The 108,532-nt window shown below is 71.8% G+C and carries 120 protein-coding genes and 3 tRNA genes (2 of these 123 cut by a window edge); 66 read left to right on the forward strand and 57 right to left on the reverse strand.

Features of this window, described 5'->3' with window-relative positions; genetic code table 11:
* From nuoH to ACIGHB_RS04630, 9 genes are all read left to right on the forward strand, one after another.
* On the forward strand, positions 1–492 hold the final stretch of the coding sequence (gene nuoH, locus ACIGHB_RS04590; RefSeq protein ID WP_360310510.1) for an NADH-quinone oxidoreductase subunit NuoH. It extends 846 nt beyond the left edge of the window; only the last 492 of its 1,338 coding nucleotides appear in the window; its start codon lies beyond the left edge, outside the window; its stop codon occupies positions 490–492.
* A complete protein-coding gene (gene nuoI / locus ACIGHB_RS04595; RefSeq protein WP_399909509.1) occupies positions 485–1,063 on the forward strand; it encodes an NADH-quinone oxidoreductase subunit NuoI in 579 nt (192 codons plus the stop codon). Before nuoH ends, nuoI begins: the two co-directional genes overlap by 8 nt.
* A complete protein-coding gene (locus tag ACIGHB_RS04600) occupies positions 1,060–1,920 on the forward strand; it encodes an NADH-quinone oxidoreductase subunit J (protein ID WP_360310425.1) in 861 nt (286 codons plus the stop codon). The genes nuoI and ACIGHB_RS04600 overlap by 4 nt, the downstream gene beginning before the upstream one ends.
* Positions 1,917–2,216, forward strand: coding sequence for an NADH-quinone oxidoreductase subunit NuoK (gene nuoK, locus ACIGHB_RS04605; RefSeq protein ID WP_360310427.1), 300 nt, complete (start codon positions 1,917–1,919; stop codon positions 2,214–2,216). The genes ACIGHB_RS04600 and nuoK (ACIGHB_RS04605) overlap by 4 nt, the downstream gene beginning before the upstream one ends.
* Before the next feature lie 11 nt (positions 2,217–2,227).
* A complete protein-coding gene (nuoL, locus tag ACIGHB_RS04610; RefSeq protein ID WP_399909511.1) occupies positions 2,228–4,123 on the forward strand; it encodes an NADH-quinone oxidoreductase subunit L in 1,896 nt (631 codons plus the stop codon).
* A 5-nt stretch (positions 4,124–4,128) separates the two neighbouring features.
* Positions 4,129–5,715 (forward strand): NADH-quinone oxidoreductase subunit M, encoded by a 1,587-nt coding sequence (locus tag ACIGHB_RS04615; RefSeq protein WP_360310431.1) that lies wholly within the window; start codon positions 4,129–4,131, stop codon positions 5,713–5,715.
* Positions 5,712–7,361: an NADH-quinone oxidoreductase subunit NuoN gene (gene nuoN / locus ACIGHB_RS04620; protein WP_399909513.1), complete on the forward strand. Its 1,650-nt coding sequence runs from the start codon at positions 5,712–5,714 to the stop codon at positions 7,359–7,361. The genes ACIGHB_RS04615 and nuoN overlap by 4 nt, the downstream gene beginning before the upstream one ends.
* A gap of 166 nt (positions 7,362–7,527) precedes the next feature.
* Positions 7,528–8,442, forward strand: coding sequence for a helix-turn-helix domain-containing protein (locus ACIGHB_RS04625; protein ID WP_399909515.1), 915 nt, complete (start codon positions 7,528–7,530; stop codon positions 8,440–8,442).
* Between the two features lie 41 nt (positions 8,443–8,483).
* Positions 8,484–9,308 (forward strand): carbohydrate-binding protein, encoded by an 825-nt coding sequence (locus tag ACIGHB_RS04630; protein ID WP_399909517.1) that lies wholly within the window; start codon positions 8,484–8,486, stop codon positions 9,306–9,308.
* A gap of 3 nt (positions 9,309–9,311) precedes the next feature.
* On the opposite strand, the gene fahA is transcribed toward ACIGHB_RS04630, so the two are convergent.
* Positions 9,312–10,538 carry a fumarylacetoacetase gene (fahA, locus tag ACIGHB_RS04635; protein ID WP_399909519.1) on the reverse strand — a complete coding sequence of 409 codons (1,227 nt, stop codon included), beginning with the start codon at positions 10,536–10,538 and terminating at the stop codon, positions 9,312–9,314.
* A 282-nt stretch (positions 10,539–10,820) separates the two neighbouring features.
* On the opposite strand from fahA, the gene ACIGHB_RS04640 reads away from it, so the two are divergent.
* Positions 10,821–12,194, forward strand: a complete 1,374-nt coding sequence (locus ACIGHB_RS04640) for an LAETG motif-containing sortase-dependent surface protein (RefSeq protein WP_399909521.1) — start codon at positions 10,821–10,823, stop codon at positions 12,192–12,194.
* Positions 12,195–12,235: 41 nt separating this feature from the next.
* Here ACIGHB_RS04640 and ACIGHB_RS04645 read toward each other — a convergent pair whose 3' ends face one another.
* Positions 12,236–14,254, reverse strand: a complete 2,019-nt coding sequence (locus ACIGHB_RS04645; protein ID WP_360310443.1) for a CocE/NonD family hydrolase — start codon at positions 14,252–14,254, stop codon at positions 12,236–12,238.
* Between the two features lie 9 nt (positions 14,255–14,263).
* Positions 14,264–15,778: a peptide MFS transporter gene (locus tag ACIGHB_RS04650; RefSeq protein WP_360310445.1), complete on the reverse strand. Its 1,515-nt coding sequence runs from the start codon at positions 15,776–15,778 to the stop codon at positions 14,264–14,266.
* A gap of 218 nt (positions 15,779–15,996) precedes the next feature.
* Here ACIGHB_RS04650 and ACIGHB_RS04655 point away from each other — a divergent pair, with 218 nt between their 5' ends.
* Together ACIGHB_RS04655 and ACIGHB_RS04660 are read left to right on the forward strand one after the other, a co-directional pair.
* Complete coding sequence (locus ACIGHB_RS04655; protein WP_360310447.1) at positions 15,997–17,007, forward strand: polyprenyl synthetase family protein; 1,011 nt, start codon at positions 15,997–15,999, stop codon at positions 17,005–17,007.
* A 137-nt stretch (positions 17,008–17,144) separates the two neighbouring features.
* Entirely contained in the window at positions 17,145–18,332 is a 1,188-nt protein-coding gene (locus tag ACIGHB_RS04660) for an outer membrane lipoprotein carrier protein LolA (protein WP_399909523.1), read from the forward strand.
* Between the two features lie 127 nt (positions 18,333–18,459).
* Here the strand turns inward: ACIGHB_RS04660 and ACIGHB_RS04665 are convergent, their stop codons facing one another.
* The 5 genes from ACIGHB_RS04665 to ACIGHB_RS04685 form a co-directional block, all read right to left on the reverse strand.
* Positions 18,460–19,761 carry a M28 family metallopeptidase gene (locus ACIGHB_RS04665; RefSeq protein WP_399909524.1) on the reverse strand — a complete coding sequence of 434 codons (1,302 nt, stop codon included), beginning with the start codon at positions 19,759–19,761 and terminating at the stop codon, positions 18,460–18,462.
* Between the two features lie 236 nt (positions 19,762–19,997).
* Positions 19,998–20,801 carry a MerR family transcriptional regulator gene (locus ACIGHB_RS04670; RefSeq protein WP_399909526.1) on the reverse strand — a complete coding sequence of 268 codons (804 nt, stop codon included), beginning with the start codon at positions 20,799–20,801 and terminating at the stop codon, positions 19,998–20,000.
* Positions 20,794–21,339, reverse strand: a complete 546-nt coding sequence (locus ACIGHB_RS04675; RefSeq protein WP_399909528.1) for a VOC family protein — start codon at positions 21,337–21,339, stop codon at positions 20,794–20,796. The genes ACIGHB_RS04670 and ACIGHB_RS04675 overlap by 8 nt, the downstream gene beginning before the upstream one ends.
* 18 nt (positions 21,340–21,357) lie before the next feature.
* Positions 21,358–22,293 (reverse strand): helix-turn-helix domain-containing protein, encoded by a 936-nt coding sequence (locus tag ACIGHB_RS04680; RefSeq protein WP_399909530.1) that lies wholly within the window; start codon positions 22,291–22,293, stop codon positions 21,358–21,360.
* A gap of 270 nt (positions 22,294–22,563) precedes the next feature.
* Positions 22,564–22,968 carry an ATP-binding protein gene (locus ACIGHB_RS04685; RefSeq protein WP_399909532.1) on the reverse strand — a complete coding sequence of 135 codons (405 nt, stop codon included), beginning with the start codon at positions 22,966–22,968 and terminating at the stop codon, positions 22,564–22,566.
* Positions 22,969–23,111: 143 nt separating this feature from the next.
* Between ACIGHB_RS04685 and ACIGHB_RS04690 the strand changes: the two genes are divergently transcribed.
* From ACIGHB_RS04690 to ACIGHB_RS04700, 3 genes are read left to right on the forward strand one after another with little or no spacing between them, the layout of a single operon-like run.
* Positions 23,112–23,978 (forward strand): helix-turn-helix domain-containing protein, encoded by an 867-nt coding sequence (locus ACIGHB_RS04690; protein WP_399909534.1) that lies wholly within the window; start codon positions 23,112–23,114, stop codon positions 23,976–23,978.
* Positions 23,975–24,163, forward strand: a complete 189-nt coding sequence (locus ACIGHB_RS04695) for a DUF397 domain-containing protein (RefSeq protein WP_399909536.1) — start codon at positions 23,975–23,977, stop codon at positions 24,161–24,163. The genes ACIGHB_RS04690 and ACIGHB_RS04695 overlap by 4 nt, the downstream gene beginning before the upstream one ends.
* Before the next feature lie 50 nt (positions 24,164–24,213).
* Complete coding sequence (locus ACIGHB_RS04700; protein WP_399909538.1) at positions 24,214–24,954, forward strand: class I SAM-dependent DNA methyltransferase; 741 nt, start codon at positions 24,214–24,216, stop codon at positions 24,952–24,954.
* Between the two features lie 12 nt (positions 24,955–24,966).
* On the opposite strand, the gene ACIGHB_RS04705 is transcribed toward ACIGHB_RS04700, so the two are convergent.
* Entirely contained in the window at positions 24,967–25,590 is a 624-nt protein-coding gene (locus ACIGHB_RS04705) for an XRE family transcriptional regulator (RefSeq protein WP_360310467.1), read from the reverse strand.
* Positions 25,591–25,717: 127 nt separating this feature from the next.
* On the opposite strand from ACIGHB_RS04705, the gene ACIGHB_RS04710 reads away from it, so the two are divergent.
* Positions 25,718–27,145: an MFS transporter gene (locus ACIGHB_RS04710; RefSeq protein WP_399909540.1), complete on the forward strand. Its 1,428-nt coding sequence runs from the start codon at positions 25,718–25,720 to the stop codon at positions 27,143–27,145.
* Between the two features lie 36 nt (positions 27,146–27,181).
* On the opposite strand, the gene ACIGHB_RS04715 is transcribed toward ACIGHB_RS04710, so the two are convergent.
* Positions 27,182–27,637, reverse strand: a complete 456-nt coding sequence (locus ACIGHB_RS04715; protein ID WP_399909542.1) for a hypothetical protein — start codon at positions 27,635–27,637, stop codon at positions 27,182–27,184.
* A 312-nt stretch (positions 27,638–27,949) separates the two neighbouring features.
* On the opposite strand from ACIGHB_RS04715, the gene ACIGHB_RS04720 reads away from it, so the two are divergent.
* On the forward strand, positions 27,950–29,287 hold the full coding sequence (locus ACIGHB_RS04720; protein WP_399909544.1) for a hypothetical protein: 1,338 nt from the start codon (positions 27,950–27,952) through the stop codon (positions 29,285–29,287).
* Between the two features lie 60 nt (positions 29,288–29,347).
* Entirely contained in the window at positions 29,348–29,860 is a 513-nt protein-coding gene (locus ACIGHB_RS04725) for a hypothetical protein (RefSeq protein ID WP_399909546.1), read from the forward strand.
* 1 nt (position 29,861) lies between these two features.
* On the opposite strand, the gene ACIGHB_RS04730 is transcribed toward ACIGHB_RS04725, so the two are convergent.
* The 3 genes from ACIGHB_RS04730 to ACIGHB_RS04740 form a co-directional block, all read right to left on the reverse strand.
* The gene (locus tag ACIGHB_RS04730) at positions 29,862–30,326 is read right to left on the reverse strand and encodes a MarR family transcriptional regulator (protein ID WP_399910433.1); all 465 of its coding nucleotides are present in this window, start codon (positions 30,324–30,326) and stop codon (positions 29,862–29,864) included.
* Positions 30,327–30,393: 67 nt separating this feature from the next.
* Positions 30,394–30,924 carry a GNAT family N-acetyltransferase gene (locus tag ACIGHB_RS04735; RefSeq protein WP_399909548.1) on the reverse strand — a complete coding sequence of 177 codons (531 nt, stop codon included), beginning with the start codon at positions 30,922–30,924 and terminating at the stop codon, positions 30,394–30,396.
* Positions 30,921–31,883 carry a TetR/AcrR family transcriptional regulator C-terminal domain-containing protein gene (locus ACIGHB_RS04740; protein WP_399909550.1) on the reverse strand — a complete coding sequence of 321 codons (963 nt, stop codon included), beginning with the start codon at positions 31,881–31,883 and terminating at the stop codon, positions 30,921–30,923. The genes ACIGHB_RS04735 and ACIGHB_RS04740 overlap by 4 nt, the downstream gene beginning before the upstream one ends.
* A gap of 164 nt (positions 31,884–32,047) precedes the next feature.
* On the opposite strand from ACIGHB_RS04740, the gene ACIGHB_RS04745 reads away from it, so the two are divergent.
* The 12 genes from ACIGHB_RS04745 (at position 32,048) to ACIGHB_RS04800 (ending at position 41,034) form a co-directional block, all read left to right on the forward strand.
* Positions 32,048–33,166, forward strand: coding sequence for an FAD-dependent monooxygenase (locus ACIGHB_RS04745; protein WP_399909551.1), 1,119 nt, complete (start codon positions 32,048–32,050; stop codon positions 33,164–33,166).
* 84 nt (positions 33,167–33,250) lie between these two features.
* Entirely contained in the window at positions 33,251–33,937 is a 687-nt protein-coding gene (locus ACIGHB_RS04750) for an alpha/beta fold hydrolase (protein WP_360310485.1), read from the forward strand.
* A 21-nt stretch (positions 33,938–33,958) separates the two neighbouring features.
* Complete coding sequence (locus ACIGHB_RS04755) at positions 33,959–34,354, forward strand: VOC family protein (protein WP_399909554.1); 396 nt, start codon at positions 33,959–33,961, stop codon at positions 34,352–34,354.
* A gap of 127 nt (positions 34,355–34,481) precedes the next feature.
* Positions 34,482–35,645, forward strand: coding sequence for an esterase-like activity of phytase family protein (locus ACIGHB_RS04760; protein WP_399909556.1), 1,164 nt, complete (start codon positions 34,482–34,484; stop codon positions 35,643–35,645).
* A 76-nt stretch (positions 35,646–35,721) separates the two neighbouring features.
* Positions 35,722–36,204: a DUF1203 domain-containing protein gene (locus ACIGHB_RS04765; RefSeq protein ID WP_399909558.1), complete on the forward strand. Its 483-nt coding sequence runs from the start codon at positions 35,722–35,724 to the stop codon at positions 36,202–36,204.
* A 349-nt stretch (positions 36,205–36,553) separates the two neighbouring features.
* Positions 36,554–36,898, forward strand: coding sequence for an RNHCP domain-containing protein (locus ACIGHB_RS04770; protein WP_388866675.1), 345 nt, complete (start codon positions 36,554–36,556; stop codon positions 36,896–36,898).
* A 1-nt stretch (position 36,899) separates the two neighbouring features.
* A complete protein-coding gene (locus ACIGHB_RS04775; RefSeq protein WP_399909560.1) occupies positions 36,900–37,328 on the forward strand; it encodes an RNHCP domain-containing protein in 429 nt (142 codons plus the stop codon).
* 190 nt (positions 37,329–37,518) lie between these two features.
* On the forward strand, positions 37,519–39,264 hold the full coding sequence (locus tag ACIGHB_RS04780) for a recombinase family protein (RefSeq protein WP_399909562.1): 1,746 nt from the start codon (positions 37,519–37,521) through the stop codon (positions 39,262–39,264).
* Between the two features lie 426 nt (positions 39,265–39,690).
* Positions 39,691–39,927 carry a hypothetical protein gene (locus ACIGHB_RS04785; RefSeq protein WP_399909563.1) on the forward strand — a complete coding sequence of 79 codons (237 nt, stop codon included), beginning with the start codon at positions 39,691–39,693 and terminating at the stop codon, positions 39,925–39,927.
* A 2-nt stretch (positions 39,928–39,929) separates the two neighbouring features.
* Positions 39,930–40,427 (forward strand): hypothetical protein, encoded by a 498-nt coding sequence (locus ACIGHB_RS04790; RefSeq protein WP_399909565.1) that lies wholly within the window; start codon positions 39,930–39,932, stop codon positions 40,425–40,427.
* A gap of 2 nt (positions 40,428–40,429) precedes the next feature.
* On the forward strand, positions 40,430–40,684 hold the full coding sequence (locus ACIGHB_RS04795) for a hypothetical protein (RefSeq protein WP_399909566.1): 255 nt from the start codon (positions 40,430–40,432) through the stop codon (positions 40,682–40,684).
* A gap of 137 nt (positions 40,685–40,821) precedes the next feature.
* Entirely contained in the window at positions 40,822–41,034 is a 213-nt protein-coding gene (locus ACIGHB_RS04800) for an HNH endonuclease (RefSeq protein WP_399910436.1), read from the forward strand.
* 93 nt (positions 41,035–41,127) lie between these two features.
* Here the strand turns inward: ACIGHB_RS04800 and ACIGHB_RS04805 are convergent, their stop codons facing one another.
* The gene (locus ACIGHB_RS04805) at positions 41,128–41,367 is read right to left on the reverse strand and encodes a hypothetical protein (RefSeq protein WP_399909568.1); all 240 of its coding nucleotides are present in this window, start codon (positions 41,365–41,367) and stop codon (positions 41,128–41,130) included.
* A 668-nt stretch (positions 41,368–42,035) separates the two neighbouring features.
* On the reverse strand, positions 42,036–43,400 hold the full coding sequence (locus ACIGHB_RS04810) for a hypothetical protein (RefSeq protein ID WP_399909570.1): 1,365 nt from the start codon (positions 43,398–43,400) through the stop codon (positions 42,036–42,038).
* A 191-nt stretch (positions 43,401–43,591) separates the two neighbouring features.
* Between ACIGHB_RS04810 and ACIGHB_RS04815 the strand changes: the two genes are divergently transcribed.
* The 4 genes from ACIGHB_RS04815 to ACIGHB_RS04830 all read left to right on the forward strand — a co-directional run bounded on the left by ACIGHB_RS04815 (position 43,592) and on the right by ACIGHB_RS04830 (position 45,827).
* Positions 43,592–43,753, forward strand: a complete 162-nt coding sequence (locus ACIGHB_RS04815; RefSeq protein ID WP_399909572.1) for a hypothetical protein — start codon at positions 43,592–43,594, stop codon at positions 43,751–43,753.
* 262 nt (positions 43,754–44,015) lie between these two features.
* Positions 44,016–44,207 (forward strand): hypothetical protein, encoded by a 192-nt coding sequence (locus ACIGHB_RS04820; protein WP_399909574.1) that lies wholly within the window; start codon positions 44,016–44,018, stop codon positions 44,205–44,207.
* Between the two features lie 181 nt (positions 44,208–44,388).
* Positions 44,389–44,844, forward strand: coding sequence for an NUDIX domain-containing protein (locus ACIGHB_RS04825; RefSeq protein WP_383623264.1), 456 nt, complete (start codon positions 44,389–44,391; stop codon positions 44,842–44,844).
* A 104-nt stretch (positions 44,845–44,948) separates the two neighbouring features.
* Entirely contained in the window at positions 44,949–45,827 is an 879-nt protein-coding gene (locus ACIGHB_RS04830) for a hypothetical protein (RefSeq protein ID WP_399909576.1), read from the forward strand.
* Between the two features lie 50 nt (positions 45,828–45,877).
* Here ACIGHB_RS04830 and ACIGHB_RS04835 read toward each other — a convergent pair whose 3' ends face one another.
* Complete coding sequence (locus ACIGHB_RS04835) at positions 45,878–46,132, reverse strand: GntR family transcriptional regulator (protein ID WP_399909578.1); 255 nt, start codon at positions 46,130–46,132, stop codon at positions 45,878–45,880.
* 162 nt (positions 46,133–46,294) lie between these two features.
* On the opposite strand from ACIGHB_RS04835, the gene ACIGHB_RS04840 reads away from it, so the two are divergent.
* On the forward strand, positions 46,295–46,675 hold the full coding sequence (locus tag ACIGHB_RS04840) for a hypothetical protein (RefSeq protein WP_399909580.1): 381 nt from the start codon (positions 46,295–46,297) through the stop codon (positions 46,673–46,675).
* Entirely contained in the window at positions 46,672–46,878 is a 207-nt protein-coding gene (locus ACIGHB_RS04845) for a hypothetical protein (protein ID WP_399909582.1), read from the forward strand. The genes ACIGHB_RS04840 and ACIGHB_RS04845 overlap by 4 nt, the downstream gene beginning before the upstream one ends.
* Positions 46,879–46,956: 78 nt before the next feature.
* Here the strand turns inward: ACIGHB_RS04845 and ACIGHB_RS04850 are convergent, their stop codons facing one another.
* On the reverse strand, positions 46,957–47,445 hold the full coding sequence (locus ACIGHB_RS04850) for a VOC family protein (RefSeq protein WP_399909584.1): 489 nt from the start codon (positions 47,443–47,445) through the stop codon (positions 46,957–46,959).
* Between the two features lie 63 nt (positions 47,446–47,508).
* Complete coding sequence (locus tag ACIGHB_RS04855; RefSeq protein ID WP_399909586.1) at positions 47,509–47,949, reverse strand: VOC family protein; 441 nt, start codon at positions 47,947–47,949, stop codon at positions 47,509–47,511.
* Positions 47,950–48,055: 106 nt separating this feature from the next.
* Between ACIGHB_RS04855 and ACIGHB_RS04860 the strand changes: the two genes are divergently transcribed.
* Positions 48,056–48,637, forward strand: a complete 582-nt coding sequence (locus ACIGHB_RS04860) for a TetR/AcrR family transcriptional regulator (protein ID WP_399909588.1) — start codon at positions 48,056–48,058, stop codon at positions 48,635–48,637.
* A 225-nt stretch (positions 48,638–48,862) separates the two neighbouring features.
* Here the strand turns inward: ACIGHB_RS04860 and ACIGHB_RS04865 are convergent, their stop codons facing one another.
* The 3 genes from ACIGHB_RS04865 to ACIGHB_RS04875 all read right to left on the reverse strand — a co-directional run bounded on the left by ACIGHB_RS04865 (position 48,863) and on the right by ACIGHB_RS04875 (position 51,677).
* On the reverse strand, positions 48,863–49,480 hold the full coding sequence (locus tag ACIGHB_RS04865; protein ID WP_399909590.1) for a DUF4291 domain-containing protein: 618 nt from the start codon (positions 49,478–49,480) through the stop codon (positions 48,863–48,865).
* Positions 49,481–49,543: 63 nt separating this feature from the next.
* Positions 49,544–50,638 carry an EamA family transporter RarD gene (rarD, locus tag ACIGHB_RS04870; protein WP_399909591.1) on the reverse strand — a complete coding sequence of 365 codons (1,095 nt, stop codon included), beginning with the start codon at positions 50,636–50,638 and terminating at the stop codon, positions 49,544–49,546.
* 163 nt (positions 50,639–50,801) lie between these two features.
* Positions 50,802–51,677: an NAD(P)H-binding protein gene (locus ACIGHB_RS04875; protein WP_399909593.1), complete on the reverse strand. Its 876-nt coding sequence runs from the start codon at positions 51,675–51,677 to the stop codon at positions 50,802–50,804.
* Positions 51,678–51,856: 179 nt separating this feature from the next.
* Between ACIGHB_RS04875 and ACIGHB_RS04880 the strand changes: the two genes are divergently transcribed.
* The 4 genes from ACIGHB_RS04880 to ACIGHB_RS04895 all read left to right on the forward strand — a co-directional run bounded on the left by ACIGHB_RS04880 (position 51,857) and on the right by ACIGHB_RS04895 (position 57,964).
* Positions 51,857–52,195, forward strand: coding sequence for a helix-turn-helix domain-containing protein (locus ACIGHB_RS04880; protein WP_360310518.1), 339 nt, complete (start codon positions 51,857–51,859; stop codon positions 52,193–52,195).
* Positions 52,196–52,274: 79 nt separating this feature from the next.
* Entirely contained in the window at positions 52,275–53,147 is an 873-nt protein-coding gene (locus ACIGHB_RS04885; RefSeq protein WP_399909595.1) for a hypothetical protein, read from the forward strand.
* A 353-nt stretch (positions 53,148–53,500) separates the two neighbouring features.
* Positions 53,501–55,708: a bifunctional serine/threonine-protein kinase/ABC transporter substrate-binding protein gene (locus ACIGHB_RS04890; RefSeq protein WP_399910439.1), complete on the forward strand. Its 2,208-nt coding sequence runs from the start codon at positions 53,501–53,503 to the stop codon at positions 55,706–55,708.
* 3 nt (positions 55,709–55,711) lie between these two features.
* The gene (locus ACIGHB_RS04895) at positions 55,712–57,964 is read left to right on the forward strand and encodes a bifunctional serine/threonine-protein kinase/ABC transporter substrate-binding protein (protein WP_399909597.1); all 2,253 of its coding nucleotides are present in this window, start codon (positions 55,712–55,714) and stop codon (positions 57,962–57,964) included.
* 39 nt (positions 57,965–58,003) lie between these two features.
* Here ACIGHB_RS04895 and ACIGHB_RS04900 read toward each other — a convergent pair whose 3' ends face one another.
* The 5 genes from ACIGHB_RS04900 to ACIGHB_RS04920 all read right to left on the reverse strand — a co-directional run bounded on the left by ACIGHB_RS04900 (position 58,004) and on the right by ACIGHB_RS04920 (position 65,116).
* A complete protein-coding gene (locus ACIGHB_RS04900; RefSeq protein ID WP_360309112.1) occupies positions 58,004–59,056 on the reverse strand; it encodes a 2-oxoacid:ferredoxin oxidoreductase subunit beta in 1,053 nt (350 codons plus the stop codon).
* Positions 59,049–60,986 carry a 2-oxoacid:acceptor oxidoreductase subunit alpha gene (locus tag ACIGHB_RS04905; RefSeq protein ID WP_399909600.1) on the reverse strand — a complete coding sequence of 646 codons (1,938 nt, stop codon included), beginning with the start codon at positions 60,984–60,986 and terminating at the stop codon, positions 59,049–59,051. The genes ACIGHB_RS04900 and ACIGHB_RS04905 overlap by 8 nt, the downstream gene beginning before the upstream one ends.
* Before the next feature lie 255 nt (positions 60,987–61,241).
* Positions 61,242–61,901: a response regulator transcription factor gene (locus ACIGHB_RS04910; RefSeq protein ID WP_360309132.1), complete on the reverse strand. Its 660-nt coding sequence runs from the start codon at positions 61,899–61,901 to the stop codon at positions 61,242–61,244.
* A gap of 313 nt (positions 61,902–62,214) precedes the next feature.
* Positions 62,215–63,501 carry a sensor histidine kinase gene (locus ACIGHB_RS04915; protein ID WP_399909602.1) on the reverse strand — a complete coding sequence of 429 codons (1,287 nt, stop codon included), beginning with the start codon at positions 63,499–63,501 and terminating at the stop codon, positions 62,215–62,217.
* Between the two features lie 430 nt (positions 63,502–63,931).
* Entirely contained in the window at positions 63,932–65,116 is a 1,185-nt protein-coding gene (locus ACIGHB_RS04920; RefSeq protein ID WP_399909604.1) for a sensor histidine kinase, read from the reverse strand.
* Positions 65,117–65,305: 189 nt separating this feature from the next.
* Between ACIGHB_RS04920 and ACIGHB_RS04925 the strand changes: the two genes are divergently transcribed.
* From ACIGHB_RS04925 to ACIGHB_RS04990, 14 genes are all read left to right on the forward strand, one after another.
* A complete protein-coding gene (locus ACIGHB_RS04925) occupies positions 65,306–65,713 on the forward strand; it encodes an NADH-quinone oxidoreductase subunit A (protein WP_399909606.1) in 408 nt (135 codons plus the stop codon).
* Positions 65,704–66,321, forward strand: a complete 618-nt coding sequence (locus ACIGHB_RS04930; RefSeq protein ID WP_360309102.1) for an NADH-quinone oxidoreductase subunit B family protein — start codon at positions 65,704–65,706, stop codon at positions 66,319–66,321. Before ACIGHB_RS04925 ends, ACIGHB_RS04930 begins: the two co-directional genes overlap by 10 nt.
* On the forward strand, positions 66,318–67,820 hold the full coding sequence (locus ACIGHB_RS04935) for an NADH-quinone oxidoreductase subunit C (RefSeq protein ID WP_399909608.1): 1,503 nt from the start codon (positions 66,318–66,320) through the stop codon (positions 67,818–67,820). Before ACIGHB_RS04930 ends, ACIGHB_RS04935 begins: the two co-directional genes overlap by 4 nt.
* Positions 67,817–68,779 carry a complex I subunit 1 family protein gene (locus ACIGHB_RS04940; RefSeq protein WP_360309098.1) on the forward strand — a complete coding sequence of 321 codons (963 nt, stop codon included), beginning with the start codon at positions 67,817–67,819 and terminating at the stop codon, positions 68,777–68,779. Before ACIGHB_RS04935 ends, ACIGHB_RS04940 begins: the two co-directional genes overlap by 4 nt.
* Complete coding sequence (locus ACIGHB_RS04945) at positions 68,780–69,388, forward strand: NuoI/complex I 23 kDa subunit family protein (RefSeq protein ID WP_399909610.1); 609 nt, start codon at positions 68,780–68,782, stop codon at positions 69,386–69,388. It abuts the gene before it with no gap.
* Positions 69,385–69,939, forward strand: coding sequence for an NADH-quinone oxidoreductase subunit J (locus ACIGHB_RS04950; RefSeq protein ID WP_360309094.1), 555 nt, complete (start codon positions 69,385–69,387; stop codon positions 69,937–69,939). Before ACIGHB_RS04945 ends, ACIGHB_RS04950 begins: the two co-directional genes overlap by 4 nt.
* Positions 69,939–70,292, forward strand: a complete 354-nt coding sequence (gene nuoK / locus ACIGHB_RS04955; protein WP_399909613.1) for an NADH-quinone oxidoreductase subunit NuoK — start codon at positions 69,939–69,941, stop codon at positions 70,290–70,292. Before ACIGHB_RS04950 ends, nuoK (ACIGHB_RS04955) begins: the two co-directional genes overlap by 1 nt.
* Positions 70,289–72,268 (forward strand): NADH-quinone oxidoreductase subunit L, encoded by a 1,980-nt coding sequence (locus ACIGHB_RS04960; protein ID WP_360309090.1) that lies wholly within the window; start codon positions 70,289–70,291, stop codon positions 72,266–72,268. Before nuoK (ACIGHB_RS04955) ends, ACIGHB_RS04960 begins: the two co-directional genes overlap by 4 nt.
* A 3-nt stretch (positions 72,269–72,271) precedes the next feature.
* Positions 72,272–73,903, forward strand: coding sequence for a NuoM family protein (locus ACIGHB_RS04965; protein ID WP_399909615.1), 1,632 nt, complete (start codon positions 72,272–72,274; stop codon positions 73,901–73,903).
* A complete protein-coding gene (locus ACIGHB_RS04970; protein WP_399909617.1) occupies positions 73,900–75,438 on the forward strand; it encodes an NADH-quinone oxidoreductase subunit N in 1,539 nt (512 codons plus the stop codon). The genes ACIGHB_RS04965 and ACIGHB_RS04970 overlap by 4 nt, the downstream gene beginning before the upstream one ends.
* A gap of 44 nt (positions 75,439–75,482) precedes the next feature.
* The gene (gene mscL, locus ACIGHB_RS04975; protein ID WP_360309084.1) at positions 75,483–75,938 is read left to right on the forward strand and encodes a large conductance mechanosensitive channel protein MscL; all 456 of its coding nucleotides are present in this window, start codon (positions 75,483–75,485) and stop codon (positions 75,936–75,938) included.
* Positions 75,939–76,119: 181 nt separating this feature from the next.
* A complete protein-coding gene (gene htpX / locus ACIGHB_RS04980) occupies positions 76,120–76,983 on the forward strand; it encodes a zinc metalloprotease HtpX (protein WP_360309082.1) in 864 nt (287 codons plus the stop codon).
* Positions 76,980–77,408: a YccF domain-containing protein gene (locus ACIGHB_RS04985; RefSeq protein ID WP_399909619.1), complete on the forward strand. Its 429-nt coding sequence runs from the start codon at positions 76,980–76,982 to the stop codon at positions 77,406–77,408. Before htpX ends, ACIGHB_RS04985 begins: the two co-directional genes overlap by 4 nt.
* A 3-nt stretch (positions 77,409–77,411) precedes the next feature.
* Positions 77,412–78,425, forward strand: coding sequence for a hypothetical protein (locus ACIGHB_RS04990; protein ID WP_399909621.1), 1,014 nt, complete (start codon positions 77,412–77,414; stop codon positions 78,423–78,425).
* Between the two features lie 42 nt (positions 78,426–78,467).
* Here ACIGHB_RS04990 and ACIGHB_RS04995 read toward each other — a convergent pair whose 3' ends face one another.
* Both ACIGHB_RS04995 and ACIGHB_RS05000 read right to left on the reverse strand, forming a co-directional pair.
* Positions 78,468–79,094 carry an alpha-ketoglutarate-dependent dioxygenase AlkB family protein gene (locus tag ACIGHB_RS04995; protein ID WP_399909623.1) on the reverse strand — a complete coding sequence of 209 codons (627 nt, stop codon included), beginning with the start codon at positions 79,092–79,094 and terminating at the stop codon, positions 78,468–78,470.
* Positions 79,091–79,597 (reverse strand): methylated-DNA--[protein]-cysteine S-methyltransferase, encoded by a 507-nt coding sequence (locus tag ACIGHB_RS05000; protein WP_360309074.1) that lies wholly within the window; start codon positions 79,595–79,597, stop codon positions 79,091–79,093. The genes ACIGHB_RS04995 and ACIGHB_RS05000 overlap by 4 nt, the downstream gene beginning before the upstream one ends.
* A 322-nt stretch (positions 79,598–79,919) precedes the next feature.
* Between ACIGHB_RS05000 and ACIGHB_RS05005 the strand changes: the two genes are divergently transcribed.
* From ACIGHB_RS05005 to ACIGHB_RS05015, 3 genes are read left to right on the forward strand one after another with little or no spacing between them, the layout of a single operon-like run.
* A complete protein-coding gene (locus ACIGHB_RS05005) occupies positions 79,920–80,183 on the forward strand; it encodes a hypothetical protein (protein ID WP_399909626.1) in 264 nt (87 codons plus the stop codon).
* Positions 80,180–80,545, forward strand: a complete 366-nt coding sequence (locus ACIGHB_RS05010; RefSeq protein ID WP_399909628.1) for a DUF6907 domain-containing protein — start codon at positions 80,180–80,182, stop codon at positions 80,543–80,545. The genes ACIGHB_RS05005 and ACIGHB_RS05010 overlap by 4 nt, the downstream gene beginning before the upstream one ends.
* Positions 80,542–80,787, forward strand: a complete 246-nt coding sequence (locus ACIGHB_RS05015) for a hypothetical protein (RefSeq protein WP_399909630.1) — start codon at positions 80,542–80,544, stop codon at positions 80,785–80,787. The genes ACIGHB_RS05010 and ACIGHB_RS05015 overlap by 4 nt, the downstream gene beginning before the upstream one ends.
* Before the next feature lie 99 nt (positions 80,788–80,886).
* On the opposite strand, the gene ACIGHB_RS05020 is transcribed toward ACIGHB_RS05015, so the two are convergent.
* Both ACIGHB_RS05020 and ACIGHB_RS05025 read right to left on the reverse strand, forming a co-directional pair.
* The gene (locus ACIGHB_RS05020; RefSeq protein WP_399909632.1) at positions 80,887–81,075 is read right to left on the reverse strand and encodes a hypothetical protein; all 189 of its coding nucleotides are present in this window, start codon (positions 81,073–81,075) and stop codon (positions 80,887–80,889) included.
* A complete protein-coding gene (locus ACIGHB_RS05025; RefSeq protein WP_399909634.1) occupies positions 81,072–81,251 on the reverse strand; it encodes a hypothetical protein in 180 nt (59 codons plus the stop codon). Before ACIGHB_RS05025 ends, ACIGHB_RS05020 begins: the two co-directional genes overlap by 4 nt.
* Positions 81,252–81,415: 164 nt before the next feature.
* Between ACIGHB_RS05025 and ACIGHB_RS05030 the strand changes: the two genes are divergently transcribed.
* Complete coding sequence (locus ACIGHB_RS05030) at positions 81,416–81,649, forward strand: GntR family transcriptional regulator (RefSeq protein WP_399909636.1); 234 nt, start codon at positions 81,416–81,418, stop codon at positions 81,647–81,649.
* Between the two features lie 464 nt (positions 81,650–82,113).
* Here the strand turns inward: ACIGHB_RS05030 and ACIGHB_RS05035 are convergent, their stop codons facing one another.
* From ACIGHB_RS05035 to ACIGHB_RS05070, 8 genes are all read right to left on the reverse strand, one after another.
* Complete coding sequence (locus ACIGHB_RS05035) at positions 82,114–82,302, reverse strand: hypothetical protein (protein WP_399909638.1); 189 nt, start codon at positions 82,300–82,302, stop codon at positions 82,114–82,116.
* Positions 82,302–83,630, reverse strand: coding sequence for a phage major capsid protein (locus ACIGHB_RS05040; RefSeq protein WP_399909640.1), 1,329 nt, complete (start codon positions 83,628–83,630; stop codon positions 82,302–82,304). Before ACIGHB_RS05040 ends, ACIGHB_RS05035 begins: the two co-directional genes overlap by 1 nt.
* 178 nt (positions 83,631–83,808) lie before the next feature.
* Positions 83,809–84,045, reverse strand: a complete 237-nt coding sequence (locus ACIGHB_RS05045; RefSeq protein ID WP_399909642.1) for a hypothetical protein — start codon at positions 84,043–84,045, stop codon at positions 83,809–83,811.
* Between the two features lie 14 nt (positions 84,046–84,059).
* The gene (locus ACIGHB_RS05050) at positions 84,060–84,536 is read right to left on the reverse strand and encodes a hypothetical protein (RefSeq protein WP_399909644.1); all 477 of its coding nucleotides are present in this window, start codon (positions 84,534–84,536) and stop codon (positions 84,060–84,062) included.
* 19 nt (positions 84,537–84,555) lie between these two features.
* The gene (locus ACIGHB_RS05055; RefSeq protein WP_399909645.1) at positions 84,556–85,917 is read right to left on the reverse strand and encodes an AAA family ATPase; all 1,362 of its coding nucleotides are present in this window, start codon (positions 85,915–85,917) and stop codon (positions 84,556–84,558) included.
* A complete protein-coding gene (locus ACIGHB_RS05060; RefSeq protein ID WP_399909647.1) occupies positions 85,914–86,423 on the reverse strand; it encodes a hypothetical protein in 510 nt (169 codons plus the stop codon). The genes ACIGHB_RS05055 and ACIGHB_RS05060 overlap by 4 nt, the downstream gene beginning before the upstream one ends.
* Positions 86,420–87,043: a DUF6907 domain-containing protein gene (locus ACIGHB_RS05065; protein ID WP_399909649.1), complete on the reverse strand. Its 624-nt coding sequence runs from the start codon at positions 87,041–87,043 to the stop codon at positions 86,420–86,422. The genes ACIGHB_RS05060 and ACIGHB_RS05065 overlap by 4 nt, the downstream gene beginning before the upstream one ends.
* 123 nt (positions 87,044–87,166) lie before the next feature.
* Positions 87,167–87,385, reverse strand: coding sequence for a helix-turn-helix transcriptional regulator (locus ACIGHB_RS05070; RefSeq protein WP_399909651.1), 219 nt, complete (start codon positions 87,383–87,385; stop codon positions 87,167–87,169).
* A 92-nt stretch (positions 87,386–87,477) separates the two neighbouring features.
* Here ACIGHB_RS05070 and ACIGHB_RS05075 point away from each other — a divergent pair, with 92 nt between their 5' ends.
* Entirely contained in the window at positions 87,478–88,005 is a 528-nt protein-coding gene (locus tag ACIGHB_RS05075) for a helix-turn-helix domain-containing protein (RefSeq protein WP_399909653.1), read from the forward strand.
* Complete coding sequence (locus ACIGHB_RS05080) at positions 87,998–89,356, forward strand: tyrosine-type recombinase/integrase (RefSeq protein ID WP_399909655.1); 1,359 nt, start codon at positions 87,998–88,000, stop codon at positions 89,354–89,356. Before ACIGHB_RS05075 ends, ACIGHB_RS05080 begins: the two co-directional genes overlap by 8 nt.
* 19 nt (positions 89,357–89,375) lie before the next feature.
* Here ACIGHB_RS05080 and ACIGHB_RS05085 read toward each other — a convergent pair whose 3' ends face one another.
* Complete coding sequence (locus tag ACIGHB_RS05085) at positions 89,376–89,867, reverse strand: YajQ family cyclic di-GMP-binding protein (RefSeq protein WP_031009290.1); 492 nt, start codon at positions 89,865–89,867, stop codon at positions 89,376–89,378.
* Between the two features lie 183 nt (positions 89,868–90,050).
* On the opposite strand from ACIGHB_RS05085, the gene ACIGHB_RS05090 reads away from it, so the two are divergent.
* Positions 90,051–90,132, forward strand: a tRNA-Tyr gene (locus ACIGHB_RS05090).
* A gap of 152 nt (positions 90,133–90,284) precedes the next feature.
* On the opposite strand, the gene ACIGHB_RS05095 is transcribed toward ACIGHB_RS05090, so the two are convergent.
* The 13 genes from ACIGHB_RS05095 to ACIGHB_RS05155 all read right to left on the reverse strand — a co-directional run bounded on the left by ACIGHB_RS05095 (position 90,285) and on the right by ACIGHB_RS05155 (position 101,381).
* Positions 90,285–91,670 carry a tyrosine-type recombinase/integrase gene (locus tag ACIGHB_RS05095; protein WP_399909657.1) on the reverse strand — a complete coding sequence of 462 codons (1,386 nt, stop codon included), beginning with the start codon at positions 91,668–91,670 and terminating at the stop codon, positions 90,285–90,287.
* Positions 91,667–91,873: a helix-turn-helix transcriptional regulator gene (locus ACIGHB_RS05100; protein ID WP_381614791.1), complete on the reverse strand. Its 207-nt coding sequence runs from the start codon at positions 91,871–91,873 to the stop codon at positions 91,667–91,669. Before ACIGHB_RS05100 ends, ACIGHB_RS05095 begins: the two co-directional genes overlap by 4 nt.
* A gap of 451 nt (positions 91,874–92,324) precedes the next feature.
* On the reverse strand, positions 92,325–93,800 hold the full coding sequence (locus ACIGHB_RS05105; RefSeq protein ID WP_399909660.1) for an ATP-binding protein: 1,476 nt from the start codon (positions 93,798–93,800) through the stop codon (positions 92,325–92,327).
* Between the two features lie 2 nt (positions 93,801–93,802).
* Complete coding sequence (locus ACIGHB_RS05110) at positions 93,803–94,615, reverse strand: bifunctional DNA primase/polymerase (protein WP_399910442.1); 813 nt, start codon at positions 94,613–94,615, stop codon at positions 93,803–93,805.
* Between the two features lie 20 nt (positions 94,616–94,635).
* On the reverse strand, positions 94,636–95,361 hold the full coding sequence (locus ACIGHB_RS05115; RefSeq protein ID WP_399909662.1) for a DNA methylase: 726 nt from the start codon (positions 95,359–95,361) through the stop codon (positions 94,636–94,638).
* An 86-nt stretch (positions 95,362–95,447) separates the two neighbouring features.
* A complete protein-coding gene (locus tag ACIGHB_RS05120) occupies positions 95,448–95,852 on the reverse strand; it encodes a hypothetical protein (protein ID WP_399909664.1) in 405 nt (134 codons plus the stop codon).
* Between the two features lie 11 nt (positions 95,853–95,863).
* Positions 95,864–96,367 (reverse strand): hypothetical protein, encoded by a 504-nt coding sequence (locus ACIGHB_RS05125; protein WP_399909666.1) that lies wholly within the window; start codon positions 96,365–96,367, stop codon positions 95,864–95,866.
* A 183-nt stretch (positions 96,368–96,550) separates the two neighbouring features.
* Positions 96,551–98,605: a plasmid transfer protein TraB gene (traB, locus tag ACIGHB_RS05130; RefSeq protein ID WP_399909668.1), complete on the reverse strand. Its 2,055-nt coding sequence runs from the start codon at positions 98,603–98,605 to the stop codon at positions 96,551–96,553.
* A 23-nt stretch (positions 98,606–98,628) separates the two neighbouring features.
* Entirely contained in the window at positions 98,629–99,204 is a 576-nt protein-coding gene (gene traA, locus ACIGHB_RS05135) for a plasmid transfer protein TraA (RefSeq protein WP_399909670.1), read from the reverse strand.
* A gap of 17 nt (positions 99,205–99,221) precedes the next feature.
* Positions 99,222–99,701 (reverse strand): hypothetical protein, encoded by a 480-nt coding sequence (locus ACIGHB_RS05140; protein WP_399909672.1) that lies wholly within the window; start codon positions 99,699–99,701, stop codon positions 99,222–99,224.
* 59 nt (positions 99,702–99,760) lie between these two features.
* Positions 99,761–100,789: a DUF2637 domain-containing protein gene (locus ACIGHB_RS05145; protein WP_399909674.1), complete on the reverse strand. Its 1,029-nt coding sequence runs from the start codon at positions 100,787–100,789 to the stop codon at positions 99,761–99,763.
* A complete protein-coding gene (locus tag ACIGHB_RS05150; RefSeq protein WP_399909676.1) occupies positions 100,786–101,097 on the reverse strand; it encodes a hypothetical protein in 312 nt (103 codons plus the stop codon). Before ACIGHB_RS05150 ends, ACIGHB_RS05145 begins: the two co-directional genes overlap by 4 nt.
* A 20-nt stretch (positions 101,098–101,117) precedes the next feature.
* A complete protein-coding gene (locus ACIGHB_RS05155; protein ID WP_399909678.1) occupies positions 101,118–101,381 on the reverse strand; it encodes a DUF6284 family protein in 264 nt (87 codons plus the stop codon).
* A gap of 665 nt (positions 101,382–102,046) precedes the next feature.
* Between ACIGHB_RS05155 and ACIGHB_RS05160 the strand changes: the two genes are divergently transcribed.
* Complete coding sequence (locus tag ACIGHB_RS05160; RefSeq protein WP_399909680.1) at positions 102,047–102,817, forward strand: helix-turn-helix domain-containing protein; 771 nt, start codon at positions 102,047–102,049, stop codon at positions 102,815–102,817.
* Positions 102,814–103,287, forward strand: coding sequence for an NUDIX hydrolase (locus ACIGHB_RS05165; protein ID WP_399909682.1), 474 nt, complete (start codon positions 102,814–102,816; stop codon positions 103,285–103,287). Before ACIGHB_RS05160 ends, ACIGHB_RS05165 begins: the two co-directional genes overlap by 4 nt.
* Here the strand turns inward: ACIGHB_RS05165 and ACIGHB_RS05170 are convergent.
* The 5 genes from ACIGHB_RS05170 to ACIGHB_RS05190 all read right to left on the reverse strand — a co-directional run bounded on the left by ACIGHB_RS05170 (position 103,275) and on the right by ACIGHB_RS05190 (position 108,199).
* On the reverse strand, positions 103,275–103,844 hold the full coding sequence (locus ACIGHB_RS05170; RefSeq protein WP_399909684.1) for an HD domain-containing protein: 570 nt from the start codon (positions 103,842–103,844) through the stop codon (positions 103,275–103,277). The two genes, ACIGHB_RS05165 and ACIGHB_RS05170, sit on opposite strands and share 13 nt — an antisense overlap.
* A gap of 11 nt (positions 103,845–103,855) precedes the next feature.
* Positions 103,856–104,302 carry a GntR family transcriptional regulator gene (locus tag ACIGHB_RS05175; protein ID WP_399909686.1) on the reverse strand — a complete coding sequence of 149 codons (447 nt, stop codon included), beginning with the start codon at positions 104,300–104,302 and terminating at the stop codon, positions 103,856–103,858.
* 84 nt (positions 104,303–104,386) lie between these two features.
* Positions 104,387–105,673 (reverse strand): hypothetical protein, encoded by a 1,287-nt coding sequence (locus ACIGHB_RS05180; protein WP_399909688.1) that lies wholly within the window; start codon positions 105,671–105,673, stop codon positions 104,387–104,389.
* Positions 105,674–106,263: 590 nt separating this feature from the next.
* The gene (locus ACIGHB_RS05185; protein WP_399909690.1) at positions 106,264–106,920 is read right to left on the reverse strand and encodes an SDR family oxidoreductase; all 657 of its coding nucleotides are present in this window, start codon (positions 106,918–106,920) and stop codon (positions 106,264–106,266) included.
* A gap of 16 nt (positions 106,921–106,936) precedes the next feature.
* Entirely contained in the window at positions 106,937–108,199 is a 1,263-nt protein-coding gene (locus ACIGHB_RS05190; RefSeq protein ID WP_399909692.1) for an amidohydrolase family protein, read from the reverse strand.
* Between the two features lie 205 nt (positions 108,200–108,404).
* On the opposite strand from ACIGHB_RS05190, the gene ACIGHB_RS05195 reads away from it, so the two are divergent.
* Together ACIGHB_RS05195 and ACIGHB_RS05200 are read left to right on the forward strand one after the other, a co-directional pair.
* Positions 108,405–108,477, forward strand: a tRNA-Thr gene (locus tag ACIGHB_RS05195).
* A 44-nt stretch (positions 108,478–108,521) separates the two neighbouring features.
* Positions 108,522–108,532: transfer RNA gene (locus tag ACIGHB_RS05200), tRNA-Met, on the forward strand (it continues 62 nt past the right edge of the window).

The following is a 108,532-nucleotide window of genomic DNA, read 5'->3' on the forward strand; positions in this document are numbered from 1 at the left end:
CACGGCTGGTGGCCGATGCTGTGGTTCGTCCTCAAGGTGCAGCTGCTGCTCTTCTTCTTCATCTGGCTCCGCGGCACCCTGCCCCGCGTCCGCTACGACCAGCTGATGAAGCTCGGCTGGAAGGTGCTCATCCCGGTCTCCGTGGTCTGGCTGATGCTGGTCGCCACCGTCCGGGCGCTGCGCAACGAGAACATCGCCTTCACCAACATCGTGCTGTACGTGGCCGGTGCCGTCCTGGTGGTGCTGCTGCTCTCCTTCGTGGCCGACCTCTTCCGCGACCGGAAGGGGAAGGGCGAGAAGGGCGCGGCGGCCGGGCCCGCCGACGAGCGGGAGTTCGACCCGATGGCCGGCGGCTTCCCCGTACCGCCCAAGCCCGGACAGTCCCTGCCGCCCGTGCCCCGGCGCAGGCCCCGACACCAGCGGGACCTCGTTGTCAGTGGTGGCCCCGATACTGCTACCGAGAGTGACGAAAGGGGGACGGATCGTGTCTGACTTCCAGAATCCGGTGGCCGGCTTCGGCGTGACCTTCAAGGCCATGTTCAAGAAGCGGCTGACCGAGCAGTACCCGGAGCAGCAGAAGACGACGGCACCCCGCTTCCACGGCCGGCACCAGCTCAACCGCCACCCGGACGGCCTGGAGAAGTGCGTCGGCTGCGAGCTGTGCGCCTGGGCCTGTCCCGCCGACGCCATCTACGTGGAGGGCGCGGACAACACGGACGAGGAGCGCTACTCGCCCGGCGAGCGGTACGGCCGCGTCTACCAGATCAACTACGCCCGCTGCATCCTGTGCGGGCTGTGCATCGAGGCGTGCCCCACCCGCGCGCTCACGATGACCAACGAGTTCGAGCTGGCCGACTCCTCCCGCGAGAACCTGATCTACACCAAGGAGCAGCTGCTCGCGGGCCTCGAGGACCGGATGGTCGACACCCCGCACGCGATCTTCCCCGGCATGACCGAGCAGGACTACTACCAGGGCCTGGTCGTCGAGGCCGCGCCCGGTACCGAGCGCCAGGTCGCCGTGTCCAAGGGAGAGAAGCCCGAGCAGGAGGGGGCGGACGCATGAGCGCGCTCGCGGCGTACACCACCTCCACCGGCGAGGCCGTCCAGTTCTGGGTGCTCGGCACCGTCGCCGTCGTCGGCGCGCTGTGCACCATCCTCATGAGGAAGGCCGTGCACTCGGCCCTCTGCCTGGCCGGCACGATGATCGTCCTCGCGGTCTTCTACCTGGCCAACGGCGCGTACTTCCTCGGCATCGTGCAGATCGTCGTCTACACCGGCGCGATCATGATGCTCTTCCTCTTCGTCGTCATGCTGGTCGGCGTCACGGCCGCGGACTCGCTGAAGGAGACCATCAAGGGCCAGCGCTGGTGGGCCGCGGCCTGCGGCCTCGGCTTCGGCGTCCTGCTCTTCGCCGGCATCGGGAACGCGGCCCTGACCGAGTTCGCCGGCCTCGGCGCGGCGAACGCGGCCCACGGGGGCAACGTGGAGGGCCTGGCGGCCCTCATCTTCACCAAGTACGTCTTCGCCTTCGAGATCACCGGCGCCCTGCTCATCACCGCGTCCGTCGGCGCGATGCTCCTCACCCACCGGGAGCGCACCGAGCGGGCCAGGACCCAGCGCGAGCTGGCCGAGCAGCGCGTCCGCGAGGGCAAGCACCTGCCGCCGCTGCCCGCCCCCGGCGTCTACGCCCGGCACAACGCCGTGGACGTGCCGGGCCTGCTGCCCGACGGCACCCCGTCCGAGCTCACCGTCATCTCCACCCTGCGCAAGCGGGGCCAGGTGCGGGACGTGTCGGGCGAGGCGCTCGCCGATCTCAAGGCCCTGGAGCAGCGCTCCGAGGAGCGGCTCGGACGCGACCGGGACGACGCCCGGGACGCCGCTCGTGACGACGCTCGTGACGGAGAGGAGGCCCATCAGTGAGCCCCGTCAACTACCTCTATCTCGCCGCCCTGTTGTTCACCATCGGTGCGATCGGGGTGCTGATCCGGCGGAACGCGATCGTGGTCTTCATGTGCGTGGAGCTGATGCTCAACGCCTGCAACCTCGCGTTCGTCGCCTTCTCCCGCATGCACGGCAACCTCGACGGCCAGATCATCGCCTTCTTCACGATGGTCGTGGCCGCCGCGGAGGTCGTCGTCGGGCTCGCGATCATCGTGTCCGTCTTCCGATCCCGCCACTCGGCCTCGGTCGACGACGCCAGCCTGATGAAGCTGTGAGGGGCTGAACCGTGGACAACCTGATTGCGCTGCTCATCGCGGCGCCCCTGCTCGGAGCGGCCGTCCTGCTGTGCGGCGGCCGCCGGCTCGACAAGACCGGGCACTGGCTCGGCACGCTCCTCGCGGCCGTCTCCTTCGTCATCGGCCTCGTCCTCTTCGCCGACATGCTCGGCAAGAGCGCCGACGACCGGGCGATGCACCAGCACCTGTTCACCTGGATCCCCGTCGAGGGCTTCCAGGCGGACGTCGCCTTCCAGCTCGACCAGCTGTCGATGACCTTCGTCCTGCTGATCAGCGGTGTGGGCACGCTCATCCACGTCTACTCGATCGGGTACATGGAGCACGACGAGCGGCGCCGCCGCTTCTTCGGCTACCTGAACCTGTTCGTGGCGGCGATGCTGCTGCTCGTCCTCGCGGACAACTACCTGCTGCTGTACTTCGGCTGGGAGGGCGTCGGCCTCGCCTCGTACCTCCTGATCGGCTTCTGGCAGCACAAGCCCAGCGCGGCCACCGCCGCGAAGAAGGCGTTCCTGGTCAACCGGGTCGGTGACATCGGCCTGTCGATCGCGATCATGCTGATGTTCACCACCTTCGGCACCTTCGCCTTCGGCCCCGTCCTGGAGTCGGCGAGCGAGACCTCCGAGGGCACGCTGACCGCGATCGGCCTGATGCTGCTCCTCGCCGCCTGCGGCAAGTCGGCCCAGGTGCCGCTGCAGTCCTGGCTCGGGGACGCGATGGAGGGCCCGACCCCGGTCTCGGCCCTCATCCACGCGGCGACCATGGTCACCGCCGGCGTGTACCTGATCGTCCGCTCCGCCGACATCTTCAACGCGGCGCCGGACGCGCAGCTCGTCGTCACCATCGTCGGCGCGGTCACGCTCCTCTTCGGTGCGATCGTCGGTTGCGCCAAGGACGACATCAAGAAGGCCCTCGCCGGCTCGACGATGTCGCAGATCGGCTACATGATCCTGGCGGCCGGCCTCGGCCCCATCGGCTACGTCTTCGCGGTCATGCACCTGGTGACGCACGGCTTCTTCAAGGCCGGGCTCTTCCTCGGCGCCGGTTCGGTCATGCACGGCATGAACGACGAGGTGGACATGCGGAAGTACGGTGGCCTCAGGAAGTACATGCCGGTCACCTTCGTCACCTTCGGCCTCGGCTACCTCGCCATCATCGGCTTCCCGGGCCTGTCCGGCTTCTTCTCCAAGGACATGATCATCGAGGCGGCCTTCGCCAAGGGCGGCACCGAGGGCTGGATCCTCGGCGGGGTCACCCTGCTGGGCGCCGCCATCACCGCGTACTACATGACGCGCGTGATGCTGATGACCTTCTTCGGCGAGAAGCGCTGGCAGCCCGACGAGAAGGGCGAGCCGCCGCACCCGCACGAGTCCCCGAAGTCCATGACGATCCCGATGATCCTGCTGGCCTTCGGCTCGGTCTTCGCGGGCGGCATCTTCGGCATCGGCGACCGGTTCGTGAACTGGCTCGCACCCGTCACCGAGTACGAGCACGGCCACCCGCCGATCAGCGCCATGGCCGTCACCTCGGCCACGGTCGCCGTGATGGTGATCGGCGTCGGCCTGGCCTGGCTCCAGTACGGCCGCCGGCCCGTGCCGGTGGTCGCCCCGCGCGGCTCGCTGCTCACCCGGGCGGCCCGCCGCGACCTGCTCCAGGACGACTTCAACCACGCCGTCTTCGTCACCGGCGGCACCCATCTGACCCGCTCGCTGGTCTACGTCGACCACAGCCTCGTGGACGGCGTGGTCAACGGCACGGCGGCGAGCGTCGGCGGGCTCTCGGGCCGGCTGCGCAAGCTCCAGAACGGCTACGTCCGCTCGTACGCGGTCTCCATGTTCGGCGGTACGGCGGTCCTCATCGCCGCGACCCTGCTGATGAGGGCGGTGTGACGCCGATGTCCTTTCCCCTTCTGACGTTGACGGCAGCGGTACCGGCGGTCGGTGCGATCCTCACCGCCGCCGTGCCCGCCGCCCGTCGCACCGCGGCCAAGTGGGTGGCGCTGACCGTCTCGCTGGTCACGCTCGTGCTCGCCGGACTGGTCTTCGCCCGCTTCGAGCCGGGCGGCGACCGCTACCAGCTGGTCGAGTCCCACTCCTGGATCAGGGACTTCGGCGTCCGGTACGAACTGGGCGTCGACGGCATCGGGGTGGCGCTGATCGCGCTCACCGCGCTGCTGATCCCCTTCATCATCCTGGCCGGCTGGCACGACGCCGACCCCCTGGAGACCTCCTCCAAGCGGTGGCGGCCCACGCAGGGCTTCTTCGCCCTGATCCTCATGGTCGAGGCGATGGTGATCCTCTCCTTCGAGGCCACCGACGTCTTCCTCTTCTACATCCTCTTCGAAGCCATGCTCATCCCGATGTACTTCCTCATCGGCGGCTTCGGCGACCGCGCGCACAGCGGCTCCGACGAGAACGCGGCGGCGCAGCGCTCGTACGCGGCGGTCAAGTTCCTGCTCTACAACCTGGTCGGCGGGCTCATCATGCTGGCCGCCGTCATCGGGCTCTACACGGTCGCGGGGAACTTCTCGCTCACGGAGATCGCCGAGGCGCGGGCGAACGGCTCGCTGGAGATGGCCTCGTCCACGGAGAAGTGGCTCTTCCTCGGCTTCTTCTTCGCCTTCGCGGTGAAGGCGCCGCTGTGGCCGCTGCACACCTGGCTGCCGAACGCGATGGGGGAGGCGACCGCCCCGGTCGCCGTCCTCATCACGGCGGTCGTCGACAAGGTCGGCACCTTCGCGATGCTCCGCTTCTGCCTGGGCCTCTTCCCCGAGGCGAGCAAGTGGGCCACGCCCGCGATCATCGTCCTCGCCCTGATCAGCATCGTGTACGGGGCGCTGCTCGCGGTCGGCCAGCGGGACATCAAGCGGCTGGTCGCCTACGCGTCGATCTCCCACTTCGGCTTCATCATCCTGGGCATCTTCGCGATGACCAGCCAGGGCCAGTCGGGCGCCACGCTCTACATGGTCAACCACGGCATCTCCACCGCCGCCCTGATGCTGGTCGCCGGCTTCCTGATCTCCCGGCGGGGCTCGCGGCTCATCGCCGACTACGGCGGTGTGCAGAAGGTCGCCCCGGTCCTCGCCGGCACCTTCCTCATCGGCGGTCTCGCGACCCTGTCGCTGCCCGGACTCGCCCCGTTCGTCAGCGAGTTCCTGGTCCTGGTGGGCACCTTCGCCCGCTACCCGGTGGCCGGGATCGTCGCCACCACCGGCATCGTCCTCGCCGCGCTGTACGTCCTCGTCCTCTACCAGCGGACGATGACCGGGCCGGTGAAGGAGGAGGTGCGCGCGATGCCCGACCTGCGGGCGCGCGAGCTGGCGGTGGTCGCCCCGCTCATCGCGGTCCTGCTCTTCCTCGGCGTCTACCCGAAGCCGCTGACGGACGTGGTCAACCCGGCCGTCCGGCACACGATGTCGGACGTGCAGCGGACCGACCCCACCCCCGAAGTCCCCGTCCAGAACGTGGAGGCGGCCAAGTGAACGCCCTCGCTGTCCACAGCCTGTGGACGACGGCCGCCGAGCCGCTGAACAAGATCCCGGCGCCGAAGATCGAGTACACCCAGCTCGCCCCCGTGCTGATCGTCGTCGGCGCGGCGATCCTCGGTGTCCTCGTCGAAGCCTTCGTGCCCCGCAAGGGCCGCTACTTCACCCAGGTCTTCCTGTCCGTCCTGGCCCTCGCGGCCGCGTTCGCCGCCGTCGTCGGCCTCGCGGCCGGCGGCTTCGGCACCACCAAGGCGGGCATCGCGGCGATGGGCGCCATCGCCGTCGACGGCCCCGCTCTCTTCCTCCAGGGCACGATCCTGCTCGCCTCGATCGTCTCCGTCCTCACCTTCGCCGAGCGCAGGCTCGACCCGGCCGACCACGGCCACAAGGTCGACTCCTTCGCCGCCGAGGCCGCCGCCGTCCCCGGCGGCGACCACGAGAAGGCGGCCGTCAAGGCCGGCTTCACCACCACCGAGGTCTTCCCGCTCGCGCTCTTCGCGATCGCCGGCATGCTGGTCTTCCCGGCCGCCAACGACCTCCTGACCCTCTTCATCGCGCTCGAGGTCTTCTCCCTCCCGCTCTACCTGCTGTGCGCCGTCGCCCGCCGCAAGCGGCTGATGTCGCAGGAGGCGGCGGTCAAGTACTTCCTCCTCGGCGCCTTCTCCTCGGCCTTCCTGCTCTTCGGGATCGCCCTGCTCTACGGCTACGCGGGCTCCGTCTCGTACGCCGCCATCGCCGACGTCGTGGACGGCGCCGTCGCCACCGTGAACCCGGCGCTCGCCGAGACCATGGGCAACGACGTCCTGCTCCTCATCGGCTTCGCGCTGGTCCTCATGGGCCTGCTCTTCAAGGTCGGCGCCGTCCCGTTCCACATGTGGACCCCGGACGTCTACCAGGGCGCCCCCACCCCGGTGACCGGCTTCATGGCCGCCGCCACCAAGGTCGCCGCCTTCGGCGCGCTGCTCCGCCTGCTGTACGTGGTGCTGCCCGGCCTCACCTGGGACTGGCGTCCGGTCATGTGGGCCATCGCGATCGTCACGATGCTCGGCGGCGCGGTCGTCGCCATCACCCAGACCGACATCAAGCGGCTGCTCGCCTACTCGTCGATCGCGCACGCGGGCTTCCTGCTCGCGGGCGTCATCGCCGCGACGCCGAGCGGCATCTCGTCCGTCCTCTTCTACCTGGGCGCCTACTCCTTCGTGACGATCGGCGCGTTCGCCGTCGTCACCCTGGTGCGGGACGCGGGCGGAGAGGCCACCCACCTCTCCAAGTGGGCCGGTCTGGGCCGTCGTTCGCCGCTGGTCGCCGCCGTCTTCGCGGTCTTCCTGCTCGCCTTCGCCGGCATCCCGCTGACCTCCGGCTTCTCCGGCAAGTTCGCGGTCTTCAAGGCGGCGGCGGAGGGCGGCGCGGGCGCGCTCGTGGTGGTCGGCGTCATCGCCTCGGCGGTGGCGGCGTTCTTCTACATCCGCGTCATCGTGCTGATGTTCTTCAGCGAGCCGAAGGCGGACGGCCCCACGGTCGCCGTGCCCTCGATCATGACGACGCTCACCATCACCGCGGGCGTGGTCGTCACCCTGGTCCTCGGCCTCGCGCCGCAGTACTTCCTGGACCTGGCGAGCCAGGCGAGCGTCTTCGTACGCTGACTCCACCACGGACGGGGCCCGGCTCGGGGGCGAGCCGGGCCCTTCCGCGTGCCCGGGCCCTTCCGCGTGCCCGGGGAGGGGCGTCCCCGGTCCTCCTGACAGGCGGCGGTCCGCGTGGGATCGTGGGCGGGGCGAATGGTCTGTACCTGTCGGGGAGGGGGATTCCGTGCGCGGGACGACGGTCTTACCCGGGGTGCCGTGCGAGGCGCCCCGGGAGGGGGAGCCGCCGGTGCACCGGCTGGAGCTGCGGCTGCCCGAGCAGGTGCCGTTCGCGGCCGGCGGCTTCGACGCCATGGGCCCCATGTCGCGGGCCGACTACCCGCACCGGCACACCTTCTACGAGATCGTGCACGTGGTGGAGGGGACGGGGGTGCACGTCATCGACACCGGGCGGTACGCCCTGCGCCCGCCGCAGCTCGGCGTGATCCTGCCGGGGCAGGTGCACCGGTGGGAGGGGGTACGGGGCCTTGAGGGCTCCCTCGTGCTGTTCACGCCCGAGTTCCTGGTGGACGGGGCGGACGACCTGGCGCTGCTGCGACGCCTCGGGGAGCGGCCGTGGGTGGATCTGGACGAGGCCGCCCACGCGCGGACCTCGCTGCTGATGGCGGAGCTCGCCGAGGAGTACCGGGCCGGCGCCGACGGCTTCGCCGGGGTGCTGCGGTCGCTGCTGCACGTGCTCCTGGTGCGGGCCGCCCGGGTGCCGGGCGGCCGGGTCGTGGCGCCGGCGCGGGGCCTCGCCGAGGAGTTCCTCGGCCTCGCGGGGCGGGCCACCGCCGGGATGTCCGTACGGGAGTGCGCCGAGCGGCTGGGGGTGACGCCCGGACACCTCACGGAGGTCGTGCGGGCCGTTACCGGGCGGACACCGGCCGCGCTGCTGCGGGAGGCGCGCGTGCGGGAGGCGCAGCGGCTGCTGGTCGCCACCGGGCTGTCCGTGCGGCAGGTGGCCGCGCGGGTCGGGTTCGAGGATCCCGCGTACTTCTGCCGGTTCTTCCGGCGGGAGGTCGGGCGCAGCCCGGGGGACTTTCGAAAACACCACGACCGCCCCGTTCCGTCCATCGAAGGCGGGGACGGGAGCTCGTAGGTTCGTGCCGACCCCAGCCCCCCACCCGAGGAGCCAGGCACATGGACAGCGAGAGCACCACCAGCACCGGGCACGTCACCCGCAAGGCCGTGCTGCGGGCGGCGCTCGCGGCCGGGATGGCCGCGCCCGCCGTCCTCATGGGCGTCCCGGCGCTCGCCCGCACGCTGGGCGACAGCGGGACCGCCCTCGACCTCACCCCGACCTGCGACGACGGCGACGACCCCACCCCGCCGCAGATGGAGGGGCCGTACTTCAAGCCCAACTCGCCGCTGCGCTCGAGCATGCCGGACGGACCGGGCACGCGGCTGACGGTCAGCGGCTACGTCTTCGGGCGGGCCTGCCGGCCGATATCCGGGGTCCTGCTGGACTTCTGGCAGGCCGACGTCAACGGCGCCTACGACAACACCGGGTTCAAGTTCCGCGGGCACCAGTTCACCGGCGCGGACGGGGCGTTCAAGCTCACCACCATCGTCCCCGGGCTCTACCCGGGGCGGACCCGTCACCTCCACGTCAAGGTGCAGGCGCCCGGACGGCCGGTCCTCACCACGCAGCTGTACTTCCCGAACGAGCCCCGGAACAACACCGATTCGCTCTTCGACCCGCGTCTGCTCATGACCGTCAGGGACGGCGGCGGGGGCCGTGAGGCCGCCTTCGACTTCGTGCTCGACGTGAAGCAGGACCCGGGCCCGACGCCCACCCCCACGCCGACCACCGCGCCGCCCGGCGGCACCTGGGCCGCCGGACGGACGTACACGGCGGGGGACAGGGTGACGTACGGCGGTGTGGGCTACGTGTGCCTCCAGGCCCACACCGCCATCGCCGGCTGGGAGCCGCCGAACGTCCCCGCCCTGTGGCGGGTCGGCTAGCGGTCAGGCGGAGGGCGCGATCCGGCCCCGGACCTCGCCGAGGCCCACCTTCGTGCCGTCCGGGCCGGGCGCCCACGCGGTGAGGACGACCTCGTCGCCGTCCTCCAGGAACGTCCGCTTGCCGCCCGCGAGTTCGATCGCGTCCCGGCCGTTCCAGGTCAGCTCCAGGAGCGAGCCGCGCTGGTTCACCTCGGGGCCGGAGACCGTGCCGGAGCCGTAGAGGTCGCCGGTGCGGAGGGAGGCGCCGTTCACCGTCATGTGGGCGAGCTGCTGCGCGGCCGTCCAGTACATGGTGGAGAACGGCGGCTCCGCCACCACCTCCCCGTTGATCTCCACGGTGATCCGCACGTCGAAGCCGCCCGGCTCCTCCTCCGCCGCGTCGTCCAGGTAGGGGAGGAGCGGGAAGTCCCGGGCCGGCGGCGCGGTACGGGCCGCGTCGAGGGCCTCCAGGGGCGTCACCCACGCCGACACCGAGGTCTGGAAGGACTTGCCGAGGAACGGGCCCAGCGGCACGTACTCCCACGCCTGCACGTCCCGCGCCGACCAGTCGTTCAGCAGCGTCAGGCCGAAGACGTGGTCCCGGAAGGCGGCGAGCGGCACGGGCGTGCCGAGCTCCGACGGGGTGCCGACGAGGAAGCCGACCTCCGCCTCGATGTCCAGCTTCACCGACGGGCCGAAGACCGGCGCCGCGTCGGCGGGCGCCTTCCGCTGGCCGGAGGGGCGCACCACGTCGGTGCCGGACACCACGACCGTGCCGGAGCGGCCGTGGTAACCGATCGGCAGGTGCTTCCAGTTGGGCGTCAGCGGCTCGCCGTCGGGGCGGAACATGCGGCCCACGTTGGTGGCGTGGTGCTCGCTCGCGTAGAAGTCCACGTAGTCGGCGACCGTGTACGGCAGGTGCAGCGTCACGGCGTCCAGCGGGTGCAGCAGCGGCTCGATCTCGGCGCGGTGCGCCGGGACCGTCACCCAGGCCGTCAGGGCGCGCCGGACGTCGCGCCAGGTGGTCCGCCCGGCGGCGAGCAGCGCGTCGAGGCTCGGCCGGTCCAGGAGGGAGGCGTACGGGGAGCCGAGCGCGTGCGCCGCGGCCCCCGCGTCCAGCACGTACCCGCCGATCCGGACGCCGAGGCGGCGGCGGCCGGGCTCGTCGGCGGTGGTGAAGACGCCGTACGGGAGGTTGTGCGGGCCGAAGGGGTCGCCCTCGGCCAGGTCGAGCGGGCTGTGCTCGGACATCGGTGCGTGCCTCGCTTTCGATGATGGGTGAGGGACACGTTACGGGGCGGGCCGCCGGGCGAGGATGACATGGATCACAGAGAAACCGGGGGCTCCGTGAGCAACTGCGGCGATTGGCCGGATTCGTCCGCGCGGTGCTGGAGACTGTCCGTCCGAGCTGCGAAAACGCCTCTATCGGGGGGCTGTTTCGGGCCATACGATCATGGCGGCGTCGTCCCCGCGTGAGGAGTCCGCGGGCGCGCGCCGCACTCTCTTCTTCCCTGACCAGGAAAAGGTCCCTACGTGAAGATCCGCCGTATTCTCGCGACCGCCGTGGCGGCCGCCGTCACGACGCCGGTCGTGTTCCTGTCCGCCGGCCAGGCCGTCGCGGACACCCCGAAGCCGCACCAGAAGCAGACCGCCGGCACCGCCGACCACGAGGACGACGACGTCCCGACCATCGCGGAGCTGGAAGAGGCGGTCAAGACCGCCCAGGCGAAGGTCGACGACCTCAAGGCCAAGCGCACGAAGCTGCTGAAGGACCTTGACGAGAAGAAGATCGACGCGGTCGTCCAGGCCGAGTACGACGCCGCGAAGAAGGCGTACGACGACGCGAAGACCGCCACCGCCACCGCCGTCCAGACGGTGACCGCGGCCGAGGCCGAGCTCAAGAAGGTCACCGAGGACCCGGCCTCCACCGAGCAGCAGAAGACCGACGCCGCGAAGGCCGTCGAGGACGCGGCGAAGAAGCGGGACGAGGCCGTGGCGTCCGAGGAGACCGCCAAGGAGCGCTACGACGCCGCCGAGACGGCCCGCGACGACGAGCTGGTCGCGCTGAGCCGGGAGGTCCACCTCCTCAAGGGCGAGATCGAGACCGCCGAGGAGGAGCTCGCCCAGGCCAAGGAGGACCTGGAGTTCTGGGAGTCGATCGGGGAGGGGTGCAAGGAGGACTCCTCGCTCTCCTTCTCCCTCACCGGACCCGAGAAGATCGCGGCCGGCGGCAGCGGCGTCTTCACGCTGTCCCTCACCAACGTCTCGGACCGCCCCCTGGACGACGTCCAGGCGTGGCCCGGCGTCGCGATCTTCGGTACTCCGGACGAGGACGAGCTGGACCCGGAGCACCCGCCGGCCCTCGACCGCGCCACGGTCGAGTGGTCCTCCAAGGACGTCCTGGAGTGGACCCCGCTGACCGACGAGTTCGACACCGCCGACTTCGGCGGCATCGACAAGGGCCACACGTCCGAGGTCAAGCTGCGGGTCACCGTCGACGGCGACGCGCCGCTGAACCAGGGCGTGCTGCACGCCTCGGCGATGTACGAGAACGACGACCGCTCCTGCGGCATCAGCGACAAGACCGTCGAGGCGTGGTTCGACGTCACCGGCGACGACAAGGGCGAGCCGACCCCGACGGAGAAGCCGACCGCGGAGACGGAGTCCCCGTCCCCGGAGCCGTCCCCGTCGACGTCCACGCCGACCCCGGCCGCCACGGCGACGAGCACGGGCACGGGCACCAACACCACCGCGCAGGGCGGCTCCTCGAACACCTCGGTGAACGGTGAGCTCGCCGAGACCGGTTCGAGCGACGCCCTGCCGAAGCTCGTGGCGGCGGCCGGCGCCGCCCTCGTGCTCGGCGCGGGCGCGCTGTTCCTGGCTCGCCGCCGCAAGGCGAACGCCTAAGAGTCACCCGCACCGCCGCGATCCCCCGTACGGCCCAGGGCTCAGCCCGCCGTGCGGGGGATCCGCTTCTCCCAGGTGCGGTGGAAGACGACCTCGCCGCCCTCCTTGCACACCACCTCGTCGGAGGTGTGGAAGGCGTCGGCGTCGCAGCTGATCTCGGAGCGGGTGTCGACGGTGACGTCCCAGGCGAGCTCCGGGCGGTGCAGCCGGATGTGCCACTCCGAGCGGGTGCGCGCGGAGAGCGGGTCGTCCTCGGCGATCGTGTACGTCTCCACGGCGTCCTCGGTGAACTCCAGGCCGTCCGGGTACACGCGCGTGCCGCCGTACTTCGGGTCGACCTGGAGCGTCCACTCGCCCTTGGCGACGTCCCGGAGCACCAGCCGTTCGGGGCGGGTCTCCTCCGGGGTCCTCAGGGTCGCCGGGGACGACACGCCGAGCGGCGGGGACTGCTCGGGCTCCTCGAAGGTGACCGAGTCGTCCGTACGGGCGCGGACCGGAAGGGTGAGGGAGGAGCCGGCCGGGTCGAGGGTGAAGCCGGCGGCGTCGGGCTGCGGCCAGATCCACGGCCAGTAGGCGGAGGAGATCGCGAGCCGGACCCGGTGGCCGGGCGGGAAGGTGTGCCCGATGCCGTTCAGCTCGAAGCGGTACGTCTCCCACTCGCCGGGCTGCGCGTCGACGGCCCGGTCGCGGCCGTAGCGGGCGGAGACGTTGAGGGCGCCTCGGGTGACGAGCGTGGAGGAGCCGTCCGGGGCGATGTCGCAGAGCCGGGCGATGATCTGCCCGGTGGGCGCGGGGGTCGTCAGGTGCAGGGCGACGGAGGGGCGGCCGAGGATCTCGATCGGGGTGCCGCCCTCGGACTCGGCGGGGACCGGGAAGTCGAAGCAGGCCGAGTGGGCGTCCTCGTCGCGCTGGTCGGGCGGCAGGTCGGCGTCGTTGCCGAAGGGAAAGAAGCGGCCCGCGTCGATGCCGGTCTGCTGCGGCGAGTCCACGACCGCGTGCTCGCCCTGGAAGGCGTACGTGACCGGGGTGACGTGCGGCGACGGCCAGGACGGGTCGGCGACCCAGCGGCCCGGCAGCTCCGCGTAGACGGTGGCCGGCGGGTGGGACTCGCTGATCCAGGAGCGGAGCAGCGGCTCGGCCATGACGTCGTTCTCGGCGCCCTTGAGGTGGTGGTCCCACCAGCGGAGGGTCTCCTGGAGGAAGCCGATGGCGGGGCCGGGCGGGAGCCCGCGGTCGGGGTACTGGTGGGACCAGGGGCCGATGATGCCGCGGACCCGGTCCTGGGGGAGGTGTTCGGCCAGCCGGAGGACGGTGTCCCGGTACGGGTCGTGCCAGCCGCCGACGGCGAGGACGGCGGCGCGGATCGCGCCATAGTCCTCGCAGACGCTGCCGTGCCTCCAGTAGTCGTCCCGGGTCTGGTGGGAGAGCCAGGTGTGGACGAAGGGCTCGACGGCCTCCAGGCGGCGCAGCCACAGCTCCCGCCACTCCTCGCCCGCGTAGTGGGGGTCCGGGGGGCGGCAGACGAAGGCGAGCATGGTGGCGGCCCAGGCGTGCATGTCGACGCCGAGGACGGAGCCGCCCATGTAGTGGACGTCGTTGTCGTAGCGGTCGTCGGTGGAGCAGACGGTGACGACCGCCTTGAGCGGTTCGGGGGCGAGGGCGGCGATCTGGAGGCTGTTGAAGCCGCCCCAGGAGATGCCGAACATGCCGACCTTGCCGGTGCACCACTCCTGCTCGGCGAGCCAGTTCACGACGGCGACGCCGTCGGCGAGCTCGGTGGCGTCGTACTCGTCGCCGGGCAGGCCCTCGCTGTTGCCGTGGCCGCGGACGTCCACCCGTACGGAGGCGTAGCCGTGGCCCGCGTACCAGGGGTGGCGCTGCCAGTCGCGGGGCGCGGTCCAGTCGGTGAGCCGGTACGGCAGGTACTCCAGGAGGGCGGGAACGGGCTCGTCGGTGAGCGGCCGCCACACGCGCGCGTACAGCCTGGTGCCGTCCGGCAGCGGGATGCGGATGTCCTCGTGCCGGGTCTCGTACGGGAAGTCGGTACGGATCTTCGTCATCGGGTCACCTCAGTGGACGGGGTGCATGGTGCGGCGCAGCCAGGGCGCCAGGGCCATCACGGCGAGGCCGACGGCGACGGCGATGGCGCCGTTGACGCCGAAGTAGGCGGGCTTGGAGACGTCGTCGTAGAGCTTCACGGTCTGCGCCTGGATGCCGTTGGCGAGGGCGAGGGAGAGGAACCAGAGCGACATGGTCTGGCTGGAGAACGCCTTGGGGGCGAGTTTGCTGGTGGCGGACATGCCGGAGGTCTCCAGGAGCACGTCGCCGAGGCCGAGGAGCAGGTAGGAGCCGACGATCCACCAGGCGGCCATCTGGTACGTGTCGTCGGCGTGGCCCGAGGTCGGGAGGACCATCAGGAGGAAGGACAGGCCGCCGAGGACGACGCCGAGGGCGATCTTGTTGGAGGCGTGCGGCTGCCTGTGGCCCATCCGGGCCCAGACGGCGGCCACCACGGGCGCCAGGGCCACCTCGAAGGCGCCGAGGGCGGAGGCGTACCAGCTGGGCGGGAAGTCGAAGCCGAGGATGGTCGTCCTGGCGTTGGACTGGGCCAGCAGCATCATCGTGGAGTACGCCTGGAAGAGGATGAAGTTGAACGCCACCGAGGCCAGGAAGAGCACGATGTACGGCCGGAGCCGGCCGCGCTCCTCGGCGGTGACCCGGGGGCTGGTGAACATCACCCAGAAGTAGACGACCGGCGCGATCACCGAGATCAGCGTCAGCAGGTCCACGAAGCGGTCCATGGTGAGCCAGCCCGCCGCCGCGAGCGCGACGGCCGCCGCGGCGACGACCACGGCGCCCGCGCCCAGCAGGATCCACGTCCGGCGCAGCGCGTCCGGCGCGAGCGGGAACTCGGCGGCGTGCCGCTTGCCCGCGAGGTGGCGGCGCCCGGCCACGTACTGGATCAGGCCGAAGGTCATGCCGATGGCGGCGGCCGAGAAGCCCCAGTGGTAGCCCTTGTGGTCGGCGAGCCAGCCGGTGATCAGCGGTCCGGCGAAGGCGCCGATGTTGATCGCCATGTAGTAGAGCGCGAAGCCGGCGTCGCGGCGGTCGTCGTCGGTGCGGTACAGCTTGCCGACCATGGTGGCCACGTTCGGCTTGAGCAGGCCGGTGCCGGCGCTGATCAGGCCGAGGCCGACCCAGGTCATCGTGGCGGTGGGCACCGCCATGGAGTAGTGGCCGCAGGCGATGAGGACGCCGCCCCACAGGACCGCCCGGTACGAGCCGAGGATCCGGTCGGCGAGCCAGCCGCCGGCCACCGAGACCAGGTAGACGAGGGTGCCGTAGGCGGCGGAGACGGAGGCGGCGGTGCCGGCCGCCATGCCGAGCCCGCCGTCCGAGACGGCCGCGGCGAAGTACAGGACCAGGATGGCCTGCATGCCGAGGAACGAGAACCGCTCCCAGACCTCGAGGCCGGAGAGGGCCAGGAGGCCGCGCGGATGGCCCAGGAAGGCGCGGTCGTCCTCGGGGGGCGGTTGCTCGCCGTCGCCGTCCCAGTCGTCCTTGTCGATCGCTGTTCGAGACAATTCGTGCACTCCATGTCGTATCAGCTGATCACGAACATACCGGGGGTGACGGGAAGGCGCCCACGGTGATCGAAACGTGACCGGATACGCTGGCTTGAGTGAATCCCAGCGACACATCGACAATCCGTGTGACCACGAACACCGTGTGATCACCGCCCCAACCGTGTGATCGTCGCCATGTGACCGACAGCAGGCGTCAGCAGACAGGAGACCCCCTCGTGACCGTCGTCGGGCCGTTCGGTCTTAGCGTGCGGGACCAGGCTCTTGAGGCCGATGTCCAGACCGGGTTGGCGGCCGTCGAGGCCGGCCTCCTCGACGCGACCAAGAGCGATGTCCCCTTCATCACCGAGGCCGCGCAGCACCTGGTGCTCGCCGGCGGCAAGCGGTTCCGGCCGCTGCTCGTGATGCTCGCCGCCCAGTTCGGCGACCCCTACGCGCCCGGTGTGGTGCCCGCGGCCGTCGTCGTGGAGCTCACCCATCTGGCCACGCTCTACCACGACGACGTCATGGACGAGGCGACCGTCCGCCGGGGCGTGCCCAGCGCCAACAGCCGCTGGGGCAACTCGCTCGCCGTCCTCACGGGTGACTTCCTCTTCGCCCGCGCCTCGCACACCCTTGCGGACCTCGGCCCCGAGGCCGTACGGATCCAGGCCGAGGCGTTCGAGCGGCTGGTCACCGGCCAGATCCTGGAGACCGCGGGACCCGTCGACGGCCGCGACCCGGTCGACCACTACCTCGACGTCCTCGGCGGCAAGACCGGCTCCCTCGTCGCCGTCTCCTGCCGCTTCGGCGCCATGATGTCCGGCGCCGACGAGTCCGTCGTCGACATCCTCACCCAGTACGGCGAGCGGCTCGGCGTCGCCTTCCAGCTCGCCGACGACGTCCTCGACATCGCCTCCGAGGGCCACGAGTCCGGCAAGACCCCCGGCACCGACCTCCGCGAGGGCGTCCCCACCCTCCCCGTCCTCCGCCTCCGGGCCGCCGCGGCCGCCCACGGCCGCCCCGAGGACCTGGAGCTCGTCGCCCTGATCGACGGCGACCTCACCGACGACGCCCGGCACGCCGAGGCCCTCCGCCGCCTCCGGGTCCACCCCGCCCTGGAACAGGCCCGCCGCGACACCGTCCGCTACGCCGAGGAGGCCAGGGACATGCTGGCCCCCCTCCCCGACGGCTACGCCAAGTCGGCCCTCCGGGAACTGTGCGACGCGGTGGTCCACCGCGCGGGCTGACCCCACCGGGGGATCAGGGACGTCATCCCGGAGGCGTACGTGAGGTTGGGCCCCCGGGCTGACGCCTCGCGGGCCCGGTCCTGGTGAGATGGAGGCATAACGAAGCAGTCCGCCAGGGCACGGAGGGATCACAGACCATGGCAGCACAGCGAAAGACGAGTCGGTACGTCGTCCCGGTCGCGGTGGCCGGTATCGCCGCCGCGACCATCGGACTCGTCCCGGCGCTCGCCGCGTCCGGCGACCCGGACCTGCCGGAGCTCACGGCCCAGCAGCTGATCGAGAAGATCGCTGCTTCGGACACCCAGACGCTCTCCGGCACCTTCAAGGTCTCCACGGACCTCGGTCTGCCGGCCTTCGACGGGCTGCTCGGCGGGATCGCCGGCGGTGCCGCCGAGGGCGAGGGGTCCGCCGACCCGGCCGAGCAGCTGACCAAGCTCGTCTCCGGCACCCACACCCTGAAGATCGCCGCCGACGGCCCCGAGCGGCAGAAGCTCACGCTCCTCGACGGCAAGGAGCAGTACAGCCTGGTCCACAACGGCGACGAGGTGTGGGCGTACGACTCCCGGTCCAACGAGGTCTTCCACGAGAAGGGCGTCGACGCGGGACCGGAAGAGGGCGGCCCGGCCCACGAGAAGGAGCTCCCGGCCGGCCCCAAGGCCCTCGCCGACGAGGTCCTGAAGGCCGCCGGCGACACCACCTCCATCACGGTCGGCGGCACGGCGAACGTCGCGGGCCGCGACGCGTACCGCCTGGTGATCGAGCCGAAGCAGCAGGGCTCCACGGTCGACGCGATCACCATCGCGGTCGACGCGGCCACCGGCACCCCGCTGAAGTTCACCCTGGACTCCACGAGCGGCGGCAAGCCGGTCCTCGACGCGGGCTTCACCAAGGTCGACTTCGGCAAGCCGGCCGCCTCGGAGTTCGACTTCACCGTCCCGAAGGGCGCGAAGGTCACCGAGGGCGACAAGGGCGCGGCCGGCCAGAAGGACCTGGAGAAGGACCTGGAGAAGGAGTTCGGCGGGCTCGGGGACCTCGGTCTCGGCGGCGTCGGCGGCCTCGGCGAGGGCGACGTCAACGTGATCGGGGAGGGCTGGACGACCATCGCCCGCATCGACTCCGGCGCGCCGGCCCCGAAGACGGACGAGGCGCCCAAGGAGGTCCAGGGCTTCCTGGACTCGCTCGGCGACAAGGTCAGCGGGAAGTTCGGCTCCGGCACGGTCTTCAAGACCAAGATCGTCAACGCGCTCATGACGGACGACGGCAAGGTCTACGTCGGCGCCGTGACGCCGGACGCGCTGGTGGACGCGGCGAACGCGGCCAAGTGACGCGGCCAAGTAACACGGCCAAGTAACACGGCCGAGTAACGCGGCCGAGTAACGCGGCAGTTGGTGCCCGGGTGGGTCGGGAGCAGGTCACCGGCCCACCCGGGTGGCTCGTTCCGCCGGGCTACGCCTACGGGAAGGTCAGCTTGAACCCGTTGATGTAGCCGGTGTCAGCGCCCGCCTTGTCCTGTGCGCGGAGCTTCCAGGCGCCGTTGGCGACCTCGGAGGAGGCGTTCACGGTGTAGGTCTGCTGGATGTTGTCGGTGCCGCCGCCGGAGCGGTTGTGGAGGTTGTAGACCGAGCCGTCGGGGGCGATCAGGTCGACGACGAGGTCGCCCTTGTAGGTGTGGACGATGTCCACGCCGACGGAGAGGTTGCTCGGCGCGTTGCCGGTGACGCCGGAGACGGTCACGGAGGAGGTCACCGCGGCGCCGTTGTCCGGGATGGAGACGTCGGCGGTGTTCTCGAAGACCTTGCCGGTGGGCGGCGTGCTCGTGCCCGACAGGTTCCAGATCGCGTGCGCGATGGCGTCGCTGTTGCGGTCCAGGGCCGTGTCGTTGATGTTCGACAGGGTGTCGCACGAGGAGTGGTAGCAGCGGTCGAAGGCCGTGGCCGTACCGCCCCACTTGGACACCTGGGCGCTGGACTTGACCCGGCTGGCGCCGGTGAAGAGCCCGCCCACCGGGATGCCGACGTTCTTGAACGAGGCGTGGTCGGAGCGGCCGTCGCCCTCGGTCTCGATCTCGGTGGGGACCCCGATGCCCGAGAAGAAGCCCTTGAAGGTCTGCTCGATCGCCGGGTCGTCGTCGTAGACGAAGTAGCCCGGGTTCGGCGAGCCGATCATGTCGAAGTTGAGGTAGCCCTTGATCTTCGCGCGCTCGGCGGTGGGCAGGTTGTTCACGTAGTACTTGGACCCGACGAGGCCCAGCTCCTCCGCGCCCCACCAGCCGAAGCGCAGGTGCTTGGTGGGCTGGTAGCCCGAGCGGGCGACGGTGAGCGCGGCCTCCAGGATCGCGGCGGAGCCGGAGCCGTTGTCGTTCATGCCGGGGCCCGAGGTGACCGAGTCCAGGTGCGAGCCGGCCATGATGACCTGGTTGGGGTCACCGCCCGGCCAGTCGGCTATCAGGTTGTAGCCGGTGGTGCCGCTGTACGTGAACTGCTGGACGCTCGTGGTGAAGCCGACCGCGTCCAGCTTGGCCTTCACGAAGTCGATGGACGCCTTGTAGCCGGGCCGGCCGTGCGCGCGGTTGCCGCCGTTGTTCGACGCGATGGTCGAGAGGTCCGTCAGGTGCTGCTTGACGTTGGCGACGGAGATGTCCGGCGCCGCGGTGGCGCCGGCGGGGGCCGCGGTGGCCGGTGCGGCGCCGGCGAGGGCGCCGAGGACGAGGGCCGAGGAACCGGCCAGGGCGGCGAGTCTCGCGGAGAGTTTCATGTGGGGGCTCCGGATTCCGAACGGGGATGGGACGGAACGTGCGAGCGCCTCGCGCCGTGGGTGGCGCGAGGCGTTGGAGCTGCGCGAGCGGCGCCCGTGGGAGGTGCGAAGGGGATCCCCGCGGTTGCTGTGCGCGTGCTGAATGCTCAGCGACGTGACGATGTCCCGTCAAGACCTCAATCCGGTCAGTAGGGTTCGCTCAGCGGACGGACGGCGGTCACCTGCCCGTCGGGGGGCTACCGCCAGGCGGCCGTGTCCGGGTCGATCCCGTGCGCCCGCGCGCTCGCGTCGACCGCGAGCCGGAACCAGCCCGCCAGGCCCGGACGGACCGCGTCGTAGTGCGCCGCGAAGCCCGGATCCGTCTCGTACCTGCGGGCGAGCAGGACCTGCATCTCCCTGGTGAGCGGGAAGTACGCGGCGAAGACGGCACGGTGGCGCTCGACGAGCGCGCCCGCCTCCGGGCCGTCCGGCGCGAGGCCCGCCTCCATCGCCGCCGCGAGCTCGCGGTCCAGGGCGGCCGTGGCGTCCGCGACGGCCTGCCACTCCTCGGGCGTCCGGTCGGCCGAGCGCTCGGCGTACTGACGCCACTGCGGGGTGTCCCCGTAGAGCGCGCGCGCCTTCGCGGGCCCTTCCGGATCCCACCCGGGGCCGAAGATCGCGGCCTGCTCCTCGACGCTCAGCAGCACCCCGCGCTCGTGCGCGTCGATCATCCGGTCGAGCCCCGCGCCGAGCCGTTCGAGCCGCTCGATCCGCTCCCTGACCTGGGCGCGCTGGGCGCGCAGCGCGCCGGTCACGTCCGTGGCCGAGTCGTCGAGCACGGCCCGGATCCGCTCCAGGCCGAGACCGAGCTCGCGGTAGACGACGACGCGGTGCAGCCGTTCCAGATCCGCGGCGGTGTACAGCCGGTACCCGGCGGCCGTACGCAGCGAGGGCCGCGCCAGACCGACCTCGTCCCAGTGGTGCAGCGCGCGGACGGTCACGCCGAGCCGCGCGGCGACCTGACCGACGGTCAGACCGTCCGCATACTCGTCCTCAGGCATGCGCCCCATTGTCGCCGCCGTCGTCGCCGTCGTCGGGCGGGTGGATCCCCATCGCCGCGAGGTTCCGCGCCTCCTGGCTCGCGGGGTCGAAGGGCTTCGCCGCCGTGAGGACGATCCGGGCGTTCTCGGGGGTGATCACCTCCACGTCCCGCGTGTTCCAGGGCGTGTCCCGGGGCCCGGAGACCGCGTCGGGCCGCAGCGCCCGGCACGCCTCGACGACCTCCTCGACCTGCGACAGCACCCCGGCGAAGCTGAAGCCCATGGCCGGCGGCTGCTCGGGGACGCTCTCCGCCGCGACGAGGAGCACGTCCTGGAAGGCCCACCGGCGCAGGTGCACCAGGGTGCCGGGGATGGCGAAGAGTTCGAAGAACCCGAGCCCCCGGACCCAGAAGTCCACGGACTCCGCGAGGTCGGCGGTGGGGATCGTGACGAAGGACGGCATGCCGTAGATGCCGTGGAAGGGCTCCGGCGGCACGGCGTCCGGGCCGGGGGTGGGTACGGGGCTCATGGCGAAGGCGTTGTAGTGGTCGCTGCTCATGACGACCACGGTGGGGCCTCACGCGGCGTGAGGGTCAAGTGCGGGCGTCTCCGCTTCCGCGCGGCAGTCCAGGCACCGGCCCGGCGTCGTCACCGACGGCGGGAAGGGCCGCTCGCAGTCCTCGCAGAGGAGGCGGACCACCGGGGCGGCCCGTACGGGCGCGGCCGGGAGGGGCGGCGGGAGCAGCGCCTTGAGCCGGTGCGCCAGCAGGCCGGCCGGGTTGAGGAGGTGGGGCGGCAGGTCCGCGCAGAGCGTCCGGCACACGGCCGCCGGATCCGCCCCGCGCCCCAGCCAGACCGCGACCCCGGGCGCCAGCCGCTGCACGTCCCGCTCCGCCAGCAGCATCCGGGGCTCCTGGGCCCGCAGCCCGGCGAGCAACTCGACGGCCCGCCGATGCGCTGCGCCGAGGGGCGGGCCGGAGCGACGCGGGGGCGTGGGGGCGGGGCGGGGGTTCGGTGCGGGTGTGGGTGCGGGGGCCTGGCGCGGTCCGGGGTCCGGCTCGGGGTCCCGACCCGGGTCCTGCGGCGCGGGTCCCGGTGAACGGGGTCCCGGTGATGTGGGGGCGGGCCGCATCGGTACGGCTGCGGCCGGTGGCGTCCTGTGCGCGGCCCCCGCCTCCCCCCTCGGCCGGTTGTACGAGATCGTCTGCGCCGAGATCCGGCCGTTCGGCAGCCGGTGCCGGACCCGTTCGAGGAACCCGTGCGCTTCCAGCTCCCGCATCGCGGCGGTGACCCTCAGCTCGCTCTCCGGGTACCTGGCGGCGAGGGCCTTGATCCCGACGCGCGATCCGGCGGGCAGCGACTGGAGATGGACGGCGAGGCCGATCGCGGCGAGGGAGAGCCCGGCGTGCTGGGCGAGGTCGTTGCTCACGACGACGTACCGGGTCGTGAGGCGGACGTTGCGGTGAACGAGCCCGGAGGCGCGCGAGGGCGCGTTAGGCTGCCTGGAAGCCATCGGGAAGAGCTACCTTCCTCGGTGGTCAGGCCCCCGATCGGGATTGCGAGTCCCGGCCGGGGGCCGACGCATGTCTGGGGTTGTGAGCGGAGCATATGCCCGGCAACCCGCCTCAAATCCAGCCCAGTTCACATAAGTCACCCGAGAGGGTGACGGGCTGACTTGGGGAGGTGGGTGGGGTTGGGAGGGTATTTACCCCGGTACTTGGTTCTTTACGTCGTGGGCCGCCGCGTCGTGGATTCCCGCGACGCGGCCGGCCGCGACGCGCGGTCACGGGAGGGGCAGCTCGGCCCAGACGGTCTTCTGCGGCGAAGGCCCCTGCCGCACCCCCCAACTCCGCGCCAGCGCGCCCACGATCAGCAGCCCGCGCCCGCCGACGCCCCCGGCTTGTGGCGTGCGGTCACCCCGCGTGTCCGTGACCTCGACCCGCAGCACCGCCCCGGTGACGACCACCCGGAGCCGAAAGTCCCGCCCGGACACGTGCCCGTGCGTCACGGCGTTGTTCGCCAACTCGGCCACGACCTGCTCGGCGGCGTCGATCGCGTCCCCCGCGTCCCAGGAGCGCAGCTGCTCGACGGCGAGTAGTCGCGCGAGCCGGGCCCCTCGGGGCGTCGAGGAGAGCTGGAGGGTGAAATGGCGTGCAGTCGCCATGAGTTGGCTGGTTTCGAGGTTCATGGATCTCAGCGTGGTGGGCAGTGCCTACGCTGCCCACCGGAAACGCCCTTACGTACGGTTACTGTCCTGCGGCTGTCCTGTCTTGTCTCGACTGTCTCGGGCCGCGCTCCGGGTAGAGGGCCGCCACAAGGAGGTGGGCACGCATGAGCGTGGAAGAGGTGGACGGTGGCGTCGTCGAGGACGCGGGCTGGGAGGTGGATCCCGGCGACGAGCCCGGGAAGGCCGTACTGGCCACGGTCGGTCGGCAGCTCAAGACCTGGCGTGAGGCGAAGGGGCTGAGCGCGGCGAGGCTCGGTGAGCTGACGGGGTACGGGGAGGACATGATCCGGAAGCTGGAGCGGGGGGACCGCATCCCGCGCCCCGAGTTCCTGGATCGGGCGGACGAGGCCATGGGGGCGAATGGACTCGTCGCGGAGATGAAGCAGGACATCTCGGAGATCCGTTATCCGAAGCCGGTCCGGGACCTGGCGAAGCTGGAGAGGCGGGCGGTCGAGTTCTGCATGTACACCAACTTCGACATTCATGGCCTGTTGCAGACCGAGGAGTTCTCGCGGGCGGTTCTGCGGAACTGGCGCCCCGCGTACAGCCCGCCGGATCTGGAGCGCTACTTGGCTGCGCGAGTAGCGCGTCGAGCCGTGCTGGAGAAGACACCAGCGCCGGAGTTCAGCTTCATCCAGGAGGAGGTGTCACTCCGCAGGCCCGTCGGGGGAAGGGCGGTACTGCGCCGCCAACTGCAGCACCTACTGGAGGTGGGCGAGTTGCCCAATGTGGAGATCCAGGTGATGCCCACCGAGTACGCCGACCACCCGGGGTTGAGCGGGGTGATCTCCATCCTGAAGTTCGGGGACGGCAAGGCGGTCGGACGCATGGACGGCGACTTCGGAGGGCGCCCGGTTTCCGACCCGAAACGCCTCCGTCTCCTGGACCTCCGCTATGGCATCATCCGGTCCAGAGCCCTCACTCCGGCGAGGTCACGGGTCTTCATCGAGCAATTGCTGGGAGAGACATGAACAGCAAGTCAGAGCTGGACTGGTTCAAGAGCAGCTACAGCAACGGCGGCGGCGAGACGTGCGTCGAGGTCGCCACCACCCCCGCCACCATCCACGTCCGCGACTCCAAGAACACCACCGGCCCCCGCCTCACCTTCGCCCCCGCCGCGTGGGCCGGGTTCGTCGCGTACAGCGCGGCGGAGTAGAGCGAAAACGCGTCGACAGCGGCGCTCGGCGCCCGGCAGAGTGGCCGCCCATGACGAGCAGCGAACTGTGGGGCCGCGCGACCGCCGAACGCTACGACGCCGAGGAGGCCGCGTCTTCCTCGGCCGCCGCTCTCCGGCCGACCCTGGACTTCCTCGCCGAACTCGCAGGCCAGGGGAGGGCGCTGGAGTTCGCCATCGGGACCGGGCGCGTGGGTGTCCCGCTCCGGGAGCGGGGCGTGCCGGTGGTCGGCATCGAGCTGTCCGAGCACATGGCGGCGGTGCTGCGCCGCAAGGCCGACGAGGACACGCTCCCGGTGGTCATCGGGGACATGGCCACCACCGTCGTTCCCGGTCGCTTCACCGTGGTCTATCTCGTCTACAACACGATCACGAACCTGCTCACGCAGGACGAGCAGGTCGAGTGCTTCCGCAACGCCGCCCGGCACCTGGAGCCCGGCGGGCGGTTCGTCATCGAGCTGGGCGTGCCGCCGCTCCGCTTCCTGCCGCCCGGGCAGGTCGCGGTGCCGTTCGACGTCTCCGAGGCGCATCTCGGTTTCGACACCTTCGACCTGGTCGAGCAGGTGCTCGTCTCGCACCACCTCACCCGCGACGGCGACGACGGCCGCTACCGCCGGGGGAGCTCCCGGCACCGGTACGCCTGGCCCGCGGAGCTCGACCTGATGGCGCGGATCGCCGGGCTCGACCTGGAACGCCGCGTCGCGGACTGGGACGGGGCCCCCTTCACCCAGGACTCGGCCAAGCACGTCTCCGTATGGCGCAAGCCGGCCTGAGCGCACCGCCTTTCAGGACGGCGGTGGCGCGGCGGGCGTGGACGGGCCGGCGCGGACGACGGCCTGGTCTCCTCGGGGGCCGAACAGGTGCAGGATCTCCACCGCGTTCGCGTCGGCGGGGCCGAACCAGTGCGGCTCCGTGGTGTCGAACTCGGCCACCTCGCCGGGCCGCAGCGTGACGTCCCGCTCCCCGAGGACGAGACGGAGCCGGCCGGCGAGGACGTAGAGCCATTCGTAGCCCTCGTGCGTGACCAGTTCCGGCTCGCGCGGGGCCAGGACCTGCTTGAAGACCCGCACCCGGCCCGGGTACTGCGTCAGGGGCACGAGGACGCTGCCGCGCTCCTTGCGCAGCGGCCTGAGGTGGACCCGGGGGTCGCCGCTGGCCGGTGCGGCCACCAGCTGGTCGAGTGCGACGCGGTGCGCCCGCGCGAGCGGGATCAGCAGGTCCAGGGTGGGACGTCGTACGCCCGACTCCACCCGGGACAGCGTGCTGACCGAGATGCCCGTCGTGGCGGCGAGCGCGTCGAGCGTGAGGCCCCGGTCCCGGCGGAGTCGGCGGAGCCGGGGCCCGATGGCGTCGAGGATCAGCTCCAGCTCGGCGTCCCCGGAGCCCGTCTGTGCGGATCCTGTGGTCATGGAGCCAGTGTTCACGGACCTGGCGTCCGGGGGGCGCGTTCTTGCGGTCTTCGCAAGAACGGTGGGCCTCGGCGGCCGGCCGGGCCGAGCCTGGCCGGGCCTTGTTCCCGGACGTCGGAGGTCGACCGTGGTCGCGACCGCACACCCCGTTCCCCCCGCGCCGAGTGCGCGCGGACGCTGGACCGTCCTGGCGGTCTGCTGCCTGAGCATGTTCCTGGTGGGCCTGGACACCACCGTCGTCAACGTGGGCCTGCCCGCCATCGGGCGGGGCCTGGGCGCCGACACGCGCGGTCTCGAATGGATCGTGGACGCCTACACCCTCGTCCTGGCGGCTCTGCTGATCTCCTCCGGCGCGCTGGCGGACCGCTTCGGGCGGCGCCGGGTCTTCCAGTGGGGACTGGTCGTCTTCGGCGCGGCCTCGCTGCTCTGCGCCTTCGCCCCGTCGGCGGGCGTCCTCGTCGCGGCCCGCGCCCTCCAGGGCGTCGGCGGCTCGATGCTCAGCCCCGTGGCGCTCGCCATCGTGGTGAACGCGATGCCCGACCCCAAGGAGCGGGCGCGGGCCATCGGCGTCTGGGCGTCGGTCTTCGGCCTGAGCATGGCCGCCGGGCCCGTCGTCGGCGGCGCGCTGCTCGCGGGGCTCGACTGGCGGGCGCTGTTCTGGATCAACGTCCCCGTCGTCGCGGTCGCCCTGCTGCTGAGCGCGGTGTACGTGCCGGAGTCCCGGGCACCCCGGGCCCGACGGCTCGACCTGCCTGGCCAGGTCCTGCTGACCGTGGTCCTCGCGGTGGTGGTCGGCGTCCTCATCGAGGGGCCGCGCATCGGCTGGACGTCGCCGGCGGCGCTGGCGGGATACGCGGGAGCCGTCGTGGCGGCGGCCGGATTCGTCAGGGTCGAGTCCCGCCGGCCCGAACCGCTGATGGACCTGCGGCTCTTCGGCCGCCCGGTCTTCAGCGGCGCCGTCGTGGGCGCGGTGGCGGTCTTCGTCGCCCTCAGCGTGACGCTGCTCCTGAACACCCTCTATCTCCAGCAGACCCGGGGATGGACGCCCCTGGCCGCAGGTGCGGCGACCCTGCCCCTGGCCGTCGGCGCGACCCTCTGCGCCCCCTGGTCCGGGCGCATGGTCGGCCGGACGGGGCCGCGACCGCCGCTGCTGCTCGCCGGCGGGTTCCTCACGGCCGGCGGGCTCCTCCTGGTCGGGCTCACCCCGCACACGCCCGTGCCGCTGCTCCTGGCCGCGTACCTCCTCATCGGCGTCGGGTTCGGCTTCGCCAACGCGCCGATCACCAACACCGCCGTCAACGGACTGCCGCCCGCCCGCGCCGGGGTCGCCGGGGCGATCACCTCCACCGCGCGGCAGCTCGGCTCCGCGCTCGGTATCGCCCTCGCCGGTGGCCTGGTCGCGGGCGCGAGCCCGTCGGGGCTCGCGCGGGCGTCCCGCCCCGGCTGGTTCCTGGTCGCCGCCTGTGGCGTGGTGCTCCTGCTCGTGGTCCGCGTGTCGCGGCCGAAGGAGGAGGCGGCGGGCCCGGCCTCCGTGCGAAAGCGGTCAGGCGGGTGAGGAGAGGAGGCGGGCCCGGCCTCCGTGCGAAAGCGGTCAGGCGGGTGAGGATCCGCCCGCCGTGTCGGCTCCCGTCGCCCTGCTCAGCTCCACGGCGAGACGGACGGCCGTCCTCTCCCCGGCTCGCTGCCTGATCAGACCCTCCTTGGCGGCCGCACGGAGCAGGACCTCCGAGCCGCCCGCCCCGGACCTCCGCACCCGCACGGTCACCACCACGGGATTCAGACCACCGGCGCCGCCGCCCGTGACGATGCGGAGGGTCGCGGCCTCACCGGGGTGGACCCGAGGGGGCCCGACGGCGCGGCCCGTCCTCGCGAGCACACCGGAGACGCGCCTCACCGTGTCGTCGAAGTCCAGGGGAACGAGCAGGTCGATCTCGTGGACGTTCTTCCCCATCAGCCTGGCCACCATCCGGACCAGGACCCCGCCCCCGCCGCCTCCGCCGAGAGCGGCAAGCCCCTCGGCCAGGATCTCGTCCTCGCTCCGCTCCACGTACCCCACCTCTCCTCCCTGACCGGCTCACCGGTTTCCCGGCTCGATGGTTCCCCGTATCGCCAGGACCGTTTCTCCCGTCCGGCGGACCATGGTGACGCATGCCGACCGCCGGAGCCCGAATCATGCGCCGCGCGCCTGCCACGGGCCGGTCGCGGCCTCAGGCCCGGCCCTCTGGGGCGCGGGTGCTCGCGATGGGCATGATCATGTCCGAAGTATGCTCACCCGTTGGGCGTGCACACGCTAAGAGGGAAACGGGGACGCAAGTTGAATCGCCATCACATACGTACGACGACGGCAGCGCTGGGTCTGGTGCTGTCCACGGCTCTCGTGACCGGCTGCTCCGGCGGCGGGGACGCCGACCCGAAGGCCGCCGGGGGCGCGGAGACGGCCACGGCCACCGCCACCGGCACGGCCACCGATTCCGCCTCCGCCGCGCCGAAGGAGCCCGTCTACCAGGACAAGCCGGTGCCCGGGCTCGCCGCGAAGCCGGCCTGGAGCCTGTCCTCCGACGAGGCCGGGAACTGCGTGGGCCGGGCGTCCGAGAAGGAGACGGCGAGCGGCGACGTCTGCACGGTCGGGGACGCCGTCATCCTCACCTCCTACAGCGGCGAGGCGGACAAGGAGATGCTCGTCGCCCGGCTCCTCGACGCGAAGACGGGCCAGGAGCGGGCGAAGTTCGAGCTGCCGGACCCGGACGACGAGGGGTCCACGTACGACCCGACGAGGGCCCTCGTGCAGGTGGGCGAGTGGACGGACGGTTCGCCGGCCGTGCTGGTCCGCAAGCTGATCGAGACCCCGGCGGACGGCCTGAAGAAGGCGACCACCAAGGCCGAGCTGACCATGTACGCGCCGTCCGGCGCGAAGCTGGGCAGCTCCTCCTTCGAGGGGGAGGACCACATGTCCACCCCGCTCCGGAACGGCCACCTCGTGGAGAGCAGCAGCTCCGGCACCACGTTCACGCCGATCGGCGGCGGGGCGCCGGTGGAGACCGAGTCCGCCGTCGACCTGGAGAACGCGGTCGGCCCCGGCTTCGGCTACTCCTCCGAGCAGGACATCTCCTTCCAGCCCTCCGCGGAGTGGCTGACCGTGAAGGACGTCCGTACCGACGCCAAGGTGTGGAACACCAAGACCCTCCCGCCGCCGGCGGCGCTCGCCGGGAAGGTCACGAAGGAGAAGGCGACCAGCGCGCGGCTGATGCCCTTCCAGGGCGACAAGGCCCTCCTCGAATGGTCCCTGTACGGGGCCTCCGAGGTGGTCATGACCGTGGTCGACCTCAAGAGCGGGCGCCGGCTGGCCGAGGGCCCGGCGGCCGAGGTCACCGTCACGATCGACGACGACGGCAGCGCCGTCGCCCCGGACGGCAAGACGGCCGTGACGCAGTACGGCGGCGGAGCGGTCGCCTGGAACACGGAGACCGGCAAGGAGCTGTGGCGCCAGGCCGACGACGAGGTGTCGATCAGGCCGGTCGCCCTCCCGGGCAACGGCGTGCTCTACGCCCACCTGGACGGCGCGGGAGCCGCGCTGGACGCCGACGACAAGAAGCTGCTGGCCCAGGACATCGAGAACATGCCCGCGTTCACGACGGACGGCCACGCCGTCGTCCGTACCAGCGACGGCTTCTTCGTCTTCGCCACCCAGCCCGTCTGACGGGCCGCAGTCACGGGGCTGTCACACCGGGCTGTCAGAGGCGCTGGGTACCGTGACGGCATGAAGAACACGACATGGGACGCCCTCGCGGCGACGCCCCTCCCGGAGGTGCGGCGCCGCGCGGAGCTCGTGGACGAGCGGGCCGGGATCGAGCCGGTGACGGTGCCCGGCGCGCGGCGGCTCGCCTGGAACGACGGGGGCGGGCAGTCCGCCGTCTGGTACTTCGCCGACGACGGCCGGGCGATGCTCCTGACCTTCGACCACGAGTCGGAGCTGAACCTCTACGCCGAGGAGGACTACGCGCTCCAGGAGTCCTTCTACGACGGCGTCCCGGAGCCCCTCGTCTCCCTCGTCCGCGACCGCCCCGAGAACTACGAGTCGCTGAACCTCACCGACCCCGCCACCGGCCGGACGATCCACTACGCGGGCGGCGTCTTCTGGTACGACGGCGCGCGCTGGCACGTCGCCGCCGGCCTGGAGGCGTACACGCGCCGCGAGGACGTGGACCTCTTCGAGGCGTCCGGCTTCGACTACTGCCTGGAGGTCTACCGCTTCGGTGAGGACGGGGCCTGAGTCACCGGGGGAGGTCGCCGTCGCCGCCCATGTTGGCGACCATGCGGCGCAGGACGTCGATCGTGGTCGCGAAGTCGGCGTCGGAGACGTCCTGGTGGGCCCGTTCGCGGACGCGCGCGTTGCGCTCCCTCGCCCGTACGCGACCGGCCTCGCCCTCCTCGGTCAGGGTCATCCGGCCTGCGTCCTCGGTCAGCCAGCCCCGCGCGACCAGGTCGTCGAAGACGGCGTCGAAGTCGGTCCTGCGGTCGTCCCACGGCGCCAGCAGCTCCACCAGCGTCGTACGGTTCCACACGCCCGGCTTCCCGCCCACGTGGTTCAGCGTCCACCAGTGCGGCTGGGTCAGGTCCTCCACCGCCAGCTGCTCCCGCAGGGCCCCGACCACCAGCCGGGCGGCGAGCCCGGCCCACGCGCCGACGGGCTGAGCCGCCAGCTCCTCCCGCGTGTACTCCTCGCGCGTCCCACCCATGACGTCCTCCTGCCATTCCTCTGCCTGACGGGTCACGACGACGGTAGGACCTGAACTTTGCTTGAGGTCAAGGCGCCGTGGCGACGTGGACCTGGACCGGGCGGGCGGAGCCGGGGTCCACGGTCTCGCGCCACCGTCGCATGCCGAGCTTCGCCATGACCCGAAGCGAGGCGTCGTTGCCGGTCTGCGCGACGCTCACGATCCGGTCGAGGCCGCAGCGCTCGAAGCCGTACGCGAGGACCGCCCGCGCCGCCTCCGTGGCGAGGCCCCGGCCCCAGCAGGCGCGGTCGAGACGCCAGCCGATCTCGACGGCGGGCAGCAGCTCCGGGAGGAAGTGCGGGACGGCGAGACCGGTGAAGCCGGCGAACCGGCCGGTGGCGCGCTCCTCCACGGCGAACAGCCCGAACCCCCTTTCCTCCCACAGGAGTTCCGCCGCCTCGATGCCCGCCAGGGTCGCCGCCTCGTCGCGGGTTGAGCCGTCGCCGATCCAGCGCATGACCTCGGGGTCGGCGTTGATCGCGGCCATCGGCGCGAGGTCGGCCGCCCGCCAGCGCCGCAGCACCAGGCGTTCGGTGGCGAGGCGAGGTGTGGGGGTCACGCCGGCGCGCCCCCCTCGACGACGGGGGTCAGGCCGTCGAGGAGGGCCCTGAGGCCGCGTTCGAAGAGGGCGTCGAGGTCCAGGTCGTAGCCGTTCTCGAAGCCGCCGACCACCTTGGTGAACGCCGGGAAGCGGCCGGACTCCGAGAGGGCCCGGAGGTCGGGGGCGCGGCTGTCCATCCACTGGTCCTCGGACTGGCCGGTGGCCGCCTCGGCGTGCGCCTCGCGCTCCAGGTGGACGGCGAGGCCCTGGACGTGGCTGTAGATCAGCACGTGGATGTCGAACAGCTCCGTGGGCGCCAGCCCGTGGCCGTCGAGGGCGGCCAGGATCCACTCGCCGTGGACGAGCAGGCGGGGGACGAGCAGCGGCCGGCTGAGCGAGCCGAGCTGCGCCAGCCACGGGTGCCTCCGGTACAGGCGCCACATCGTCCGCGCGCCCAGCTCGACGCGGGGCCGCCAGCCCTCCGGCGCGTCGGCGGGGTACGACTCCTCGCCGAACGCCGCGTCCGCCATGAGGAGGACCAGCTCCTCCTTGCTCGGCACGTACCGGTAGGTCGACATCGGGGCGACGCCGAGCCGGGCCGCGACCCCGCGCATGGAGAGCGCCGTCAGTCCTTCGGCGTCCGCCATCTCGACGGCGGTGCGGACGATCCGGTCGAGGGTCAGTTCCTGTTCCCGCGTACGGGGGGTCTGCTGCCGCGCGGCGGGGGCGGGGGCGGCGGCGGCCGGTTCCGCGACGATCGTGCCGACCCGGGGGAGGGCCTCCACCAGGCCCTCCAGGCGGAGGGTGGTCAGGGCCTTGGTGGCGGTGGCCAGGGCCACGCCCCACTCCTCGGCGATCCGGCGGGTCGAGGGGAGCCGGTCCCCGGGAGCGAGTTCGCCGGCCGCGATGCGCCGCCGGAACTCGCCGACGATGCGGAGGTAGGGCGGGTCGCCCGATGGATGTGTGATCTGGGTCACTATCGCTCCCTCTCTGGCCTGTACTAGGGCAGAGGGTAGCAGTGGCGATGTCGGGAGGGAGGGGTTCTGAGCTAGTACAGGGCGGGAATTGAGCTGTTGAAGGGGCTGCGCGTACGACGTACGTTCAGACGCGTACACCGTACGAATCACCCAAGGAGCTCCCCATGAAGACCAGCAAGACCGTGCTCATCTCCGGCGGCGGCATCGCCGGCCCCGTCCTCGCCCACTGGCTGCGCCGCCGGGGCTTCGAGCCCACCGTCGTGGAGCGCGCCCCCGCCCCGCGGGCCGGCGGCCAGGCCGTCGACGTCCGGGGCGTCGCCCTCGACGTCATGGCGCGCACGGGCCTCCTGGACCGGGCGCGCGCCGTACGGACCCGGATGCGCGGCATGTCCGTCCTCGACCCGTACGGGAACGAGGTCCACCGCTCCACGGAGGCCACCTTCAGCAGCGGCCGGCTCGACAGCGAGGACATCGAGGTCCTGCGCGAGGACCTGGTGCGGATGGCGTACGAGCACACCCGCGCCGAGGTCGAGTACGTCTTCGGCGACGGCCTCACCGCCCTGGAGGAGGACGAGGCGGGCGTGCGCGCCGACTTCGCGCACGGCCCGTCCCGCCGCTTCGACCTCGTCGTCGGCGCCGACGGCCTCCACTCCACCGTGCGGCGCCTCGCCTTCGGTCCGGAGGAGCGCTACGCCCACCACCTGGGCAGCTACCTCTCCGTCTTCGGCACGGACAACTTCCTCGCCCTGGAGGACTGGCAGGTGTGGCTGCGGGACGGGGACGCCGGCTTCGGCATCATGCCCGTGCGCGACAACACCGAGCTGAGGATCGCCTTCGGCTTCGAGTCCGCACCGCTCGCCCCCGCCTCGCGCACCGGCGACGCCCTGCGGCGCACGGTCGTCTCGAGGCTCGGCGCGCTGGGCTGGGAGGGCGCGCGGCTGGCCGAGGCCGCCCGCGAGGCCCCCGACTTCTACTGCGACGCCATGGCGCAGATCCGCATGGACGGGTGGTCGCGCGGCCGGGTGACCCTGCTCGGCGACGCCGGCTACTGCCCCTCCCCGCTCTCCGGGCAGGGCACCAGCCTCGCCCTGGTCGGCGCGTACGTCCTGGCCGAATCCCTCGCCCTGCACGACGGCGACCACCTCGCCGCCTACGCCTCCTACGAGGAGCGGATGCGGCCCTTCGCCGAGCTCAACCAGGCCCTGGCCACCGAGAACCCCGGCGGTCCGGCCTCCGAGGAGTCCGTCGAGCGCGCCAAGAACGCGATCAGGCTGGACGGGTGAGGACGGGGCCGGATCGCGTTGTCACACCCGCCCGCTAGCGTGCCGGTCCGGACGCACCGCCCCGCCCGCCGAGGGAGAACCACCGTGGACATCCTGCTCATCGCCGGCCTCTGGCTCCCCGCCTCCGCCTGGGACGACGTCGTGCCCGAGCTCACCGCCCTCGGCCACCGCCCCGTGCCGGTCGCCCTCCCCGGCCAGGGCGACGGCGACACCTCCGCGACCCTGGCCGACCAGCTGGACGCCGTCCTCGCGGCCGTCGACGCGGCGCACGGGAAGCCGCTGGTCGTCGGCCACTCGGCGGCGGCGAGCCTGGCCTGGGCGGCCGCCGACGCGCGGCCCGGGAAGCCCTCCGGGGTCGCGCTGATCGGCGGCTTCCCGGCCGCCGACGGGACGCCGTACGCCGACTTCTTCCCGGTCGAGGACGGGGTCATGGCCTTCCCCGGCTGGGCCCCCTTCGAGGGCCCGGACGCCGCCGACCTGGACGAACCCGCCCGGGACCGCTTCGCCTCCGCCGCCGTCCCCGTCCCCGCAGGGGTCGCCAGGGGCGTGGTCCGGCTGACCGACGCACGCCGCTTCGACGTCCCCACCGTGCTCGTCTGCCCCGAATTCGGCCCGGAGCAGGCGCGGGAGTGGATCGCCGCCGGCGAGAGCCCCGAACTCGCCCGCGCCCGCCGCCTCACCTACGCCGACCTCGACTCGGGCCACTGGCCGATGACCACCCGCCCCCGCGAACTCGCGCGTGTCCTGGCCGGGATCGCCGCCGGGCTCTGACGTCTCACTACGCTGTCCCGCATGGCATGCCGCATCAGTGAACTGGTCCTCGACTGTGCCGACCCCGAGCGCCTCGCCGCCTTCTGGAGCGGCGTCCTCGGCTACGTCGAGCTGAACCGGGAGGACGACGGGAGCATCGAGATCGGGCCGCCCGGCGCCGGCTTCGGCGGCCCGCAGCCCACCCTCGTCCTCAGCCCCTCCGCCGAACCCCGCACCGGCAAGCTCCGGTTGCACATCGACGTCAGCGCCACCGACCGCGACCAGGACGCCGAACTGGAGCGGCTGCTCGCGCTCGGCGCCGTACCGGCCGACGTCGGGCAGACGGGGGAGGAGAGCTGGTACGTCCTCGCCGACCCGGAGGGCCACGAGTTCTGTCTGCTGCGCCGCCGCATCGAACCCGTGGGCGGGACGCGGTAGTCGAGCCGGTCGTCCGCCCTTCCGACCGTCCGACCGTCCGACCGTCCGATCGTCGGACCGGGCGGCCGGGAGGACCACTCGCGTGGGTGACTGTGGGGCCGGTGCGGACCGGGAAATGATCATCCGCATGAGCTCCTCCCTGATCCGCCGCGCCTGCGTCGCGGCCGTGCTCCTGACGTCCACGCTCGCCCCCGTCGTGGCCGCCGCACCCCAACCCGGCGGCCCCGCACCCGAGTCGAAGCGCGCGGTGCAGGCCCGCCTGCTCGGCGAGAAGATCGTCCCGCACAAGCTCGACTTCCAGGGCACCACGGTCGGCGGCCTCTCCGGCATCGACCGCGACCGCTGCACCGGCGCCTACGTCTTCATCAGCGACGACCGCTCGTTCCTCCAGCCCGCGCGCTTCTACACCGCCGAACTCGACGTCGACGCCGGAGGCGTCCACTCCGTCGACTTCACCGCGACCCGCCCCTTCCTCCAGCCGGACGGAACGGTCTACCCGTCGCCCGCCCTGAACGACGGCAAGGCCATCGACCCGGAGGAGATCCGCGTCGACCCGCTCACCTGCCGCTACTGGTGGGGCCAGGAGGGCGACCGCCCGGCCGTCGCCGGCCCGCCGGTCATCCAGCCGTCCATCGAGATCTCCGCCCCCGACGGCAGCCACCGCGGCTCGCTGCGGCTGCCGGAGAACTACACGATCACGCCCGACAGCGGACCGCGCCGCAACCAGGCCGTCGAAGCCCTCACCTTCGGCGCCCGCGGCTCCGTGGTGACCAGCGCGATCGAGGGCCCGCTCGTCCAGGACGGGCCGGTGCCGGACACGACGCACGGCGCGCTCGTCCGCGTCACGCGGCAGACCCGCGCCGGCCGGGTCCTCGGCCAGTTCGCGTACCCGATCGAGAAGATCTTCGCCGAGTCCGACCCGACCAGCCCGTGGGGCCCCGACACCGGCGTCCCGTCCCTCCTCGCCTTCCCCGACGACCCGAACCGCTACCTCGTCCTCGAACGCACCTGGGTCGCCGGCTCCGGGTACAAGGTCCGCCTGTACGACGCCACCACGCGCGGCGCCACCGACGTGCGGGCCGTGGACTCCCTGGCCGGACAGCCCGTCCGCCCCATGCGGAAGACGCTCGTCGCGGACTTCCACACCCTCGGCCTCTCCACCGTCGACAACACCGAGGGCATGACCTGGGGCCCCGTCCTGCCCTCCGGCGAGCGGACGCTGATCCTCGTCAGCGACGACAACTTCGCCGCGGACGCGGTCACCCAGATCGTCGCGCTCGCCCTGCGCTGACCCCGGCGCGTCCCGTCCCGAGCGTGTGGTCCGAATCCCGCCAGCGGGACGGGGGGTTCCGGCCGACCCTGGTCGCATGAGCCTCTTCACGCCCCGGGCCGTCGGGCCCGCCGTACTCGCCGGCCTCCGGACCGCCGACGACGCCGGGCGGCCCTGCCGCCCGTTCACCGCGCCGGAGGGCGGCGAGCCGCTGCGCTGCTGTCTGCGGCGGGCCCGCGCGGGGGAGCGGATCGCGCTCGTCTCGTACGCGCCGCTGCGCCGGTGGGCCGCCGCCACCGGCGCGGAACCGGGGGCGTACGACGAGGTCGGCCCGGTCTTCGTGCACGCGGAGGAGTGCGCGGGCCCCGACGGCGGCGAGGGGTATCCCTTCGAGCACGCGGGGGCCCGCCGGACCGTCCGCCGGTACGGCGCCGACGGGCGGATCCTCGGCGGTCGGCTCGTCGAACTCCCCGGCCTGGAGGCGGCGTTCGCGGACGCCTTCGCCGACCCGGCGACCGCGCTCGTGCACGTCAGGGCCGTCGAGTACGGCTGCTTCCTCTTCGAGGTCCGGCGTCCGTAGCCCGGCTCGGCGTCCGTGGTTCGGCTCGGCGTCCGTAGTCCGGTCCGGCGGCCGTAGTCCGGTCCTGCGGCCGTAGTCCGACCCGGCGCCGGTGGCCCGACCCGGTGGTCCTCGTCGGAAAAACGGTGGCGGCGGGCGCGGCGGGCTGTCTACTGTCGGGCCCGAACCGTCCGCCGTACGACCGGGCCCCACCGGGCCCATCGAGAGGGTGCTCTATGACCCGGCCCGCGCCGAGCGCGCATCGCACCGGCCCCACCGCCGCCGCCTAGAACCCGGCGCCGCCCCCCCCGCGAGGCCCGCTCGGCCGACTCCTGCTGTCAGTGACGATTCCTCAGCAAGGAGCCTCCGGGTGACCATCACCATCGACACCTTCACCTGCGTGTGGTGCGGACTCACCGTCCACGCCCACGCCGCCGGCGGACAGCGGCGCAACCACTGCCCGTCCTGCCTGCACTCCCGGCACGTCCACGACCACGTCGAGGGCGGGCCGAGCGACTGCGAGGCGCGGATGACGCCGATCTCCATCGCCGTGCTGCGGACCGGGGACTGGATGATCGTCCACCGCTGCGTGCGCTGCGACGAGCTGACCTCCAGCCCTGTCGCCGAGGACGACAACCGGCTCATCCTGATGCGGATGGCGGTACGGCCACTGGCCCAGCCGCCGTTCCCGCTCGAAGCGTTCGGGGACCTGTGACATGGCCCGCCGCACGCGTACCGACGACCGCCGCCGCGTCCAGCGGCGCAAGGACGTCCTGCACGGGCAGCGGAGCGGCCACCGGGAGCAGGACTTCCGGTGCGTCGGCTGCCGGCTCGTCGTGCCGCTGACCGCCCCCGGCACGGCGCACCGCAACCACTGCCCGCACTGTCTGGCCAGCCTGCACGTGGACGGCCGCGTCCCCGGAGACCGGGCTGCCGCCTGCCGGGGCCGGATGGTGCCGCTCAGCGTCTCCGTGCGGCCCGACGGGGAGTGGCTGCTCGTCCACGAGTGCCGGTCCTGCGGGGAGCTGAGCGCCAACCGGATCGCCGGCGACGACAACGCCCTCGCCCTGATGCGGCTCGCCCTGCGACCGCTCCGGGACCCGGGCGTGCCGGACGTGGCCCACGGGGCGCTGCTCGCCCTGTGAGCCGGAGCCCGTACGCCTCCGGGGGCGTACGGGCTCCGTCGACCGCATGCACGCACCCGCTCACTGCACGCAGAACTCGTTCCCCTCGGGGTCTCCCAACACACGGAACTAGTAGTTCTGGAGTGTTGCCGTGGGTACGTCGGTGCTGGTCAAGGATGCTTCCGGGAATTCCTTGCTCCCTACAAGGAGCATGAACACCCTTACTCGTGAACCCCTGAATCCTCTTGCGGGCACGGTCTACACCGAGACCCTTCGGGGCGTGCGGTGTGTCCGTCTGTCCGTACTCACCGATGAGACCACCAGCCCCGAGCGGCAGCGCGAGGCCGACGACATAGCGGCAGCCGCGCACAACATCAGCTTCGGCGAGGGTGACCAGCTCCGTGAAGCGGTGGACTTGGACGTGTCCGCGTCCAAGGTGTCCCCGTTCGACCGTCCCGCCCTTGGGGCTTGGCTCGCCCGACCGGACGACTTCGACGTGTTGGTGTGGTGGCGCTTCGACCGCGCCATCCGGTCCATGAGCGACATGCAGAACCTTGCCGAGTGGGCGAGGAAGCACCGAAAGGTGTTGCTGTTCGCCGAGGGCATCGGCGGGGGCCCGATGGTTCTGGATTTCCGTAACCCCATGGACCCCATGAGCGAACTCATGATGCTCATGCTCGCCTTTGCCGCACAGGTCGAGTCGCAGAGCATCAAGGATCGCGTTACGGGTGCCCTGGGGGCCATCCGGAGGATGCCGCTTCGATGGCGCGGTGGTGGGCGCCCCTCGTACGGCTACATGCCTGCTCCGATGCCTACCGAGCACGGCGGAATCGGGTGGACGCTCGTCCCCGACCCGGACGCCGTGGAGGTCATCGAACGGATCGTCCGGGAGCTGTTCGACGGCCTGACCGTCTCGGCCATCGCTGCGGGTCTCAACGCAGACGGGATTCCGAGCCCTCGTGATCACTGGGCCGTGAAGATGAAGCGCGAGAAGGGCGGGAGGACCGGCGGGGCCAAGGGGACGCCCGTCGTTCGGTCGGTTTTCAAGTGGACCCCCGCCGTCATCACGCGGATGCTGCGCAACGAATCGCTGCTCGGCTGGAAGATGCACCAGGGCAAGCCCGTGCGGGACACCGAGGGCAACCCGGTCATGCAGACCGAACAGCCGATCATGACCCGCGCGGAGTTCGACGCGATCGTCGCCGTGCTCGACTCCCGCAGCATCGACAACCGCGAGCGGCACGACACGGACGCGCTGCTGTTGCGCGTGATCCACTGCGATGCGTGCGGGGGCCGCATGTACCTCAGCAAGCAGGAAGGCAAGGGCGGCAACTACAAGTGCAACAGCCACGCCCGGGGAGACGTCTGCGAAGCGCCCTCCAACATCCGCGCGGACTGGGCGGACGAGTACGTGACCGCCGAGTTCCTGCGGTTGGTCGGCCCGATCCAGACCAAGCATGTGGTTGAGATCCCGGGTTACGACCCCGAGCCGGAGTTGCTTGCCACGGTCGCCGAGTTCGCCGAGCACCAGGAACAGAAGGGGCGGCAGAAGTCCAAGCACGCGGCCGCCGAGTGGCAGCGCCGCGCGGACGCGCTAGATGCCCGCATAGCTCTGCTGGAAGCCGCCGAGAAGGTAGAGCCGAGCCGAGTCGTCACCCCGACCGGCCGCACGTTCGCCGACGAGTGGGCCGAGAAGGACACCGCGGGCCGGCGAGCCATGCTCACCGAAGCGGGCGTTCGTCTCGATGTGCGGCGCGGCACCCGTGGCGGGTGGCGGAAGCTGGACACACGCCGAGTGGACTTCACCATGCGCGGAGACTTGGACCCCGCCGCGGAAGCCGTCACCGACACGGCTGGAGACCAGGAAGCCGAGCGCCGACACGAAGCGCCCCCGGCCCCCGGCAGCGCCGTACGGTTCCCGGAGACGAGCGAAGAACGAGTGCTCACGGCTGCGTGAGCGGACGGCCGTACCGACCGAGCCGAGCCCCGGTAGTCCCTCGCGGACCGCCGGGGCTTTGCTGTGCCCCCCCCACACGGGGCCGACCAGCGGGCCGAGCCATGACGGTATGACGGTTCAGACTATTTTTTCGTATGCACAAGAAAAAATAAGGAGAAAACCAAACCGTGCATCGAAACGCCATCCCGTCATGTCCCGTCGATGAGGGAATCTGCCCGTCCCTACTACTTCCGGAAGTGGGCCCGACGACAGCTCCCGAGGGACGCGGGAATCCGTTGCTCCCTATTACATAGTGAAAGCGGACTGCTGTGCACCGCAGGGAGCCGCGGGAATCCTCTGGGCCCTACAACCCACTAGCACCCCGCGAAGCAAGCGGGTTCGGTGGCGGTAGCGCCGCAGATCGGCAGAAGACAGGAGAGATAGACCATGAGCGCGATTTTGAGTGGAGCGGGATTTCTGGACGGTCCGCGGAACAAGGGACAGATCCAGGCGGATGCCTGGAAGCGGGATGAGCGCATGGAGGAGCTGGCTGCGCTCAAGGTGTCGAACCCCGGGACGTTCGACCGTCTGAGCCCGACCGTGCGGATGAGTCTCGGCTACTACGAGCAGGACAAGAAGCTGGCTGCCGAGCACGGCCGCGATGTGACCAACGGGGGTAAGTGAGTATGGCTACCGAGATTGAGAAGGCTGCCGAGCGGGTGGCGAAGCTGCGTGCGCAGGCGGAGAAGCTGTCCGGCCCGCTTGCTGACGCGCAGGCTCAGTTGGACGCTGCGCGGGAAGCAGAAACAGCACGCCGCAACGAACGAGAGGGGGAGTACAACCGCAACGTGGTTGCCACATGGCGGGACCGTGCGGACGAAGCCGCGAACTCCGGCGATGACGCCCATGCGCGGTTCCTCGATGCTCTTTCCGCGGAGCCGTGGTTCGCGGCGTACGTCGAGTACCGATCTGCCCGCTACAAGCGAGGGCACGTTCTCACTGAGGCGCAGCGTGCCCAGACGGCGCTGCGCGAGGTGGTGACGGTGCCTGAACAGCGCTGGTATGACGCCGAGATCCTGGACGAGATCCAGCGGGCAGTAGAGAAGCAGGCCGCAGCGCTGGGAGCCAAGTTCTCCGAGGAACTGGACGCGCAGCGCGAAGCCTTCGTTGCTGAACAGGACTGACGATGGCTGTTGACGCGCTGGACCCCGGCCCGGAGGGGGATTACCCGTACTTCCCTCGCGATGCGCAGGGACGGCCGCTCTGGTCCGACACGGGCTCGATACTGAAAGGGGGAACCGTGATGCCGCGCGGCGTCCAGGCCATGCGCGATCCTGTCAACCCTGGCGGCGTCGTGATCGTGGATGTCACGCCGCGTCTACCGGATGGCTCGCCTATCGATCCGCCGACCGTCCCGCCGAAGGGAACGACCCCCGCGTAGTGCAGGGGTCGTAAGGCAGAGCACGGGGGCTGTGCCACCTTGCGCAGCCCCCGCTGTGTCCGATCCTTCGGCCGGCGAGCGCCCAGACACAACGACGAGCGGCCCGGAACGCTGCTGCGGCCCGGCTCCGGAGCCGTATCGACGCACGGGGCTCCGCGTGGTGCGACTGGTGCCTAGGCGACTTCCCCGCGGCGGACGTGGACGTGGACCATGTGCGGCCCCTCTCGATGGGAGGGACCGACACGGACGGCAACGTTCAAGTGCTGTGCCGGGGGTGTCACCAGCTCAAGACGAGCACGGAGTTCGGTTCCCCGCGCACGGTGCGGACGGGGAGAGTCCTGCTTCGCTAAGGGCGTCCCGCGAAGATCTTGGCTCCGGGTCCGGGACGGTCTGAAGAGCTCGTGGAGTACTCAGGGACCGGGTGAAGTCGGCGAGCGTGTGGGTTACCTGACTCCCTCGTCGAGCGTGTAATCGAATCGATTCCCAAAGACCTTGTCGAGCAAGCCCCGGGAATGCGTGGGTGTGGAGCCTTCGTACACCGCGACGGTATTGCCGCTGGCATCAACCACGATCAGGCGCTCGGGGAGCAGTGTTCCCCCTGACGCCTCGATGACGGTCACGCCATCGCGTTCTACGAGACTCAGCGTGGCCGGAGTCGCGGGGGTGGAGTCGTCGTGCGACACGGTGCCCTGCCTTTCTCTGTACGTCAGTCGTCTCCGACATCTTTCTCCGATGGTTACGCAACACGCCAATCCCATCACCTTCTGTCGTCTGGTGCACGTACCCCATCGGGTGAACGACTCCGCTTTTGGAGGTACCCATGCCGCGTAGACCCCGCCCCCCTTGCTCGGTACCCGGGTGCCCTGAGCTGACGGCCCGTGGTGGCCGCTGTGCCGCTCACGAGCGTGAGGCGAACGCACTGCGGGAGACACCGGGGACGAGCGCGTACGGGCGACGGTGGCCGAACATCCGGCGCCGCTACCTCTACGCCCATCCGTGGTGCGTGCTGTGCACGAAGCCGGCGACGGTGGCTGACCACTTCCCGGAGTCGCGTCGCTCGCTGGTCGCACGTGGCGTGTCCGACCCGGACGCGTGGCATCGGCTTCGTCCGCTGTGCACGTCGTGTCACTCGCGTGAGACCGCGAAGCACCAGCCGGGCGGATGGGCTGCCGAGCGTGTCCGTCCTCGCTTGCCCGCCCCCCCCGACCAGGGGGTGACCCCCTCCCCGAGCCCTGGAAGCACGGCAGGGAGGCGTTTTTTTCGCATGGCTCATTTGAGCGTTTTCGCGGAATGCTGATCGCCCCGCCAGTCCTCTTTCGTGAGGCTGGCGGGGCTTTCTGCGTTCAGAAATTCACGCGGCCTTGAGCTTGGCGACTTCGCGCACGCGCTCGTGAAGTTCCCGAACGACGGAAGAATTGCGCGGCATCGTGAGTGCCCGAAGCTTGCCGAAATGCTCGTCGCCGCGCGCGGTGGAGAGCACTTCGTAGTCGTCCAGGAAGCGCCCCCACGTACGGCACGACTCTTCCAGGTGCCCGTGTTCGTGCTGCCGCTGTGCCAGCACCGCGTGCGCGTGGAGTCGGCCTTGACGCTCCGAAGGGGACATGACCCGGATGGAGGACTTGAGTGCCTTGATCGAACCCTCCAGGTCCCGCCCCTCGTAGTGGACGTGCGAGACGTGGAACAGGAACGCGGCACGGTCGTAGCCCCCCACGGCGTCGCGCCGCGAGTCCGCCCGCGAGAGCGCGGTTTCTGCCTCCCGGAGTCGAACGACGGCCGTCCGCCGGTCGCCGACCATGGCGGAGGCGTGGGCTTGCTGACCCCGCAGGAACGCCACGAGACGGGGACCGGCCGCGCCGGTCGGAGCCGCCTCCGCCGCAGAGTCCGCGAACTCCAGGGCTCGCCGGCCGTAGCGCAGGTGCGATGCCTGCAAGCTCATCCCGCGCAGGGTCCGGCAGTACGTGAGCTGGTCGCCGGACTCCCGAGCGAGATCGAGAGCGTGCAGGTAGTAGGTCTGCCCCAGACCGTGGGCGCGCTCGTACATCGCCATCCACCCGGTGAGGTAGACGAGATCCGACGCGGCGGAGAGCATGTCCCGGTGTACGGCGTCCGGAGCCGCCGCGCGCAGGTACCCGCCAACAGTGTTGACGAGGAACGCCGATGCCATCGGGCGGGCGTGCCCGCCGCCGAGATCATCGAGAATGTCGGCGATCTTGTCCGTCATCCGTCGGACGGTCTCGACCTCACCTTGACCGATGCGGCCCGTGGGCCTGGTGAGCCTTCCCTGGTCCTCTGCGTGCGCCGTGGTCGTCAGCGCGGAGAAGGCCGGAACGGTGAGGGCGGCGGAGTACAGAGTCGTCGTGAGCAGCTTACGGCGGGACGGGTCCATATCTTCCTTCCCGAGGTCGATAAGAGAATCCACGGTGGCACGCCCGGGATCGGCAGCTACCCCGGCAGGCCGCTGCAAGCCCGCTTCCGCGTAAGAGACCGGGCGCCCTAGCTTCCGTTCCAGAACGGCAATGATCACGGGTCTGATCTGGGGTTTCGGCTGCCCGCCCTGCTTCCACTGCGAAACGGAAGGTTGGCGGTAGTCCACCGTCAGACCGGCTTCGGCAGCAACTCGGTTCACGGCATGGGCGAACTTCGTTTCCGAGTATCCCGCCTGTTCAAGGAGGGTGCAGAGACCTTCATTGCGCGGTCGTTCGGAAGCTCTGGGCACGACAACCCCCGGCGCTTATGAGTCTTATGGTTTGCCCTCCCCGTAACGGTACCGGTTCAAGCGTGCTTCGCGGTTTGCTCTTCGTACGCAAGAGATCAGCGCATGGCGGGAACGAGCCGTTCCCGTAAAGGAGGTGAGCCGTGATGAATGGCCCCCCGGCAGACCCGGTAACGAGTGCGGACCGCCCGCAGGTGCCCGACGGAGACCGGATCGACGACGCCGGGCACGACCAGGCCGTGCCGACCGGCGCCACCGAAGACTCGCCCGTACTGGTCGCCCTCATGGCGCGGGTCTCGGAGGAGAACGGGATGCGCCGAGCCATCCGGAGCGGGACCCCGGGGATGCCCGAGTGAGGACCGACAGAACACGGACCTACGCCGAGTCCCCGATCACCCTTCCGATGACGTCGGTCCCGCCCGCCGTACCCGTCCCGGGCTGCACGATATGTGCACTCGCGGCGGAGGGAGAGCGGTACAGCGTCCGCGTGCGCGACGAGTCGGCGGCTGCGGACTACCGCGTCGAGATATGTAATCACCCGCATGAAGAACCGAAGTTGACGATCAGGGAGTGTGCTCCGTGACTACGGCGCCGGCTGTCGCGGTCCCGGTCTACCGCATGGCCAAGCATCCCGGGCGGGAGTCCGAAGTCACCATGACGGCTCGCTGCCTGGGCGGCGGGTGTGCTTGGGAGTCGGAGCCGACACCGGCCGACGTGTCGTCGGGTGGGTGTGAAGCGCACACGGTCACGACGGGCCACACCGTCTTCGCCGTGACGCTGGAGTACGTGGCGCTGGTGACCCGTGAGTGAAGGAAGCCGTGGCCGTCACGGTGACCGCTGCTCTCCTGCTGCTCGCTCTGGTCGTTGCCGTCCTCGCGGAATGACGGGGCGCGCGTCGGTTTCACAGAGCGGACGTGACCCGCTCACGGTCTGACAGGTTGGTGCCGTATCCGGTAACCCTGCGGACCTGTTCCCCTCGAAAGGCTTGCTCATGAAGCGTGTTGTGGCCCGGCTCTGGCGGCTCATCCGGGGCCCGTTGCAGTGGCGCGTCCTGTGGTTCGCCCACGCCAAGTTCATGGTGGGCGTCACCGGTGTCGTACGCGACGACCAGGGGCGCGTTCTCCTCCTCAAGCACCGGATGTGGCCGCCGGAGCGCCCTTGGGGACTGCCCACGGGCTACGCGATCAAGGGCGAGGAGTTCCCGGCGACCATCGTCCGGGAGGTGAAGGAAGAGACCGGACTCATCGTCAAGCCCGGTCGTCTGGTGAGCGTGACGAGCGGTTACAAGCTCCGCGTGGAGGTCGCCTACGAGGCACTGCACGCCGGAGGAACGCTGTCCATCGATGGCTTCGAGATCTTGGAGGCGCAGTGGTTCGAACCGGACTCCCTGCCGGAGGGGATGCAGGACTCCCACCGGCAGCTCATCAGGGGCACCACCCCGTCGTAGCCCCTCTGGCACCGAACGAAACGGTGGTCGGCGCGCGGGCGTCAGAGGCTCTGGCCTCCCTGCGGGCCGACACCGCCGTCCTCACCGCAGCCCACCCCGACCACGTGTTCCGCACCGCCACGGAACGTCTGGCCCGATGGCAGGCGGCAGGTCTGGACACGGGGGTCTTCCACGCCGGCTTCTACATGGCGTGGAACCGATACGCCGAACTGGGACTCTCCCAGATGCTCCCGCTACACCGGGTGCTGGTCGGAGCGGAGTCCTCGCGTCCCGGCGCGTTCGGGGGCTTCCACCACCCCGACCAGGGTTACCGGCACTTGCAGATGGTGGCGGTGGTCACCATGCACGGTCCGTTGGAGAGCGACGTTCCCGAGCGGGCGAACTTGGCGCTACTTGATCTGCTGCGGGCCTATGCGCATGACTGCCTCCACTACGGCTCCCGCCGCCGGTACGTGGACGTTGACGGGCGCTTGGTCCGGACGCAGTACGGGATCAACTTCCGTCGCGCTTCGGGACGTACGTACTCCGCTGCGGACCCGAAGGGGGCGCCCCACACGCGCAATCTCGGTGTCGTCATGGAGGGCGCGTGCGACAGGGAAGCCCGCCGCATCACCCGTGAGGCTGCGGCACGTGTCGGGGTGGAGGAACCCGGGGACGCGGTGGGACGGCTCGCGTTCCGGGACGTGACGGGAACGCTGGCGGGGCAGGAGTCGACCGCTTCGGCCGACGCGTCCACGGACGAGGTCTCGCGCTACACCGGGGCGCTCTGGCGTTATGAAGTGGGGGTGAATTGGCGGTACGCGTCGTTCCTGGACGAGTTCGCTCCCGGGGAACAGGAAGACCTACACACCCTTGTCCTGCGCTCGGTGATCAGCGGAGCGACCGGGGCTCTCTCGGGGTGGCTGGACGACCGGCACGGCCCCGGTACCTTCGCCGGCCTGTTCCGTACGCCGGAGTACTTCGACCCCGGAGTGCCCGTCTGAACGGTTCCCACGTTGTCCGTGCACTCGCCGCGAGGGGTGCACGGAGGGGCCTACTGCGCGTCCGCGCTGCGGTCGCGTACGTAGGTGCCCCGCTGCGGCACGGTGTAGACGTAGCCGAGTTCACGCAGGTGCCGCACGGCACGGCGGGCGGTGTCCCGGGCCACGCCCCATCGCTGGATCAATGCGGACTCCGAGGGGATCGGGCGATCCACCGCGAGCGTGCCCGACTCGATGTCCCGGATGAGGTCCGCCGCGATCTGCTGGTACGGCGGTGTCGGGGCTTCGTAATCAATGCTCGGGCTCATAGAAGGCAGCGTAGACAACCAGCCACAGCGGGAGCCGTTCCTATACGTGGGTAGACGAGGGTAGAGGAGTTGGTTACCGTCGAAACGAAAAACGCCCCGAGGAACCGATTAGGCCCGGTCCCTCGGGGCTTGCCGAAACAGCTTTAGGGAGCTGAAACGACCATGCGTGAGCTTATCGCCCTCGCCGCCATCGGACTCGGGTCCGCGCTCGTCCTCGCGGTCGTCCGTGCCATGGCCCCTCGCCGGCCCGGACGCCACACCGCCGAATTCCTCGCCGAGCTGCCCGAGCCTGCCCCGACGGACCCGTGGGCTAAGCCGTGGCCCACCCCGACCCCCGAGCACGTTCGAGCGCTCTACACCCCGCTCCGTGGGGAAGACGTGGCGCTTACCCGCCCGTACTGCCGGATGGACACCACCATGGACCTCGGTGTGATCCGCGAACGGCGCACTGCTGCCGTCCTCGCCACGCTCGGCGTGGACTACGCGTACGGATACGCGGGCGACCACTTCGAAACCCTCGCCGCTACGGGGGTGACCGCATGACCCGCGAAGCCCTCGCCGCCGAGTCCGTGTCCGCGAGGAGAGGGGCGCTCTGCTGCCGCTGCAAGCGCTGGACGTACGCCCCCGTGGAAGTCGGCTACGTCGAACGCCAGAGTGGCCCCGGAGTCGTCCTCTGGGGCTGCCCGAGCCACGCCGTGCCTATGATCCCCGGTCCGATGCCCGGAGAGCTGGAGCGGGGCGCGTAGACCCTGCCAGGCAGCAAAACGCCCCGTGCGGCTCAACTGCCGTGCGGGGCTTCTGTGTTCTCTGACGTGCGCGTAAGCTCAGAACTGGTAGTCAGAGGTGTTGGGGTCGGTCATCACCACCCACGAGCCGCCCTGCTCGGCCACCCGCCGCAGCACGGACGCGCCCAGCCCCTCCAGGCGCTCCACCTCGGCGTCCCGCCCGCCGGGCGGGGCGTGCACGTCGAGGTGCAGACGGTTCTTCACCGTCTTCGGCTCGGGGACCCGCTGGAAGAGGATCCGCCGGCCGAGTCCCGCGCCGTTCTCCTCGGAGACGGGATCGTCCGGGTGCCGGACCCCGGCGAGGTCGTGCCACCCGAGCCGTTCCCCCGGCTCTCCCGCGTGCACGGTGGCGGTGATCCCCTCCGGTACGGCCCCGGCGGCGAGCAGCTTGCCCACGAGGTCGCTGTGGTCCTCCTCCTCGTACCGGAGGGCGGCGGCCCAGAAGGCGGCCTGGGCGTGCGGGTCGGCGCAGTCGACGACGAGTTTCCAGTGCAGCGGGGGCGGCGGGGGCGGGGGAAGTGGCTCCATCTTCCCGAGCCTTGTGCACGCGGGCCGGGTCCGCCACCGGAACGGGTGGGTCCGTCCGGGAGGTCAGGCGCCGTCGGTGTACCGGTCGGCGAACTCCTCGCTCGGCGGGACGACGGTGATGACGTCGATCAGGACGCCGTCCGGGCCGGCCACGATGAAGTGGCGCTGGCCGAACTCCTCCGTGCGCAGCGGCAGCAGCTCGGTCAGACCGGCCTCGGTGACGAGCCGCCGGTGCTCGGCGTCCACGTCGTCCACCTCGAAGTTCAGCAGCAGGCCGCCCCGGAGCGCGGTCCGGTGGCCGTCCGGGACGGTCGGGTGGGTGTGGTCGAGCAGCGCCAGCTCGTACTGGGGGGCGTCGGGGCGGCGCAGGCTCACGTACCAGTCCGCCTCGAAGGTCGTCTCGAAGCCGAGGTGCCGGGTGTAGAAGTCGCGGGCGGCGGCGACGTCGCCGGTGGCGAGCACGGGGTAGAAGCCGCGGAGCGCGGTGGCGGGCGGATGGGTCATGACGGGCCTCCGTATGATCGCTTCCTCGCATTTCACATACCCGGGGTATGTGAAACACAGGGCTAGCATACCCCCGGTACGCGAAATGGGAAGGGCGGTGTTCGGGATGCCGGTCAACCGGGCGGAGCAGCGGGCGGCCACGCGGCGGGCCCTGCTGGACGAGGGGCGGCGCCGGTTCGCCGCCGACGGCTACCACCATGTGGTGCTCGCCGAGGTGGCGCGGGCCGCCGGGGTCACCAAGGGCGCCGCGTACCACCACTTCGACAGCAAGGCGGGACTCTTCCGGGCCGTCGTCGCGGAGGTCCAGCGGGAACTGGGCGAGCGGGTCGCGACGGCCGCCGAGCGCCACGACGACCTGTGGGAGCAGCTGCGGGCCGGCTGCCGGGCCTTCCTCGACGCCGGGACCGATCCGGCGGTCCGGCGGATCCTCCTCGTCGACGCGCCGACCGTGCTCGGCTGGGACGAGTGGCGGGCCCTGGACGAGGAGTCCTCCGCACGTCACCTGACGGAGGCCCTGACGGCGCTCGCCGAGGCGGGCATCATCGCGGACCAGCCCGTTGAGCCGCTGGCCCGGCTCCTGTCGGGCGCCATGAACGAGGCCGCCCTCTGGATCGCCCGAGGCGGCGACCCCGAGGCCACGACCCACGCGCTGGACCGCCTCTTGAGGGGCCTCCGCGCGCCGAGTTAACGGGCCTTGCCTGTGGCGGGCCTCGCCTTTGACGGGTTGCCGCGTCTGGGCCTGCCGGGGCTTTGCCTTTGGCGGCCGCGCCCGAGCTTGACGGGCCCTGCCTGCGGCGGGTCGCCGCGCCCGGGGGCTGTCGGGTCCTGCCTGTGGCGGGTTGCCGCGCCCCGGGCACCGGGTCCCGTCGTGACGGGCCTCGGCCCCCGGCCTGGCCGGCCCTTCCCTGAGGGGTCAGGGGCGGACGCGGTTCAGCAGGCCGGGCGGTTCCGGGTACGGCGTCTCCAGTGGCAGGAGCCGCGCCGCGGCCGGCAGGTCGTCCGCGCGTACCAGGGCGTGCGCCTCGTGGGCGAGGCCGGTCACGTCACGTACGGAAACCGTCCACTCGTCCGCGTACCGCCCCGCCGCCTCGCCCGCGAGTCCGAGCTGGAGCGACCGGTACGGCAGCGGCGCGAGGCGCAGATCCCGCTCCGGGTCCCACTGGACCCGCACCGGCGCCCTGCGCAGCTCGCGCTGCCAGGCCGCCCGGTCGGGGTGGAAGCCGCGCTCGTAGTGGGAGAGGCAGGCGTGCCGCAGCGCCCACTCGAAGCCCTCGCGGGTGATCTCCACGGCGAGGACGGTCTCCTGCCCCTCCTTGGTGCCCCAGCCGGAGCGGTACATCATCCACAGGAACGACGGCTTGATCCACGTCATCCGGTCCCGCTTCCAGGCCGCGGGGAAGCGGCCGTCCCGCGCGGCGGGCAGCCCGATCTCCGGCGGATACGCCTGGTAGACGGTCACCGTGGTGGCGGTGTGCAGCGCGCGGACGCGGCGCGCCGGCTCGGGGCCGGCCGGGGGGAGGGGCGTGGGCATGGGTACAGGGTGGCCGGGGGAGGGCCGCTCGGGCCACCGAATTCGCGGCCCCGCGGCGGAGCCTCAGGCGCGGACGTCGGTCGCCGACGTGCGGGAGGCGTCCGGCGTCTCCGGCGTGCGGGAGGCGTCCGGCGTCTCCGGCGTGTCCGCCAGCCGGGCGGCGGCCTCCTCCGTCGCGCGGGCCATCGCCGCGCGGCTGCGGCGGGCGGTGCGGAGGGCGTCCCAGGTGAGGATCGTGAGGGCGAGCCAGACCAGGGAGAAGCCGGCCCAGCGCTCGGGGGGCATCGCCTCGCGGAAGTACACGACGCCGAGGAGGAACTGGAAGACCGGCGCCAGGTACTGGAGCAGGCCCAGGGTCGAGAGGGGCACCCGGATCGCCGCCGCGCCGAAGAGGACCAGCGGGATCGCCGTGACGAGGCCGGTCGTGCTGAGGAGCACCATGTGGCCGACGCCCTCGGAGCCGAAGGCGAGCGTGGACTGCGAGCCGAGGAAGAGCAGGTAGCCGAGCGCGGGCAGGAACTGAACGGCCGTCTCGGCGGCCAGCGACTCCAGGCCGCCGATGTTGACCTGCTTCTTCACCAGGCCGTACACGGCGAACGAGAAGGCCAGCGTCAGGGAGACCCACGGCGGGCGGCCGTAGCCGATCGCCAGGACCAGCACGGCGGCGAAGCCGATGCCGACCGCCGCCCACTGGGCCGGGCGGAGCCGCTCCTTCAGGACGAGGACGCCGAGCGCGATGGTCACCAGAGGGTTGATGAAGTAGCCGAGGGACGCCTCGACGACCTGGCCGTTGTTGACCGACCAGATGTACAGACCCCAGTTCACGGTGATGACGGTCGCGGCGATCGTCAGCAGGCCGAGCTTGCGCGGGCTGGCCGCGAGCTCCTTCACCCAGCCCCAGCGGCGCAGCACCAGCAGGGCGAGGCCCACGAAGACGAACGACCACACCATCCGGTGGGCCAGGATCTCGCCCGCGCTCGCCGGCTTCAGGAGCGGCCAGTAGAGCGGGACCAGGCCCCATATCGCGTAGGCGCCGATGCCGTAGAGCAGACCGGACCGGGTCTCGGGGTCCGCGCCGGCGCCGGCGCCAGCACCGGTACCCGCACCCGTACCGGTACCCGCGCCCGTGCCGGTCCCGACCGTGTTTCGTCCGCCCATGAACGTCTCTCCTGCCCTGCGCCGCGCTGTTCCGACGAAGGTAGCGCCGCACAGGGCAGCCTGTCATGTGTGTACTGCTATACGGTCATGACCCAGGGGGCGCATGGGGATGGATGGGGTCGGTGGCGCCGGTGGCGCCGGTGGTGCCGGTGGTGCCGGTGGGTCACGCCGAGGCAGCCAGCGCCTCGCCGATCGTCGTCCCGATCGGGGTGGTCGGGCGGCCGATCAGCCGCGCCAGGTCGCCGGTCCTGACCGCCAGCGCGCCCCGCCCGATCGCCTCGTCCACGTCGACGAGGATCGCCGCGAAGAACTCCGGCACGCCGGCGCCGGTCAGGATCTCCAGGTGCGCCGCCGCCGGCACGTTCGTGTACGCGATCTCCCGCCCGCTGCGGGCCCCGACCTCCGCCGCGTACTCCGCCAGCGACCACGCCTCGTCGCCGCTCAGCTCGTACGCCCTGCCCAGGTGCTCCCCGGCCGGACCGGTCAGCACCGCGGCCGCGGCGGCGGCGTAGTCGGCGCGGGAGGCGGAGGCGACCCGGCCCTCGCCCGCGTTGGCGACGACGGCGCCGTGGGCGAGGACGGGGGCGAGGTTCGCGGTGTAGTTCTCGCTGTACCAGCCGTTGCGGAGGAAGGTGTACGGCAGCCCCGAGGCGAGGATCAGCGCCTCGGTCTCCTTGTGCTCCGCCGCCAGGTCGAAGTCGGCGTCCGGCCCGCCCAGGACGCCGGTGTACGCCAGCTGGGCCACGCCCGCCGCCTTCGCCGCGTCGATCACGGCGGCGTGCTGCGGGACCCGCTGCCCGACCTCGCTGCCGGAGATCAGCAGCACCCGGTCGCCCGCCTCGAACGCGCCGGCCAGCGTCTCGGGGCGGCTGTAGTCGGCGATCCGCAGCTCGACGCCGCGGTCCGCCAGGCCGGCGGCCTTCTCCTTGTCCCGTACGACGGCGGCGACCGAACCGGCGGGGACGGCCGGGTCGGCGAGGAGGGCGTCGACGACGAGACGGCCGAGCTGTCCGGTGGCTCCAGTGACGACGATGCTCATGAGGGGATTCCTTCGCGGTGGATGCGGCGGGGTGACACACTCACCGTACGAGGTGCGCTAACCAATCGAAAGTACCCACTTTGAAGTAAGGTACTGTCATGGAAGTAAGTGACAAGCCGCGTCCCGACCCGAGGGTCGAGCCCTTCGGCGGGCCCCTCCTCGCCGACGTCGACGGGGCCATGTGTCCGTCCCGCCTCGTCCTGGAGCACGTCACCAGCCGCTGGGGCGTCCTCGTCCTGATCGCCCTCCTGGAGCGCTCGTACCGCTTCAGCGAGCTGCGCCGGCGGATCGGCGGCGTCAGCGAGAAGATGCTCACCCAGACCCTCCAGACCCTGGAGCGCGACGGCTTCGTCCACCGCGACGCCAAGCCCGTCATCCCGCCCCGGGTCGACTACACCCTCACCCCGCTCGGCGAGGAGGCGGCCCACCGCGTCCGGGACCTGGCCCTCTGGACCGAGTCCCGCGTCCCCGCCGTCGAGACCGCCCGCGCCCGCTACGACCAGGCGCGCGATCAATGACTCTGTAGCGCACCGGAGTTGTCCCTTCCGCGCATACGATCGTGCCCCCTGGGGGAATCGTGTGAGCGGGGGTGGGGGAATGGTGTCGTACGCACGGCTGTCGCGTTCCTGCTGTGCCGTCCTGACGGGCGGGATCCTGCTGGCGGGCTGTTCCGGGGGCGGGGGAGGAAGCGGCGGCCCGAAACCCTCGGCGTCGCCGTCGGCCTCGGGATCAGCCTCGGCCTCGGCCTCGGGATCGGCTTCCGTCAGCGGGTCCCCGTCCTCCTCCGCGTCGGCGACCCCCGACCCCCTGGCCACGCCCACGGCCCTGAGCTTCACCTTCGACCCGGCCCGCGCCCCGAGGAACGAGGCCGACGCCAAGCGCCTCGCGCTGGACGTCCTCGCCGAGCCGGACTCCTGGGGGCCCGGCTTCACCGAGCGGACCCCGTACCTGAGCGCCGACGACTACTGGCCCGTTCTGCCCGCCACGTGCCGGTGGGAGACGGGGGCCCGGCCGTCCACCGTCCTGTACAGCGTCACCGGCTACAGCCGGCTCCCCGCCAAGGGCGCCAAGGGCCTGCTCCAGGTCGCCGCCACCGTCACCGTCCACACCTCGGTCGACGAGGCGGACTGGGAGATGGCGCAGACCCTGGAGGAGGCGCTGCGCTGCCCCGACCAGGTCCTGCGGGACGGGGAGAAGGTCACCGGCCTCTTCTCCCTCGGCAACCCCTTCGGCGTCAACGGCAACTTCACCGCCGCGGACACCGTCAGCGAGCGCGGGAAGTACGTCAGGGCGGGCGTCGCGGGCGAGCACTACTACGGCTGGTCCCAGTCGCGGGTGGGGACGGTGACGCTCGCGGTCTCCGCCAAGGGCGCGGCCGGCCACACCGAGGACGAGGTCAGTACGTCGATGGTCCGGGCCCTCGTCGCCATGCTCAACCGCACCCAGGCCGAGCTGGAGGTCGAGAAGTGAGCCCGGACGCCCGCCCCCCGTCCCCGGAGAACGACCCCCGGCCCGCCGGCGAGCGCCCCGGAGACGGCCCGCCCGCCGACGAACGGCGCCTCCCCGACCCCCGCGTCCCCACGGCCCCCACACCCCCGCCCGGGGCGGCCCCCACAGCCCCGTCCGACGCCCGGACCGCGCAGGAGCAGCCGCCGGCGCAGGGGCAGGCCCCGGCACAGGGCCAGGTCCCGGCCCCGGGCCAAGCCCAGGACCAAACGCCCGCCCCCACTCCCACCCCCGGCCCTACCCCCACCCCCACCTCCACCTCCACTCCCACCCCCGTCCCCTCCCGCCCCGCCCCCGCCGCAGGCGACCTCGCGCCGCTGCTGCCCGCCGACCCCTCCGCCATCGCCGGGTACCGGCTCCTCGGGCGGCTCGGCGCGGGTGGCATGGGCGTCGTCTACCTGGGGCGTACGGACGCGGGCGAGCTGGCCGCCGTGAAGGTGACGCTCGCGGACCGGGCCGAGCGGACGGACTTCCGGAGCCGGTTCCGGCGCGAGGTCGAGGCGGCCCGGCGGGTCGTGTCGCCCTGGGCCGTACCGGTCCTCGGCGCCGACCCCGACGCCCCCGAGCCGTGGCTCGCCACCGCCTTCGTGCCCGGCCCGTCCCTCGGCGAGGCCGTCGTCGCCCACGGCCCGCTGCCCGAGCGCGGGCTGCGGATCCTCGGCGGCGCCGTGGCCCGCGCGCTCGCCGCCGTCCACGCCGCCGGGCTCGTCCACCGCGACGTCAAGCCCGCCAACGTCCTCCTCGCCGTCGACGGGCCCCGGCTCATCGACTTCGGCATCGCCCGCGCCGCCGACCCCGCCGGGGAGACCGCGCTCACCGGCACCGACATGGTCGTCGGCACCCCCGGCTTCCTCGCCCCCGAACAGGCCGAGGCCCGCACCGAGGACGTCGGACCGGCCTCCGACGTCTTCGCCCTCGGCTGCCTCCTCGCCTACGCGGCCACCGGCCGCCCGCCCTTCGGCACCGGCGCCGTCGACGCCCTCATGTACCGGACCGTGCACGACGAGCCCGACCTCGCCGGCGTACCGGACGGACTGCTGCCCCTGCTGCGCGGCTGCCTCGCCAAGGACCCGGCCGCCCGGCCCACCGCCGAACAGCTCGCCGGCCGGCTCGCCGAGGACACCCCCGGCGCCGCCGCCGACTGGCTGCCCGCACCCGTCGTCCGCACCATCGCCGAGCGCTCCGCCCGGATGCTCGCGCTCCCCGACATCGACCCGACGAGCACCCCCGCCGCCGCCCCGCCCGCGGGCCCCGGCCGCCGCGGCTTCCTCCTCCTCGCCGGAGGGGCGGGCCTCCTCGCCGCCGGCGGCGGCACCTGGCTCGCCCTCCGCGACGACGGCGGGAACGGCGGGACCGAGGGCAAGCGGCCCGCGCCCCCGCCGAAGGCCCGCAAGTGGACCATCGGCGTCCAGGCCGACCTCAGCGGCCCCGGCAAGGCCGTCGGCCAGGCGCAGGAGCGGGGCGTCCGGCTCGCCGTCGAAGCCTTCAACTCCCGTGCGGACAAGCCCTTCACGCTCGACGTGAAGGTCTCCGACGACCGCGGGGACCAGCACCGCGGAGCCGCCGCCGCCCGCGTCCTCACCTCCGACCCCGACGTCCTCGGCATCATCGGCCCCAGCCACGACTACACCGGTTACGCCGCCCTCCCCGCCTACGACGAGGCCCGCCTCCCCGTCCTCACGGTCTCCGCCGGCTACAACCTCCTCACCAACCCCGGACTCGGCCAGGGCCTGAGCGTCATTCGACTCTGCAGCCGCCACAACTACGCGGCGCTCTACCTCGCGTACCACGTCCTGGCGAAGAGCCCCCGGCCCGTCACCCGGCCCGGACTCCTCCAGGACCGCACCGACGAGAACTACTCTTGGCAGTACGTCGTCGGCGCCTCCATCGGCTTCAAGGGCAGCGGCGTCCTCCCGCACCCCCGGGTCGTCCCCGCCGGCGCCAAACGGCTGGAACGGGTCCTCGGCGAGATGGTGGACGCGGGCATCGACGCGTACCTCCACGCCGGCCTCGCCCCCAGCGCCGTCCGCGCCGCCAAGACCCTCGACGCACTCGGGTTCACCGGCATGCGGATCACCGGACAGCACGTCTACGGCGACGAGTTCCTCCGGGGCGCGGGCGCCGCCGCCGAGGGCTGGGTCGTCGGCGCGCCCGTCGTCCCGCCCGGCATCCGGAAGCAGGCCGCGGCCTTCGTCGCCGCCCACCGCGCGCGCTTCGGCACCGACCCCGCCCCCTACGCGGGCGAGGCGTACGACGCCGTCACGCTGCTCGCCGGCGAGGTGGTGAAGGCGTTCAAGGGCGGCCGGCGCCCCGACCGCACCACCCTGCCGGGGCTCCTGAGGAAGGCGACCCACAAGGGCATCATGGGCGAGTACGGCTTCGTCGAGGACGGCAACCTGACCGGCGTCGGCACCTTCCTGTACACCGTCAGGAACGGCCGCTACGAGCCCATGGACTGGGCCCCCTCCGCCCCGCCCACGCCCAAGGGCACCCCGAAGCCCGCGTCCGCCCCCCAGGGGACGTGACCCTTGCGCCCGCTCCACCGGTCCGACCCGTCCGCCATCGCCGGCCACCGTCTCCTCGGCCGGCTCGGCGCCGGCGGCATGGGCGTCGTCTACCTCGCCCGCAGCCCCGGCGGCGCGCTCGCCGCCGTCAAGCTGATCCGCGCCGAGCACGCCGCCGACCCCGCCTTCCGCGAGCGCTTCCGCCGCGAGGCCCGCACCGCCGAGCGGATCGCGGGACGCTGGGTGGTGCGGGTCCTCGGCGCCGACCCGGAGGCCCGCGAGCCCTGGCTCGCCACCGAGTACGTCCCCGGGCCCTCCCTCGCCGAGGCCGTCGCCCTCTCCGGGCCCCTGCCCGAACCGGCCGTACGGGCCCTCGGCGCACGGCTCGCCGACGCCCTCGCCGCCCTCCACGCGGCCGGGCTCGTCCACCGGGACGTCAAGCCCGCCAACGTCCTCCTCGCCCTCGACGGGCCCCGGCTCATCGACTTCGGCATCGCCCGCGTCGCCGGGGCCACCGCGCTCACCGCCACCGACGCCATGATCGGCACCCCCGGCTACCTCGCCCCCGAACAGGCCCGCGCCGCCGGTGCCGGTGAAGTCGGGCCGCCCGCCGACGTGTTCGCCCTCGGCTGCGTCCTCGCCTACCTCCTCACCGGCGCACGCCCCTTCGGCACCGGCACGGTGGCCGCCGTCGTCTACCGCACGGTCCACGAGGAACCCGAACTCGGCGCCGTACCGGCCGCCTTGAAGCCCCTGGTCGCGGCCTGCCTCGCCAAGGACCCGGCCGCCCGGCCCACCGCCGAGGCCGTACGGGACGCGCTCGGCGGCACCGGAGGGCCGGTCGGGGAACTGCTGCCGTCCGGCCTGCCCGCCCTCATCGCCGAGCGCTCCGCCCGCGTCCTCGACCTGCCCGTCCCCGAACCCACCGCCCTGACGCCCGCGCCGCCCGCCCGCGGCCCGTCCCGGCGGGCCCTGATCGCCGGCGGCACGGCGGCCCTCGTCGTCACCGCCGGCGTCCTCGCCGCCCGGCTCGGCGGGCTGCTCGGGGGCGGCGGCGCGGGAGGCGGCACCGGCGGATCCACCGGCGGCGGCACCATCGGCACCGCCAGTGCCACGGCCGGCCGGCTCCCCACGTACACGATCGGCGTCCAGACCGACCTCAGCGGCCCCCGCAAGGCCGACGGCCGCGCCCAGGAGCGGGGCGTCCGGCTCGCCGCCGAGCGGCACAACGCCCGCCCCGACCGCGCCTTCCACCTCGCCGTGAAGGTCCACGACGACGCCGGCGACCCCGCCCGCGCCGCACGGACCGCCACCGCCATCGGCAAGGACCCCGCCGTCCTCGCCGTCCTCGGCCCGACCTCGCCGCAGGTCGTCGCGGCCGCCGCCAAGACCTACCAGGCCAACTCCCTCGTCTACGCGAGCGTGGCGACCGGCGTCGACTACACCGTCATGCCCGATCTCGTCGGCGAGCCCGCCTACTTCGAGATGCGCACCCAGATCGAACTGCTCACGATGGGCTTCTCGACCGTCGCCATCGCCCGCAAGACGGCCAGGGCGGCCGTGATCGAGGACGGCGCCGCCGGCCAGGTCGCCTGGGCGATGGGCAACTCCCTGGAGAACAACCTCGCCACCGCCGGCGCCGACGTCAGCCGCCACCAGGTCGACGCGGAGACCGACGACTTCGGCCCCGCCGCGCGGACCGCGAAGGCGTCCGGAGCCGAGGGCGTCCTCTACGCCGGACTGTCGCCCGAGCGGGCCGCCCGCTGCGCCCGCGCCCTGGCGGCGGCGGGTTTCAGCGGCTTCCGCGGCGCCATCGAGAGCGTCCTCGACCCGGCGTTCCTCACCGGCGCGGGCCCCGCCGCCGAGGGCTGGTACATCGGGACCACCTACGTCGACCCGGCCGCCGTCCCCGCCGCGAAGGAGTTCACCGCCGCCTACCGCGAGCGCTGGGGCCTGGCCGCGACCGACCCCGTCGACCGGTACGCGGCCGAGGCGTACGACGTCACCCTCGCCGTCGCCGAGACCATGCGGGGCGTGGCGGCGAACGGGCTCGCCGTGGACCGGGGCGCGCTGACCCGCCGGCTGCGGGAGCTCACGTACGAGGGGGTGACGAAGAAGTACGGCTTCGACACCTCGAACAGCTTCCGCTTCCTGCACCAGGTGTACATCCACCGCGTCGAGGCGGGCGGGAAGGTCCGGTACCTCGGCCACTACGAGAAGGTCGCCGACGACGAGGTCGCCGAACGGAAGAAGCGCGAGCGGACGAAGGCGCCCTGACCGCACGGGCCAGGGCGCCTCCGGTCGGATGACCGGCCGTCAGCCGACCACCGTCCAGGTGTCGTTGCCCGCGAGGAGCCGGGCCAGGTCGCCCTCGCCCTGGCGCTCGGCCGCGCGGTCGAGCTGCTCGGCCATGAGGGTGTCGTAGACCGGGCGTTCGACCGAGCGGAAGACGCCGATGGGCGTCTGGTGGAGGGTGTCGGGGTCGGCCAGCCGGGAGAGCGCGAACGCCGTCGTCGGTGAGGCGGCGTGGGCGTCGTGGACGAGGATCCGGGACTCGTTCTCCGGCGTGACGGTGACGACCTCCAGGTCGCCGGTGGCCGGGTCGCGGACCACGCCCTTGTCGAGCTCGGCGCCGAAGCGGATCGGCTGCCCGTGCTCCAGGCGGATGACGGCCTCCTTCGCCTGGTCCTTGTCCTTGAGGACCTCGAAGGCGCCGTCGTTGAAGATGTTGCAGTTCTGGTAGATCTCCACCAGCGCGGTGCCGTCGTGGTCGGCGGCCTGGCGGAGTACCTCGGTGAGGTGCTTGCGGTCGGAGTCGACCGTGCGGGCGACGAAGGTGGCCTCCGCGCCGAGGGCCAGCGACACCGGGTTGAAGGGGGCGTCGAGGGAGCCCATCGGGGTCGACTTGGTGATCTTGCCGACCTCGGAGGTGGGGGAGTACTGGCCCTTGGTGAGGCCGTAGATCCGGTTGTTGAAGAGCAGGATCTTCAGGTTCACGTTGCGGCGCAGGGCGTGGATGAGGTGGTTGCCGCCGATGGAGAGCGCGTCGCCGTCGCCGGTGACGACCCAGACGGACAGGTCGCGGCGGGAGGTCGCCAGGCCGGTGGCGATGGCCGGGGCCCGGCCGTGGATGGAGTGCATCCCGTAGGTGTTCATGTAGTACGGGAAGCGGGAGGAGCAGCCGATGCCGGAGACGAAGACGATGTTCTCCTTCGCCAGGCCCAGCTCGGGCATGAAGCCCTGGACGGCGGCGAGCACGGCGTAGTCGCCGCACCCCGGGCACCAGCGGACCTCCTGGTCGGACTTGAAGTCCTTCATGGACTGGGCGGCCTCGGCCTTGGGCACCAGACGCAGCAGGTTCTCAGGCATCGATGGCCTCCTTGAGGGCGGCGGCGAGCTGCTCGGCCTTGAACGGCATCCCGTTGACCTGGTTGTGGCTGCGGGCGTCGACGAGGTACTTCGCGCGGATCAGGGTGGCGAGCTGGCCGAGGTTCATCTCGGGGATCACGACCTTGTCGTACCGCTTCAGGACCTCGCCGAGGTTCTTCGGGAAGGGGTTGAGGTGGCGCAGGTGGGCCTGGGCGATGTGGCCGCCCTCGCGGCGGATCCGGCGGACGGCGGCCGTGATGGGGCCGTAGGTGGAGCCCCAGCCGAGGACCAGGGTCCGGGCGCCGTCCGGGTCGTCGGTCTCGATGTCCGGGACGTCGATGCCGTCGACCTTGGCCTGCCGGGTGCGGACCATGAGGTCGTGGTTGGCGGGGTCGTACGAGATGTTGCCGGTGCCGTCCTGCTTCTCGATGCCGCCGATCCGGTGTTCGAGTCCGGGCGTGCCGGGGACGGCCCAGGGGCGGGCCAGGGTCTCGGGGTCGCGCTTGTACGGCCAGAAGACCTCGGTGCCGTCGGCCTGGGTGTGGTTCGGGCCGGTGGCGAAGGCGGTGCGCAGGTCGGGCAGGCCCTCGACCTCGGGGATCCGCCAGGGCTCGGAGCCGTTGGCGAGGTAGCCGTCGGAGAGCAGGAAGACCGGGGTGCGGTACGTCAGGGCGATCCTGGCCGCTTCCAGGGCCGCGTCGAAGCAGTCGGCCGGGGTCTTCGGGGCGACGATCGGGACGGGGGCCTCGCCGTTGCGCCCGTACATCGCCTGGAGGAGGTCGGCCTGCTCGGTCTTGGTCGGCAGGCCGGTGGAGGGGCCGCCGCGCTGGATGTCGACGATCAGCAGCGGCAGCTCCAGGGAGACCGCGAGGCCGATCGTCTCGGACTTCAGCGCCACGCCGGGGCCCGAGGTGGTCGTCACGGCGAGGGAGCCGCCGAAGGCGGCGCCGAGCGCGGCGCCGATGCCGGCGATCTCGTCCTCGGCCTGGAAGGTCCGCACGCCGAAGTTCTTGTGCTTGCTGAGCTCGTGCAGGATGTCCGAGGCCGGGGTGATCGGGTACGAGCCCAGGTAGAGCGGCAGCTCGGCCTGCTTCGAGGCGGCGACGAGGCCGTAGGACAGGGCCAGGTTCCCGGAGATGTTGCGGTACGTGCCGGTGGGGAAGGCGCGGGTGGCGGGGGCGACCTCGTAGGAGACGGCGAAGTCCTCGGTGGTCTCGCCGAAGTTCCAGCCGGCCCGGAAGGCGGCCACGTTCGCCTCGGCGATCTGCGGCTTCTTCGCGAACTTCGACCGCAGGAACGCCTCCGTGCCCTCGGTCGGCCGGTGGTACATCCAGGACAGCAGCCCGAGCGCGAACATGTTCTTCGACCGCTCGGCCTCCTTCCGGGAAAGCCCGAACTCCTTCAGCGCCTCGATCGTCAGCGTCGTCAGCGGCACCGGATGCACCCGGTAGCCGTCCAGTGACCCGTCCTCCAGGGGCGAGGTCGCGTAGCCGACCTTGGCCATGGCCCGCTTGGCGAATTCGTCGGTGTTCACGATGATCTCGCCACCGCGCGGCACATCGGCGATGTTCGCCTTCAGGGCGGCCGGGTTCATCGCGACCAGCACGTTCGGCGCGTCGCCCGGGGTCAGGATGTCGTGGTCGGCGAAGTGCAGCTGGAACGAGGAGACGCCCGGCAGGGTCCCCGCGGGGGCCCGGATCTCGGCCGGGAAGTTCGGCAGCGTCGACAGGTCGTTCCCGAAGGACGCCGTCTCCGAGGTGAAACGGTCACCCGTGAGCTGCATGCCGTCACCGGAGTCACCCGCGAACCGGATGATCACCCGATCGAGCCGACGGACCTCTTTCTCGGCACCCTGACGGGCCTCCGCCGGGGCGCTGCGCTGCTCCCCGAGCAGGGCCTCACCGGCCTCGCTACTGACCTGGCTGGTCACGAACTGGACCTCCCTAGCGGCAAGCGGGACTCTTGGCCCACCCTACGACTGTGAGGTGGGCCTTCCCGGGACTTCTCACATGACGGGCCTCTGTCTGAGACGCCCCTATGTCGTACATTGTCCTGTTCTGCGCCTACCCGGAATGTTCCGGAACGCCGTATTCCGACTCGTTCTTCCGTCCTAGGGCCCCGAGGGCCCCGGACGGCCGTACCTGACAGAGTGTCAGAAGATCAAGGTTCGGGGGCCCGGTCCGGCTCAGGACCTGAGGTACGTCAGCACCGCCAGCACCCTGCGGTGATCGCCGTCGCTCGGCGAAAGCCCCAGCTTCAGGAAGATGTTCCCGATGTGCTTCTCCACGGCGCCGTCGCTCACCACCAGCTGCTTCGCGATCGCCGAGTTCGTCCGGCCCTCGGCCATCAGACCGAGGACCTCCCGCTCGCGCGGGGTCAGATGCGCCAGCACGTCCTGCTGCCGGCTCCGCCCCAGCAGCTGCTGGACGACCTCCGGGTCCAGCGCCGTACCGCCGCCGGCCACCCGCACCACCGCCTCGGTGAACTCGCGCACCTCCGCGACGCGGTCCTTCAGCAGATAGCCCACGCCCCGCGTGGAACCGGCCAGCAGTTCGGTGGCGTACTGCTCCTCCACGTACTGCGACAGCACCAGCACCCCGAGTTCCGGATACTCCGCGCGCAGCCGCACCGCCGCCCGTACGCCCTCGTCCGTGTGGGTCGGCGGCATCCGGACGTCCGCCACGACCACGTCCGGCAGCGCGCCCGCGTCCGCGAGCTCCGCCACCGTCTTGACCAGCGCGTCGCCGTCCCCGACCCCCGCGACGACCTCGTGCCCCCGGTCCGTGAGCAGCCGGGTCAGCCCCTCGCGCAACAGCACCGAGTCCTCGGCGATCACCACCCGCACCCGGTCGGCCACCTCACCCACACCCACGCCCGACGCCCCCAAGAACCCTGCTCGACTCCACGCGACCCGATCGGCGTCGCGTGATCAGCATCGCAGGAATGCCCGCCCGGCGGGCGCCGCCCGATACTCCCGCCCCGACATTGCCGGGAACATTGCCGGGGCGCGGGGGCGCGGGGGCGCGGGGGCGCCGGGGCGCGGGGACACGGGGACACGGGGACACGGGGACACGGGGACACGGTGACGCGGGGGTACGCCGGGGGCGGGGGGACGCCGGAAGGACACCGGGGCGCGGCCCGCGCGGGTGCGGGAGGGCTCAGGCGCGCCAGGGGAGCTCGGCGGTGACCGTCGTCGGGCCGCCCGCCGGGGAGTCCACCGCGAGCACGCCGTCCACCGACCGCAGCCGCTCCGCGAGCCCCGCGAGGCCCTGCCCGCGCGCCGGGTCCGCGCCGCCGACGCCGTCGTCCCGGACCTGGAGCATCAGCCGCTCCTCCGACCGCCACACGTCCACCGACGCCCGCCGCGCCCGCGCGTGCAGCGTCACGTTCCGCAGCAGCTCCACGACCGTGAAGTACGCCAGGCCCTCAATCGCCGCCACCGGCCGGCCCGGCAGCTCCACCGACACCGACACCGGCACCGAGCAGCGCGCCGCCACCGACGACAGCGCCGCGTCGAGCCCCCGGTCGGTCAGGACCGCCGGGTGGATGCCCCGCGCCAGGTCCCGCAGCTCCTTCAGCGCCAGCTTCACCTCGCCGTGCGCCTCGTCCACCAGCACCGCCGCCGCCTCCGGGTCCCTGACCAGCGTCTCCTTCGCCAGCCCCAGGTCCATCGCCAGCGACGCGAGCCGCGCCTGCGGCCCGTCGTGCAGCTCCCGCTCGATCCGCCGCAGGTCGGCCGCCGCCGTGTCCACGGCCGCGCCCCGGTCCGACTCCAGCTCCGTCACGCGCTCCGCCAGCCGCCCGCGCCCCAGCAGCCCCGCCACCAGGACCCGGTCCACCGTGGTGAGACCGCGCACCAGCGGCGGCCACGCCAGCACCAGGAGCAGCCCGATGCCGCAGGTCACGCCGATCTCGAAGGGCGAGTCGAGGTACAGGGCGCGGGTCTCGTCCCCGTACAGCTGGATCCCGTCCTGGCTCAGGTACGCCGGGAAGACCCAGCGCCACAGCGGGTACGTGAACAGGCCCCAGCCCCACGCGAAGAAGGCCACCGACACGGAGAACGAGAACACCGCCCACGGGAAGTGCACGAGCGCGTACAGCAGGTGCCGCCAGGAAGCCCCGCTCCGCAGCATCGCCGCCATCCAGGAGAACGCCCCGCCGGTCCGCCCCCGCACCGGAGCCGGCGCCGGCACGTCCACCCCGAGCAGCCCGCGCACCCGCGCCCGCTCCACCGCGCCGAACCCCCGGCTCATCGCCAGCGACGCGGCCAGCACCGGCACCCCGAGGAAGGTGATCAGCAGCCCGACCCCGGCCGAGGTCAGCGCCACGGCCAGCGAGAACGCCAGCACGCTCAGCGGCAGCCCCACCAGCGTGAACAGGAAGGCCCGCCAGGTCCTCCCCTGGAACGGGGCCCGGAGGGCGGAGGGTACGAGGCTCGCGGCCATGGGGAGGTCCTTGTCTGTGCGGGAGGGGCGGGTGCTGTTCGCCTGCGCTTCGGGTGCTCTTTCGGGGTACGGCTCCAGCGTTCCGTCCGGGACCCCCTCGGCACCATGAGGCGGGTCGGCGTCTCCCGAGGGGGGATATCCCCACCACCGGGAGACACGGGCGCCCACCGGGACACCCGAAAGCGTCAGGCCCGGATCCGGGGGGGCCGGGAACGCCAGGAGGCGGCTCGGATCAGGAAGGCCGGGAAACGCCAGACGGCCCGGAAGCAGGGGCCTGGAAACGGCCCGGATCCGGGAGCCCCGGAAACGCGGGCGGCCCGGATCCGGGAGCCCGGGAAACGCCAGACGGCCCGGATCCGGAGGCCCGGGAACGCCGGCGACCCGGATCCGGGAGGTCGTCCGGCCCGGATCCGGGTCTGGCCCGGAAGCGTCAGACCTGTCGGTCCCGCCACGGCAGCTCCGCCGTGATCGTCGTCGGGCCGCCCTCCGGCGAGTCCACGACCAGCAGGCCGTCCACCGCGTCCAGGCGCTCCGCCAGACCGGCCAGACCCGTGCCGGAGCCGTCGAGCCGCGCGCCGCCCACCCCGTCGTCCCGCACCTGGAGCAGCAGCCGGTGCTCCGTACGCCACACCTCCACCGAGGCCCCGCGGGCGCGGGCGTGCTTGGAGACGTTCTGGAGCAGCTCCGAGACGGTGAAGTACGCGATCCCCTCGATCGCCTCGGCCGGCCGCTCCGCCAGATCCACGTGCACCGTCGCCGGCACCGTGCAGCGCCCCGCGAGCGAGGACAGCGCCGCCCCGAGCCCCCGGTCGGTCAGGACCGCCGGGTGGATCCCGCGCGCGAGGTCCCGCAGCTCCTGGAGCGCCAGCTTCACCTCGCCGTGCGCCTCCGCGACCATCGCCGCCGCCGCGTCCGGGTCCTCGTGCAGCTTCTCCTTCGCCAGGCCGAGCCCCATCGCCAGCGCCACGAGCCGCGCCTGCGCCCCGTCGTGCAGGTCCCGCTCGATCCGCCGCAGGTCCGCCGCCGCCGTGTCCACCACGACGCCCCGGTCCGACTCCAGCTCGGCGATCCGCCGCTCCAGCTCGTCCGAGGGCGAGAGCAGCCCCCGCACCATGCCCCGGTCCGCCGCCGCCAGGCCCCGCGCGATGAACGGCAGCACCGGCCACAGCGCCACGAGCGCCACCAGGGTGACGGTGAAGGTGAAGATCCCCCACGGCAGCCGGATCAGCCCGTACAGCTGGGTCCGCCACGCCACCGGGTCCTTCAGCCGCGCCCACAGCCAGGGCAGCGCGCCCGCGACCCGCGGCAGCCGCGACGGCTCGGCCACGTCCACGTCCAGCATCGCCCGCGCCCGGGCCCGCTCGGACCGGCCGATCCCGCGCGCCCCCGCCTGGCCCGCCGCCAGCAGCGGCAGGCCGATCACGGTCACCGACAGCGCGACGCCGACGACCACCGAGGTGACGGCGTAGACGAAGCCCACGAGGGCGGTGGGCAGGTTCAGGAGGAGGAAGGAGATCTCCTTCCAGGTCTCCTTCCCGTACGCGGTCCGCCGCCGCACGGGCGCGTGCCCGGCCGCGACGGCGGGGGAAGGAGTGCTCGGGTGATCAGCGGTCATGCCCCCAGCCTGCCGTCCCCCGCCCCCCGCGGGCCATGGGGGAGGTGGGTGTCGGCCACGGGGGATAACCCCACCCGCGCCCCACCCGCACCCCACGCGCACCCCACCCGCACCTGCTTACGCTGCTTTTAGCAGGGCCTAGACTCGCGTCCGTGAAAACGGCGGCGAGGGACTAGAGGGGCGGCGGACGTGCGGGAACCGACCGTATTCGCGGCGGACTACGTCGCGGCGGACTACTTCGATGCGTACTCCGTCGTCGGCCTGCTCGCCGTCGTCGGCGTGCTCTTCGTCGCGGTCGCCTTCGGCGCCGGCCGGCTGCTCCGGCCCGTCGTGCCGACCCCGGAGAAACTGCTCACCTACGAGTGCGGCGTCGACCCGGTGGGGGAGGGCTGGGCCCACACCCAGGTCCGCTACTACGTCTACGCCTTCCTCTACGTGATCTTCGCCGTCGACTCGATCTTCCTCTTCCCGTGGGCGACGGTCTTCGCCGCGCCCGGCTACGGCGCCACCACCCTCGTCGAGATGTTCGTCTTCCTCGGCTTCCTCGCCGTCGGGCTGCTGTACGCGTACAAGAAGGGCGTCCTGACATGGACGTAACACCGGACGTGACTCCCGCCGGAGGGGCCTCCGGGGGCCCCGTGCCCCTCCCCGCCCCCAAGCTGGGCACGCTCTCCCGCCTGGCCCCCGAGCCCATGAAGGTCGTCCTCAACTGGGGCCGCCGCTACAGCCTCTGGGTCTTCAACTTCGGCCTCGCCTGCTGCGCGATCGAGTTCATCGCCGCGTCCATGGCCCGCCACGACTTCATCCGCCTCGGCGTGATCCCCTTCGCGCCCGGCCCCCGGCAGGCCGACCTGATGATCGTCTCCGGCACGGTGACGGACAAGATGGCGCCCGCAGTGAAGCGGCTGTACGAGCAGATGCCCGAGCCGAAGTACGTCATCTCCTTCGGCGCCTGCTCGAACTGCGGCGGCCCCTACTGGGACTCGTACTCGGTCACCAAGGGCGTCGACCAGATCATCCCGGTCGACGTGTACGTGCCCGGCTGCCCGCCCCGCCCCGAGGCGCTGCTCCAGGGCATCCTCAAGCTCCAGGAGAAGATCGCCCGGGAGAACCTGGGGGAGCGGTACGGCACGACGGCACCGGCCTCGGTGTCCCAGCTCACCAGCCCGCTGGTCACCCCGCCGCCGGGAGGCGACGACCGATGAACCGCTACGACTCCCTTCCCGAAGCCGTGACGGACCTGTTCGGCGACGAGGCGGCGGCGGAGCGGGCGTACGACCTGCTGACCGTCGACGTCCCCGTCACGGACTGGCTCGACGCGCTGCGGACCGCCCGGGACGAGCTGGGCTGCACGTACTTCGACTGGCTGAGCGCGGTCGACGAGCCGGGCGTGGGCTTCCGCGTCTGCGCGCACGTCGTCGCCGTCGGCGACGGCGCCCCCCGCCGCCTCCTGCTCCGCACCACCGTGCCCCACGCGGCCCCCGCCCTGCCCACGGCCATCGGCGTGTACGCGGGCGCGGCCTGGCACGAGCGCGAGACGCACGAGATGTTCGGCGTCGTCTTCGAGGGCCACCCGAACCTCACGCCGCTCCTGCTCCCCGAGAACTTCGAGGGCCACCCGCTCCGCAAGGACTTCGTCCTCGCCGCCCGCGTCGCCAAGGCGTGGCCGGGCGCGAAGGAGCCGGGCGAGTCGCACGACGGCGGCCCCAAGCGCCGCCAGATGCTCCCGCCGGGCGTCCCCGACCCCAACGAATGGGGCCCCCTCAAGGGCCAGCTCCCCCCGGCCCCCGAACGCCCCGCCCGAGCCGCCGCCGGCGACCGCCCCCGCCGCACCCGCACGACAGCGGAAGCCTCCCGCACGTCGGCGGAGGGCCCGGCGAGCCAGGACGTCCCGGCAACCCCGCCCCGCCGCACCCGCACCGCCGCGCAGGGCTCGGCGAGCCAGCCGCCCCAGGAGACCCCGGAGACCCCGTCGGCCCCCGAGCCCCCGGCGACCGGAGCCCGCCCACCCCGCCGTACGCGCTCCGCCTCCGAGGGCTCCGCGAGCCAGAGCGCGGCGGCCCCGGCCGTACCCGAAGCCCCGGCCCCGGCGGCCCCGGCGACCGGCGCCCGCCCACCCCGCCGTACCCGCTCCGCCTCCGAAGGCTCCGCGAGCCAGACGGCCCCGTCGGCACCGGCGGCACCCGAGACCCCGGCCGCGCCCGAGGCCCCGTCGGCACCGGCCGCGCCCGAGACCCCGTCGGCCCCGGCCGCTCCCGGGACCCCGGCCGCGCCCGAGGTCCCGGAGGCCGGAGCACCCCCGGCCCGCCGCACGCGTTCCGCGTCGCAGGGCTCGGCGAGCCAGCAGGCGGAGCGGGCCGCCGAGCGGCCTGCGGCCCCCGCGCCGCCCCGCACCCGCAGCGCGGACGCCCCCTGGCACCACGCCCGCCCGGCCTACGACGACACCCCGGAACCCGCCGCGCCGACCCCGGAGCAGGCCCCGGACGCCACGCCCGAGCCGAAGGCCGAGCCCGCCCCGAAGGCCGAGCCCGCCCCGAAGGCCGAGCCCGCCCCGAAGGCGCAGCCCACCGAAGCCGAGCCCGCCCCGGAAGCCGAGCCCGCCCCGAAGGCGCAGCCCGACCCCGACACCGAGCCCGACCCCGACCCCAAGCCCCACCCCGACCCCAAGCCCGACCCCGACCCCGCCGGAGGCGATCCCGCGTGAACGACGCACTCGACGTCGCCGTCCGGCTGCTGCTCGTCTTCGCCGCGTTCCTCGTGCTGCCGCTCGTCGTCGGACAGACCGAGCACAAGGTGATGGCCCACATGCAGGGCCGCCTCGGCCCCATGTACGCCGGTGGTTTCCACGGCTGGGCCCAGCTCGTCGCCGACGGCGTGAAGTTCGCGCAGAAGGAGGACGTGGTCCCGAAGGACGCCGACCGGCGGGTCTTCCAGCTCGCGCCGGCCGTCGCCCTCCTCCCGTACCTGCTCGTCCTCGTCGCGATCCCGGTCGCACCGGGCTCCGTCGGCGCGGTCGTCGACGCGGGCATCTTCTTCGTGCTCGCCGTCATGGGCGTCGGCGTCCTCGGCAGCCTGATGGCCGGCTGGGCGTCCGCCAACAAGTTCTCGCTGCTCGGCGGTCTGCGCACCGCCGCCCAGCTCCTCGCGTACGAGCTGCCGATGCTGCTCGCCGCCGCGTCCGTCGCGATGGCGGCCGGCACCGTCTCCCTCACCGGCGTCCTCGACGCCTTCGAGTGGTGGTGGGTGCCGTGGCAGATCGTCGGCGCCCTGGTCTTCTTCGTCGCCGGACTCGCCGAGCTCCAGCGCCCGCCGTTCGACATGCCGGTCGCCGACTCGGAGATCATCTTCGGCGCGTACACCGAGTACACCGGCCTCCGCTTCGCGCTCTTCCTGCTCGCCGAGTACGCCGGCATCGTCGTCCTCTGCGGCCTCACCACCGTCCTCTTCCTCGGCGGCTGGCACGGCCCCTGGGGCGCCGACGGCCTCGGCTGGCTCTGGACCCTGCTGAAGACCGCCGTCCTGGCCTTCGTCGTCATCTGGCTGCGGGTGAGCTACCCGCGCCTGCGCGAGGACCAGCTCCAGAAGCTGGCCTGGACGACCCTGGTCCCGCTCGCCCTGGCGCAGATCGCGCTCACCGGCATCGTGAAGGTGGCGATCAGCTAAATGTCCCCGAACATCCCCGGCTCCGGCCTCGCCAAGGGCCTCGCCGTCACCCTCCGCACGATGACCCGGAAGACGGTCACCGCGCAGTACCCGGACGCGCAGCCCGAGCTGCCGCCCCGGTCGCGCGGGGTGATCGCGCTCTTCGAGGAGAACTGCACGGTCTGCATGCTGTGCGCCCGCGAGTGCCCCGACTGGTGCATCTACATCGACTCCCACAAGGAGACCGTCCCGGCCGCCACGCCCGGCGGCCGCGAGCGCAGCCGGAACGTCCTCGACCGCTTCGCCATCGACTTCTCCCTCTGCATGTACTGCGGGATCTGCATCGAGGTGTGCCCCTTCGACGCCCTCTTCTGGTCGCCGGAGTTCGAGTACGCGGAGACCGACATCCAGGAGCTCACCCACGAGCGGGACAAGCTCCGCGCGTGGATGTGGACCGTCCCCGAGCCGCCCGCGCTCGACCCGGCGGCGGAGGAACCCAAGGAGATCGCCGCCGCCCGCAAGGCCGCCGAGAAGGCCGCCGCCGCCGAGGCCGCCGCCCGTGCCGCCGCCGAGGCCGCCGCCCGTGCCGCCGCCGAAGCCGCCGCACAGCAGCAGGAGGGCGACGCGTGAACCTCGCAGCCCAGACCGCTCCCGGATTCCTCTCGCCCTCCGGCGTCGAGATCGCCTTCCTCCTCGTCGGCCTCGTCACCCTCGGCGCCGCGATCGTCTCGGTCACCACCCGGCAGCTCGTGCACGCCGCGCTCTGGCTCGTCGTCGCGCTCGGCGGCCTCGCCGTGGAGTACCTGCTGCTGACCGCCGAGTTCATCGCCTGGGTCCAGGTCCTCATCTACGTCGGCTCCGTCGTCGTCCTCCTCCTCTTCGGGCTCATGCTCACCAAGGCCCCCATCGGGCGCTCCCCGGACGCCGACTCGGGCAACCGGCCGGTCGCCCTCGGCGTCGCCGTCGCCGCCGCGGCGGCCCTCGTCTGGGTCGTCGTCGACGCCTTCCGCACGACCTGGATCGATCTTGACGGGCCCGCGCAGGGCTCCACCGGCGTGACCGGCGAGATCCTCTTCCGGCACTGGGTGCTGCCCTTCGAGGCGCTGTCCGTGCTGCTGCTCGCCGCGCTGGTCGGCGCCATCGTCCTGTCCCGCAAGAAGCCGGAAGGGGAGCGGGACTGATGCACCTCGCCTACCCCGCCGTCCTCGCCGCGCTCCTCTTCTGCGTCGGCCTGTACGGCGTCCTCGCCCGCCGCAACGCCATCCTGGTCCTGATGTCGGTCGAGCTGATGCTCAACGCCGTCAACCTGAACCTGGTCGCCTTCGACGTCTGGCTCCGCGACGCCCTCCACGCCGGCCAGGCCCTGACCCTCTTCACCATCGCCATCGCCGCCGCCGAGATCGGCATCGGCCTCGCGATCGTCCTGATGGTCTACCGCAACCGGGGCAGCTCCGACGTCGACCGCCTCCGCGACACGGCGGAACCCGCGCACAGCCCCGACGAGACAGACGAGAAGGCCGAGGCCGCCGCGTGACCACCACGACCCTCGCCGTCCTCGTCCCCCTCCTGCCCTTCCTCGGCGCCGCCGCCGGGCTCGCCGTCGGCCGTACCGCGCCCGGCTTCGTCCGGCCGCTCGCCGTCCTCCCGACCCTCGCCGCCGCCGTCCTCGCCGTCCTCGTGGCGGTCCGCCAGGGCGGGAACACGGTGATCGAGGCGAGCACCCAGCTCACCCCCACCGGCTCCGTCCCGATCACCCTCGGCGTCCACATCGACGGCTTCGCCGCCCTCGTCGCCGTCCTCGTCGGCGTCGTCGCGAGCTGCGTGCAGATCTACTCGACCGGCTACCTCCGCGAGGACCCGCGCTACCCCTCGTACGCGGCGCTCGTCTCCCTCTTCACCGCCGCGATGCTCCTCGTCGTCTACTCCGGCGACCTGATGGTGCTCCTGGTCGGCTGGGAGATCATGGGCATCTGCTCCTACTTCCTCGTCGGGCACTACTGGGAGACCCCCGAGGCGCGCTCCGCCTCCCTGAAGGCGTTCCTCGTCACCAAGCTCGGCGACGTCCCCTTCCTCTTCGGTCTCTTCGCCCTCGCCGCCGACGCCGGCACCTTCCGCATCGACGGCATCCTGTCCACCGTCGCCTCCGGGGGCCTCGACCACCCCACCCTGGTGGCGCTGCTGCTCCTCGCCGGCGTCGCCGGGAAGTCCGCGCAGTTCCCGCTGCACACCTGGCTGCCCGACGCCATGGCCGGCCCGACGCCGGTCTCCGCGCTCATCCACGCGGCCACCATGGTCGCCGCCGGCGTCTACTTCGTCGCCCGGCTCCTGCCGGTCTTCGCCGCCTCCGCCGCCGCGATGACCGTGCTCGCCGTGATGGCCGCGATCACCATGGTCGGCTCGGCGCTCGCCGCGCTCGCCCAGGACGACATCAAGCGGGTCCTCGCCTACTCGACGATCGGCCAGCTCGGCTACATGGCCGGCGCGCTCGCCGTCGGCGACCGGGGCGCCGCCGTCTTCCACCTCCTCTCGCACGCCGCCTTCAAGGCGCTGCTCTTCCTCGCGGCCGGCGCGGTCATCCACGCCGCCGGCACCAACTCGCTCACCGCGATGTCCCGGATGAGCGGCCTGGCGAAGCGGATCCCCGACGCGTACTGGACGATGACCGTCGCCCTCCTCGCGCTCGCCGCGATCCCGCCCTTCGCCGGCTTCTTCTCCAAGGAGGCCGTCCTCGTCGCCGCCGAGCACACCGCGCTCGGCGACCGGACGACCGCCCCCGCCGGGGCCGGCTGGACGATCCTCGTCGCGGGCCTGCTGACCGCCGTCCTCACCGCCGCGTACGCGCTGCGCCTCTGGCTCCGCACCTTCCGCGGCCACGGCGCCGAGGCCCCGCGGCACGGCCGCCAGCCGATCGCCATGACGAGCGTCCTGTGGGTCCTCGCGATCCCGTCCCTCGGCTTCGGGCTGAGCGCCGTGTACCTCGACGACTGGTTCGACGGCGAGGCCCTCACCCCGACGCTCACGACCGCCGTCCTCGGCACCGGCCTCGCCGTCGCCGGCGGCGCCGTCACCTACGCCGTCTGGCGCACCCTCGCCGCCCGGGCCGTACCCGCCGTGAAGACCCCGCACGTGGCCCACCCGGACGCCGACGCCGGTCTGGTCGAGGCCGAGGCGCTGCACCTGCCGCACCCCGCCGAGGACCCGGCCGACCCCGGCCGTGCCCTCCTCGGCCCGCTGTACGGCCCGGCCGCCGCCGGCTTCCACCTGGACGCCCTGTACCGGAAGGTCTTCGTCCGACCCGTGCTCGGCGCCGCCTCCCTGGTCCGCTTCCTGGACCGCGAGGTCGTCGACACCTACGTGAGCGGGGCCGCCGGCTCCGCCAAGGGCCTCGGATGGCTCGTCCGCCGCGCCCAGACCGGCAACGTGCAGACCTATCTCAGCGCCCTGCTCGCCGGCTCCGTCGTCCTGGCGATCGCCGCGGTCGCCCTCGCCAACGCCTTCGCCGGAGCGTGAGCCGTGATCGATATCAGCGAATCCGTGATGCAGTTCCTTCTCGCGTTCCTCGTCGCGGCGCCGCTCCTCGGCGCCGTCGCCGCGCTCCTGCCCGCCCCGCCCGGACTGAAGGGGACGTCGCCCGACCAGGCGGTGCTGCGCCACGGCGTCACCGTCACCGGCGCGATCCTGCTCGCCGCGCTCGCCCTCACCCTCGGCTTCGACCACGACGACCCGTCGAGGATGCAGGCCACCACGGACATCAGCTGGATCAGCGCCCTGAACGTGCGGATCCACCTCGGTGTCGACGGCATCTCGCTCCCCCTCCTGGTGCTGACGGCGCTGCTGACCTTCCTCTGCGCGCTGTACTCCTACTTCAAGCCGCCCACGGGCCCGTCCCCGAAGGCGTTCGTCGCGCTGCTGCTCGTCCTGGAGGCCGGCACCCTCGCCACCTTCGCCGTCCTCGACCTGGTCCTCTTCTTCCTCGCCTTCGAGATGGTCCTCGTCCCGATGTACTTCCTCATCGCCCGCTGGGGCGGCGAGGGCCGGCGGGCCGCCGCCGGGAAGTTCATCCTCTACACGCTGCTCGGCTCCGTGGTCATGCTGCTCGGCCTGCTCCTGATCGGGATCAAGGCGGGCACGTTCGACATGGTGGCACTCGCCACTGACAACGGCCGCGGACTGACCACGTCGGTGCAGGTCATCGCCGTTCTCGCGATCGGCCTCGGGCTCGCGGTGAAGACCCCGATGTGGCCGCTGCACTCCTGGCTGCCGGACGCCCACACCGCCGCCCCCACCGTCGGCTCGGTCCTCCTCGCCGGCGTGCTCCTGAAGATGGGCACGTACGGGTTCGTCCGCATCGCGCTGCCCATCGCCCCCGACGGCATGCACACCCTCGCCCCCTACCTGGCCGCCTTCGCCGCCGCCGGCATCGTCTACGGCTCGCTGGCCTGCCTCGCCCTGGCCCTCCCGTCGCCCGACCACCGCCCCTCATCGAGCCGCTTCGCGGCACGGCGCTCTCCCAGCGGCGCCAAGGGCGACCTCAAGCGACTGATCGCGTACTCCTCCGTCGGCCACATGGGCTTCGTCCTCCTCGGCATCGCGACCCTCACCCCCACCGGCGTCAACGCCGCCCTCTTCGCCAACATCGCCCACGGCCTCATCACCGGCCTGCTCTTCTTCCTCGTCGGGGCCCTGAAGGACCGGTACGGCACCGCCGACCTCGACACCCTCGCCGGAGCCACCGGCGCCGCCCTCTACGGCCGCGCCCCCCGCCTCGGCGCCCTCCTCGCCTTCGCCGCCGTCGCCTCCCTCGGCCTGCCGGGCCTGGCAGGATTCTGGGGCGAGATGCTCGCCCTCTTCGCCGCCTTCGACCCGGCCGAGGGGCTGAACCGCGCCGCCTACCTCGTCTTCATGGCCCTGGGCGGCCTCGGCACCCTGCTCACCGCCGCGTACCTGCTGATCGTCGTCCGCCGCGTCTGCATGGGCGGCCCCCGCCCGGCCGGCGAACCGGAGCTCGCCGACGTCCAGCCGTACGAGCTGGCCGCCTGGACCCCGCTCGTCGCCCTCACCGTCCTCGCCGGACTCTGGCCCGCGGTCCTCCTCGGCCTCACCGACCCGGCCGTCCAGCAGCTCCTCGCGGGAGGCACCCAGTGATCACCGCCGGCACCGCCGACGCCTCGCTCGTCCAGTCCGTCGACTGGCTGACGATCGCGCCCCCGACCCTCACCGCCCTGGTCGCGCTCGGCGTCCTCGTCGCCGACCTCTTCATCCCCGCCGGACGCAAGCACCTCCTCGGCTGGATCGCGGTCACCGGCCTCGCCGCCGCCCTCGCGCTCCTGCTGCCGCTGCGCTCCGGCGACCGGTCCACCTTCTGCCTCACCGCAGCCGCCCAGACCGACAGCCACGCCCAGACCGCCGGGTGCAGCTACACCGCCGACCACTTCACCCTGGTCATCCAGCTCCTCGTGCTCGGCGGCGCCCTCCTCACCGCCCTGCTGTCGCTGCCCGCCACGCGCGCGGGCAAGCTCCCGGCCGGCGAGTACTGGTTCCTGCTGCTCTCCTCCGCCGCCGGCGCCGCCCTGCTGCCCGCCTCCCGCGACCTCGCCACCCTCGTGGTCGCCCTGGAGGTCGCCTCGCTGCCCGCCTTCGCGCTCGTCGGCCTCAAGCGCGGCGACCGGCGCTCCAGCGAGGCCGCCCTCAAGTTCTTCCTCTCCTCGGTGACCGCCACCGCCGTCACCCTCCTCGGCGTCAGCTTCGTCTACGCCGCCACCGGCACCCTCCACCTCACCGAGATCGCCGCCCGCCTCGACGACGTCCCCGGCCGGCTCCAGACCCTCGCCGAGGCCGGCGTCGCCCTCACCCTCGTCGGCTTCGCCTTCAAGGTCGCCGCCGTCCCCTTCCACTTCTGGGTCCCCGACACCTACAGCGGCGCCCCCCTGCCCGTCGCCGCCTACCTCTCCGTGGTCGGCAAGGCCGTCGGCTTCACCGGCCTCATCCTGGTGACCGTCGTCGCCTTCCCCGCGTACGCCGACATCTGGGGCCCCGCCCTCGCCGTCCTCGCCGCCCTCACCATGACCGCGGGCAACGTCGCCGCGCTCCGGCAGGACCCCACGCGCGCGGGGAGCGCGATCCGGCTGCTCGCCTGGTCCTCCGTCGCCCAGGCCGGCTACCTCCTGGTGCCGATCGCCGCCGCCGCGTACTCCAGCGACGACCAGATCGGCGCCACCGTCGCGTACGCCCTCATGTACGCGGTCGTGAACCTCGGCGCCTTCGCCGTCGTCGCCCTCGTCGCCCGCACCCACCCCGGCAAGCGGATCTCCGACCACGCCGGACTCCACGCCACCAGCCCCGCCGCCGCCCTCGCGCTCGCCTTCTTCCTCCTGAATCTGGCCGGTTTGCCCCCGGGTATCATCGGCCTCTTCGCCAAGGTGACCGTCTTCTCGTCGGCCGTCGACGCGGGCCTCGGCTGGATGGCCGTCGTCATGGGCGTCAACGTCGTCATCGGCCTCGCGTACTACCTGCGGTGGACGGCCCTGCTGTTCCGCACGCCGGAGGACGCCGTCCGGCCGGAGCCGCGGCGGGCCCCCGCGCCCGTCACCGCGGCGATCGCGCTGACCGCCGTGGCCGGAGCCGTCCTGTCGGGATACCCGCAGCTCGCCCTCCGCTACGCGACGGCCGGCCTCTTCTGACCCCACGCCCCCCCACGGAACCCCACTACTAGGAGCAACACCCCGTGCTGAACGGATTCAAGGACTTCATACTTCGCGGGAACGTCATCTCGATGGCCATCGGCCTGGCCGTCGGAACCGCGTTCACGGCCGTCGTCACCGGCTTCAGCAAGGCGTTCATCACCCCGCTCATCGGCCTCGCCACCGGCTCCGTGGGCAACTTCAACGACGCCCAGTTCCACGTCGGCAAGACCGTCTTCCCCTACGGTCTGGCGATCTCCGCCGCCATCGCCTTCGTCATCACCGCCGCCGTCCTCTACTTCCTGATCGTCGCCCCGCTCGCCAAGGTCCAGGAACGCTTCGCCAAGGAGGAGGCGCTCGACCCCAAGGCCGAGAAGCGCGACTGCCCCCGCTGCTTCACCGAGATCCCGGCCGTCGCCTCCCGCTGCGCCCACTGCACCAGCGAGGTCGAGCCGATCGCCGCGAGCCTGGAGAAGCTCTCCGTCCCCGCGGCCCGCTGACCCGGGTGACGATCACCCGAACGGCGTAACACGCCCCCGGTGCGGCCGGGGGAACCGCAGCCTCTCGCCTGGCGTTGACCAGTACGTGAGGGTCCACTGGACTGGGGGTCCCCCCGGACGAAGTCTGGGGGAGGACCACGAAGCAAAGGGTTCCCCTGCCGCACCACTTGGAGGGCGTACCGTGCACCGCCGGCACAACGGGCTGAGGACCGCCGTACTCCTCGGAGGGCTCTCCGCCCTCATCATCGTCATCGGCAGCTTCTTCGGCCGTACGGGCCTGATCGTCGGACTCGTCGTCGCGATCGGCACCAACGCGTACGCGTACTGGAACAGCGACAAGCTGGCCCTGCGCGCCATGCGCGCACGCCCCGTCAGCGAATTCGAGGCCCCCGCCCTCTACCGGATGGTCCGGGAGCTCTCCACCCAGGCCCGCCAGCCGATGCCCCGCCTCTACATCTCGCCGACCCAGGCGCCCAACGCCTTCGCCACCGGCCGCAACCCGCGCAACGCGGCCGTCTGCTGCACCGAGGGCATCCTCGCCCTCCTCGACGAGCGCGAGCTCCGCGGAGTCATCGGCCACGAACTCAGCCACGTCTACAACCGGGACATCCTCATCTCCTCGGTCGCCGGCGCGCTCGCCTCCGTGGTGATGTTCCTGGTCAACTTCGCCTGGCTGATCCCCGTCGGCCGCTCCAGCGACGACGAGGGACCCGGCCTCCTCGGCTACCTGATGATCCTCATCCTCGGCCCGATCGCCGCCTCCATCATCCAGCTCGCCATCTCCCGCTCCCGCGAGTACGAGGCCGACGCCTCCGGCGCCCAGCTCACCGGCGACCCGCTCGCCCTCGCCAGCGCCCTGAGGAAGCTCGAAACGGGCACCAAGCAGCTCCCGCTGCCGCCCGAGCCGCGGATCGAGACCGCGAGCCACATGATGATCGCGAACCCCTTCCGTCCGGGTAAGGGACTCTCCAAGATGTTCTCGACCCACCCGCCCATGGCCGAGCGGATCGCTCGCCTCGAACAGATGGCAGGTCGCCGCCCGTGAAGACCATCCTCAACGTCATATGGCTCGTCCTCTCCGGCTTCTGGCTGTTCCTCGGCTACCTCCTCGCCGGAGTCCTGCTCTGCATCACCATCATCGGCATCCCCTTCGGCCTCGCCGCCTTCCGGATCGGCCTCTACGCCCTCTGGCCCTTCGGCCGCACCGTCGTCGACAAGCCCGGCGCCGGCGCCGCCTCCTGCGTCGGCAACGTCCTGTGGCTGATCCTCGCCGGCTGGTGGCTCGCCATCGGCCACATCGTCACCGGCATCGTGCTCTGCGTCACGATCATCGGCATCCCGCTCGGCATCGCGAACTTCAAGCTCATCCCCGTCTCCCTGCTGCCGCTCGGCAAGGACATCGTCCCCACCGACCAGGCATACGGATACGGCGGCCAGGCGCAGCAGCAGTACCGCCACCCCGGCTTCTGACCCGTGCACCAACCGCGCTACGCCCTGCTCTCCGGCCGTCGCGTCCTGGCCCTCTGCCACGACGTCGACGGCCTCTACGGCGACCCCGCCCCCCACCCGCGCCTCCGCCACGAACTACGCGGCTGCGAACCGCGCGGCCCGCTCGCCCGAGCCGTCACCCAGGCGATCGTCGAGGGATCGGCACCCCTCGGCACCCTCGACGCCGAGACCCCCGACGGCGTCTGGCGCTTCGACGCCGTCCGCGTCCTCGGCGCCCGAGGCGACGTCGTCACCATCGAGGCGGCCGGGCCGCCGCGCCGCTCCCACGGCGCCACCGACCCCGTCCCCTGCGCCCACCTCATCCCGCTCCCCGGCACCCCGCCGCCCGCCGGCGAGGTCACCTTCCTCGGCTGCTCCCCGCGCGGCGCCCTCCGCGACGCCCTCGCCGCCGGCGCCGGATCCTTCGAGGACGTCCGCTACCAGGTCCTCCGCGCCGGAGGGAACCTCCGGCACGAGGGCGAGGCGGGCCCCGTGACCGGCTGGGACAGCGCCCCCGGCCCCAACGGACTGGTGGACCTCACCGTGGCCTTCCCCCTCAGCGGCCTGATCCCCCGGCAGACCCGCGAGGTGTGGGACCTGTTCCACGACCACCGGCCGCCCGCCGAGCCCGGCACCTGGCGCCGCTTCACCGGGGCCGCCCGCGCCGTCTGGCGGCACGAGGCGACCCTCCGCTCGTACGACCTGCCCGAACCCGCCCCCGGCGCCACCTACACGATCGACGGCCGGGGGATCACCGACGCGGACGCCCTGATCTGCGCCGTCACCGAAGCCGTCCACGGCCCCGGCCTGGCCTACCCCTTCAGCGACCCCCGCGCCCTCGGCGAGGAACTCTCCGGCCGCGTCCTCGTCTGGCACCACGCCGACACCGCCCGCGCCTGCCTCGGCGTGACCCCGCTCCTCGCCGAGCCCCGCCCGCCCACCTTCCAGGAGTGGGTCGACGGCCTCGAAGCGGCCGGCGTCAGGGTCGTCCTCGCCTGACCGCACACGTTCGCGATCGCACACATGACCGCCGGTGCGGGCTCACGGACGCCCGGTCTCCCGCAGCGTGATGTTGAGCCGCCCGGACAGCCCGAGCGCCGGATCGGCCGTCCCCGGGAACACCCTCGGCACGCCGTGGTACACCCACCGCGACTCCCCGCCGAAGACGAACAGGTCCCCGGAGGCCAGCTCCACGTCGCTCCAGGGCCGCCCCCGCCCCTCGGCGTTGCCCAGCCGGAAGACGCACCGGTCGCCGAGGCTCAGCGACACCACCGGCGCCCCGGACCGCTCCTCCTTGTCCTGGTGCATGCCCATCCGGGCGCCGTCCCCGTAGAAGTTCACCAGCGCGGTGTCGGGGGCGAAACCGCCGTCCTCCCCGTACGCCTCGGCCACCGCCGCCCGCCCCAGCGCGACCAGCCAGCCGGGCAGCTCGACGGCGACGGAGTCGAGATACCGGTACGGGACCCACTGCCGGCCCAGACAGAGCGACCGCACCGACATCACGCCCCCGCCGGGCAGCACCGTCCGCCGGTACGCCAGCGGCCCCCGCCCGAACTCCCGGCAGGCCGCGACCAGTTCCCGCTGCCGCGCGAGCGGCAGCCACCCCGGCACGTGCACCGCCCCGGGCGCGACCTCGGTCCGCTCGCGCGGGAAGAGCCCCTCGGTCACGCGAGGGCTCCCTCCAGGTCCAGCAGCGACCGCTTCCGGTCCAGCCCCGCCGCGTACCCGCGCAGACTCCCGTCCGCGCCGATCACCCGGTGGCAGGGCCGCACCACGAGCAGCGGATTCCGTCCGATCGCCGTCCCCACCGCCCGCACCCCGGCCCCGCCGGCCCCGACCCGCCGCCCGATCTCCGCGTAGCTGACGGTCGTCCCGTACGGGATCTCCTCCAGGGCCGCCCAGACCCGCCGCTGGAACTCCGTCCCGGCGTCCGGGGCGAGCGGCACGTCGAACCGCTCCCGCCGCCCGCCGAAGTACTCCTCCAGCTGCGCCACGACCTCGGCGAAGGCCCCCTGGTCCCGCACCCAGCCGTCCCCGACCGCCACCGCCCCCTTCTGCCCGGGCAGCGAGAGCGACCGCAGCACGGCGCGGCCCCCCGCCGAGACCTGCCCGGTCAGCAGCATCTCGCCCAGGGGGCCGTCGGCGTACGCGTACACGGTGATGTCGTCCATGACTCCAGTGTGCGAGCCCCGCCGGCCCGTGGACCGGCGGCTTTCGGACACCGACCTACCGGTAGTTCACGTACCGCCCGAGTGGACGCCTGACCTGCACCGGAACCCGGAAAGGGGGTCTGACGTGCAGAAACTACCGACAGTACTTGCCATCGTTTCTCAGCGTTATGCGTGGTCATGTGCCCTCGAAGTGCCCTCGCTTGCCCGCTCTCCGCCGGGCGGGTCGTCCACACCCTGTGGACGTAAGGCGGCCCCGAAACGGTGATCGCAACACCGGCCGGGGCCTTGATCCGAACCCTTCCTGATCAAGGAGTCCAGACCCATGCAGAACGGTACCGTCCTGCGCGCGTCCGAGCTGTTGCTCGGCATCGCCGACAAGCTCGACGCCAAGCACCCCACCAAGCCCGTCACGCAGGCCCTCGTCCTGGCGCAGGCCCTCGTCGCCGCCGAGGAGGTCCACGGCCCGACCGAGACCGCCGAGACCGCCGAGCGCGCCATCCTCCCCCTGCTGCCGGCCGTCACCGGCCAGACCCGCGGCGAGTACGCCGTACAGCTCCGCCTCGCCGCGCAGGGGGTGACCCTGTGACTCGCCACGTCGACCTCACCACCATCGACCACGAGACGGTTCGTCTCGTTGAGCCGGAGTGGTGCACCGGACACGCCGACCACACCCCGTGTCACCGCGTTGACCTCGCCCACACCGGGGCCGAGCGCCGGCTCGCGTACGGAAGCGACGACCTCCTCATCGCCATGCTCACCCAGGACCCGTACGCCAAGGACCCCGAGCGGCGCCGCACGGGCCTGTACGTCGAGCAGACCGGATGGGCCGCGACCCTCGATCCGGACGGCGTCCGCCGCCTGGCGGCCACGCTCACCGTGCACGCCATGCACCTGCGGCAGCTCGCCGACCGGCTCGCCCGCCTCGGCGACGAGGAGGCCGGCCGGTGAGCACCCCGCCGAAGCCCGGCAAGCGCATGAGCGTCCGTGTCGACACCGCCCTGTCCGACGACCTCGCCGCCCTGATGCGGACCGGTATGACGGCGTCCGACGCCGTCCGACTCGCGGTCGGGTTCCTCGCCCACGGTTACCGCGACCTGTGGACCCAGGGCGTCTACCCCGAGGGGGTCACCCCCTCCCGGATGCGGCTCACCTCGCCGCCGTACGACAGCCGTCCGACACGCACTGACTGACGTCGGACAAGGAAAGCCCCCGAGAGCGGACGCATGAACGCTCCCGGGGGCTTCTCGCTGCCCGCTGGTGGCCGGCGTGTGCACCAGCGGGCAGGAGTCCTAGGCGCCGAGGTGGCGGCTGAGGCGGGACGTGTACGTGGCGTTCGGGCCGATCGTGCGTGTGGCCTCGTTGCAGTCCGCGTCGGCGGCGTGGCGCCACATCTGCGGCTTGGCGCCGCTCGACGAGAACGCCTCGATCTCCACGGCCCCGCTGGTGATGGTGTAGCCGCAGCGCTGGCAGGTCTTCACCGCCGCACTCCCTTCGGCTTGCCGTGGCAGGGGCAGTAGCAGGAGCGGGGCAGCACCTCGACGCCGTCGACGAAGACGGGGCCGGGCGAGCAGTGCACGTGCCCGTACGGCAGGGTGCATACGCCGGAGATGCGGCCGCCTGTACGGGCAGGTGGGGGCGGGGTAGCGTGAGCCATGACGAGACCTCCTCGGGTGTCGTCCGCACCCCCGGACCGGTCGCACGGTCGCGGGGGTCTGTCTTGTTCGCTCACCGTAGCCAGACCTGTAGGTACCTGTACACCCCTAGCTATGGGTAGGGGCATCTATGCCCGCATCTGCGGCGATACCTACCGTCACCCGCATGATGGACTTCGACCCGACCCGCCCCAAGTGGCAGCAGATCGCCGACGCGATCCGCCAGAGGATCGCGACCGGCGAGCTGCCGCCCCGGGCCCTGGTGTCCGAGGTGCAGCTCGAAGCGGAGTTCAGAGTGGCACGGACGACCGTCCGGAAGGCGACAGCGGCACTCCGCGAGGAGGGGCTGATCACGACCACCCCGGGCATGGGCTCGTTCGTGTCCGACCCCAACGACTAGCCCGGTCGTCACAGTCCGTTATGTCACAGAGAGTCGCTATTTACCCGGTCTGTGGTGTTCGGGGGATTAGCCTTCTGGGCTCCGTGCAAAAAAGCGGGCGACGAGAGCTTTTGGGTCGCCCGGTCGGGTTCTGAAGATTCGACCCGCCTCCCCCAGTGCGCGGTTGAACTGGTGGCTGTGAGCGAGCCGGCCGCGGCCTGTTACGGGTCGTGAGGCTGGCTGATGACTGTCTGTCGCTGGGCTACAAGTGGGGCTCAGAGCGGCTGGCGCTGGCGCCGCGTCGCTTCCCTTCCGGTTGGAGCTTGTGCGTGTCCTGCGTGCCCTGGAAACGCTTAGTGCCCGACCCTCGGATGGGGGTCGGGCACTAAGTGGAGTGAAGGACGCAGGTGGGTCGCGGGCGGACACTACCTAGCCACCTTGCCCTGCTCCCTGCTCAGAGCTGGGTTTCACGTCCTGTCACTGGTTCAGCTGCGCTTGCTGCGCTTGTTCTCGTTGCTGTTCTCCGCTGCGGTTCGCAGTACCGAGAGGTGCGGGGGGATGGGCTCCCCCCGGGGGACCAGGGTGTGGCAGCCGGGCCCGAGGTCGGGGCGCGGGATGAGGAGGTCTTCCTCCGCGATGGGCTGCTCGGTGCCGGCGAAGGGGTCCGTGGTCATCAGGCACGCACCCCGGTGTCAACGACGAACGCCTCGCCGTGAGCGAGGGCGATGTCGCCTCGCATCCAGACCATGAGGGCGACCTGGCCCACGTCGGCGTACCGCTCGACGAGCTGGATGAACATGGGGCCGGTCCGCATGCCGAAGTACAGCTGGTCCCACTGGCCGGTGTACACCTCGCTGCAGTCGGTGGAGGTGCCGACGGTGAGGTTGATGGGGATCTGGTTGGTGGCGTAGCGGGGCAGCATGCCGGCGGGCGGCTGGATGTACTGGCCGGTGGTGTCCTTGAGCTTGGCCAGTCCCTGCTCGGTGCGCGGGGCGTCGATGACGGCGGTGGGCTCGAAGTTGAGGGACCGGGCGGTGGCCTGGGCGTCGATGAGCATGTCGTACTTGAGGTTGGCGATGGTGTCGCCGTTGGCGCCGTGGGTGGTGATGGTGACGCCGGTCTGGTTGCGGACGCCGCGGGGCTCGGGGGCGGTGCCGGTGCCGCGGAGGGCGACGCGGTCGAATTCGAGGGCGACCTGGGCGGCGAGGTCGCGCTCGACGACGCCGACGATGTTGGGGTCGGAGTCCTCGATGAGCTCGCGGCTCATCTTGACCAGGAAGGCCATGGAGCGGGCCGTGAGGGTGACGGAGTCGAGGGTGAGGTCGCCCTCGGCGACGGCGGCGTTCTCGTTGCGCCAGGCGGGCGCGGAGCTGCCGGTGAGGCGGGGGACCTTGAGGGTCTGCGCGGTCATGGGGACGACCGTGGCGCCGGCCTGCATGACGCGGGCGGTGTTGCGGGCGCGGTCGATGAGCTGGGCGGCGGTGGGGGTGGGGACGAGGTGGCCGCCGGCGGTGGCGGTGCCCTCGCTCATGGCGCGCAGCTCGGCGTCGTTGAGGCCGTCGCGGCGGCCGGTGACCCACGTGCGCAGCAGGGCGCCGAGGCGGACGTCACGCTCGTCCTCGCGCACGTTCTGGTGCCGGTCGACCCACTGGGCGAACGAGTCGCTTCGCGTGAGCATCGGCACGTCGGGGGTGTCGGTGCGGCGGACGGGGCCGTCGGCGATGACGACCTCGGAGCGGTCGACGCGGTTGTACTCGGGGGAGCTGTCGAGGCGCCGCTGGATGATGCCGAGGCGGCGGATCTCGTCGTCGTGCGCGTCGAACTCGCGCTGCTCGGAGGCGAGGAGGCTACGACCCTCAAGGCTGGCGTTGTCGGTGAGGGCCTGCATGGCGGCGAGCCGGTCGGTCTGCGCCTGCCTGACGGCCTCGTAGTGCTGCGCGAGCGTCTGGCCCGCCTGTCGCTCGGTGAGGCTGGCAGCGGTGGGCAGGGTGGTACGAGACATGAGGGGACTCCGTGTGTCAGTGAGGTGTGAGTGCGCGCCGGTTCGTCGACGGCTCGCGGTGCGGGGCACTCGCGCGGGCCGGAGGGGCGCGTCATCAAGGCAGCTCACCGGGGCGGGGCCCTGGTCGGTGAGCGGGGGCGGGCGGGGCCTGCCCCCTGCTCTGCCTTGATCGTAGCGGCTAGTGGTGCTGGTTGCGGAGGATCTGGGTCAGGTGTGTGTCGAGGGCGGCGGGGTCGCCGTGGTGGGCGACGAGTCCGAGGAGCTGGGCGAGGGCGCCGGTGGCGAGGGTGAGCTGGACGAGTTCGTCGCGGTCGCGGGTGTCGAGGAGCGCGCGGAGGGCTTCCTCGTCCTGGGCGGCGCCGGCGCGGACCAGCGCGCAGGCCGCGGCGAACGTGGCGTTGGACGTGTCGGTCACAGGGGCTCCCGGGGTCAGACGTGAGGGGTGCACAGGGCGGCGTCCCAGCCGGGCGGCTGCATCCAGGGGCGCTCGGTGAGGATGGCGGCGATCTTCCGGTCGGTGTCGGACACGTCGCCGGTCCTGAACGCTTCGAGGGCCATCTCGATGAGGTGGGGCTGGCTTTCGAGGGTCACGCACTCGATGACAGGGGCGAGGACGCGTGCCGCACGGCAGCGCCACATGACGCCCGGGGAGGGCGACATGGGGTCGGGTTCCAGGGGCCCGAGGGGTTCGGCGATGTAGAGGGCGCCGTCGGGGTACATGGCGGCGTACGCGGCGGCGATCTCGGGGTCGGGGGTGAGGTACACCCAGCCGGCGTGCCGCGCCGCGGAGGTAGGCAGTGCGTACCGCTGTGTGGTGGCGGTGGTCTGCGACTGGCTCGGGGGGAGCAGCGGGGCGCCCATGCCGAGGCCGGGGATGCCGCCGTGGAAGAGGTCTTCGTGTGTCATGCGGTCGCCTCGATCGGTGTCAGCAACTGGGGTGCGTGGTCTCGCCGGTAGTGGCGTGCACGGGGTCGAGGGGGGTCCGGCAGACCGTGCACACGACCGGTTCAGGTGTCACGGTGGGTGACTGTGCGGGGGAAGGTGACGGCGAAGATGACGAAGGAGACGAAGAAACCGAGCTTGGTTGGGCCGTCATCTTCGTCATCTTCGGGTCGTCTTCGGTGTCGTCGGTAACGCTGAGTGCCCAGACCCAGCCCTTGCCGAAGCCGGACTTCTGGGACGTGACGCCGGCCTTTGAGCGGGCCCGCTGGATGGTGTGCTTGGCGAAGCCGTCCTTCTCGGCGGCCTTGATGACGTCCCCTGCGGACGCCTCGCCGCCGTTGTCCCGCATGTAGTCGACGAGCCAAGCGACGGCCTCGTCGCGCTCGCCGCGGTCGGGGTCGCTGCCCTGCGCGAGAATGTCCTGCACGCTGCGGGTGGACTGGCCGAGGAACACGAACCGGCCGACGTACGCCGGGCCCTTCTTCGTGGGGACCTCGGCGGACTCGATGTTGTAGGCGAGCGACGGGAGGTCGGAGCGGCCCAGGCTGTTCTTCGCCTGAGTCATCACGCGGCATTCGTTGTCGTCGTCGCGGGCGAATCCGAACACCGCTCGGGGCACGTTCTTGAACGCGCCGGATCCGGTGATGAGTGAGGCGGGGTCGGTGCCCGCGCCCTTGCCGAAGTGGGCGATGCCGAGGAGGACGGCGCCGGTGCGGTCGGCCATGCGGGCGAGCGGGTCGAGGGCGGTCCGCACGTCGCGTTCGCGGTGGGTGTCGATGCCCTTGCCGATGCACGACATGAGCGGGTCGAGGACGACCAGCGCCACGCCGTGTTCCTTGATGGCGGCCTCCATGAGGGAGTTGTCCTGGGGGAGGCTGAGGGTGGTCTCGCCGTACTCGGCTTCGACGGCCTCGACCCGGTAGACGAGATCGAGGTCGGCGCCGGCGCCGATGAGGCGGGGGACGATGGTCTGCTTCCACGAGTCCTCGACGGCCACGTAGAAGACGGCCCGGGGCTTGCCCTGGAAGTTGCCGGGCAGGGTGCCGCGGGTGACGTGTGCGGCCATCCACATGCCGAACGACGACTTGCCGGTGCCCTCGCGGCCGGCGGCGACGGACAGAGCGCCGGCGGGTACGCGGCCCTCGCCGTCGTCGAGCCACGCCCACACGACCGGCTCGGGCTCGATGTCCGATGCGCGGGTGAGGCGGAGCGTGCGCCGGGGCGCCGCCGGGGTGTCGAGGTCGCCCCAGTCGACGCCGTCAGCGCCTGAGTCGGGGAGGCCCGAGAGCCCCGCCGCCAGGATACTGGCGGGCGGCAGGGTCTCGGGGTTGTACGAGGTGGTCACGCGGTGGCCTCCTGGCCGAAGACGAGGTAGCGGCCGGGCTGGCCGGGGATGCGGATGGGGGGCCATCCCCGGGTTGCGCGGAGCTGGTGCGGGGTGCGGTTGCTGGCCCGGTCGGCTGCGGCCCGCCGCTCGTCGGCGGTCTGCCGGGCGGCGAGGGAGCGGCCGAGGGTGGCGGCGTGCGCGTTGGCGTCGGCGGTGATCTCGCGCCACCACGCCTCGGGGTCGTTGTCCATGAGGAAGTCGAGACGCTGCCGTTCGGCCTCGGCCCGGCGGTGCAGCTCGGCCGCCTCCAGGGTCGCGGCGTAGCAGCGCGGGTCCTTGGGGTTGAGCTGCAGCCATTCGGCGCTGCCGTAGGCCGGCCACGTGTCGACGCCGAGGGCGGCCACCTGCGTCTCCGCGCGGAGTGCGGTGATGTCGCCGGGGGTGATGCCCTCGGGTACGGCTCGCAGGGGGCGCCCCCGCCCGGTGTCGACCAGGCGGAGGCGATCCTGCGGGCGGATGGTCACTCGCCCGCCTCGACGTGGACGCGGGCGATGCGGGCGTCCATGTCCTTGTGCCAGGCGGCGACCCGCTCGGGGTCGGCCGGCCGGTCGTCGCGGCTGAGGTCGGCGAGCTGGTCGCGCATCGTCGTCAGCCGGGGCAGGAACGCGTTCATGCGGGCGATGAACCGATCGGTCTCGGCGAGGTCGAGCTCGTGGGTGTCGTCGCCGAGGTCGAGCCACACCTGGGTCTTGATGCCCCAGGTGTCGGGCTCGTCGTTGTGGTGGATGATCCGCGCAGCGAGCGGGATCTTCGGTTCCTGGATGGGCTCGCCCGGCAGCACGTCGGCCGCGATGGTCGGGCCCTGGTGCCAGCCGTCGCCGCTGTCGACGCCGTCGTGGTTGCTGATGCACCAGGTGGGGCAGCCGTAGCGGGCCATCCACGCGGCGCCGCGTTCGGCGGCGGTGGGCTTGAACTTGTCGACGTGCTGGCGCAGCACCGGCACCAGGAGGTCGGCGAGGGTGTCGGCGTCTATGCGGGCGGCGAGCCCGGGGACGTTCGCCAGGACGTTGGCGGCGATCTGCTCGGCCGCCGCCGGGGCGGTGAGGCTGGCGGTCGGGTCGGTGGTGGCCTTACGCTTCGACATTGAAGCTCCTTTCAACGGCGGCGCAACGGGTGGATCAGACCCGCGCCGCCGTTCGGCTGTTCTGGAACAGGTGGTGCTTCAGGCCCCCGGTTACAGGCGTTGGCGCGCCTGCTGGGGGCCGTTTCATGCGGCGATGGTCTGGGAGTCGAGCCACTGCTCGATGTCGTCCCAGCGGGCGCGCAGGTGCCGACCGACCTTGATGAACTTCGGGCCGCCGCCCCGGCTGGACCACTGGTAGACGGTGGCGACCGGGACACCGCAGAAGTCGGCGATCTCGTTGGGCTTGGCGAGCGGACGGCGCGACTGCGCAGGCGGGTTGCGATGAGCGGACGTGCGAGACATGAACACTCCCTGTGCTTCAGGAGCACTGTCTGTGCTTGACTCGATAGTTGCCGACACTTGCCGTCTGTGTCAAGGGATGCTTTCATGTGCTCATGGAGCACACGCAGGAGCAGTTGAATGTGGCCGCGGCGATCCGTGGCCGAGTCAGAGAACTGCGCGGGCGCAGCGGCCTGAAAGCCGCCGAACTCGCAGACCGACTGGTTGAGTTGGGTGTCCCTTGGAACCGGTCGATCGTGGCCAACTTCGAGGCGGGACGCCGGCCCAACGTCTCCGTAGTCGAGTGGCTGGCGCTGGCGCAGGTTCTGAACGTTGCTCCGGTGCACCTGCTGGTTCCCCCGGATGCCCCAAATGACGGCGCCTACGAGGTGACCCCCAACCTGAGCGCCAGCGTCGAGGACGTGCGTGCATGGGTCCGGGGCTACTACCCGATCAAGAGCGACAATCTCGTTCAGTTCAACCGCGAGACGCCGCGAGAGGAGTGGGGGTGGATCCGCCCGCGGCCCTCCGAGGAGCTGGAGGAGCGCCTGCGCGCTGTGCAGTACAACCGTGCCCAGCTGGAAGAGCGTGAGCGGCAGCTCAAGGAAGAACTGAGGGCGCGGTCGGGTGGCGAGGATGGCTGAGGTCTACGACCGCTGGCACCTCTCGCTCCCGCGCGCCACCGCCGAGCCGTGCGCGCAGCACAGCACCAAGACTCAGGCCCTCGTCCCGAGCGCCGGCCACGGCAAGGGCAAGCGCTGGCAGGTGCGTTGGCGGGACGCGAGCGGCAAGCAGTGCAAGGAGAACTTCACCAAGCGCGGCCAGGCCGATACCCGCCGCTCGACCATCGAGGCCGACCTCGCCCGCGGTCTCTACGTCGACCCGTCCGCTGGCAAGGAGAGCTTCCGGGCCGTCGGCGAGAGGTGGCGCACCTCGGCCGTGCATCGCGACGGCACCGCCTCGCGTGTCGAGCGAGCCCTACGGCTGCACGTCTATCCGACGTTCGGGGACCGGCCCATCGTGAGCATCCGGCCCTCCGAGGTGCAGGCGTGGCTCAAGGAGCGGTCGAAGGTGGTCGCCCCCTCGACGCTCCGCACGACGTACGCCTACCTCGTCACGATCATGCACACCGCCGTGCGCGACCGGATCATCGCCATCAATCCGTGCGCCGGCATCAAGGCCCCCGAGGTGCGGCGGGTCGAGATCGTGCCCCTCCACCCCGCGGCTGTCCGCGCGCTCATCGAGGCAGCCCCGGATCGGTACCGTGCCATGGTCCTGCTGGCCGCGGCGTCCGGGCTCCGTCAAGGCGAGGTGTTCGGCCTGGAGGTGGACTGCGTCGACTTCCTCCGACGTGAGGTCGTGGTCCGGCAGCAGCTCGTCACGCCGGACAAGGACGTGGAGGCCGACCCGGAGGAGATGCCCGAGTCCTACCTCGGCGAGCCCAAGACGCACGAGAGCTACCGCACGGTCCCGCTCGTCGGCTCCGCCGTGGACGCGCTCGCCGCGCACCTCCAGCGGTTCCCGGCGGTGCCGGTCGACATCGAGGACCGGACCGACCCGCGCAAGCCGCGGCGCCGGAAAGCGCAGCTCCTGTTCACCAGCGGCCGAGGCGACGTCGTCAAGCGTGCGAGCTGGGCTCACGTCTGGGGCCGGATGGAGACGAAGGCGAACGAGGCCCTGGCGCTGGCGCACGCCAAGGCGTACGCGGCGTGGGTGCAGCGCGGCCGGCCCGAGGGTCAGGAGCCGGCGCCCGTGCGCGTGCCGGACGGCGCGAGCATGCACGACCTGCGGCACTTCTACGCCTCGGCGCTCATCAAGCACCGCGAGAGCGTGAAGACGGTTCAGCGTCGGCTCGGGCACTCCAAGCCCTCGATCACGCTCGACACGTACACGCACCTGTGGCCGGACGACGAGGACACGACGCGGGCCGCCGTTGAGGCCGTCCTCGGCGATGTGCCCGCGTTGTGCCCTGTCGCCCAGTCAGCTACGAGTTAGCGCAGGTCAGACGTTCGTGTCAGCGGTAGTTCACGAACTGGATCGCGAAGTCGAAGTCCTTGCCCTTGAGCAGCGCCTGCACGGCCTGCAGGTCGTCCCGGCTCTTCGAGCTGACCCGCAGCTCGTCGCCCTGCACCTGCGCCTTGACGCCCTTCGGGCCCTCGTCCCGGATGGTCTTCGCGACCTTCTTGGCGTTCTCCTGCGAGATGCCCTCGGTGACCGACGCGAAGAGCTTGTACTCCTTGCCGGACAGCTGCGGCTCACCCTCGACGTCCAGCGACTTCAGCGAGATCCCGCGCTTGATCAGCTTGGACTGGAAGATGTCGAGGATCGCCATGACGCGCTCCTCGCCGTTCGCCTGCATCAGGATCTTCTCGCCCGACCAGGAGATCGAGGCGTTGGTTCCCTTGAAGTCGTAGCGCTGCGAGATCTCCTTCACGGCCTGGTTGAGGGCGTTGTCGACCTCCTGCCGCTCGACCTTGGAGACGATGTCGAAACTGGAGTCGGCCATGACTCGTGGCTCCTTGCTCGGATGCTGTGGGGTACCCCCAAAGCCTAGGGGGTGAGCAACGGCCCGAACCTCTGATCACCCGCCGATCAATCCGGTGGCGAACCACCCCCGGGGATCAGGTATTGTTTACGTCGTTGCCGGGGAACACCGCAGAACAGCGGGGATCCAAGGCAGCGAACCCATGGCGATGTGCCCGAGCGGCCAATGGGAGCGGACTGTAAATCCGTCGGCTTAGCCTACCCAGGTTCGAATCCTGGCGTCGCCACGCTTAATGAACGGCCCCTGATCTGCGGAAACGCGATCAGGGGCCGTTTGCGTGTAAAGGTGTGACCAGGGCGCGACTGTCTCACTCAGTACCGCTCGATACCGCCCTCTACCAGCCTGTGTGGACGGCGCGTGGACGGCCGTCCGGGCCGATCAGACCCTGGCGGGAGCGCCGGCGTGGTGCTGGTTCAGCCGGGCGGAGATCTTGGCGTTCGCGGCCTCGTCGCCGCCCTTCAGGAACTTCGCGTAGACCCGGAACAGGACAGCCACCGAGTGGCCGGCCCGCTGGGCGACGAGCTGGGGCTCCACGCCCGAGCTGAGCCACGTCGAGACGGCTGCGTGACGAAGGTCATACGGCCGCTTGGCGAGCTTCGATTCCTGTTCGGACGGGCTGAGCGCTTCCTGCCGCGCGTTCGCCCAGACCTCGCCGTACCCGCTCTCCTGGACCATCCCGCCGCGGGCGGTCCGGAAGATCCGCCCGTCCTCGTGGGCGCCGTACAGGGTGACGTGCCACCGGAGCTTCGCCACCAGCTCGGGCGGGATCGGAACGTGCCGGACGGCCTTCCGGGTTCGGTGCTTCAGGCCGCGCCGGTCGTGGGCCTCGCCGCTGTCCGTCCAGGAGCTCCCGGACCGTGCCCGGCTCTCCCGGAGCCGGACGAGCCCCCATCCCCGCCGGGGCAGATCGAAGTCCTGGAGCCGGATGCCGACCAGCTCTCCGGGCCGGGCGCCGGCGTAGTACAGGCACCCGAAGAACGCCTCCAGGTGCCGCCCCCGGTCCCCCTGCCGGCCGACGGCGGCGAGGAGCGCGGCGGCCTGCGCCGGATCCGGGACGGCCTCGGGGTCGACCTCTTCCTCGACCCGCTCCGGCGCCTTCCACTTCAGCGCGGCCATGGGGTTCTCGCCCAGCAGCTCGGCGTCCACGGCGATGCCGAGCGCCTGGTGGAAGATGGCCCGCTTCCGCGCGATGACCGATCCGGATGACGTCTTCCCGTCCAGCCGCCGGGCACAGGCGTCCAGCGCCCGGCGGACGAGCATCCGGTCGGAGAGCTGGGAGGTGGGGACGGACTTCCGCTCGACCCACGCGAGGAGCGCGGCGACGTCCGCCGGCGTCTCCTCCTTCCACCGGTTCACGTTGAAGCCCCAGGTGTAGAGCGCGCGGCGAACGGCCTTCTGGTCGCCCATGCCCTTGGTGTCCTTCACCAGGGCGAGCGTCACGGTGGCCATGGCCTCGGCGAGGTTCCGGCGGGTGGAGGCGGGGGAGTGGTCCCACTTCATCTCCACGTAGTTCTTGGCGTGCTCGTACCAGGAGATGTCCTTCGCCTTCTGCACCATCGACTTCGGCAGCCCGCTGTCGACGTCCCAGGGCTCGCCCTCGCGGGTCGCGGTGATGAACTGCGCTCGCCGGCTCTCCGCGAGCCCGAGCGTCAGGAAGGACTCGGAGTGCGGCCGCGTACCGACCTGCCACCGGAGCTGGTACGGCTTGCGGTACGGCCGCTTCCTGATGCTCCAGATTCGTACGGTGTAGCTCCACTCGGTCACGCGGTCTCCAGTTCGTTCAGGAAGGCGTCGAGCACGCTGCGGCGGACCCGCAGGTGCCCGTTGGGCAGGCGCTTCACCTCGGGGCCGTAGCCGCGGTTGCGCCAGCGGTAGTAGGTGGCTCGGGTGATGCCGATCTCGGCGAGGACGTCGGTCAGGGGAAGCCACTCGTCGGCGGGCTGACGGCGGCGGACAGTGCGGGCCATGAGGTCTCCTCTTCCGAGTCACGCGGGTGCATGTGTCCGAGGTGGGGATTTCTGCGTCATCGCGTCATCAGCGTCATTCGGGGCGTTGACCTGCGGTGTTCGGTGACGCAGGGGGTGACGGGCTGCGTCATCGGTGACGGAGCCGTCCGTCACGGGGTGACGCAGGTGACGAACGGTGACGCAGAGATTGAGGCTCTGCGTCACCCCTATTGGCGCAGGTCAGGCCCGGTTTTCGGGGGCGTGGTGACGCAGGTGACGCAGGGTCTTCCTACTTAGGAAAAGTGGGGCCTGTGTTCTGTGGTTGTGCGCGCCTTCAGGCGTGAATGGGGAGCCGCGAAGCGGCACGCCCCTTGGGCGGCGGCAAGCCGCCGAAGAGCAAGAGGAGCACCCGCCCGCGCTGGGCCGGGGGTGCTCCTCTTGCCTGTGCGGGCGGGCCCGCGTCGGGACGGGTCTAGAACGCCGGCTGCTGTTCGTCGGCCGGGGGCTTGGGGCGGGTCATCTCGATGTAGCGGGCCGTCTTGGTGCGGCCCCAGTCGATGAGCACGCCGCGGGCGGCGAGGACGGGCTGGAGGCGCTTGAGGCGGTCGGAGAGGACTTTGCCGGTGGTGGGCCAGCCCTTGGGCAGGGGACGGAACTCCCCCTCGCCGATGTAGAGCTGGGTCAGGCCGTGCAGCCACTCGGCGGAGGTCATGCGGACGTCGGTGCCGGGTTCGATGCCGGCGGCGTGCTTGAGGACGGTCTGGGCGAGGAGGTCGCCCTCGATGACGTCGTCGTTGAGGTCATCCAGACTGGCCCGGTAGGCGTCCAGGGCGCCGAAGTTGCGGGCGGTGTCGAGCTGCGCGCACAGGTGGGCGAAGTCGGCCATGCGCAGGTCGGTCGGGATGTCGGCCTGCGCGGCGCGGACCTCGACGGCGAGGTCGAGGACGGACCCGAGGATCACGGGCAGGGACTGCGCGAACTCCGCCCACAGCTCCGCCTCCGTCCGCCGCACCCGGGGCCGCTCCAGACGAAGGGGGAGGAGGCGTTCGGCGAGGTCGGGACGGATGACGCCGACGTCGATCCCGGTCAGCAGCATCGGCCGGCGGTACCGCGAGCGCACCACGTCGCCGTCGGTGAACAGGGCCCGCTTGATGTTCTCCGCTCCGGTGACGATGCAGCACATCAGGTCCGACAGGTCCGGGCCGAGGTGGGAGAGGTTGTCGAGGCCAGTGATCCATCCGGCGGCAACGGCGGTGATCAGGTTCTCCTCGTCCTTCGGCGCCCGCCGGAGGTCGCCGCTCATGCCCTCAATGATCCGCACCAGCATCTTCCCGGCCGTCGACTTCCCCGCCCCCTGGGGGCCGGTGAGGAACGGGGCCGGGACGGGGACATCGGGGCCCAGGCAGCCCACCAGCCACCCGAGGGCCAGGGACTCCGCGCGGGCGTCGGAGAAGTTGCACAGCCGCATCAGCAGGTCGACGCCCTTGCCGTTCGTGTCCTTGACCGGGAGGGGGAGTTCGCCGGTGAGCTGGGTGCGGCGCCAGCAGACCTCGCGCGGGTCGGGGGTGAGGATGTCCCAGCCGGCGGGGTGGATGCGGACGGACTGGCCGTCGTCGCGGCCGAGGTCGAGCCAGGTGGCGCCGTCGAATCCGGGGGCGACGCGGATGTGGACGGGCTGGACGTCCTCGGTGAGCGCGAGTGCTTCGATCAAGTCGAGTGCCTCCTTCAAGGCGGTTCCGTTGAAGACGCCGTGCCCGTCGCGGAACAGGCCGACCATGAGTTCCTGCCGGTGGCTCCCGGTCGTTCCCTGGGAGCGGATGGGGCGGGCGACGGGGTGGCCGTTGCGCTGGGCGTAGACGGTGCCGTCGACCGTGCGGAAGTAGCGGAAGTTGGCCCGCGCGTAGTCGCTGATGACCTCGCGGGCCGGGTTCTTCTCGTCCTCGGACATCGCTACATCCCCAGAGCCGTGGTGGCGTTCACCCAGGCGGTGGTGCAGTGCCGGGCCGTTTCGCCCTTGGCCTGGGCGGCGGCGAACAGGCGGCCGATGTGGGTCTCGGTGAGGCAGCCGCACCGGCCGTGTGCGGACAGCACCGCCAGGAACGTCCGGTACACCGTGTTGTGGACGCCGCTCTCAGCACTGGTGATCCGCTGTTCGGCCATGGCGATCCCGCGCTCCAGGTAGACCGGCGAGCGGTGCGGGCACTGCCCGCTGCTGGCCGGAGCGGGCACGGTGTCGGCACGGGTCGCCGGGCGGGCGGCGGGCCTCTCCTCGACCAGGGCGTGCACGGCGGCGGGGACGTCGGCCATGGTGCCGGTGCCGGGGCCGAGCCAGCGGGCGTAGGACATGAGCGACTTGATGTCCACGCCCTCGCGGACCTTGTTCACGGACCGGACGGTGCCGGAGTAGATCCAGTGCTCCCCGCGCGTCGTGGACACGGTCGTCGTGGCCGGGAGCGTGGTGCGGGCCCAGGCGACGGCGTCCGGGTTGTCGAGGTCGACGACGGTGACGCCGGCGCCGCCGGGGTGGTAGCCGATGGCCCGTGCCCGTCGCCACGCCATGCCCCACTGGCGGGAGGCGAGCACGCTGGGGTTGGTGGTGGCTGCGGCCCAGCCGTGGCAGGGCCAGGGGCAGAGGCACGGGCCGGGGGTCTTCATGTTCGGCCGGCCGCCGCAGGCGAGGTCGGCGCAGTCTGGGCAGTTGCCGAGGGGGCGCTTGTCGGTGCCCAGGGGCAGGACGGGGAGTCGGCCGTCGGCGAGGGCCATGGCGTTGATGGCGAGGCTGTTCACGCGGCCCTCCTTGCGCGGGCCTGGTTGAGGAAGCAGGCGCCGAGGTAGCGGGAGTAGGCGGGCGGGATGGCCTCGGTCAGTTCCTCGCGGACGTCGGTCCACGTGATGTTCATGGCCTTCTGCAACTCGGGGATCGACGGTTTGCCGCCGCCGTTGCCGTACGGGGCGACGTACGGCCCGTCGTGGTACTCGCCGTGGCGCCAGCCGCGCACGCGACCGAGGTGCTTGGGGTGTTCGAGCTGCGGGGCGCTCCAGCCGCCGAGTTCGAAGTTGCGGTGCCGCAGGACACCGAGCGAGAACATCTCCCCGCACAGCCACACGTCCCGGCGGATGTCCGCCCGCCCGTTGGGCTGCTCGATGACGTACGGCAGCCCGGACGCCTCCAGCAGCTCCCGCGTGGGGGCGACCAGGTCGACGTGCTCGCCTCCCCAGCCGCGGGAGGCGTTGGTGCCGACGGACAGGTTGCACTTGGCCTGGCACGGCGGGGAGGAGTGGACGAAGGAGAACCGTCCGATCTCCCCCGACGCGATCAGGTCGGCGAGGAAGGTGAGGGCGTCGGCCTGGTGGAAGGTGAAGGGGTAGTTCGGGCGCGGGGCGATGTCGACGCCCACCACCTTGAACCCGGCCCAGTTGTAGCCGCGGCTTGCGCCGCCGGCGCAGCAGAACAGATCCAGCAGCCACGGCCTGTCGCCGCGTCGCCGGATCGGGAAGAGATGCGTCATGCTGGATGTCTCCAGTTCTGTGAGAAGTGCTGGAAGGCGAGGGCGGCCCCGGTTCTTTGGCGAGATGGGGGCCGCCCTCGGCGTAGCTAGGCGGGGTTTTGGGACGGGAGGATCCGCCGGTCGATGTGCCGGTGGGTGACGTCCACGTGGTGGCCGTGGGCGTGCAGCGCGATGGCAAGCGTCTCGGCGATGACGACGGAGCGGTGCCGGCCGCCGTAGCAGTGGACGTGTACCTCGATGCGCTGCTCACCCCGCTCGGCGCGGCGCTCGGTGTCGGCGAGCGCCGAGTCGAGAAGGCCGTGGGCGCCGGGGGTGGCGAGGACGTAGGCGGCGACATCGGGGTGCAGTCCGGTGAGCTGCGTGAGGGTGGCGCGGACGGCGGGGTCGTCGGGCGGGTTGTGCAGGGTGGTGGTGTCGACCATGACCGGGGCGGCGGCGGGCGGGGGGTCGTTGTGTCCCGTGCCATAGGAGCTGATCAGGATGCTGGCCACGCGGGCTCTCCTCAGTGGTGGTTGATGGTGCCGTTGGCGCGGCCGAACAGGCCGGTCGCGGTGATGTTCTGCGTGATGTGGGTCGTCGTCCGGCTAGACCCCGGGCCGCCGCCGTTGCCGGTGAGGGCGCGGCGGGCGGTGCGGAGCGCGAGGGGGACGGCGATGACGGTGGCGACGAGGAGGGCGGCGGCGGACCACAGGGCGTGGCTCATGGCGATGAGTCCCGGGGCTGCGTAGGAGAGCCCGATGCCGGCGGCGGCGATCCCGCCGCCGACGGTCGGGGCGAGGAGCGCGGTCGTCTTGGCCCACGCCGGAACCGACCCGACGGAGTGCGTCGGGGTGGGCGGGGTGGGAGTGAGGGTGTAGCCGGTGACGATCCGGCCGTCGGGGAGCTGGACGGACGTGACTGCCGGGAGGGCGGCCGGCGGGGCGGGCACGACGGCGCCGTGCGCGGGGCTGTGGAGCGGGATGGGGTGGTGGATGACAGGGGTGGGGGCGTGGGCGTGGTCGGGCATGGCGGGGCCCTTCTCGGGGTGTGGGTGGGGCCCGTGACTCGGGGTGTCACGGGCCCGGGTGCCTGGTGTCAGGCGTGGGTGTCAGGGGGTGTCAGGCGAGGGTGTCAGGGCGCGTGACACCCGTTCCCGCCTAGGGGTTTGGGTGTCACGGCCCCGTGACGGTGTCAGGGCGTCACGCGGGTGTCAGGCGGCGGCGAGGGCGGGGACGATCCGCCAGCGGCCGGTCTGGTTGGTGGGCTCCAGGCGGCCGTCGAGGGCGGCGTCCTTGAGGCGGGCGGACACCCAGGGGCGGCTGTAGCCGTTGGCCTCGCACCAGTCGGAGAAGTCCTTCGGGCCGACGATCATCCGGCCGTCCATCTCGAACTCCTCCAGCGCCTGCTCGAACAGGATTCGCGCCTCCTCCGGGGAGGGCTTGCGGCCCTGCTCCTGCCCGAAGAGCGGGGCGTCGTCGCCGGGCTCGTCGTCGGGGAGCTCGAAGTCGGGGTCGATGCCGTCGTCCTCGGGGTCGAAGAACACGGGGTCGGTCATCTCCTCGTCCTCCTCGGCATCCACCACCTGAAGCCGCGCGGTGCTGGTCGCCGCGGCGGGGTCGTGGTGGGTGCGGTGGGTGTAGGCGTTGCCGACGGTCGTCGTGGCGGCCTGGACCGTGACCGGGTCCATCGGAGCGCCGTGGGCGGCGGCCCAGTCCGCGAGCTGTTCCATGACGTCCATGGACCGGGTGGTGAACCGGCGGGTCCGCCCGGGGGCGGGGTAGCGGTCCTCCGGGATGCCGGCGGAGACGAGGTAGCAGTACCCGGGGCGCCGGTTCCCCCAAGCGCCGGGGTGGGCGCCGGCGTCGAGGACCGACTCCGGCAGGGCGAATCCCTCGTCGCGCGGGTCGCAGCCGAAGGCGAGAACGGAGGGGAGTGAGGCGCGGGTGCTGGTGCTCATCTGGTCGTAGCTGGGGCGCTGGAGCGAGACGACCAGGGAGACGCCGGCGGCGCGGGCCTCCTGTGCGATCCCGGTGAACGCGTCGTCCCCGAGCGCGCGCAGCGTGTTGGCGGCCTCCTCGAACCACGCGACCAGGAACGCCATGCCCTCACACCCGCACACGCTGCCGTCGGCGCGGCAGGAGTGTGCCGGATCGGTCTGCTTACCGGCGGCCTGGACGGTCCACTGCCGGTAGCGGTGGGCACCCAGCCAGCGCGTCCGGGCCGGGATGGCAGCCTGGAGCGCCTCCACCATGGCTTCCGTGCCGGCGCCGCCCTCCTCGGCCCAGTCGAACGCGGGCAGGAGGGGCCGGAAGTCCTGGAAGGACTTCGGGTCGGACAGCCACACGTTCACGTCCGTCCGGGACAGGATCTCGGTCAGGACGTTCAACGCGCCGTCGCCCTTGCCGGAGCCGGTGCCGCCCGCGATGAGGAGGTGGGTGGCGTTGCGGCCCGCCTCCGGGTCGCCGGGGAGCCAGAGCAGGAGCGGCGAGCCGTCGTCGTACCGGCCGATGACCAGCGGATCCGCGATCGACCCGCCGAGCTGCGACGGCCCGTCGTACTCCACGACCTCACCGAGCATGTCCTCGGGCACGATGACGAGCTCGCCGCGGCGGGCGGAGTCGGCGTTGGGCATGAACCGCAGCGCCGTCGTCGGCAGGTCCAGCGCGGAGGCGAGCCGCGGCAGGACCTTGGAGACGTCGTCGGTGGTCTGCTCGCCCGGCTCCAGCGCGATCTGCGCGGTGACCCGATTCGGCTCCACCTTCGTTGCCCCGATCGCCGCGCGGGCCAGACCGACCTTCTCCAACAGGCCCTTGTCCCCACCGGCCGCGGCCGGGTTGTCGTCGCCGCGGCGCATGGCCATGCGCACGTTCCAGGAGAGGGCGATGACCGGGCCGCCCATGAGGAACAGGTCGTCCAGCGGCCCGGTCGTCGGTCCGGCGAGGCACGCGCCGGTCAGCCACGCCGATCCCGCCGCGACTGTGATCGCAGAGTGCAAGCGCCGCTGGGGGCTGGTGTTGCGGCCGATCCACCACGTCGCCCCCGTGAGGGCGACCGACGCGAGGGTGAGACCGGCGCCGGCGGCTGCGCTGTCGGCCCAGCGCAGGTTGCCGAGGACTCCGGCCAGGCCGGTCCCGGCGACGCCCAGCCACGGCGGCAGGTGGGGCTTGGCGCGGTGGAGCAGGTAGGCGGCGATCGTGCCCCCGGTGGAGCCGCCGGCGCCGTGGCTGTCGAGTACGTCTATGGTCGTGTGCTTGCGTCCGGCCATGACTGGACCTCCCTTCAATCCGGTTACTGCTGGACCCAGTTCATGCGCTGCTGCGCGCGGGGCCGGGCGTGGTGGCGGACCCGGTTGATCTCTTCCTGGTACTCCTGCTGGAACGTCGCGTAGGTCGCGGCGGCGAGCTTGGCTGCGTTGCGCAGCTCGTCGGCCGACTTCTGGAGCTTGCGGGCCACCTTCGCGGCGCGGACGCGGGAGCCGCCGATCCGGCCCTCCGGGTCCGGTACGGCGGCCAGCACGCTCTTCAGGATCTCCGCGCCCATCGCCACCTCGATCGACAGCGCGACGGCGGTGGCGCGAAGGTGATTGCAGTAGGCGCGGACCTGGGCGGGCGAGGAGAAGTCCGGTTCCGGCATGAGGGCCTGGGGGTGCGGCCGGCGCCCGCCCCCGCCGCGGTTGCTGCCGTTGACGGTGGTGCGGTTGACGTTGACGTTTACCGGCGGGACGAAGCTGCCGCCCATCGCGCCGACGAACCCTCCGAGCGCGGCCCCGGCCTGGGCGAACTTGTCGGACTTGTTGCCCCCACCGCCGTTGCCGTTGGTGCGGTTGGTGGTGCGGCGCGCGTTGGGGTTGGGGATCTGAGCCATGACAAGGTCTCCTCAGGTCACTTCGAGCGGCGGACGACGAGCCAGAACACCTGCACAGCCACCGTCAGCCCCGCCCACGCCCAGGCGAGCGGGACCGTGAGCGGGCCGTAGTGGACGGTCGCGGCGGCCCAGGCGGTGGCGAGCGTGGCCAGGGCGGCGGCGGCCAGGAGGCGGCCGGGACGCTCCCCGATCCGCTCCGGGTGCTTCACCCGGGTCCACCACAGGGCCAGCAGCGGAACCGGTGCGGCGGGGGCGAGGACGAACACCACCCACGGCGCGATCAGGTGGATCACGGTGGTGAGGAGGTAGGCGAGGACGGCGTAGGCGGTGGGGGCCCAGGAGGCGCGGTGGCGCCAGGCCCAGCCGCCGGCCGCGCGGGCGAGCCGGGACGACAGCGACGGGCGGGACTCGGAGACGACGACGAACACCGGCGGGGCACCCTTGGTGCCGCGCTGGGTGGGGATGCGGACGGTGGTGGCACCCGGGGGCACCTGCACCGTGCGAGGACGCGAACGACGAACCACGGGAAACTCCCTTGGGATCGGTGAGGTGCGGTTCAGGCGGCGATGGAGCCGGGGTCGGTCTCGCGCAGTTCCTGGTAGCGGGTGGCGACCCAGCCGGTGGACCAGCCGCACAGCTCTGCCGCCTGCCGCACCGGCACGCCGGCGGCGAACGCCGCGGCCACGGTCTGGCGGGCCTGCTCCTCGGGCTGCTTGCCGTTCACGGGCCCGGCGGCGAGGAGCGCGGCGCGTTCACGCTCGGCCCGCTCCACCCGCTCACGCTGTTCACGCGCTGCCTTTTCCATGGCCTCGCGGCGGGCGAGTGCGGCCTTCTCGGCGGCCTCGCGTTCACGGCGTTCACGGATCAGGCGCTGCTGTTCACGCTCGTGTTCATCGCGTTCACGGGCCTCCCGCTCCGCCCGCTCGGCGGCTGCGACCCGGTCCCGCTCCGCCTGCTGCGCGCGCTCCTCGCGCTCGGCCTGTTCACGGGCCAGTGCCGCTTCGTGCTCCCGCTGTTCACGGGCCATCCGGGCGTCGAACTCGCGGCGCTCGCGCTCCCGACGTTCGTCCTCGTCGGCTCGCTTCTGGGCGGCCTGCTCGGCCCCCTCAGCGCGCTGCCTCGCCTCCTGTTCACGGCGCCGACGCTCGGCCTGCTCGCGCTCCTCCAGGGCCGTAACGGCGGCGGTGATGGCGCGGCGGTAGGCCAGTCCGGTCTCTGCCGTGACGATAAGGAGGAGGGGTGCGACCGCGTGCACGGCCACGCCGACCAGGTCTTTCTTGAGGGCGGAGTCGGCCGTGTTCAGGGCGAGGGTCATCAGGCCGGTCATCCAGCGCAGCACCACCGGCCACCTGCCGCCCTGTCCGCCGAGGCGGGCGAGGACGGAGTCGAGGCGGACGACGATGACGACGGCGGCGTCCACGACGAGCGGGAGGATCGGTGCTGTCCACTTCCACCCGTCGGGGGTGTGGGCGCGCATGAGGGGGGTGACGGTGAGGATCGAGTACAGCATCGCGCCGCACACGATCAGCCACGTGCCCACGCTCAGCGCGCGTTCCGCTGAACGGATCTGAACACGCCCGTTCACGACACCGCCCCCGCGTTCACGACCGGCTCCGGCACCACGACCGGGGCGAAGCCGACCAGCTCGATGTCGGCGCCGGCGAAGAGTCCGTGGACCTTCAGGACCCGCGTCCCGCCGCCGCGCTGAACGCGGTGAACGACGGTCGCCGGGTCAATGTTCAGGGCCTCGCGCCATGCCTCGAACGCGCCGAGGTCGTCGTGGAGCGACAGGCACAGCCGTGCCGGGAAGACCGGGGAGAGGTCGACGTTCGGTGCGGGCAGGTGCGAGAACTTCGCGTCCAGCGCGACCAGCGCGGTCAGCGACGTGGCCATGTCCGTGAGCGTGCGGGCGTTCACGCGGCACCGCCCGACTGGGCCGCGGTGCGGTTGGTCAGGTCCCGGCGGGCGGCCAGGACCCGGCGCCGGCGGCGGCGCAGCCGCTGGGCGTCCAGCTCCGTCACCGGCCGGTCCAGGAGCGCGATCTCGACGTCGAGGAGGTCGACCTCCGCGACGATCAGCGGCATCTCCCGCTCGATTGCGTTCAGCTCCGCGTCCGACGGCTCACCGTCGAACGCCAGCGCCTGGGAGGTGGCGGGGAGTGTGATGATGGACTTCATGGGTCGTGCTCCCTTCACAGCAGGGGGTGGAAACGGCCCGTACCGAACCCCCGGTGTTGGAGCACCGGGGGTTCTCGCCGTTGAAGCTCGGGGGTGATCCGGCTCCCCTCGACCCCGCCCGTACGGCGCCCCGCGAACGGGGCCGGACGGGCGGAGGAGGCAACCGGCCGCAGCGGTTCGGCTGCGATTCAGGTGACGCGGTGGGCGCGGCCGCACCGCCGGTCCAGCGGGGGCGGCGCCTGGGTTCTTCGTCGGAACATCGGGACCTCCTCGGCGTCGGGCAACAGGGGTGAAGCACTGCAAGGGGGACCGTGTCCCCACTCTCCGGCCGTTGCTCGCGGTCGCCGGGCCACCTCGCCAGTACGGGCCGAAACCCTGTTCCACCTGGCCTTTAGCGGGATTGCAGCGTCCCCGCCCTGAGCTTGAGCAGCACGCCTCGACGAGCCCAAGCCCGTTGAGGTACATGTATTACCTGTTCCTCATCATGGGGAGAAGGATTCGCACCGTCAAGTCCCTTGACCCTTTGGTGGATGCGAGTCCGCCCCGCTCGATGAATCCAGCTTGGCTTGATCAGGGCAGACGTTGGACTCCGCGCATGTACGGCTCCAGGACGTCTTGGCTACGGTGAAGTCGTCCCAAGTCGTCCCACCGGGGGAGTGCACGGCATGGCCAATGAGCGTTTACGCGGCGCGATCATCGAGCGCGGCATGACCTTGGACGAGGTGGCCGAGCGGTTGGGGGTGTCGGCTAAGACTGTGGAGCGCTGGATCAACGACCCCAAGCGACAGCCCTACCGCCGCTTCAAGTACGCGACGGCATCGCTCCTCCAGCGGGAGGTGTCCTACCTGTGGCCGGAGGAGCGAACGTCGGCCGAGGTCACAGAAGCGGGGAACGCCGAGCTGGTCCAGCTCTACCCTCACCGGTCCGTCGTGCCGAACCGACTCTGGCCCCAGCTCTACGCCGGCGCCCGGCGCCACTTCGACGTCCTGGTCTACTCGGGCTTCTGGCTCACCGAGGACGCTGCCTTCCACCAGGTGGTGAAGGAGAAGTCCGCCGATGGCCTTCCGATCAGGTTCATGCTCGGCGACCCGGACTCGGCCGCGGTGGCTGTACGCGGGGCCGACGAGGGAATCGGGGGCGCCATGGCCGGCAAGATTCGCAACGCGCTGGTCAACTACGCTCCGCTGTTCGGGCTTCCCGGGGTCGAGTTCCGGCTCCACTCGACCACGCTCTACAACTCCATCTACCGGGCCGACGACGCGATGCTCGCCAACGGGCACCTGTACGGCGTCGGCGCGTACATGGCCCCCGTGCTGCACCTCCAGCGCGTCCCCGGCGGCGAGCTGTTCGACGCCTACGCGGAGAGCGTGGAACGGGTCTGGGAGAGCGCCCGACCGATCTCCTCCCCGACGGACCTCGGAGGTCCAGACGCATGACCCGGATCGACTACTTCCGCGACCCGAAGGCCCCGAAAGCTAACTCGGTGGTCCCTTCGACGACCGTCGTCGTCCGCGACGACGAGGGGCGGCTCCTGCTCATCCACAAGACCGACAACGACCTGTGGGCGCTGCCGGGCGGTGGCCACGACATCGGCGAGCGGATCGGCGACACCGCCGTCCGTGAGGTCGAGGAGGAGACCGGCATCGTGGTCGAGGTCGAGGGCATTGTCGGGCTCTACACCGACCCTGAGCACGTCCTCGCGTACGACGACGGTGAGGTCCGCCAGCAGTTCTCCATCTGCTTCCGGGCTAGGCCGGTCGGCGGCTCTCTCCGTACGAGCAGCGAATCGAAAGAGGTCCGTTGGATGACTCCAGCGGACCTCGATGACTTGGAAATCCACCCGTCCATGCGGCTGCGCATCCAGCACGGCCTGGACGAGTCACGGCGCGAGCCCTACATCGGCTGAGTGTCGGCCGTGGCGGCGGCCATGCGGCCCTCCACGCGCTCGTTAGCTGCGTAGATCTCCGGCGCTGCCCGCTGAATGAACCTGCCCACGATTGTGTCCGGGCCGTACCGTTGCACGATCTCAGCGAGCCGGGCCGCCGGCGTCGTGTGCTCGCCGGTCGGCGTCGTCGTCATGTCAGACACGATGAGCGCGTCCACCAGCTCGGGCCGCTCCAGCTCGAACTCCGTCTCCAGCTCATGCCGGAGTCCCCGCTCCTCGGCTTCCAGGAGCGCGCAGGAGTGATAGGCCACCAGCCGGACAACCCGCTCGTCGGCACCCTCCTGGTCGCGGAGGAACCGGGCCCCATCGAGGGGGTGGAAGCCGGTAGCGGCGATGGTGGGGGAGTAGCCGATGTCGTGCAGCACGGCGGCTGCCTCTAGCAGCTCGGCGTCCTTCCCAAGGATCGGACTCAGGGACTGAGCCCGATTGGCGACCCCAAGGGAGTGCGCCCAGCGGCGCGGCAACGGCTCGGACAGCAGCGATTCGGAGAGCGAGTACGCCCACTCAGTAAGCCCCATGGGTGCCAAGGCTACGGCTGCCCGGAAGCATGTGGGAGGGCGCACACGGTCCTGCCCTTGCCGTGAACGGTGTTCAACAGTCCCGCTCCTTCCATCTGCGCTAGGGCTGCTCGTACCGCCGTACGTGACACGCCGAGACGCGCGCAAAGTTCCGACTCTGACGGAAAGCCATCGCCCACGCTCAGCGAGTCCTGCGTGAGGATGTCCGTCAGTCGCTGCACCAGAGGTGCTACGGGTTCGCTTGCTACCCGCCATCCTGCACCGGGCACGGATACGATCAGCCGCTCGGCTTCCAGCGCCTTAAGGGCCCTTCGGATGGTGTTTCGAGCGACGCTGTGCTGGCGCATGAGAGCGGCTTCTGATGGCAGCGCGCCGCTCACAACCTCCCCCTCCCTGATCTGCCTCCGCAGTGCCTCAGCAATCAGCAGATAGGTTCCGCGCGGACTGACATCAGGCAAAGGACCTCTCCTACGATCTTCGTTGATGCAATGGTTGAACGTCCTTGTGTTGATCAGGATAGGTGGAGAACGCGCCGAACGGACTCACTGTTCCGCCACCTCCTCGTCTGCCTGGGGTGGAGCGGGCTCATCCTTCGTCCGCTCGTCGGGGGTATCAGAGCCGGCCCTGCTGGAAATCGCACTGGAGATAAATTCACCTCGAATATGGGCGTAGAGTGGATCGGTCCCGATTTCGTAGAGCGTGAGAGTGTCTTCGGAAATCAGCTTTCGCATGACCTTTTTCGCTCTGTCGAGCTCGCCAAGTAGGACGTACTTCTGATGCGAGTATTCGTCAGCGAGCCCGCTTACATCCCACTTGGCGACCTCGTCCTTGATTGAATCGGGTCCGTAGATCTCCCTCCGGGCCACCCAACTTGCAATCATGAACTCGATTTCGCTACTTCGTGACGGTCTGCACTTGAGTCCGTACTCCGCGAGCGGTTTTACCGCTCCCCAATGCTCTCCGTACAGACCGCGCTGAATATCACGCCGCAGAGTTCCGATAAATGCTCTCGCTTCGTCCTTCTTGATCTTTATGCCGATCGCGACAGAAAGGATGCGCCCAAGGGCCAGCATCTCGTCTAGAACTTTCGAGAGGTACTCACTGTCGACGGATAGCCTCTCCCCTGGTGTGATGGCCCAGTCCCTAGAGTTATCGATCTTTCGCAGAATGCTTAGGTAGATGTGATTCGCTATCCCGTCGGCGTGGATGATCAGGTTCCTTCGCGCGAACGCCTCGCGAATGAAAGGCCAATCGACCGGGAAGCTGTTCATCGAGACCCCACCACTTGCTTTCTGGAGCCACTTGTCCCAATCTTCCACGCCGCTGTAGAGGAGCTTGCTAACCTGCCGCTCCACCAAGGAGTCGCGCGCATCCTGCATGGAGTCGAATTCGGCCAACTCTTGAAAGGTGAAGCGATATTCAGAGTCTGCGATAGCGGAGTGGTTTACTTCCAGCAAGGATCGTGCGATTCGGCCGAACAGGATCTCGAACGCCGATACGGCCGAGACGAGGAGAGAGTTTCGGAGCAATTGATGATGGGGGTCAGCCAGTGCAGAAGTTGTGAGCTCGGTCAGTAGGTGACTGAAGGCGGGCCCGGCGGAACCCTTGAGCTTGATACTGAAAGATGGTTCTTCGCTGCCTTCGGTGTCTATCGACTCGAGAATAGATCCCAGGCCGTCGGCGAACCCCTCGGCGCCTTTCTTGAATTCTTTAATTTCATCAGGTGTGAGTTTGTCTTTTAGGCCCGCGAGGGCGGCCTCCGTTCTCGAAGCGGCTCTTGATTCCATTCCGGGGATCACGGTCCGATTTATCTCGGCAATCGATGTCATTTGAGACGTGAATTGATCTGCTGCTCGAATTACGGTGGAGCTCCATGGGGATGCGAATCCCTTTTTGTTTGCACCGAAACTGTGCACGACCTACCTCCGTCTCGACAGGTACGAGCTCTGAGCCCGGCCAGCCGTAGGGTACTCTCGAGAATCCTCAGATTTCCGGGTTTTGATGGAGAAAGTCACCGGGCCTTCTGATGCGGCGGGGCACCAGGGCGGTCGAGGTGTTCGGTCTGCCGTGGTTCCGCAGTCGATGCGACCGGCCTGACACTGCTGCTCCGGCACGCGTAGGTGCCGTGATGCCGTGTGTAGCTGCCGGGCGCCTGTCGACGGCGCAACGGTTCTGACTACTTGGTTCGCTGTCGTCAGTGGACGACCCACGGACGAACATCCGGCGCCAGTAGCTTCATTGATGCGAAGTCTGAGGTCAGCGCAGGTCTGTCATCCCAGCAGCCGGAAGTCTGTAAATCCGTCGGCTTAGCCTACCCAGGTTCGAATCCTGGCGTCGCCACGTGAAGAAGGTCCCCGGTGTTCTCACCGGGGACCTTCACTCGTTTCCGGGGCCGGGGCCGGGGCCGGGGTGCGGGTGGTCAGTTGCCGGCCACGTCCTTCACCGCGACCATCACCGGGGTCGGGCCCGTGACCAGTTCCAGGGTCAGGCCGGCCGTGGCGGGGGTCTCGACGAGTTCGGCGAGGACCGCGGCCACGTCGTCGCGGGGGATCGGGCCCCGGCCCGTACGGGCCTCCAGGCGGACCAGGCCCTTGCCGGCGTCGTCGGTCAGCATGCCGGGGCGCAGGACCGTCCACTCCAGGCCCGCGCGGGAGCGGACCGCGTCGTCCGCCGCGCCCTTGGCCCGCAGATAGGCGTCGAAGACCTCGTCGCCCGCGTGGGCCGCGTCCGCGCCCATCGACGAGACCACGAGGAAGCGCCGTACGCCCGCCCGCTCCGCCGCGTCCGCGAACAGGACCGCCGCGTCGCGGTCCACCGTCTCCTTGCGGGCCGCCCCGCTGCCCGGGCCCGCGCCCGCCGCGAAGACGGCCGCGTCCGCGCCCCGCAGGACCTCCGCGACCTCCTCCACGGACGCCGACTCCAGATCCAGCACGACGGGCTCGGCGCCCGCCGTCCGCAGGTCCTCCGCCTGCTCCGGGCGGCGGATGATCCCGACCGCCTCGTGTCCGCCCGCCGAGAGCAGCCGCTCCAGGCGCAGGGCGATCCGACCGTGTCCTCCAGCGATGACGATGCGCATACCCCGACCGTACGGCTCAGCGGGCCGCCGGGCCTCCCGGATCCGGCCGGGCGGCCTGCCTCGGCAGGTCCAGCGCCGCCGCCGAGTCGCAGTACTCCCGCACCGCGCTCGTCCGCGCCACCACCCGCCCCCGGTGCACCACGATCCGGCTGTACGCCAGCGACAGCACCCCCGCGAGCCGCTCGCCCCGCACCGCCACCAGCTCCGCCGGGAAGCCGGCCTCCACCCGCACCTCCGGCAGGCCCATCGCCTCCCGCGCCCCGGCGCTGACCGCCCCGTACGCCTCCTCCGGCGACAGCCCCTCCAGCGAGGCCAGCAGGAAGGCCGCCTCCAGCGGGTCCCCGCGTCCCACCGGGTTCGCCGTGTCCCGCAGCGAGCCGCCGCCGGCCGCGAGCCGCACCCCCGCCGACCGCAGCAGCCGCACCGGGGCCGTACCCCGCCACTCGGTCCCCGCGCAGCCGCCCTGCGGCAGGCAGACCACCGTCACGCCCGCCGCCGCCAGCCGGTCCGCCGTTCGGCCCGCCACGTCCTCCGGCAGCCGCGCGAGCCCCGCGCCCGGACCGATCGCCACCCCCGGCCGTAGCCCGCCCGCCATCGCGGCGAACCGCGCGAGCCGTGCCGGGTCGTCCCCGTCCGTGTGCAGGTCCACCGGCACCCCGTGCTCGGCCGCGACCTCCAGGACCGCCTCCACGTACCCCGCCGGGTCCGGGTCCAGGTCCGGGCAGCCGCCCACCACCCCGGCGCCCATCTTCACCGCGTCCCGCAGCATCGCCAGGCCGTCCGCGCCCGCCGCCCCGGTCAGCAGCCGGGGCACCGCCACGGCCGTCAGGTCCGCCAGGCCGCGCAGCGAGCGCCGGGCCTGGAGGACCGCCTCCAGCGGGCCGAGCGCGTGCACGTCCCCGATCCGCACATGGGCCCGCAGCGCGGTCGCCCCGTGCCCGAGCTGGAGCAGCGCCGCCTCGGTGGCCCGCCGCTGCACCTCCTCGGGGGCGTACGAGACCGGTCCGGGGGTGTCGGCGGAGAGCGCGGTGTCGGCGTGGGCGTGCGGCTCGGCGGGGGCCGGAAGCAGGAGGTGGCCGGCCAGGTCCACCCGGGCGCCCAGCGTGCTCAGGCTCCCGGCGGTGCCGACGGCCTCGATCCGGCCCCGCACGAGGCGCACGTCCACGGTCCGCCCGTCGGTCAGCCGCGCGTTCGACAGCAGGAGCGAGTTCGCGTCCTCGGTGGCCGCGCCGCCCCCGTCGTCGGAAGGCTGACGGGGCTGCTTGCTGTCGGCCGACATCGGGCTCCTCACCAGTCACCAAGATCGAGATCACGCAGCGTGGGGCAGAGCCTAGGGGCGGTCGGCCGGACCTTCGAGGAGGAGCGCAATAGTCGTACCGATGAGTCCACGAGTGGCGTACGGGGCGGGCCGGGCGCCCGGCCGGGGGCCGGGGACAAACGGATTTGGGTGATGGGCCGCGGACCGTGTAATGTCTTCCTCGCTCGCCCCAATAGCTCAGTCGGTAGAGCGTCTCCATGGTAAGGAGAAGGTCTACGGTTCGATTCCGTATTGGGGCTCTGGTGTAGGGAATCCCGCCTTCGGGCGGGGCTACCGACATCAAAGCGGTGTAGC

This window comes from Streptomyces sp. NPDC085460 (genome assembly GCF_044541975.1).
GTDB lineage: Bacteria > Actinomycetota > Actinomycetes > Streptomycetales > Streptomycetaceae > Streptomyces.

What these genes read in the sequence shown, in the direction of transcription:
- ACIGHB_RS04600 (WP_360310425.1), top strand. Translation starts at nt 1,060, where the DNA reads ATGAGCGCGCTCGCGGCGTACACCACCTCCACCGGCGAGGCCGTCCAG.
- ACIGHB_RS04615 (WP_360310431.1), top strand. Translation starts at nt 4,129, where the DNA reads ATGTCCTTTCCCCTTCTGACGTTGACGGCAGCGGTACCGGCGGTCGGT.
- ACIGHB_RS04630 (WP_399909517.1), top strand. Translation starts at nt 8,484, where the DNA reads ATGGACAGCGAGAGCACCACCAGCACCGGGCACGTCACCCGCAAGGCC.
- fahA (WP_399909519.1), bottom strand. Translation starts at nt 10,538, where the DNA reads ATGTCCGAGCACAGCCCGCTCGACCTGGCCGAGGGCGACCCCTTCGGC.
- ACIGHB_RS04645 (WP_360310443.1), bottom strand. Translation starts at nt 14,254, where the DNA reads ATGACGAAGATCCGTACCGACTTCCCGTACGAGACCCGGCACGAGGAC.
- ACIGHB_RS04660 (WP_399909523.1), top strand. Translation starts at nt 17,145, where the DNA reads ATGGCAGCACAGCGAAAGACGAGTCGGTACGTCGTCCCGGTCGCGGTG.
- ACIGHB_RS04665 (WP_399909524.1), bottom strand. Translation starts at nt 19,761, where the DNA reads ATGAAACTCTCCGCGAGACTCGCCGCCCTGGCCGGTTCCTCGGCCCTC.
- ACIGHB_RS04670 (WP_399909526.1), bottom strand. Translation starts at nt 20,801, where the DNA reads ATGCCTGAGGACGAGTATGCGGACGGTCTGACCGTCGGTCAGGTCGCC.
- ACIGHB_RS04675 (WP_399909528.1), bottom strand. Translation starts at nt 21,339, where the DNA reads ATGAGCAGCGACCACTACAACGCCTTCGCCATGAGCCCCGTACCCACC.
- ACIGHB_RS04680 (WP_399909530.1), bottom strand. Translation starts at nt 22,293, where the DNA reads ATGGCTTCCAGGCAGCCTAACGCGCCCTCGCGCGCCTCCGGGCTCGTT.
- ACIGHB_RS04685 (WP_399909532.1), bottom strand. Translation starts at nt 22,968, where the DNA reads ATGAACCTCGAAACCAGCCAACTCATGGCGACTGCACGCCATTTCACC.
- ACIGHB_RS04690 (WP_399909534.1), top strand. Translation starts at nt 23,112, where the DNA reads ATGAGCGTGGAAGAGGTGGACGGTGGCGTCGTCGAGGACGCGGGCTGG.
- ACIGHB_RS04695 (WP_399909536.1), top strand. Translation starts at nt 23,975, where the DNA reads ATGAACAGCAAGTCAGAGCTGGACTGGTTCAAGAGCAGCTACAGCAAC.
- ACIGHB_RS04700 (WP_399909538.1), top strand. Translation starts at nt 24,214, where the DNA reads ATGACGAGCAGCGAACTGTGGGGCCGCGCGACCGCCGAACGCTACGAC.
- ACIGHB_RS04705 (WP_360310467.1), bottom strand. Translation starts at nt 25,590, where the DNA reads ATGACCACAGGATCCGCACAGACGGGCTCCGGGGACGCCGAGCTGGAG.
- ACIGHB_RS04725 (WP_399909546.1), top strand. Translation starts at nt 29,348, where the DNA reads ATGAAGAACACGACATGGGACGCCCTCGCGGCGACGCCCCTCCCGGAG.
- ACIGHB_RS04730 (WP_399910433.1), bottom strand. Translation starts at nt 30,326, where the DNA reads ATGGGTGGGACGCGCGAGGAGTACACGCGGGAGGAGCTGGCGGCTCAG.
- ACIGHB_RS04745 (WP_399909551.1), top strand. Translation starts at nt 32,048, where the DNA reads ATGAAGACCAGCAAGACCGTGCTCATCTCCGGCGGCGGCATCGCCGGC.
- ACIGHB_RS04755 (WP_399909554.1), top strand. Translation starts at nt 33,959, where the DNA reads ATGGCATGCCGCATCAGTGAACTGGTCCTCGACTGTGCCGACCCCGAG.
- ACIGHB_RS04760 (WP_399909556.1), top strand. Translation starts at nt 34,482, where the DNA reads ATGAGCTCCTCCCTGATCCGCCGCGCCTGCGTCGCGGCCGTGCTCCTG.
- ACIGHB_RS04765 (WP_399909558.1), top strand. Translation starts at nt 35,722, where the DNA reads ATGAGCCTCTTCACGCCCCGGGCCGTCGGGCCCGCCGTACTCGCCGGC.
- ACIGHB_RS04775 (WP_399909560.1), top strand. Translation starts at nt 36,900, where the DNA reads ATGGCCCGCCGCACGCGTACCGACGACCGCCGCCGCGTCCAGCGGCGC.
- ACIGHB_RS04780 (WP_399909562.1), top strand. Translation starts at nt 37,519, where the DNA reads ATGAACACCCTTACTCGTGAACCCCTGAATCCTCTTGCGGGCACGGTC.
- ACIGHB_RS04785 (WP_399909563.1), top strand. Translation starts at nt 39,691, where the DNA reads ATGAGCGCGATTTTGAGTGGAGCGGGATTTCTGGACGGTCCGCGGAAC.
- ACIGHB_RS04790 (WP_399909565.1), top strand. Translation starts at nt 39,930, where the DNA reads ATGGCTACCGAGATTGAGAAGGCTGCCGAGCGGGTGGCGAAGCTGCGT.
- ACIGHB_RS04795 (WP_399909566.1), top strand. Translation starts at nt 40,430, where the DNA reads ATGGCTGTTGACGCGCTGGACCCCGGCCCGGAGGGGGATTACCCGTAC.
- ACIGHB_RS04820 (WP_399909574.1), top strand. Translation starts at nt 44,016, where the DNA reads ATGGCCAAGCATCCCGGGCGGGAGTCCGAAGTCACCATGACGGCTCGC.
- ACIGHB_RS04825 (WP_383623264.1), top strand. Translation starts at nt 44,389, where the DNA reads ATGAAGCGTGTTGTGGCCCGGCTCTGGCGGCTCATCCGGGGCCCGTTG.
- ACIGHB_RS04835 (WP_399909578.1), bottom strand. Translation starts at nt 46,132, where the DNA reads ATGAGCCCGAGCATTGATTACGAAGCCCCGACACCGCCGTACCAGCAG.
- ACIGHB_RS04840 (WP_399909580.1), top strand. Translation starts at nt 46,295, where the DNA reads ATGCGTGAGCTTATCGCCCTCGCCGCCATCGGACTCGGGTCCGCGCTC.
- ACIGHB_RS04845 (WP_399909582.1), top strand. Translation starts at nt 46,672, where the DNA reads ATGACCCGCGAAGCCCTCGCCGCCGAGTCCGTGTCCGCGAGGAGAGGG.
- ACIGHB_RS04850 (WP_399909584.1), bottom strand. Translation starts at nt 47,445, where the DNA reads ATGGAGCCACTTCCCCCGCCCCCGCCGCCCCCGCTGCACTGGAAACTC.
- ACIGHB_RS04855 (WP_399909586.1), bottom strand. Translation starts at nt 47,949, where the DNA reads ATGACCCATCCGCCCGCCACCGCGCTCCGCGGCTTCTACCCCGTGCTC.
- ACIGHB_RS04860 (WP_399909588.1), top strand. Translation starts at nt 48,056, where the DNA reads ATGCCGGTCAACCGGGCGGAGCAGCGGGCGGCCACGCGGCGGGCCCTG.
- ACIGHB_RS04865 (WP_399909590.1), bottom strand. Translation starts at nt 49,480, where the DNA reads ATGCCCACGCCCCTCCCCCCGGCCGGCCCCGAGCCGGCGCGCCGCGTC.
- rarD (WP_399909591.1), bottom strand. Translation starts at nt 50,638, where the DNA reads ATGGGCGGACGAAACACGGTCGGGACCGGCACGGGCGCGGGTACCGGT.
- ACIGHB_RS04875 (WP_399909593.1), bottom strand. Translation starts at nt 51,677, where the DNA reads ATGAGCATCGTCGTCACTGGAGCCACCGGACAGCTCGGCCGTCTCGTC.
- ACIGHB_RS04880 (WP_360310518.1), top strand. Translation starts at nt 51,857, where the DNA reads ATGTGTCCGTCCCGCCTCGTCCTGGAGCACGTCACCAGCCGCTGGGGC.
- ACIGHB_RS04885 (WP_399909595.1), top strand. Translation starts at nt 52,275, where the DNA reads ATGGTGTCGTACGCACGGCTGTCGCGTTCCTGCTGTGCCGTCCTGACG.
- ACIGHB_RS04900 (WP_360309112.1), bottom strand. Translation starts at nt 59,056, where the DNA reads ATGCCTGAGAACCTGCTGCGTCTGGTGCCCAAGGCCGAGGCCGCCCAG.
- ACIGHB_RS04915 (WP_399909602.1), bottom strand. Translation starts at nt 63,501, where the DNA reads ATGGCCGCGAGCCTCGTACCCTCCGCCCTCCGGGCCCCGTTCCAGGGG.
- ACIGHB_RS04920 (WP_399909604.1), bottom strand. Translation starts at nt 65,116, where the DNA reads ATGACCGCTGATCACCCGAGCACTCCTTCCCCCGCCGTCGCGGCCGGG.
- ACIGHB_RS04930 (WP_360309102.1), top strand. Translation starts at nt 65,704, where the DNA reads ATGGACGTAACACCGGACGTGACTCCCGCCGGAGGGGCCTCCGGGGGC.
- ACIGHB_RS04935 (WP_399909608.1), top strand. Translation starts at nt 66,318, where the DNA reads ATGAACCGCTACGACTCCCTTCCCGAAGCCGTGACGGACCTGTTCGGC.
- ACIGHB_RS04945 (WP_399909610.1), top strand. Translation starts at nt 68,780, where the DNA reads ATGTCCCCGAACATCCCCGGCTCCGGCCTCGCCAAGGGCCTCGCCGTC.
- nuoK (WP_399909613.1), top strand. Translation starts at nt 69,939, where the DNA reads ATGCACCTCGCCTACCCCGCCGTCCTCGCCGCGCTCCTCTTCTGCGTC.
- ACIGHB_RS05000 (WP_360309074.1), bottom strand. Translation starts at nt 79,597, where the DNA reads ATGGACGACATCACCGTGTACGCGTACGCCGACGGCCCCCTGGGCGAG.
- ACIGHB_RS05005 (WP_399909626.1), top strand. Translation starts at nt 79,920, where the DNA reads ATGCAGAACGGTACCGTCCTGCGCGCGTCCGAGCTGTTGCTCGGCATC.
- ACIGHB_RS05025 (WP_399909634.1), bottom strand. Translation starts at nt 81,251, where the DNA reads ATGGCTCACGCTACCCCGCCCCCACCTGCCCGTACAGGCGGCCGCATC.
- ACIGHB_RS05030 (WP_399909636.1), top strand. Translation starts at nt 81,416, where the DNA reads ATGATGGACTTCGACCCGACCCGCCCCAAGTGGCAGCAGATCGCCGAC.
- ACIGHB_RS05035 (WP_399909638.1), bottom strand. Translation starts at nt 82,302, where the DNA reads ATGACCACGGACCCCTTCGCCGGCACCGAGCAGCCCATCGCGGAGGAA.
- ACIGHB_RS05040 (WP_399909640.1), bottom strand. Translation starts at nt 83,630, where the DNA reads ATGTCTCGTACCACCCTGCCCACCGCTGCCAGCCTCACCGAGCGACAG.
- ACIGHB_RS05050 (WP_399909644.1), bottom strand. Translation starts at nt 84,536, where the DNA reads ATGACACACGAAGACCTCTTCCACGGCGGCATCCCCGGCCTCGGCATG.
- ACIGHB_RS05065 (WP_399909649.1), bottom strand. Translation starts at nt 87,043, where the DNA reads ATGTCGAAGCGTAAGGCCACCACCGACCCGACCGCCAGCCTCACCGCC.
- ACIGHB_RS05070 (WP_399909651.1), bottom strand. Translation starts at nt 87,385, where the DNA reads ATGTCTCGCACGTCCGCTCATCGCAACCCGCCTGCGCAGTCGCGCCGT.
- ACIGHB_RS05075 (WP_399909653.1), top strand. Translation starts at nt 87,478, where the DNA reads ATGGAGCACACGCAGGAGCAGTTGAATGTGGCCGCGGCGATCCGTGGC.
- ACIGHB_RS05080 (WP_399909655.1), top strand. Translation starts at nt 87,998, where the DNA reads ATGGCTGAGGTCTACGACCGCTGGCACCTCTCGCTCCCGCGCGCCACC.
- ACIGHB_RS05085 (WP_031009290.1), bottom strand. Translation starts at nt 89,867, where the DNA reads ATGGCCGACTCCAGTTTCGACATCGTCTCCAAGGTCGAGCGGCAGGAG.
- ACIGHB_RS05100 (WP_381614791.1), bottom strand. Translation starts at nt 91,873, where the DNA reads ATGGCCCGCACTGTCCGCCGCCGTCAGCCCGCCGACGAGTGGCTTCCC.
- ACIGHB_RS05105 (WP_399909660.1), bottom strand. Translation starts at nt 93,800, where the DNA reads ATGTCCGAGGACGAGAAGAACCCGGCCCGCGAGGTCATCAGCGACTAC.
- ACIGHB_RS05110 (WP_399910442.1), bottom strand. Translation starts at nt 94,615, where the DNA reads ATGGCCCTCGCCGACGGCCGACTCCCCGTCCTGCCCCTGGGCACCGAC.
- ACIGHB_RS05115 (WP_399909662.1), bottom strand. Translation starts at nt 95,361, where the DNA reads ATGACGCATCTCTTCCCGATCCGGCGACGCGGCGACAGGCCGTGGCTG.
- ACIGHB_RS05125 (WP_399909666.1), bottom strand. Translation starts at nt 96,367, where the DNA reads ATGCCCGACCACGCCCACGCCCCCACCCCTGTCATCCACCACCCCATC.
- traB (WP_399909668.1), bottom strand. Translation starts at nt 98,605, where the DNA reads ATGGCCGGACGCAAGCACACGACCATAGACGTACTCGACAGCCACGGC.
- traA (WP_399909670.1), bottom strand. Translation starts at nt 99,204, where the DNA reads ATGGCTCAGATCCCCAACCCCAACGCGCGCCGCACCACCAACCGCACC.
- ACIGHB_RS05150 (WP_399909676.1), bottom strand. Translation starts at nt 101,097, where the DNA reads ATGGCCACGTCGCTGACCGCGCTGGTCGCGCTGGACGCGAAGTTCTCG.
- ACIGHB_RS05155 (WP_399909678.1), bottom strand. Translation starts at nt 101,381, where the DNA reads ATGAAGTCCATCATCACACTCCCCGCCACCTCCCAGGCGCTGGCGTTC.
- ACIGHB_RS05160 (WP_399909680.1), top strand. Translation starts at nt 102,047, where the DNA reads ATGGCCAATGAGCGTTTACGCGGCGCGATCATCGAGCGCGGCATGACC.
- ACIGHB_RS05165 (WP_399909682.1), top strand. Translation starts at nt 102,814, where the DNA reads ATGACCCGGATCGACTACTTCCGCGACCCGAAGGCCCCGAAAGCTAAC.
- ACIGHB_RS05170 (WP_399909684.1), bottom strand. Translation starts at nt 103,844, where the DNA reads ATGGGGCTTACTGAGTGGGCGTACTCGCTCTCCGAATCGCTGCTGTCC.
- ACIGHB_RS05180 (WP_399909688.1), bottom strand. Translation starts at nt 105,673, where the DNA reads ATGACATCGATTGCCGAGATAAATCGGACCGTGATCCCCGGAATGGAA.
- ACIGHB_RS05185 (WP_399909690.1), bottom strand. Translation starts at nt 106,920, where the DNA reads ATGCGCATCGTCATCGCTGGAGGACACGGTCGGATCGCCCTGCGCCTG.
- ACIGHB_RS05190 (WP_399909692.1), bottom strand. Translation starts at nt 108,199, where the DNA reads ATGTCGGCCGACAGCAAGCAGCCCCGTCAGCCTTCCGACGACGGGGGC.